Annotated in this window: 98 protein-coding genes, 10 tRNA genes, 1 pseudogene and 1 riboswitch (1 of these 110 only partly in view); of the genes and pseudogenes, 74 read left to right on the top strand and 35 right to left on the bottom strand. The window is 44.9% G+C overall.

Annotation, left to right across the window (positions count from 1 at the left end; translation table 11 throughout):
- The first annotated feature begins 71 nt into the window (after positions 1-71).
- The 3 genes from HQQ92_RS11685 (at position 72) to HQQ92_RS11675 (ending at position 2,293) form a co-directional block, all read left to right on the top strand.
- Positions 72-920: a hypothetical protein gene (locus tag HQQ92_RS11685; RefSeq protein ID WP_173245476.1), complete on the top strand. Its 849-nt coding sequence runs from the start codon at positions 72-74 to the stop codon at positions 918-920.
- Positions 921-960: 40 nt separating this feature from the next.
- Positions 961-1,776 (top strand): 23S rRNA (guanine(745)-N(1))-methyltransferase, encoded by an 816-nt coding sequence (gene rlmA / locus HQQ92_RS11680; RefSeq protein WP_173245473.1) that lies wholly within the window; start codon positions 961-963, stop codon positions 1,774-1,776.
- A gap of 307 nt (positions 1,777-2,083) precedes the next feature.
- Positions 2,084-2,293: a cold-shock protein gene (locus HQQ92_RS11675; RefSeq protein WP_011789734.1), complete on the top strand. Its 210-nt coding sequence runs from the start codon at positions 2,084-2,086 to the stop codon at positions 2,291-2,293.
- Between the two features lie 1,026 nt (positions 2,294-3,319).
- On the opposite strand, the gene rne is transcribed toward HQQ92_RS11675, so the two are convergent.
- Complete coding sequence (rne, locus tag HQQ92_RS11670; protein ID WP_173245470.1) at positions 3,320-6,760, bottom strand: ribonuclease E; 3,441 nt, start codon at positions 6,758-6,760, stop codon at positions 3,320-3,322.
- A 543-nt stretch (positions 6,761-7,303) separates the two neighbouring features.
- Between rne and rluC the strand changes: the two genes are divergently transcribed.
- Positions 7,304-8,263, top strand: coding sequence for a 23S rRNA pseudouridine(955/2504/2580) synthase RluC (gene rluC / locus HQQ92_RS11665; RefSeq protein WP_049821723.1), 960 nt, complete (start codon positions 7,304-7,306; stop codon positions 8,261-8,263).
- Positions 8,264-8,285: 22 nt separating this feature from the next.
- The gene (locus HQQ92_RS11660; RefSeq protein WP_173245467.1) at positions 8,286-9,002 is read left to right on the top strand and encodes an HAD-IA family hydrolase; all 717 of its coding nucleotides are present in this window, start codon (positions 8,286-8,288) and stop codon (positions 9,000-9,002) included.
- Positions 9,003-9,166: 164 nt separating this feature from the next.
- Here the strand turns inward: HQQ92_RS11660 and HQQ92_RS11655 are convergent, their stop codons facing one another.
- Entirely contained in the window at positions 9,167-9,751 is a 585-nt protein-coding gene (locus HQQ92_RS11655; protein ID WP_173245463.1) for a nucleoside triphosphate pyrophosphatase, read from the bottom strand.
- Between the two features lie 262 nt (positions 9,752-10,013).
- On the opposite strand from HQQ92_RS11655, the gene yceD reads away from it, so the two are divergent.
- The 11 genes from yceD to HQQ92_RS11600 all read left to right on the top strand — a co-directional run bounded on the left by yceD (position 10,014) and on the right by HQQ92_RS11600 (position 18,598).
- Entirely contained in the window at positions 10,014-10,538 is a 525-nt protein-coding gene (yceD, locus tag HQQ92_RS11650; RefSeq protein ID WP_028760371.1) for a 23S rRNA accumulation protein YceD, read from the top strand.
- 16 nt (positions 10,539-10,554) lie between these two features.
- The gene (gene rpmF / locus HQQ92_RS11645; protein ID WP_006081226.1) at positions 10,555-10,725 is read left to right on the top strand and encodes a 50S ribosomal protein L32; all 171 of its coding nucleotides are present in this window, start codon (positions 10,555-10,557) and stop codon (positions 10,723-10,725) included.
- A gap of 15 nt (positions 10,726-10,740) precedes the next feature.
- Positions 10,741-11,769, top strand: coding sequence for a phosphate acyltransferase PlsX (plsX, locus tag HQQ92_RS11640; protein ID WP_028760370.1), 1,029 nt, complete (start codon positions 10,741-10,743; stop codon positions 11,767-11,769).
- Between the two features lie 9 nt (positions 11,770-11,778).
- On the top strand, positions 11,779-12,738 hold the full coding sequence (locus tag HQQ92_RS11635; protein WP_028760369.1) for a beta-ketoacyl-ACP synthase III: 960 nt from the start codon (positions 11,779-11,781) through the stop codon (positions 12,736-12,738).
- A 62-nt stretch (positions 12,739-12,800) separates the two neighbouring features.
- A complete protein-coding gene (gene fabD, locus HQQ92_RS11630; protein ID WP_173245461.1) occupies positions 12,801-13,727 on the top strand; it encodes an ACP S-malonyltransferase in 927 nt (308 codons plus the stop codon).
- A gap of 9 nt (positions 13,728-13,736) precedes the next feature.
- The gene (gene fabG, locus HQQ92_RS11625) at positions 13,737-14,483 is read left to right on the top strand and encodes a 3-oxoacyl-ACP reductase FabG (protein WP_006081230.1); all 747 of its coding nucleotides are present in this window, start codon (positions 13,737-13,739) and stop codon (positions 14,481-14,483) included.
- Positions 14,484-14,647: 164 nt separating this feature from the next.
- Positions 14,648-14,881, top strand: a complete 234-nt coding sequence (gene acpP / locus HQQ92_RS11620) for an acyl carrier protein (protein ID WP_006081231.1) — start codon at positions 14,648-14,650, stop codon at positions 14,879-14,881.
- A gap of 236 nt (positions 14,882-15,117) precedes the next feature.
- Positions 15,118-16,356, top strand: a complete 1,239-nt coding sequence (gene fabF / locus HQQ92_RS11615) for a beta-ketoacyl-ACP synthase II (RefSeq protein WP_006087466.1) — start codon at positions 15,118-15,120, stop codon at positions 16,354-16,356.
- Between the two features lie 232 nt (positions 16,357-16,588).
- A complete protein-coding gene (locus HQQ92_RS11610; protein WP_028760367.1) occupies positions 16,589-16,957 on the top strand; it encodes a hypothetical protein in 369 nt (122 codons plus the stop codon).
- A gap of 117 nt (positions 16,958-17,074) precedes the next feature.
- A complete protein-coding gene (locus HQQ92_RS11605) occupies positions 17,075-17,554 on the top strand; it encodes an acyl-CoA thioesterase (protein WP_105252855.1) in 480 nt (159 codons plus the stop codon).
- A 168-nt stretch (positions 17,555-17,722) separates the two neighbouring features.
- A complete protein-coding gene (locus tag HQQ92_RS11600) occupies positions 17,723-18,598 on the top strand; it encodes an NAD(P)-dependent oxidoreductase (protein WP_173245458.1) in 876 nt (291 codons plus the stop codon).
- A 204-nt stretch (positions 18,599-18,802) separates the two neighbouring features.
- Here the strand turns inward: HQQ92_RS11600 and HQQ92_RS11595 are convergent, their stop codons facing one another.
- On the bottom strand, positions 18,803-19,651 hold the full coding sequence (locus tag HQQ92_RS11595; RefSeq protein ID WP_173245456.1) for a D-hexose-6-phosphate mutarotase: 849 nt from the start codon (positions 19,649-19,651) through the stop codon (positions 18,803-18,805).
- 246 nt (positions 19,652-19,897) lie between these two features.
- Here HQQ92_RS11595 and HQQ92_RS11590 point away from each other — a divergent pair, with 246 nt between their 5' ends.
- The 3 genes from HQQ92_RS11590 (at position 19,898) to HQQ92_RS11580 (ending at position 25,708) form a co-directional block, all read left to right on the top strand.
- Complete coding sequence (locus HQQ92_RS11590; protein WP_173245453.1) at positions 19,898-21,688, top strand: acyl-CoA dehydrogenase C-terminal domain-containing protein; 1,791 nt, start codon at positions 19,898-19,900, stop codon at positions 21,686-21,688.
- A 396-nt stretch (positions 21,689-22,084) separates the two neighbouring features.
- Positions 22,085-24,331 carry a TonB-dependent siderophore receptor gene (locus tag HQQ92_RS11585; RefSeq protein WP_173248653.1) on the top strand — a complete coding sequence of 749 codons (2,247 nt, stop codon included), beginning with the start codon at positions 22,085-22,087 and terminating at the stop codon, positions 24,329-24,331.
- A 243-nt stretch (positions 24,332-24,574) separates the two neighbouring features.
- Positions 24,575-25,708 carry a patatin family protein gene (locus HQQ92_RS11580; protein WP_173245450.1) on the top strand — a complete coding sequence of 378 codons (1,134 nt, stop codon included), beginning with the start codon at positions 24,575-24,577 and terminating at the stop codon, positions 25,706-25,708.
- Positions 25,709-25,878: 170 nt separating this feature from the next.
- On the opposite strand, the gene asnB is transcribed toward HQQ92_RS11580, so the two are convergent.
- The 5 genes from asnB to purM form a co-directional block, all read right to left on the bottom strand.
- Positions 25,879-27,543 (bottom strand): asparagine synthase B, encoded by a 1,665-nt coding sequence (gene asnB, locus HQQ92_RS11575; RefSeq protein ID WP_105252850.1) that lies wholly within the window; start codon positions 27,541-27,543, stop codon positions 25,879-25,881.
- A 573-nt stretch (positions 27,544-28,116) separates the two neighbouring features.
- Positions 28,117-29,793, bottom strand: coding sequence for a M28 family metallopeptidase (locus HQQ92_RS11570; protein WP_173245447.1), 1,677 nt, complete (start codon positions 29,791-29,793; stop codon positions 28,117-28,119).
- Positions 29,794-30,025: 232 nt separating this feature from the next.
- Positions 30,026-30,772, bottom strand: coding sequence for an HAD-IIA family hydrolase (locus HQQ92_RS11565; protein WP_028760358.1), 747 nt, complete (start codon positions 30,770-30,772; stop codon positions 30,026-30,028).
- 159 nt (positions 30,773-30,931) lie between these two features.
- Positions 30,932-31,576: a phosphoribosylglycinamide formyltransferase gene (purN, locus tag HQQ92_RS11560; RefSeq protein WP_028760357.1), complete on the bottom strand. Its 645-nt coding sequence runs from the start codon at positions 31,574-31,576 to the stop codon at positions 30,932-30,934.
- Positions 31,576-32,613, bottom strand: coding sequence for a phosphoribosylformylglycinamidine cyclo-ligase (purM, locus tag HQQ92_RS11555; protein ID WP_028760356.1), 1,038 nt, complete (start codon positions 32,611-32,613; stop codon positions 31,576-31,578). The genes purN and purM overlap by 1 nt, the downstream gene beginning before the upstream one ends.
- Before the next feature lie 330 nt (positions 32,614-32,943).
- Here purM and upp point away from each other — a divergent pair, with 330 nt between their 5' ends.
- On the top strand, positions 32,944-33,570 hold the full coding sequence (gene upp / locus HQQ92_RS11550; RefSeq protein WP_011789711.1) for a uracil phosphoribosyltransferase: 627 nt from the start codon (positions 32,944-32,946) through the stop codon (positions 33,568-33,570).
- 253 nt (positions 33,571-33,823) lie between these two features.
- Complete coding sequence (locus tag HQQ92_RS11545) at positions 33,824-35,239, top strand: GGDEF domain-containing protein (RefSeq protein ID WP_173245444.1); 1,416 nt, start codon at positions 33,824-33,826, stop codon at positions 35,237-35,239.
- A 165-nt stretch (positions 35,240-35,404) separates the two neighbouring features.
- On the opposite strand, the gene HQQ92_RS11540 is transcribed toward HQQ92_RS11545, so the two are convergent.
- On the bottom strand, positions 35,405-36,724 hold the full coding sequence (locus HQQ92_RS11540; RefSeq protein ID WP_173245441.1) for a Na+/H+ antiporter family protein: 1,320 nt from the start codon (positions 36,722-36,724) through the stop codon (positions 35,405-35,407).
- A gap of 385 nt (positions 36,725-37,109) precedes the next feature.
- Here HQQ92_RS11540 and HQQ92_RS11535 point away from each other — a divergent pair, with 385 nt between their 5' ends.
- Complete coding sequence (locus HQQ92_RS11535) at positions 37,110-37,715, top strand: peroxiredoxin C (protein WP_006081247.1); 606 nt, start codon at positions 37,110-37,112, stop codon at positions 37,713-37,715.
- A 101-nt stretch (positions 37,716-37,816) separates the two neighbouring features.
- On the opposite strand, the gene rnt is transcribed toward HQQ92_RS11535, so the two are convergent.
- Positions 37,817-38,488, bottom strand: coding sequence for a ribonuclease T (rnt, locus tag HQQ92_RS11530; RefSeq protein ID WP_105252848.1), 672 nt, complete (start codon positions 38,486-38,488; stop codon positions 37,817-37,819).
- A 141-nt stretch (positions 38,489-38,629) separates the two neighbouring features.
- On the opposite strand from rnt, the gene motY reads away from it, so the two are divergent.
- From motY to HQQ92_RS11435, 19 genes are all read left to right on the top strand, one after another.
- On the top strand, positions 38,630-39,499 hold the full coding sequence (gene motY / locus HQQ92_RS11525; protein ID WP_113938782.1) for a flagellar protein MotY: 870 nt from the start codon (positions 38,630-38,632) through the stop codon (positions 39,497-39,499).
- Positions 39,500-40,259: 760 nt separating this feature from the next.
- On the top strand, positions 40,260-42,443 hold the full coding sequence (locus HQQ92_RS11520; RefSeq protein ID WP_173245438.1) for a prolyl oligopeptidase family protein: 2,184 nt from the start codon (positions 40,260-40,262) through the stop codon (positions 42,441-42,443).
- Between the two features lie 171 nt (positions 42,444-42,614).
- The gene (gene ybgC / locus HQQ92_RS11515) at positions 42,615-43,016 is read left to right on the top strand and encodes a tol-pal system-associated acyl-CoA thioesterase (protein WP_006081251.1); all 402 of its coding nucleotides are present in this window, start codon (positions 42,615-42,617) and stop codon (positions 43,014-43,016) included.
- Entirely contained in the window at positions 43,006-43,692 is a 687-nt protein-coding gene (gene tolQ / locus HQQ92_RS11510; RefSeq protein WP_028760350.1) for a protein TolQ, read from the top strand. The genes ybgC and tolQ overlap by 11 nt, the downstream gene beginning before the upstream one ends.
- Positions 43,692-44,126, top strand: coding sequence for a protein TolR (gene tolR / locus HQQ92_RS11505; protein WP_028760349.1), 435 nt, complete (start codon positions 43,692-43,694; stop codon positions 44,124-44,126). The genes tolQ and tolR overlap by 1 nt, the downstream gene beginning before the upstream one ends.
- Positions 44,127-45,176, top strand: coding sequence for a cell envelope integrity protein TolA (tolA, locus tag HQQ92_RS11500; RefSeq protein WP_173245435.1), 1,050 nt, complete (start codon positions 44,127-44,129; stop codon positions 45,174-45,176).
- A 9-nt stretch (positions 45,177-45,185) separates the two neighbouring features.
- Positions 45,186-46,514: a Tol-Pal system beta propeller repeat protein TolB gene (gene tolB, locus HQQ92_RS11495; RefSeq protein WP_028760347.1), complete on the top strand. Its 1,329-nt coding sequence runs from the start codon at positions 45,186-45,188 to the stop codon at positions 46,512-46,514.
- A gap of 46 nt (positions 46,515-46,560) precedes the next feature.
- Complete coding sequence (gene pal / locus HQQ92_RS11490; protein WP_113938779.1) at positions 46,561-47,094, top strand: peptidoglycan-associated lipoprotein Pal; 534 nt, start codon at positions 46,561-46,563, stop codon at positions 47,092-47,094.
- Between the two features lie 24 nt (positions 47,095-47,118).
- Positions 47,119-47,865: a tol-pal system protein YbgF gene (gene ybgF, locus HQQ92_RS11485; RefSeq protein ID WP_028760345.1), complete on the top strand. Its 747-nt coding sequence runs from the start codon at positions 47,119-47,121 to the stop codon at positions 47,863-47,865.
- Positions 47,866-48,007: 142 nt separating this feature from the next.
- Positions 48,008-48,083 (top strand) — tRNA-Lys (locus tag HQQ92_RS11480).
- 58 nt (positions 48,084-48,141) lie between these two features.
- Positions 48,142-48,230 (top strand) — tRNA-Lys (locus HQQ92_RS11475).
- A gap of 37 nt (positions 48,231-48,267) precedes the next feature.
- A tRNA-Lys gene (locus tag HQQ92_RS11470) sits at positions 48,268-48,343 on the top strand.
- Positions 48,344-48,401: 58 nt separating this feature from the next.
- Positions 48,402-48,477 (top strand) — tRNA-Lys (locus tag HQQ92_RS11465).
- A gap of 37 nt (positions 48,478-48,514) precedes the next feature.
- Positions 48,515-48,604, top strand: a tRNA-Lys gene (locus tag HQQ92_RS11460).
- Positions 48,605-48,641: 37 nt separating this feature from the next.
- Positions 48,642-48,731: transfer RNA gene (locus HQQ92_RS11455), tRNA-Lys, on the top strand.
- 37 nt (positions 48,732-48,768) lie between these two features.
- Positions 48,769-48,844, top strand: a tRNA-Lys gene (locus HQQ92_RS11450).
- Between the two features lie 59 nt (positions 48,845-48,903).
- A tRNA-Lys gene (locus tag HQQ92_RS11445) sits at positions 48,904-48,979 on the top strand.
- Positions 48,980-49,038: 59 nt separating this feature from the next.
- Positions 49,039-49,114: transfer RNA gene (locus HQQ92_RS11440), tRNA-Lys, on the top strand.
- Positions 49,115-49,150: 36 nt separating this feature from the next.
- Positions 49,151-49,226: transfer RNA gene (locus HQQ92_RS11435), tRNA-Lys, on the top strand.
- Between the two features lie 381 nt (positions 49,227-49,607).
- Here HQQ92_RS11435 and HQQ92_RS11430 read toward each other — a convergent pair.
- From HQQ92_RS11430 to acs, 3 genes are all read right to left on the bottom strand, one after another.
- The gene (locus HQQ92_RS11430; RefSeq protein WP_028760344.1) at positions 49,608-49,868 is read right to left on the bottom strand and encodes a GrxA family glutaredoxin; all 261 of its coding nucleotides are present in this window, start codon (positions 49,866-49,868) and stop codon (positions 49,608-49,610) included.
- 60 nt (positions 49,869-49,928) lie between these two features.
- Entirely contained in the window at positions 49,929-51,683 is a 1,755-nt protein-coding gene (locus tag HQQ92_RS11425; protein WP_173245432.1) for a DEAD/DEAH box helicase, read from the bottom strand.
- Positions 51,684-51,905: 222 nt separating this feature from the next.
- Positions 51,906-53,858 (bottom strand): acetate--CoA ligase, encoded by a 1,953-nt coding sequence (gene acs / locus HQQ92_RS11420; protein ID WP_028760342.1) that lies wholly within the window; start codon positions 53,856-53,858, stop codon positions 51,906-51,908.
- Between the two features lie 174 nt (positions 53,859-54,032).
- Between acs and HQQ92_RS11415 the strand changes: the two genes are divergently transcribed.
- Positions 54,033-57,473, top strand: coding sequence for a PAS domain-containing hybrid sensor histidine kinase/response regulator (locus tag HQQ92_RS11415; protein WP_173245429.1), 3,441 nt, complete (start codon positions 54,033-54,035; stop codon positions 57,471-57,473).
- Between the two features lie 141 nt (positions 57,474-57,614).
- Here the strand turns inward: HQQ92_RS11415 and HQQ92_RS11410 are convergent, their stop codons facing one another.
- Positions 57,615-59,216, bottom strand: a complete 1,602-nt coding sequence (locus HQQ92_RS11410; RefSeq protein WP_173245426.1) for a methyl-accepting chemotaxis protein — start codon at positions 59,214-59,216, stop codon at positions 57,615-57,617.
- A 379-nt stretch (positions 59,217-59,595) separates the two neighbouring features.
- Positions 59,596-60,951, bottom strand: a complete 1,356-nt coding sequence (gene bioA, locus HQQ92_RS11405; protein WP_173245423.1) for an adenosylmethionine--8-amino-7-oxononanoate transaminase — start codon at positions 60,949-60,951, stop codon at positions 59,596-59,598.
- Between the two features lie 121 nt (positions 60,952-61,072).
- Here bioA and bioB point away from each other — a divergent pair, with 121 nt between their 5' ends.
- The 4 genes from bioB to bioD all read left to right on the top strand — a co-directional run bounded on the left by bioB (position 61,073) and on the right by bioD (position 65,441).
- Positions 61,073-62,125 carry a biotin synthase BioB gene (bioB, locus tag HQQ92_RS11400; RefSeq protein WP_028760338.1) on the top strand — a complete coding sequence of 351 codons (1,053 nt, stop codon included), beginning with the start codon at positions 61,073-61,075 and terminating at the stop codon, positions 62,123-62,125.
- A 152-nt stretch (positions 62,126-62,277) separates the two neighbouring features.
- Positions 62,278-63,510, top strand: a complete 1,233-nt coding sequence (locus tag HQQ92_RS11395; protein ID WP_173245420.1) for an 8-amino-7-oxononanoate synthase — start codon at positions 62,278-62,280, stop codon at positions 63,508-63,510.
- Positions 63,511-63,574: 64 nt separating this feature from the next.
- A complete protein-coding gene (locus HQQ92_RS11390) occupies positions 63,575-64,534 on the top strand; it encodes a methyltransferase domain-containing protein (RefSeq protein WP_173245417.1) in 960 nt (319 codons plus the stop codon).
- Between the two features lie 166 nt (positions 64,535-64,700).
- Positions 64,701-65,441 (top strand): dethiobiotin synthase, encoded by a 741-nt coding sequence (gene bioD, locus HQQ92_RS11385; RefSeq protein WP_173245413.1) that lies wholly within the window; start codon positions 64,701-64,703, stop codon positions 65,439-65,441.
- 152 nt (positions 65,442-65,593) lie between these two features.
- Here bioD and HQQ92_RS11380 read toward each other — a convergent pair whose 3' ends face one another.
- From HQQ92_RS11380 to HQQ92_RS11360, 5 genes are all read right to left on the bottom strand, one after another.
- Entirely contained in the window at positions 65,594-65,893 is a 300-nt protein-coding gene (locus tag HQQ92_RS11380; protein WP_302051434.1) for an HU family DNA-binding protein, read from the bottom strand.
- A 323-nt stretch (positions 65,894-66,216) separates the two neighbouring features.
- Complete coding sequence (locus HQQ92_RS11375; protein ID WP_173245407.1) at positions 66,217-67,131, bottom strand: ABC transporter ATP-binding protein; 915 nt, start codon at positions 67,129-67,131, stop codon at positions 66,217-66,219.
- Positions 67,128-67,958 (bottom strand): ABC transporter permease subunit, encoded by an 831-nt coding sequence (locus HQQ92_RS11370; RefSeq protein ID WP_028760332.1) that lies wholly within the window; start codon positions 67,956-67,958, stop codon positions 67,128-67,130. Before HQQ92_RS11370 ends, HQQ92_RS11375 begins: the two co-directional genes overlap by 4 nt.
- 174 nt (positions 67,959-68,132) lie before the next feature.
- The gene (locus tag HQQ92_RS11365; protein WP_113938766.1) at positions 68,133-68,804 is read right to left on the bottom strand and encodes a YceH family protein; all 672 of its coding nucleotides are present in this window, start codon (positions 68,802-68,804) and stop codon (positions 68,133-68,135) included.
- A 133-nt stretch (positions 68,805-68,937) separates the two neighbouring features.
- On the bottom strand, positions 68,938-69,780 hold the full coding sequence (locus tag HQQ92_RS11360) for a S1 RNA-binding domain-containing protein (protein WP_105252833.1): 843 nt from the start codon (positions 69,778-69,780) through the stop codon (positions 68,938-68,940).
- Between the two features lie 598 nt (positions 69,781-70,378).
- Between HQQ92_RS11360 and HQQ92_RS11355 the strand changes: the two genes are divergently transcribed.
- The 8 genes from HQQ92_RS11355 to HQQ92_RS11320 all read left to right on the top strand — a co-directional run bounded on the left by HQQ92_RS11355 (position 70,379) and on the right by HQQ92_RS11320 (position 77,271).
- Positions 70,379-70,531, top strand: coding sequence for a hypothetical protein (locus HQQ92_RS11355; RefSeq protein WP_173245404.1), 153 nt, complete (start codon positions 70,379-70,381; stop codon positions 70,529-70,531).
- Positions 70,532-71,018: 487 nt separating this feature from the next.
- Positions 71,019-72,932 (top strand): biosynthetic arginine decarboxylase, encoded by a 1,914-nt coding sequence (speA, locus tag HQQ92_RS11350; protein WP_028760330.1) that lies wholly within the window; start codon positions 71,019-71,021, stop codon positions 72,930-72,932.
- A 159-nt stretch (positions 72,933-73,091) separates the two neighbouring features.
- On the top strand, positions 73,092-74,033 hold the full coding sequence (locus HQQ92_RS11345) for an adenosylmethionine decarboxylase (protein ID WP_173248650.1): 942 nt from the start codon (positions 73,092-73,094) through the stop codon (positions 74,031-74,033).
- 28 nt (positions 74,034-74,061) lie between these two features.
- Complete coding sequence (gene pdxH / locus HQQ92_RS11340) at positions 74,062-74,700, top strand: pyridoxamine 5'-phosphate oxidase (protein WP_131523902.1); 639 nt, start codon at positions 74,062-74,064, stop codon at positions 74,698-74,700.
- Positions 74,701-74,768: 68 nt separating this feature from the next.
- Positions 74,769-75,221, top strand: coding sequence for a YaiI/YqxD family protein (locus HQQ92_RS11335; RefSeq protein ID WP_006081277.1), 453 nt, complete (start codon positions 74,769-74,771; stop codon positions 75,219-75,221).
- Positions 75,222-75,376: 155 nt separating this feature from the next.
- Positions 75,377-75,952 carry a YceI family protein gene (locus HQQ92_RS11330; RefSeq protein WP_028760327.1) on the top strand — a complete coding sequence of 192 codons (576 nt, stop codon included), beginning with the start codon at positions 75,377-75,379 and terminating at the stop codon, positions 75,950-75,952.
- 176 nt (positions 75,953-76,128) lie between these two features.
- Complete coding sequence (locus HQQ92_RS11325; RefSeq protein WP_028760326.1) at positions 76,129-76,485, top strand: DUF3802 family protein; 357 nt, start codon at positions 76,129-76,131, stop codon at positions 76,483-76,485.
- Between the two features lie 423 nt (positions 76,486-76,908).
- Positions 76,909-77,271, top strand: a complete 363-nt coding sequence (locus HQQ92_RS11320; RefSeq protein WP_173245401.1) for an STAS/SEC14 domain-containing protein — start codon at positions 76,909-76,911, stop codon at positions 77,269-77,271.
- A gap of 11 nt (positions 77,272-77,282) precedes the next feature.
- Here HQQ92_RS11320 and HQQ92_RS11315 read toward each other — a convergent pair whose 3' ends face one another.
- The 3 genes from HQQ92_RS11315 to nhaB form a co-directional block, all read right to left on the bottom strand.
- Entirely contained in the window at positions 77,283-79,913 is a 2,631-nt protein-coding gene (locus HQQ92_RS11315) for a PAS domain-containing protein (protein WP_173245398.1), read from the bottom strand.
- 160 nt (positions 79,914-80,073) lie between these two features.
- On the bottom strand, positions 80,074-80,601 hold the full coding sequence (dsbB, locus tag HQQ92_RS11310; protein ID WP_173245395.1) for a disulfide bond formation protein DsbB: 528 nt from the start codon (positions 80,599-80,601) through the stop codon (positions 80,074-80,076).
- Between the two features lie 89 nt (positions 80,602-80,690).
- Positions 80,691-82,292 (bottom strand): sodium/proton antiporter NhaB, encoded by a 1,602-nt coding sequence (gene nhaB / locus HQQ92_RS11305; protein WP_028760322.1) that lies wholly within the window; start codon positions 82,290-82,292, stop codon positions 80,691-80,693.
- A 301-nt stretch (positions 82,293-82,593) separates the two neighbouring features.
- On the opposite strand from nhaB, the gene fadR reads away from it, so the two are divergent.
- Positions 82,594-83,310 (top strand): fatty acid metabolism transcriptional regulator FadR, encoded by a 717-nt coding sequence (gene fadR / locus HQQ92_RS11300; RefSeq protein ID WP_028760321.1) that lies wholly within the window; start codon positions 82,594-82,596, stop codon positions 83,308-83,310.
- Positions 83,311-83,394: 84 nt separating this feature from the next.
- Here fadR and HQQ92_RS11295 read toward each other — a convergent pair whose 3' ends face one another.
- The 4 genes from HQQ92_RS11295 to sodB form a co-directional block, all read right to left on the bottom strand.
- Complete coding sequence (locus tag HQQ92_RS11295; protein WP_173245392.1) at positions 83,395-84,921, bottom strand: SpoVR family protein; 1,527 nt, start codon at positions 84,919-84,921, stop codon at positions 83,395-83,397.
- Between the two features lie 9 nt (positions 84,922-84,930).
- Entirely contained in the window at positions 84,931-86,199 is a 1,269-nt protein-coding gene (locus HQQ92_RS11290) for a YeaH/YhbH family protein (RefSeq protein WP_006081286.1), read from the bottom strand.
- Between the two features lie 66 nt (positions 86,200-86,265).
- Entirely contained in the window at positions 86,266-88,200 is a 1,935-nt protein-coding gene (locus HQQ92_RS11285; protein ID WP_131523897.1) for a PrkA family serine protein kinase, read from the bottom strand.
- Between the two features lie 286 nt (positions 88,201-88,486).
- The gene (gene sodB / locus HQQ92_RS11280; protein WP_028760317.1) at positions 88,487-89,071 is read right to left on the bottom strand and encodes a superoxide dismutase [Fe]; all 585 of its coding nucleotides are present in this window, start codon (positions 89,069-89,071) and stop codon (positions 88,487-88,489) included.
- A gap of 225 nt (positions 89,072-89,296) precedes the next feature.
- On the opposite strand from sodB, the gene grxD reads away from it, so the two are divergent.
- Positions 89,297-89,629, top strand: a complete 333-nt coding sequence (gene grxD, locus HQQ92_RS11275) for a Grx4 family monothiol glutaredoxin (protein WP_011846572.1) — start codon at positions 89,297-89,299, stop codon at positions 89,627-89,629.
- Between the two features lie 161 nt (positions 89,630-89,790).
- Here grxD and HQQ92_RS11270 read toward each other — a convergent pair whose 3' ends face one another.
- The gene (locus HQQ92_RS11270; RefSeq protein ID WP_173245389.1) at positions 89,791-91,041 is read right to left on the bottom strand and encodes a uracil-xanthine permease family protein; all 1,251 of its coding nucleotides are present in this window, start codon (positions 91,039-91,041) and stop codon (positions 89,791-89,793) included.
- 215 nt (positions 91,042-91,256) lie between these two features.
- On the opposite strand from HQQ92_RS11270, the pseudogene HQQ92_RS11265 reads away from it, so the two are divergent.
- Both HQQ92_RS11265 and hda read left to right on the top strand, forming a co-directional pair.
- A pseudogene (locus tag HQQ92_RS11265) lies at positions 91,257-92,349 on the top strand (DUF2066 domain-containing protein).
- Between the two features lie 62 nt (positions 92,350-92,411).
- On the top strand, positions 92,412-93,122 hold the full coding sequence (gene hda, locus HQQ92_RS11260) for a DnaA inactivator Hda (RefSeq protein ID WP_006081292.1): 711 nt from the start codon (positions 92,412-92,414) through the stop codon (positions 93,120-93,122).
- A 118-nt stretch (positions 93,123-93,240) separates the two neighbouring features.
- On the opposite strand, the gene HQQ92_RS11255 is transcribed toward hda, so the two are convergent.
- The 4 genes from HQQ92_RS11255 to HQQ92_RS11240 form a co-directional block, all read right to left on the bottom strand.
- Positions 93,241-95,196, bottom strand: a complete 1,956-nt coding sequence (locus tag HQQ92_RS11255) for a hypothetical protein (RefSeq protein WP_173245386.1) — start codon at positions 95,194-95,196, stop codon at positions 93,241-93,243.
- A gap of 302 nt (positions 95,197-95,498) precedes the next feature.
- Entirely contained in the window at positions 95,499-95,873 is a 375-nt protein-coding gene (locus HQQ92_RS11250; RefSeq protein ID WP_028760312.1) for a DUF2069 domain-containing protein, read from the bottom strand.
- Between the two features lie 52 nt (positions 95,874-95,925).
- Entirely contained in the window at positions 95,926-96,276 is a 351-nt protein-coding gene (gene arsC, locus HQQ92_RS11245) for an arsenate reductase (glutaredoxin) (protein ID WP_173245383.1), read from the bottom strand.
- A 128-nt stretch (positions 96,277-96,404) separates the two neighbouring features.
- A complete protein-coding gene (locus tag HQQ92_RS11240) occupies positions 96,405-97,874 on the bottom strand; it encodes a M48 family metalloprotease (RefSeq protein ID WP_168823942.1) in 1,470 nt (489 codons plus the stop codon).
- 111 nt (positions 97,875-97,985) lie between these two features.
- Here HQQ92_RS11240 and HQQ92_RS11235 point away from each other — a divergent pair, with 111 nt between their 5' ends.
- From HQQ92_RS11235 to HQQ92_RS11225, 3 genes are all read left to right on the top strand, one after another.
- Entirely contained in the window at positions 97,986-98,219 is a 234-nt protein-coding gene (locus tag HQQ92_RS11235; RefSeq protein WP_028760309.1) for a sulfurtransferase TusA family protein, read from the top strand.
- Between the two features lie 228 nt (positions 98,220-98,447).
- Positions 98,448-99,530 carry an AI-2E family transporter gene (locus HQQ92_RS11230; RefSeq protein WP_028760308.1) on the top strand — a complete coding sequence of 361 codons (1,083 nt, stop codon included), beginning with the start codon at positions 98,448-98,450 and terminating at the stop codon, positions 99,528-99,530.
- 509 nt (positions 99,531-100,039) lie between these two features.
- On the top strand, positions 100,040-100,390 hold the full coding sequence (locus HQQ92_RS11225) for a cytochrome c3 family protein (protein ID WP_105252823.1): 351 nt from the start codon (positions 100,040-100,042) through the stop codon (positions 100,388-100,390).
- Between the two features lie 97 nt (positions 100,391-100,487).
- On the opposite strand, the gene HQQ92_RS11220 is transcribed toward HQQ92_RS11225, so the two are convergent.
- Positions 100,488-101,234 (bottom strand): cytochrome b/b6 domain-containing protein, encoded by a 747-nt coding sequence (locus tag HQQ92_RS11220; protein ID WP_173245380.1) that lies wholly within the window; start codon positions 101,232-101,234, stop codon positions 100,488-100,490.
- 297 nt (positions 101,235-101,531) lie between these two features.
- Between HQQ92_RS11220 and HQQ92_RS11215 the strand changes: the two genes are divergently transcribed.
- Positions 101,532-102,167 (top strand): LuxR C-terminal-related transcriptional regulator, encoded by a 636-nt coding sequence (locus tag HQQ92_RS11215; protein WP_173245378.1) that lies wholly within the window; start codon positions 101,532-101,534, stop codon positions 102,165-102,167.
- 117 nt (positions 102,168-102,284) lie between these two features.
- Here the strand turns inward: HQQ92_RS11215 and HQQ92_RS11210 are convergent, their stop codons facing one another.
- Positions 102,285-104,051: a M61 family metallopeptidase gene (locus tag HQQ92_RS11210; protein ID WP_173245375.1), complete on the bottom strand. Its 1,767-nt coding sequence runs from the start codon at positions 104,049-104,051 to the stop codon at positions 102,285-102,287.
- Positions 104,052-104,195: 144 nt separating this feature from the next.
- Here HQQ92_RS11210 and hinT point away from each other — a divergent pair, with 144 nt between their 5' ends.
- From hinT to tsgA, 6 genes are all read left to right on the top strand, one after another.
- Complete coding sequence (gene hinT / locus HQQ92_RS11205) at positions 104,196-104,552, top strand: purine nucleoside phosphoramidase (protein ID WP_006081303.1); 357 nt, start codon at positions 104,196-104,198, stop codon at positions 104,550-104,552.
- The gene (locus HQQ92_RS11200; RefSeq protein WP_173245372.1) at positions 104,549-105,076 is read left to right on the top strand and encodes a PaaI family thioesterase; all 528 of its coding nucleotides are present in this window, start codon (positions 104,549-104,551) and stop codon (positions 105,074-105,076) included. The genes hinT and HQQ92_RS11200 overlap by 4 nt, the downstream gene beginning before the upstream one ends.
- The gene (locus HQQ92_RS11195; RefSeq protein WP_105252820.1) at positions 105,063-105,560 is read left to right on the top strand and encodes a PaaI family thioesterase; all 498 of its coding nucleotides are present in this window, start codon (positions 105,063-105,065) and stop codon (positions 105,558-105,560) included. The genes HQQ92_RS11200 and HQQ92_RS11195 overlap by 14 nt, the downstream gene beginning before the upstream one ends.
- Before the next feature lie 169 nt (positions 105,561-105,729).
- A complete protein-coding gene (locus tag HQQ92_RS11190) occupies positions 105,730-106,125 on the top strand; it encodes a YcfL family protein (RefSeq protein WP_028760301.1) in 396 nt (131 codons plus the stop codon).
- A gap of 300 nt (positions 106,126-106,425) precedes the next feature.
- A complete protein-coding gene (gene deoD / locus HQQ92_RS11185) occupies positions 106,426-107,130 on the top strand; it encodes a purine-nucleoside phosphorylase (RefSeq protein WP_173245369.1) in 705 nt (234 codons plus the stop codon).
- Between the two features lie 50 nt (positions 107,131-107,180).
- Positions 107,181-108,356: an MFS transporter TsgA gene (gene tsgA / locus HQQ92_RS11180; RefSeq protein ID WP_173245366.1), complete on the top strand. Its 1,176-nt coding sequence runs from the start codon at positions 107,181-107,183 to the stop codon at positions 108,354-108,356.
- Between the two features lie 67 nt (positions 108,357-108,423).
- On the opposite strand, the gene HQQ92_RS11175 is transcribed toward tsgA, so the two are convergent.
- Positions 108,424-109,104 carry a Crp/Fnr family transcriptional regulator gene (locus HQQ92_RS11175; protein WP_012196926.1) on the bottom strand — a complete coding sequence of 227 codons (681 nt, stop codon included), beginning with the start codon at positions 109,102-109,104 and terminating at the stop codon, positions 108,424-108,426.
- Positions 109,105-109,301: 197 nt separating this feature from the next.
- A riboswitch (TPP riboswitch) is annotated at positions 109,302-109,440 on the top strand.
- A 54-nt stretch (positions 109,441-109,494) separates the two neighbouring features.
- Between HQQ92_RS11175 and HQQ92_RS11170 the strand changes: the two genes are divergently transcribed.
- From HQQ92_RS11170 to HQQ92_RS11145, 6 genes are all read left to right on the top strand, one after another.
- Positions 109,495-111,714: a TonB-dependent receptor gene (locus HQQ92_RS11170; RefSeq protein WP_173245364.1), complete on the top strand. Its 2,220-nt coding sequence runs from the start codon at positions 109,495-109,497 to the stop codon at positions 111,712-111,714.
- Between the two features lie 97 nt (positions 111,715-111,811).
- Positions 111,812-112,072, top strand: coding sequence for a hypothetical protein (locus HQQ92_RS11165; protein ID WP_028760297.1), 261 nt, complete (start codon positions 111,812-111,814; stop codon positions 112,070-112,072).
- Between the two features lie 46 nt (positions 112,073-112,118).
- The gene (pnuC, locus tag HQQ92_RS11160) at positions 112,119-112,772 is read left to right on the top strand and encodes a nicotinamide riboside transporter PnuC (RefSeq protein ID WP_173245362.1); all 654 of its coding nucleotides are present in this window, start codon (positions 112,119-112,121) and stop codon (positions 112,770-112,772) included.
- Positions 112,772-113,899, top strand: a complete 1,128-nt coding sequence (locus HQQ92_RS11155; RefSeq protein WP_173245359.1) for a phosphotransferase — start codon at positions 112,772-112,774, stop codon at positions 113,897-113,899. Before pnuC ends, HQQ92_RS11155 begins: the two co-directional genes overlap by 1 nt.
- A 193-nt stretch (positions 113,900-114,092) precedes the next feature.
- Positions 114,093-114,950, top strand: coding sequence for a DUF6279 family lipoprotein (locus HQQ92_RS11150; RefSeq protein ID WP_113938746.1), 858 nt, complete (start codon positions 114,093-114,095; stop codon positions 114,948-114,950).
- An 81-nt stretch (positions 114,951-115,031) separates the two neighbouring features.
- Positions 115,032-115,343: the 5' portion of a DoxX family protein gene (locus HQQ92_RS11145; RefSeq protein ID WP_173245356.1), read on the top strand. It continues 282 nt past the right edge of the window; the window shows 312 of its 594 coding nt (coding positions 1-312); it begins with the start codon at positions 115,032-115,034; its stop codon lies beyond the right edge, outside the window.

Genomic DNA, 115,343 nt, shown 5'->3' with positions numbered 1-115,343 from the left:
TAATGGTTTACGGGGTGATTTTAATTGGTATTGGACGGTACAATTGCGGTTAAATAGGAGAATAATGTCTTATGTACCATCAATTTCTAAATGAACCTATGGTGCTTGGTGTTGCAAAGGCATCAATACTCACATTACGGCTACCCGACGATGTGAGTGATTTTATTGTGTCGCAGGCGATCAATGCCCCTTTACTAGAGATTATCGTCATCGCTGAAGCCGGAAGTCAGCAAAATATAGTCATCCGCTTCCAGCCGTTTATGGGTCTTAAGGTCGAATCGTTACCGCAAAGCCCTCAGGCTTTCAATACACCAATAACCCGCAGCCTTGGGCAAGGTTTTAGGCTTTATACACGGATGGGAACTGCTGCGAAATTTTGTGCGGCTGAATTGAGGCGAGGTGTATCTTTTACCTTAGATACGACTCGTCATTTAGGTGCAGATAATGACTTAATAGGTGCAGATAGTTACTTAACTTTTGCCTTACAAGCCAATTCAAAGTTTGAGTTAGTACCCTTAGAAGCGGATTTGCGGGTTTTGCATGAGCCCAAAGCGTTAATGGTTGCTAAAGCACTGTTAGCAAGGCACTACGACTATGCCGCATCATCTGAATCTCTTGCAATTTACATGACTGAAATCGAGCAGGTTAGATTAGAATTGCAGGCGTTTATGCGTGGGGAGCTTGGTCAATGTCATGCCAGCCTTGCTGATGAAGTATTAAGGATCGATCCCTTGCTACTGCAAAAACAACAATGGTTATTTAGAACCTATACCCATATGTTTGAGCGACCAAACTACAGCCGCGCTGCTAATGATGTCGATAACACTGATAAGCTATTAAGAAAATTAGAGTGTTATGAATTACTCGCTTCACCGGAATTGATCCTGATGGTAGACCGATTGATGGAAGACGAAACATAAACTTTTTTACCCAAATTTAGCTAAATGATAAGAGTCCATTATGCATTATTTATGTCCCCTGTGTGCCGCCCCACTGACGTTAACGGAGCGAACTTGGGGTTGTTCACAGCAACATAAGTTTGATATGGCCAAAGAAGGCTATGTCAACTTATTACCTGTACAGAAGAAAAACTCAAAAGATCCTGGTGATAATAAACAGATGATGTTTGCTCGGCGTGAATTTTTAAACGCGGGTTACTATCAAGGTTTGAGTGATAGAGTGAATGAGCTCGCGCTTGAGTTTAGTGCCGAAGCAAAACAAATCCTCGATATAGGCTGTGGGGAAGGGTACTACAGTCAACGTTTATTCCATGTGTTGAGCCAGCACCATGATTGCAATTTACAAGGTATAGATATTTCTAAGTCTGCAATTAAATATGCAGCTAAACGTTACCCTAATTTGCAATTTTGTGTCGCAAGTGCCTATGAAATGCCAATCGCATCCCAAAGTGTCGATCTTGCCATTCGTATTTATGCCCCTTCAAAAGTAGAAGAGTTACAACGAATTATGGCTGATGGAGGCTTACTGATAACGGTTTCTCCGGGACCTTTACACCATTTTGCGTTGAAACAACAAATTTATGCTGAGCCAAGATTACATCCCGTTTCCACAGCGCATATTGCTGGATTTGAGTGTCTTCATCAGGAGCGCTTAATCTCCCAGTTAGAACTGGCAAACAGTGAACATATCGCTCATTTTTTAGAAATGACGCCCTATGCTTGGAAGTTTACTCATGCCCAAAAGCAAGCATTTGCGTTGCAAGGACTGAACTGTGAATTGGATTTTCAAATTGAAGTGCATCGGATTTCAAAGTAAGTGATAAGATTAAGCTATTGAAATAAGTTATTTAAAATGCTTAACTGTACTTGCTAAACAGCATGAACCTAGTGTTCTGCTAGCCGGTTGCAAAACCGTAAAGTAGATTTAGGCAAAATAAATAATCCAAAGTGTCGCAGTGTGTTGACTTATCTTTAGAATGGTTTATAGTCTTATCAGCTTGAAGGTTGGGCTTATATTTATGTGTTCAATACGACCAGTTCGTCCTGTAAACATAAGTAATACCGGCATTTTCCAGCTCCACCCGCCGTTAAGGCTTTAATTTTTTATTTACAGGATTTATATTATGTCTCAAGTTACTGGTGTTGTTAAGTGGTTCAACTCTGACAAAGGTTTCGGATTCATTGAGCAAGAATCTGGTCCAGATGTATTCGTACACTTCCGTGCGATCAACTCTGACGGTTTCAAAACTCTTGATGAAGGCCAAAAAGTGTCTTTCACTGTGACTCAAGGTCAAAAAGGTCCACAAGCTGAAAACGTAACTATCATTGGTTAATTTTCAGTGCTGTTAGCCTGGAGCTGATAGCAATGGATTAAAGGGCTGTGGTTAATTCCGTGGCTCTTTTTATTTGTGCGAAAATAAAATTTCATTTAGTTTAGATTGTTGAATCCAGTATAAGCGACGAGATCCACTTAACATGTCGCATTAATTTAATGCTTAAATCTGAAGTTAATCCTCTAATATTTCTCTGTTAGAATCCAATTCTGATATCTCCAAGATTTTCAATAAAACCATTTGATACACTCTCCTTATTTTTACTCCTGTAACATTCAATTCCATTATATGTTAACTCTTAACTCTTAACTCTTAACTCTTAACGCTTACTCTTATCGAGTTTATTTTTTGCGTAATCTTATATTCAATGTCGAACGCGAATGTGTCTAATCATTCATTTGTTGTAAATCAGTGACTTCAGATATTGCCGAATATGATTGGTGCACTTGCATTTCTTGCACTTAGTTATCCTACATATACTAAGCTGCACCTAAGGCTGAAAGCCTTGTAGTAAAGAGTTAAGGCTGGCAAAGCATTTAGTGCTTGATATTAAAGAACACTAGCTTATTTATGATGTAGTTTGGAGCCGACCAAAAAACGAATATGGCTATTGAGATGCCTTGCATTTCGTACATTTAAGTATTTCCGACAGAAGCTTTAGGCTGCTAATCCAACTTAATTATCGGCTACTTTATAGCGGAATAATGCTTTCCCTCGACTAGTTTTCCTAACTTATAAAGGAGGGGTCTACAGTTAGCACTAAATGGATTAAGAGCCCTTTCTACTGGCGGGTATTGGCCTGATATTTTGTTAGCATGTTTATTGCTTCTAATGTGACGTTAGTGACAACGCAAGAATACTTAAAGTTGAGAACTATATACCGAGGATCTTTTGATGGGTTATGTTATTCAAGGGACTACGATTAAGCCGAAAAATGGATAGAGCTAAATTTAAATATTGTGGAGTATTACAGTATAAATAAAAAAGCCATGCAATTGCATGGCTTTTCTGGTTTAGCTTAAGTGATTATGGACGCGCCATATCCGACTCTGCACCATTAGCGAGTTTGATTTTGGCTGTAGACTCTTCGTTCGCAGTATTCTCATACTCTCGTCCTTTAGGGACTGCCACTTGTTCTCTCACCTCAACGACAGGCTTCGTCATATCCGAAGACACCATAGAGCCAAAGCGGCTGGCGGCTTTCGGCTTGCTGACAACAACTGCATCCGTGATTTGCGGTGTTGTTGGAACTGTTTGTACTGTGGCTTGAGGCTTAGCGATAGCAGCCGGTCTGGCCATTGGCGCAGAGGCTGTTGCTTTCACGGCTTCTTTTACTTCAGCGCTCGGTGCAACACTTGGCTCGACAAGTGTTTCGGTTTTAGCTGCTTCAGCTTTGGGTACTGCTACTGATTTAGTCACTGAGCTTTCAACTGATGGGACTGCAACGACTACGGCTTCAGCAGTAACGCTGGTCACCTGAGTTTCAACGATTGACGCAAGGTCAACTTTTACGTCAGCAGCCTTTGGCTCTTCCGCTTTCGTTTCAGTGGTTTTAGTCACAACAGGTTTAGTTTCAACTTGCTGAGTTTCAACTGCTGCAACGTCATTTGCTTGAGGCTGAGGCTCAACTTTTGCTTCTACTTTAACAACAGCAGGAGCTTCAACAGTTGGAGTTGAACTTGTTTCAGCTATTTCGACGCCATCAGTTTTAACGGCCGGTTCAGTTACCGCTGTTGTTTGAGTTGCAACAACAGGAGTTTCCACTCGAACACTGACGATTTCGCTTGGGTACTCTTGGTCAGCACCTAATTCGTCATTAGGAACGAATTGCGCTGGCGTTGATGTACCTTGGTCATCTTCGTCGCGACGACGACGTTGACCCGCTGCACGAAGGTGGCGAGGGCTACGACGGCTACGACGTTGACCATCTCTTTGCTCGCGTTTTGATTGATCATCAGCATTAGCATTTTCGTTGTCAGCATCAACTTCGCTATCTTGCGATACAGCATCCGCTGCTACAGTATGAGCTGCTGTGTCAACCAAGGTGTTTTCAGCTACGTTAACAGCATCAACCGCAGGTGTTTCTACTACAGTAGAAATTACAGTTGTCTCTTCTAGCACAATATTTTCTTGCGCTTCTTGAGCAGGTGCAGCTTCCTTACGAGGCTGGCGACGTGTTCTTGGCGCTTTAGTTTCTACTGGCGTTTGGGCAATGACTTCAGCTTTGGCATTAACACTGATAGTACTTGCCGCTGCGGCGTTAAGGGCTGCAATTTCCGCTAACACTTCTGCTGCATCTTCAGGTGCAATTGGGATCGCATTATCTGGCGTATTATGGCCATTATCGATACGCACCTTACGACGCATGTTACGGCGCTGACGACGCTCGCGGGCGACTTCTTGCTTAGGGGCATCATCTGCTTCAATGTCGGCAACAACATCTTTTGGCGCTTGTACGCGTGGCTTCGGTTCAGCTTTAGCTGGACGTTTAGCCGCTTCTTCTTTTTCGCGTACTGGACGTTCTTGTGTGCTGACTACTGCATCAGTCGGCTTTTTTGGATTGCGGCTACGCGGCTCACGAGTGCCTTCTTTTGCTTTGTCGGCATCTTGGGCATTGCGTGGGCGGCGAGTGTCATTACGACGGTTACGGCGATTGGCGTTAGCCGCACTGGTATCAGTTGCTTTAGTTTCAACAACTTTTACGGGTTCAGCTTTTTCACTTGGCGCAAACATGGCACTGATTGCACTCACAAGCTTGCTGAAGAAGCCTGGTTGTGGCGCTTCAACTTTCACCGTTGGTGATGGGGCTTGTTCTACTTTCTGTGGCGCTGCAAAACCTTTTAATGCCGGAATAGGCGCAGCAGTACGTTCCAGTTTGCGTGGCTCATACAATTTGGCTTCAGGATGCTCTATACGCTTATAGCTTGATTCACTGATTTCATCATCACTACGGTGACGGATCACGCGGTAATCAGGCGTCATCATGTGTGCGTCAGGTATCACATACACTTCGACATCGTGACGCTGTTCTGTGATGCGAATGGCTTTGCGTTTCTCGTTTAACAAGAAAGCTGCAACATCCACAGGCACAATCGCTTCGATTTGTGAGGTGTTTTCTTTGATGGCTTCTTCTTCCATCAAACGTAAAATTGACAGTGCTAAAGACTCGGTACTGCGAATCGTGCCTTGGCCATGACAGCGAGGGCAGATATGCGCTGCAGATTCTTCTAAAGAGGGACGCAGACGTTGACGCGACATTTCCATCAAACCGAAACGAGAAATGCGACCTAACTGCACGCGAGCACGATCGTGGTGCACAGCATCACGTAAACGGTTTTCAACTTCACGCTGATGACGCACTGGCGTCATATCGATAAAGTCGATAACCACTAAGCCACCTAAGTCGCGGAGACGCAATTGACGGGCAATTTCATCGGCGGCTTCGAGGTTAGTGTTAAGTGCTGTTTCTTCAATATCGCCGCCTTTAGTGGCACGGGCAGAGTTGATATCGATTGAGGTTAAGGCTTCAGTTGGGTCGATAACAATCGAACCGCCAGATGGCAGACGTACTTCGCGTTGGAAGGCGGATTCAATTTGTGATTCGATTTGGAAGTGAGTGAATAATGGCACTTCAGCTTCGTACAGTTTTACGCGCTCAACGAAATCAGGGCGAACTAAGGCGATATGTTGCTTCGCTTCTTCAAAAATACGTGGATGATCGATGAGGATTTCGCCCACGTCACGGCGTAAATAGTCACGAATAGCGCGAACTATCACATTGCTTTCTTGGTGAATTAAGAAAGGTGCGCCTTTAACTTGTGAAGCTTCGGTGATCGCCGCCCAGTGGTGTTGTAGAACTTTTAAGTCCCACTTTAACTCGGCAGATTCTTTGCCTACACCCGCAGTACGCACGATAAGACCCATGCCAGCAGGCACTTCTAAGTCAGCCATCGCTTCTTTTAGCTCAGTGCGTTCATCACCTTCGATACGACGAGAAATCCCGCCAGCACGTGGATTGTTTGGCATTAATACTAAGTAAGAGCCTGCAAGGCTGATGAAGGTCGTTAAGGCTGCACCTTTATTGCCGCGTTCTTCTTTGTCAATTTGGACAATAACTTCCTGTCCTTCACTGACCACTTCTTTGATATTTGGGCGACCTTGGAACGAATATCCCTTCGGGAAATATTCTCTAGCGATTTCTTTCAGTGGCAAAAAGCCGTGACGATCGGCACCGTAGTCGACGAAAGCGGCTTCTAAAGACGGTTCTACTCGGGTAATTTTACCTTTGTAAATGTTTGATTTTTTTTGCTCATGACCTGGGCTTTCAATGTCTAGATCATACAGTTGTTGCCCATCAACAAGGGCAACACGCAACTCTTCTGATTGAGTTGCATTGATTAACATACGTTTCATGATGACGTCATTCTTCTTTAAATAGAGGTCATCAAACATCGCGCTTCGCTGCATTACGGGCCTAGCAGTAGGTCAACTGAGCCTCACGGCTGGTGGCTAGGCATAGAGGTGCGCATTACTGTTAGACGCAGTCGCTGCGTGTCGCATCCTATTTATGGCTTATTTTTTAATGATTACAAAAACAAGGAATTCGTTGTAAAACATCAACCAACCCCATAAATTCTTTAGTTTCGTTCCGGTAATGCCCAAGTCGAATCGGTTTGTCTGACGACAAGTTAAAATATCCTTCGAAATCGGGGAGGAAAACCTAGGGTAAACCTTATTAAAGTAAGGTGACTTTCTCGATTTAATCGTAAAAAACGCATTTGTGGTATTTTTACTCTGTATACGATTTGCAAATCAATGATTTGCTATCAAGAAAATCTTTTTTTATCCGTTAAATTTTCCGCTTGGGATCAGGGCGTTGTGAACACTTTATTCACGGCTTATCCCTAATCGCTGGTGAAATATAGCAATAATCAAAAAATTCAGCAATGGAAAGGCACAATTCTTCTCAGTTGTTGTACAATGGCGACCGTTATAATTAGATGGCGCATCATGAATATAGAATCCACCCCACAACAGGTTCAGTTGATCACGATTGATGAAGATCACTTCGAACAGCGTATTGATAACTACTTAATGACCAAGCTGAAGGGCGTGCCGAAAAGCATGATCTATCGCATTGTCCGCAAGGGCGAGGTTCGAGTGAATAAGAAACGCATCAAACCCGAGTACAAGTTGCAGATTGGCGACATAGTACGTATTCCGCCAGTCCGCGTGGCAGAGCCGGATAACCGTACCGCACCATCGGCGAACTTAAGTAAAGTCTCGCAACTCGAAGATCGTATTTTGCATGAAGACAATCATTTGATCGTGCTGAATAAACCTGCTGGCATTGCCGTACATGGTGGTAGTGGAGTCGATTACGGTGTGATTGAAGCATTGCGTTCACTGCGTCCTCAACAAAAGTTTTTAGAGCTAGTACATCGTCTCGATAAAGATACTTCGGGTGTGTTGTTGGTGGCGAAAAAGCGTAGCGCGCTTAAACATCTGCATGATCAGCTTCGGTATAAAAAGATGCAGAAAGACTATTTGGCCTTAGTTAAAGGTGAATGGTCTGCTCAAGATAAAGCCGTTAAACAGCCTTTATTGAAAATCACCCTTAAATCGGGTGAGCGCATAGTGCGCGTTAATGCGGAAGGTAAACCTTCAGAAACGCGCTTTAAAATTATGCAGCGTTACCAAGGTTGTACTTTAGTGAAGGCAAGCCCTGTCACTGGACGTACTCATCAAATTCGGGTGCATTGCCAATTTGCTGGCCATCCTATCGCCTGTGATGATAAGTACAGCGAGCAAGGGTTTGACGATAGTATGCGTTCATTAGGCTTAACTCGACTCTTTTTACATGCCGCTGAATTGATGTTCATTCATCCAGAAAATGATGAAGTGATGCGGGTTTCAGCGCCTTTAGATGAAAATTTGTCGCAATTACTCGATAAGTTAAAGCGTGCGTAATCGACGGGGATAGGTTTCAAGGATGAAGATAAAGCAATACGATTTAGTGATTTTCGATTGGGATGGCACTCTGATGGATTCCATCGGTAAAATTATCACTTGTATTGAAAATATGGCTAAGGCATTGCAGTTACCTATCCCAACTGAAAGTGACATTCGCGATATTATTGGTCTTTCTATGACAGAAGCGCTGCGAGTCCTGTTCCCACAGGGGCTTAATTGTAGTGCTTCTTCCGTATATTCTCAGCTTCTACATTCTAATAATGCATTCAGCCAAGGCGAAAATGATCAATATCAGCAGATGCGCGCTGAGTTTAAAGTACAATATTTGCATTTAGACACCACGCCAACGCCGCTCTTTGCACAAGCACCTATTTTAATCGATGAGTTACATACTCAAGGTTATCAATTAGCCGTCGCAACCGGTAAAGCCCGTGCAGGGCTTGATCGCGTCTTTGAGCAAACAGGCTTAGGTCGATACTTTGTTGCATCACGCTGCGCCGATGAAGTGCACAGTAAACCCCATCCTGAAATGATCTCAAGTTTGCTGAAAGAATTGAATATTGCCCAGAACCGAGCCTTAATGGTGGGTGATTCTCTGCTGGATTTGACCATGGCGGCCAATGCAGGGATTGATAGCGTTGGCGTGACCTATGGCGCCCACAGTGCCGACAAGTTGCTGCTGGCAAAACCCATCGCCTTGATAGATTCACCAAAGCAATTACTGCAATACCTCTAACACTGCTATTTAATGCTGGAGCGGCAATACATGCCGCTCCAGCATGAGACTTCCTTATCACTTTTATTTACGTCTCGTCTTCTTGTCGATGAAACGACTCTGTAGCCCGGTATTTTTGATGCGCGTCATCGATTCAATAAACAGAGCAAAGCCTTGGCAAACGTTTAAGCGAGAACGTCTACACCTTGGGCTAACAGCATTTCCGTCAGTAATATCAGTGGTAAGCCAACTAAGGTATTGGGATCGCGACCTTCGAGCGCTGTAAATAACGCGATACCTAAACCTTCGCTCTTAAAACTCCCCGCGCAATAATAGGGCTCTTCTTTTTCAATGTAAGCCACAATCTGCGCATGGCTAAGGTGCCTAAAATGAACCGTAAAGGGTTCAACCTCAGCGGCCATAGCGCCAGTTTTGGCATTATAGAGTGCAAGACCAGTATAAAAGGTGATGGCCTTGCCTGAGGCTTGAGTGAGCTGCGCGACGGCATTATTAAAATGATGGGGTTTACCGATAATCTTGTCATCAATGACGGCAACTTGATCGGAACCAATAATCAGACCATCGGGGAATTGTTCTGCTCCCGCGACGGCTTTTGCTTTGGCTAATCGCAGCACTAAAGCATGGGCCGATTCTTCGAGATACGCCGTTTCGTCAATATTAGGATTGCAGCATTCGAAGGGTAATCCGAGTTTTCGCAGTAAAGATTGTCGATATACAGACGTCGAAGCTAAGATTAATGGGGTTGGCATAATGAGATATCCGCAAAAGAGTGACTCATATTGTGACCAATCAATGCGGGAGAGTGCAAGAGTTTCGTCTTTTATGGTTTCTTTTCAATGAATGCGACTATTTTAGGCGGCTTGCGCTTGTATGCGGCCCCATGCTTGGGTACTATTTCGCTTCCGTCAATTTCAATGTTGGGGCAGGGGAAAGGCTTAAGTCGCAAACTGGGACTTAAGTTAGTATTTTTTCTTTGACTCTAGCGTTTTCAAACTATAATATGCGCGCCTTATGCAAACAGTAAAGATACCGGTTTCAATTGATCCATTTCGCGCCGCCTCGAGTCGCCTAGTTTATCAGGGCGTTGTTCCTGGTGTGCAACTGAAAAGATTAACTGAGTTATGTGCCGGCGACTGTTCCGATGTGGCAGTGTCGCTTGAATGTGGCGTAGATTTACAGGGGATAGTCTACCTGAAAGGGAAGGCTGTGACGGAGCTCACTCTGATATGTCAACGTTGCATGACACTATTTACCACTGAGGTTACGGTCGAGTTTTGTTTTGGTCCATGTAGGACTAAGGCAGAAATCGATGAGCTCCCGGATGCGTATGACCCAATTGAGTGCAATGAAATTGGCGAAGTGCGTCTACATCAATTGATCGAAGATGAATTGATAGTCGCTATGCCGATAATCCCAATGCATCAAGAAATTGATTGCAGTGCAGGATCTAAAGACATGGTTGTAGGCGAGATAGAACCCGCTCAAGAGGAGCGTCCAAATCCGTTTGCAGTGTTAGAAAAACTGAAGAGCAAGTAATCGAGGAGACAGGCCAATGGCTGTACAACAGAACAAAAAATCACGTTCAAAGCGCGGAATGCGCCGTTCACATGACGCACTGAGCACTGCTCAGCTGTCTGTAGACGCTACCAGCGGTGAAATCCATATGCGTCATAATGTGACTGCAGATGGCTTCTATCGCGGTAAAAAGGTAATCAACAAGTAATTTGTTGGTTTCCTAATGACGAATCTGACGCTTGCGTTAGATGCAATGGGTGGTGATCATGGCCCCCACGTCACGGTGCCTGCAGCCTTGCGGGCACTACAATTACATTCTTTTCTTAAAATCATTTTAGTCGGTGACAAGACTGAAATTGATGTCTATCTACGTCAAGCCGAAGCGAGTTTACTTTCGCGCATAGAAATCATTCATACCGATGAAGTCGTTAGTATGTCTGATAGGCCTGTGCATGCCTTGCGTACACGTAAAAACAGTTCCATGCGATTGGCTATTGAGTTAGTGCGTGACGACCGCGCACAAGCGTGTGTGAGTGCCGGTAACACAGGGGCGCTGATGGCAATGGCGAAAGTATTGCTGAAGACCTTGCCTGGTGTTGATCGACCTGCATTAGTCAGTTGTTTACCTGCGGTGACTCAAAAACCGGTTTATTTGTTGGATTTGGGCGCGAATATTTCCTGTGACTCTGAAACCTTATTTCAATTTGCCGTGATGGGCTCAGTCCTGTGCGAAGCGGTAGATAAGAAATCTCGGCCAAAAGTCGCCTTGCTCAATGTGGGCGTTGAAGAAATTAAAGGTAATGACCAAGTTCAGCAAGCCGCGCAGTTGCTGCAACACACAGAACAAATCAATTACACAGGTTTTATCGAAGGGGATGAAATCTATTCCGGTAATGTGGATGTGATTGTTTGTGATGGGTTTGTGGGTAACATCACGCTCAAGACCTCTGAAGGTATTGCCAAGTTATTAGTACATCAGTTAAAACGGGGACTAACCCAAGGTTTATTCGTTCGTTTTCTGGCTAAACTTATCGCCCCTCGTATCCAGGCGGTCCTTAGTCAGATGAACCCCGACCACTATAACGGTGCAAGTCTGATAGGATTGCGCGGAATAGTTGTAAAAAGCCATGGAAACGCGGATGAAACTGCCTATTTACAAGCAATTAGTTTGGCAGTAACGGAAGCTCAACGTCGACTCCCTGAAATGATAAAAGATCGTTTGGAGTCGATTCTTTTAGATATAAATAACTGATCCCTCCTTATGCATACAAAAATTCTCGGAACTGGTAGTTATCTACCGGTGCAGGTGCGTAGCAATCAAGATTTGGAAAAAATGGTGGAAACCACTGACCAATGGATTGTTGAACGTACAGGTATATCAGAACGTCGCATTGCGGCTTTCGATGAAACCGTTTCAACTATGGGCTACCAAGCGGCATTAAAAGCGCTAGAAATGGCTGGCATAGAAGCATCAGATTTAGACATGATCGTTTGCGGCACCACCAGTGCTCCCAATGCTTTTCCTGCTGCGGCCTGTGAAATTCAAGCCATGCTTGGCGTGCATACCATTCCAGCTTTTGATATCGCAGCGGCGTGTTCAGGCTTTGTTTATGCTTTATCTGTTGCCGATCAATTTGTAAAAACGGGCGCGGCTAAAAAAGTATTAGTGATTGGTGCCGATGTACTGTCTCGCTTATGTGAGCCAGAAGATCGTTCAACGATTATTTTATTTGGTGATGGTGCGGGCGCGGTTGTGATAGGCGCATCCGAAACGCCAGGGATCATTTCGACCCACATTTATGCCGACGGTCGCCAAGGTGACTTATTGAAATGCGCTTTCCCACCACGTAAAGGCGAAACCTCTGAAGCGGTCGGTTTTATGACCATGAAAGGCAACGATGTCTTTAAAGTGGCTGTGACTCAATTGTCCCATGTGGTGACTGAGACGTTACGCATTAACAATATCGATAAGTCAGAAATTGACTGGTTAGTGCCACATCAAGCTAACTTCCGAATTATCAATGCTACCGCTAAAAAGCTCGATATGAGTCTTGATAAAGTCGTATTGACCTTAGCTAAACACGGTAATACTTCTGCCGCGTCAGTGCCCATTGCATTGGATGAAGCCGTACGTGATGGCCGTATTCAGCGCGGACAACTACTGCTGCTTGAGGCCTTTGGTGCTGGGTTTGCGTGGGGCAGTGCGCTCATTCGTTTCTAAGTTCTACATGTGTGTTCCACATGATTTTTCAATAAATTAAGTTAGCCATAGGTAATTTGAATATGGAAAATGTTGCTTTTGTATTTCCGGGTCAAGGTTCACAAGCCCTAGGCATGTTAGCCGAGCTTGCCGAATCTCATGCTGTTGTTGGACAAACCTTTGCTGAGGCGAGTGACGTCTTAGGTTATGATCTGTGGGCATTGGTTCAGCAAGGTCCTGTTGAAAGCTTAAATGAAACCGATAAAACTCAACCAGCCCTATTAGCGGCGAGCGTGGCGATTTGGCGTACCTATGTGGCTTCAGGCAAACCTATGCCTGCTATACTCGCGGGTCACAGCTTAGGCGAGTATTCTGCTTTAGTTTGCGCTGGTGTGATGGATTTTAAAGACGCGATTAAGTTGGTGGAATTACGTGGTCAACTGATGCAGCAAGCGGTTCCAGCTGGCACGGGTGCTATGTATGCGATTATCGGTTTGGACAACGAGAGTATCGCTAATGCCTGCGCCGAAGTGGCTCAAGGTGACGTGGTGAGTCCAGTTAACTTTAACAGTCCTGGTCAAGTGGTCATTGCAGGTCAAAAAGACGCAGTTGAGCGCGCTGCAGTAGCTTGTAAAGCTGCGGGCGCTAAAATGGCGGTGGCTCTACCTGTCAGCGTGCCATCACACTGTGCATTAATGAAACCTGCGGCGGATAAACTGGCCGTGGCATTAAACGATGTACAGTTTAATACCCCAACAATTACAGTGATTAATAACGTTGATGTGGCATCACCCACCTCTGCTGATGACATTAAAGATGCGTTAGTGCGTCAGTTATATTGTCCTGTCCGCTGGAGCGAAACTGTTGAGCTAATGGCCCAAAAAGGCATTACCCAACTGGTGGAATGTGGTCCTGGTAAAGTATTGACAGGATTAGCAAAACGAATTAATAAATCACTATCAGCCCAAGCGGTTAATGATGTTGCTTCATTAGCAGCATTAACTGAGTAAGGAGTTTATATGAGTTTCAACCTGAATTTAACAGGCAAAGTGGCTTTGGTGACAGGTGCGAGCCGCGGTATTGGCCGTGCGATCGCTGAGACACTGGTCGAAGCAGGTGCAGTGGTTATTGGAACCGCAACCAGTGAGAAGGGCGCTGCGGCAATCCAAGAATATCTGGGTGACAAAGGTTTTGGTTTAGTGCTTAATGTCACAGATAGTGAATCTGTTACACATTTATTCGCCTCGATCAAAGAAAAAGCGGGTGATGTTGATATTCTAGTCAACAACGCGGGTATAACCCGTGATAATCTGCTGATGCGGATGAAAGATGATGAATGGCAGGATATTATCGACACTAACCTGACATCGTTATTTAGACTGTCAAAACCTGTGATGCGTACCATGATGAAAAAGCGCTTTGGCCGAATCATCAATATCGGTTCAGTGGTAGGCACCATGGGCAATGCAGGTCAAGTTAACTACTCGGCAGCAAAGGCGGGTTTGATTGGATTTACAAAATCTCTTGCAAGAGAGGTTGCATCTCGTCAAATTACAGTTAATGCTATCGCTCCTGGATTTATCCAGACCGATATGACAGATGAGCTGACCGAAGAGCAGCAAAAAGCTATCATGTCACAGGTTCCGATGGAACGATTAGGGCAAGCGCAAGAAATTGCCAATGCAGTGCTCTTTTTGGCCTCGGACTCAGCCGCTTACATCACAGGCGAAACTTTGCATGTGAATGGCGGCATGTACATGGTTTAAGGGCGAATGGCAGGGATTTCTGTCGCAACTGAGTAGTGATCTGTATCAATTGATAGTGAAATTTCGTGGTTAGACCACGAAAACTAAGCTTGCATTGTCAGCCAAATCTAATAAACTACTCGCAATCTTACGCAAGTGCGTAATTTGAATAGGAAAGAAAACTAATGAGCAACATCGAAGAACGTGTAAAGAAAATCATTGTAGAGCAACTGGGCGTTAAAGAAGAAGACGTTAAGCCAGCGGCATCTTTCGTTGACGATCTGGGTGCAGATTCTCTGGACACTGTTGAGTTGGTTATGGCTCTGGAAGAAGAGTTTGATACCGAGATCCCTGATGAAGAAGCTGAAAAGATCACTACTGTTCAAGCAGCGATCGACTACGTTTCTAAGAATCAGTAATTCTGAATTCTTGAAGACAGGCGGCATTTTTGCCGCCTGTTTTTGTTTTACCCCCGTCAAATTCTGCCTCCGTGCCATTCAATCGTCTCTGGATCGTGTTTTAATTGTTATCCACGAGATGCTCGCCGCAGATTGGCGAATTTTTCTAAATAAAAATTATTTAAGAAATTGTCTAATGATAGAAAACCCTGTGTCCTCTATCTGAATTAACAAATTAGCATTTAAAGGTGACTGCCGTGTCTAAACGTCGTGTAGTGGTAACCGGTTTGGGGTTAGTAACTCCAGTGGGCAATACTGTCGATACTACTTGGAAGGCTTTGCTTTCGGGTAAGAGTGGTATTGCACCGATAACCAAATTTGATGCCAGTGAATTTACCACTCGTTTCAGTGGTTCAGTAAAAGATTTCGATGTTGAGCAATACGTAACGAAAAAAGACGCCCGTAAGATGGACCTCTTTATTCAATACGGTATGGCGGCTGGCATCCAAGCTATCCAAGACTCAGGTCTGGACATGAGTAAAGAAAACCCTGGTCGTGTCGGTACTGCTATTGGTGCGGGTATGGGCGGTATGTGGTTGATTGAACAAGGTCACAGCGCATTGATGAATGGTGGCCCGCGTAAGGTTTCTCCTTTTTTCGTACCTAGTACCATCATCAATATGATTTCGGGCCACTTGTCGATCATGTTTGGCATGAAAGGGCCAAATTTCGCCGTGACGACCGCTTGTACTACGGGCGTGCATAATATCGGTTTCGCGGCGCGTACCATTGCCTATGGTGATGCAGACGTGATGGTTGCGGGCGGTGCTGAGGATGTCACTTCTCCTTTAGGCGTGGCAGGTTTTGGTGCAGCGAAAGCATTATCGACACGCAATGACGATCCGACTGCGGCGAGCCGTCCATGGGATAAAGACCGTGATGGTTTTGTGATCGGTGATGGCGCTGGTGTGATGGTGATGGAAGAGTACGAACACGCAAAAGCGCGCGGTGCGACCATTTACGGCGAATTAGTCGGTTTTGGTATGAGCGGTGATGCGTTCCACATGACATCGCCTCCAAGCGACGGAGCAGGCGCTGCGGCGGCTATGGTCAATGCTATTAATGACGCTAAGTTATCACTGGAGCAAATTGGTTATATCAATGCCCACGGTACGTCGACGCCAGCAGGTGATAAAGCGGAAGCGGCAGCGGTTAAGTCAGTATTTGGCGACCACGCTTATAAAGTACTGGTTAGCTCGACTAAATCGATGACGGGTCACCTATTAGGTGCTGCGGGTGCGGTTGAAGCGATTTTCACTTTGCTAGCACTGCGTGACCAAGCAGTACCGCCAACCATCAACTTGGATAATCCAGACGAAGGTTGTGACTTAGATTTTGTTGCCCATACAGCCCGTGACGTGAAGATGGATTACGCTCTGTGTAACTCCTTCGGTTTTGGTGGGACTAACGGTTCATTACTGTTCAAGAAAGTGTAAAACACGCATTTATGGTGTAAAACACAGTGAAAAAATGCGCCTGAGGGCGCATTTTTTATGGGTCAAATTCATTGCTCATGTGAGTTGAACTCCGTTATCTTATGGCTTTATTGTGATAGATGTCACTTTCTAACTGTATGATATCCATAGTGTTAACATTTGTTCATCAAGCTTGTTTAATTCTAGTGACCACAGATAATGACAGACATATTCAATCTTAATGGAGTGTGTCATGTTAAATCCCGCGGTGATCCCGCTTGTTCCCCTCATTGGCGCATTAACTGCCAATCTGACCGAATTGATCCGCGGTGAGTTTAAAGTGTGGCATCCAAACATGGACATTGGGATCAAGACTTTTACCTTAGCAATCGCTGCTTACGTGGTGGTTTGGTTTGCCTTATTGGTGACGGCGATTAACGTCGGTGGCGATAGCAATATGTCTTCGGGCCTCGAAGTGCTTGGTTTCTTTATGTTTGGCTTAGGCGTTTACACTTTTGCTAAGGGTACACGTTTCGTCAGTAGTGAATTTCAGCTATGGATTTATCGTTTAGCGTTGCCGAGTTTATTGCTTTGCTGCGTGCTTATTAGCCACTTTGGTTAAATCGAATTTTTTGACGAGGCCAATCGTAATTATTTTTACGCTAATGGCGCTTTCTATCGTAAACTCAGCCTATTGCACGAAACATTGAGCCACAGTGGCTGAATAAGTTGAGGTTATATGGCTGGTATAGATAGACAAAGTACCCTGAGATTTTTGTCAGAGCCTGCGGATGTGAATTTTGGTGGTAAAGTTCACGGCGGCGCTGTGATGAAGTGGATCGATCTCGCGGCTTATGCCTGTGCAGCGGGCTGGAGCGGTAAATATTGTATTACTGCTTATGCGGGCGGTATTCGTTTTGTGCAACCCATTTTGGTGGGCAATATCGTTGAAGTCAGCGCAAAAGTGATTTATACGGGTAAAACTTCTATGCATATCGGTATCGATGTGCGAGCGGGCGATCCTAAAGTTTCTGAGCGTCATCTCACCACCCATTGTATTGTGATCATGGTCGCAGTTGATGAAGATGGCCTACCTACGCCAGTGCCTGAGTGGATACCACAGACGGAACATGATATTCATTTGCGGGATTCTGCACTGCGCTTGATGGAAATGCGTAAAAAGATTGGCGCCGAAATGGAAGCCCATGTGGTGAAATAGCCCCATAAATTAAATCAACAAAGGCGCTTAAGGCGCCTTTGTTGTTTTTAGCGAAAAGTGCATTTATCACTCGCTCCGATTTCATTCTGACGTTACCGTTGATGAATGTTAAACTGCGGCCACTATTTTGAATCGATTCATTTTGTTTGTCTATTTAAGGATCAGCTCATGGCAAAAGTCGCATTTATTGGTTTAGGCGTAATGGGATATCCCATGGCGAGGCATTTACTGAACAAAGGCCATGAGGTCACTGTTTATAATCGTACTTTTACCAAGGCGCAAACTTGGGTCGACACCTATGGTGGTCGCTGCTGTCCAACACCTAAGGAAGCGGCAGAGGGTCAAGATATTGTGTTTACTTGCGTGGGCAATGATAACGATCTGCGTGAAGTGGTATTAGGCAGTGATGGCGTTATTCATGGGATGGAAAAGGGCGCTGTGCTGGTTGACCATACTACGGCTTCGGCCGATGTCGCTCGTGAGCTTGCCAAAGTCTTAGCCGAAAAGGGCATTGATTTCCTCGATGCGCCCGTGTCTGGCGGCCAAGCGGGCGCTGAAAATGGCGCCTTGACTGTGATGGTCGGCGGCGATGAAGCGGTATTTGAGCGTGTTAAACCCGTGATTGAAGCCTTTGCCCGCTGCGCCGAGCGTTTAGGTGACGTCGGTGCAGGTCAGTTAACTAAGATGGTGAACCAAATTTGTATCGCGGGTGTGGTGCAAGGTTTGGCAGAAGCGCTGCAATTTGCCCGTAAAGCGGGACTCGATGGCGAGAAAGTCATTGAAGTGATCAGCAAAGGCGCGGCGCAAAGCTGGCAGATGGAAAATCGCTACAAGACGATGTGGGGCCAAAGCTATGAGTTTGGTTTTGCCGTCGATTGGATGCGTAAAGACTTAGGCATAGCCTTAGAAGAAGCCCGCCGCAATGGTTCACATTTGCCATTGACCGCTTTGGTGGATCAATTCTATTCAGAAGTTCAGGGCATGGGCGGTAACCGTTGGGATACGTCTAGCTTGCTGGCGCGCTTAGAGAAATCGGCGAAATAAGTTTTACCTTAAGTTTCATCGTTATAACAACTTAGGTTTTGTAGTGATAAAACTTTGGTTTCGGAGTGATAAACACTCTGGTTTCGCAGTGATAGGTTTTGCAATGATAAAAATGCCCAGTTTCGATTGCGTTGGCAAATAGGACTGGGCATTTTTGTTTGTATCGTTTTTGACTAGGACATTAAGAGCTAGGATATTTAATCGTTAGTCTTTCCAGCAAATATGGGTCACTAAACTGTGGGTTTCACCTGGTGCGAGCACGACTTTATCTTCTAATACATTGGCCGCTTCTAGGCAGACCATGGTCAGATAATCTTCTGGATTAAATCGGCCCAGGCGTTGTGACTTTTCAATCCATGGATTCCATAATACCGCTGATTGGCTGTTTTCACGGCTGACTTCGATTGTCCCCTGCGGCGTATGCAATAACTGCACTGGGCCGAGATCGGTATAGACACGATCTGTCTCGCGATCAAACAGCACTTCATCCGTGGTTTGCGGATAAGGCCCTTGTGCAAATTCGATGTATTTTGACCCACTAAAACCGCTGGCTTTGAGTTGGTGGATATCCTCAATCGGAAAATAGCTGTGCAACGCTTGGGTAAGTGTAACGGGGTCAGTACCTAAGTTGGTATTCACAAGACTAATGCTTAGGGTGTCGCCTAAGGTAAACAGTACGCTGACCTCAGTGTTATGCGGCCAATAGATTTTATCTTGCTCACTGATCTTTAAGCTAAAACGTAAATCTACTAGCTGGTTGCGCATTTCTACCGATCCCAGCGCCCAAATACGTGTACGGGCGAAACCGTGTTGGGGAAAGTTCGCTTCACTACTCATACCAAACCAAGGCCAGCATACGGGTACACCGCCACGGATCCCATTACCGGGTTGATAATCGTCAGCCGATGAAACCCACAGCAAAGGTGGTTTGCCTACGGGTTGAAAATAGTCTATTTGCGCGCCCTGCAAAAAAATTCTTGCCTGACATAACGCCGTATTCACTTCGACATAATCGAGCCCGTTGGCGTGCTTTTTAGTAGTGACAGAACCCATAGTAGCAATATCCTTAACTCTGCTGGCATATCAGAAAAACAGGCAGTTAGCTTACAAAGTTTTCCGCGATAACATAAGGCTTTGTTGCGATCAATTTACGGTTTCGCTGTTCGTTTGTGTAAACAAAAGTCTGTGGCGGATACTGAGGTGCTTTCTTTTTCGGCAGATTTAGCTAAAGTGGTCAGAGCACCAAAGTGGTCAGATCACTTAGTTGAGTTGCAGTCTAACAAGAAAAGGGAAGCGATTATGCCAGTCTATCAAGCGCCGCTGCGCGACTATCAATTTATCCTCGATGAAATGTTACATATTTATCAGCAAGATGCACTCAAGGGATTCGATGAAATCGATCCAGATCTTGTCGATGCGATCCTGCAAGGTATGGCCGACTTTAGTACTGAAGTTATGTTACCGCTCAATAGTGTCGGCGATCTGCAAGGCTGTAAGTTGGTCGATGGTAAGGTGATTACACCGGAAGGATTTGATAATGCCTATCGGCAGTTTGTTGATAATGGCTGGCCGACGCTGACTTGCTCCCCTGAATATGGCGGCCAAGGTTTACCCGAAGTGGTGGGGATTTTTGCCACTGAGATACAAACGGCAACTAACATGGCTTTTGCCATGTATCCCGGTTTGACCCATGGCGCTTATGCCGCCATCTATGCCCACGGCAGTGATGCTCTCAAGCAAAAATATTTGAGTAAACTGGTTAGCGGTGAATGGACTGGGACCATGAACTTGACCGAGTCCCACGCGGGTACTGATTTAGCCTTATTACGCACCAAAGCCGTGCCAGTATCTGAAGGCGTTTTTGCTATTACCGGCGAAAAAATTTTTATCTCCTCAGGTGATCATCAACTCACCGACAACATAGTGCACCTCGTATTAGCTCGTTTGCCCGATGCACCTGAAGGTGTGAAGGGCATATCTTTGTTCGCCGTGCCTAAAGTATTAGTGAATAACGATGGTAGTTTAGGCGCGCCGAACACTTTATATGCCAGTGGCCTTGAACATAAGATGGGCATTCACGGTAACTCAACTTGTGTGATGGTATTTGAAGGTGCATTGGGTGAGCTTGTCGGCGAGCCGCACCAAGGACTGCGCGCCATGTTTACTATGATGAACCAAGCGCGTTTAGGCGTTGGCGTGCAAGGTCTGGGTGTCTCTGAGATTGCCTATCAAAATGCGCTAGCCTATGCCAAAGACAGATTACAGAGCCGTGCTTTAAGCGGTGCCAAAGCACCCGAAAAAGCCGCCGATCCGATTTTGGTTCACGGCGATGTGCGCCGCATGTTGCTGTCGCAAAAAGCCTTCAATGAAGGCGCAAGAGCCTTAGTTGGACAACAAGCTTTGTGGCTCGATGAAGCTGAGCGTCATAGTGATCCCGCCAAAGCCAAAGTTGCCTCCCAATTAGCGGCACTGTTCACGCCAGTGGTGAAAGGTTTTATCACTAACCGTGGTTTTAATGCCTGTGTCGATGCACAGCAAGTGTTTGGTGGACATGGTTATATTCATGAGTGGGGTATGGAGCAATTTGTGCGTGATAGCCGTATTGCACTGATTTATGAAGGCACTAACGGTATTCAGGCATTGGATTTAGTGGGACGTAAGTTGCTTAGCGACCGCGGCGCGGCGATGCAGCAATGGTCGGCGTTAGTGACAGAGTTTATTAAGTCACATAGCACGAATGCGGCGATGCAACCTTACGTGAGTGGTTTAATGGATTGTGCGGGTGATTTGCAAAAGGCTAGTGGTTATTTAGCTTCGCAGGCAGCGACCAATCCTGACATTATTGGCGCAGCTTCAATGGCTTATTTGGAGTTATTTGGGGTGACGGCACTGGCGTGGATGTGGGCCAGAAGTGCCGCGGTGGCATTAGCGGCGCTGGAGCAGGGCACTGAAGAAACCGCGTTTTACCAAGCTAAATTGAAAACTGCCGATTTCTACATGGCTTACTGGGCGGTGCAAGGTCGCAGTCTGCGTAAGCAAATCGAGCAGGCGAGTGAAATGCTAACTCAATTGGATGAAGCTATCTTTTAAGCATTCACCTTATAGGCTGAGTTAAGCCTTTGCTTAAAAACAGCTCAACAACAGTCAAAACCAGCGTCTTGTCGCTGGTTTTTATTTTTATATCGTTTAAATCTTTAACTTATTGTTTTTATTAATCTGCACGCAAGTACTCAGCTGGATGCTGTGAGTCTCTTTCTTATTCCACATTAAAACTTCCATCGAAGGTTTGTGTTATTGGCGCTCTCTTTCGTTTGAGTCATAACCAAACATAACAAGGATTATGTGGGCTGATGTCGATGATTTATTAAACACCTTTCACAATTGTGTAAGTTCAAATGATAATTATTGTTATTCGCAAATCATTCTTTATAATGACGGCCAATTCGTTTGAATACATTTGTAAACCCTTTGGTTTATGCCATTTTTATGCGCTCGCGCTGGGGACATTCTGTGAAGACTCGTTTCGCCTACTCATTAATCGCGCTTGCACTCGCTCAACATCAGTCGGCATTTGCCGCTGAAACCGTACCCGATAAAGAGGCTCCACAGCAGACCTTGTCTACGAGCTCACCAGTCCCCAGTCCTGCATCGACTCAATCCGCAGCCGATGGGGAGGTAAAACTCGCAGCACCTGAGCGTATTGCCGTCCATGGCCGCGCGATGCAAATGTACGTCGATAAAGAAACGACGGTTGGCACTAAGACGGCGATTAATGTGATGGAATTGCCGCAGTCGGTGCAAGTGCTGACCGAGCAATTAATCGTCGACCAAGCCGCGCGCAATATTACCGATTTATACCGCTCTATTGCGGGCGTGAGTGAGTTCAGTTATTCGGGCGTGACCTTTCGCGGTTTCCGCGACGATGCCAACGTTTTTTATGATGGGGTAAGGGGCGATCCCTATTCGGGATTTTCTGTGCCGCAACTCTTTAATGTGCAGCGGGTTGAAGTGTTAAAAGGTCCTGCATCCGCACTTTATGGCGGCGGTGAACCCGGCGGCATGATCAACTATGTCACTAAAAAACCAACCTTTGTCGAGAGTAAAGAGCTGACATTAAGCACAGGCAGCGAGGATATGATGGGGGGCTCGCTGGATTTCACTGGTGGCCTAACCCAAAATCTTGCCTATCGCTTTGGCGCCTATTATCAGCAGGAAGATAGTTTTCGCAATAATGCCGATAGTCAAAATGCCGAAGTGGCGGGTGGGTTACTCTACGAAATCAGTGATGATACTAAGCTCACTACCACTTTCGATATTATTAAGCAGGATTTAGGTGGCAATCGACTGCGCGGCGTTCCTGTCGATAATGACGGTAACTTCCTGGTTGCGCCATCCTATAATGCCAATGAGAAGAGTGACTTCCAGAAGATGGATGCACTGGTGCTGCAATCGATTCTCGATCATCAATTTACCGATAATTTCTCGGTCAAGACTCAGATCCGTTATCTGAATAATGATTCCACGCAGCAATATCATGAATCGAGAGGTTGGGCGACCTTAGATGCCAATAAAAAGCCCATTATGGGTGATGGCACCATTAAGCGTGAATACCGAGTTCAAGCACGGGCTAATGATGAAATCAGTTTAACCAATGATTTTGTCTATGCATTCGATGCTTTAGGTTTTGAACATGAATTCCTGTTCGGCGGCGACTATCACTATGTCGAAACTGAATATCAGTACAAATTGGCGACTGATAAAGATGGTGTTGGTAACTTGAATATTTTTGACCTTAACTATGGTGAAACCAACCCTAATAGTTACAACTTGAAGGATAAAAATACCGATGGTACCCGCGCTAACCGTTACGGCATTTATGTACAGGAACATCTGCACTTTAATGAACAGTGGTCATTGATTGCCGGTCTGCGTTTTAGCCAGTTTGATGATTATGATAAAAATACTGGTTTCTCCTTCAGCGATAACGCGATAACGCCAAGAGCAGGGCTTAATTATCGCCCAATTGATTCAATGTCCTTTTATTTGAATTACTCAGAGAGCTTCAATCCAGCATCTTTAACCAATCAAGCGGAAGATATTGGTGATGGTTTCCTCGAGCCAGAAACGGGCAATCAAATTGAACTTGGGATGAAAAATGAATGGCTTGATGGCCAGTTTATGACCACGCTCGCTGTGTATCGGATTGAAAAACAAAATGTCGCCCAAGCTAACCCTTTAGATACTGGCGATGACGATGGCATTCCCGCTTTACTTAATTTGGGTGAAGTACACAGTCAAGGCCTTGAATGGACGCTGGTGGGGGATTTAACCGATAACCTGACCGTCACGGCAAACTATGCCTATAACGAGACCGAAGTGGTTAAAGGGGTAACGAACGATAGTTTAACCAATACGTTTGATAGTAAGCACTTTGCCAATGCGCCGCGCCATCAAGCAGGGATATGGACCCGTTACGATATCAATGCACTCGATTCGGCGATTGCTTTTGGTATGGACTATGTGGGCGAGCAGTTCAGCCTCGATGGCCAAACGGTGAAGCCCCATACGATTTTTGACATGAGCTGGACGACCCAGTGGGATCAAACTCAAGTTCGCTTAAATCTTAAAAATATCTTCGATAAAGAATATGCCGTCAGTGGTTTTAGCGAGCGTAATGGCCATTTCCCCGGTGAGCCGCGTAATATCACGCTTGAACTGAGTCATAAGTTTTAATGCATTGATGTAAAAATAGCTTGTTCGTTAAGGATGATGAGCAAGCTGGAGCGAATGGGTTAATCTTGCGCGAATAACCGCCGTAGCTCTCTGTCTGTATTCGTGCCTTGAGCATGGATTAACCTTGTGTGACTTATCATCTTAATAGTTTTTATCTATTAAGATGATAGTTTCTATCCGTTATCATTTCTGATTCAGCTTGTTTAGACTCGCCTTATATGAATTATTCGATAAGGTTTTCCTATGCACGCCGTCAGCCACTTAGCCTCCAAAGACCCTCAATCTAACGCTAGCCCACAGGTGGCCCTGATTGCAGAAGGTGGTGGTCAGCGGGGTATATTCACCGCAGGCGTGCTCGATGCTTGGCTTGATGGCGGATTCGATCCCTTTGATTTGTTTATCGGTACCTCAGCAGGCTCACAGAATCTCAGCAGTTTTTTGGCCCGCCAAAAGGGGTATGCCAAACGCTTAATCCGCGGTTTATCGCGCCATAAACGTTTCTATCGACTTGGTCGCGGGTTAGTCGGCGGCAATGTAGTCGATTTAGATTGGTATTTTGAGCAGACTCGACAAGGGATGTTTAAATTAGATCTTAACGCGGCGGCAGCCTCACTCGGTCATCGGCAGTTACTGATCACAACTACGAATGCCAGTGATCGCAAAGGTTATTTTTTAAGTCCAAGCAGTAAAAGCCAGTGGCGCGAATTGCTAAAAGCTTCTAGCGCATTACCATTTTTGTATAAACAAGGGGTGAAACTCACGCCTTGGCTGAGTGACCGCGCCTGTAATAGCGACAAGGCTTCTAATAACGGCGCGGCTAATCATAACGCTTCTGATAACAGCGCCTCTGATCATGGCACTGCATTAAGCGAAGGTATTGATAGTGATTTTTATCTCGACGGCGGTTTAGCAGCGCCTTTACCTGTGCGTGAGGCCTATCGTCGTGGTGCCCGCAAAATTGTGGTGATCCGTACTGTGAGCGAGGATTTTCAGGCGCAATCGGCTTGGGTTCACAAATTAAAATCTTGGATTTGTGTTTCTGGCTTTTGTCCGAAAACCATAGATTACTTAGTGCAGCACGAACAAGCCTATCAGGATGAATTGGATTTCATCGCTAATCCGCCAGAGGATGTGGAGATAGTGCAGATTTTTGCTGCTGAAAATTTGCAAAGTAAATTGCTGGGCAGTACCGATGCGGATTTACGCCATGATTATCATGTGGGGCTGAGTGCTGGAAAGCAGTTTTTAAGCTTAGATCCGATGGCGTTGACGCAGAGTAATGCTTATTTTCAAACTCAAGTGCAAACCAACGCTCACACTCAAACCCACATTCAAGCTCACTCTCAAATCAAGCCATTCAGTGCGCTGTCGGCCTAGTTTGGTATTTTAGCTAAGTCACCATTTTGTACGTGAGTAAGCAATAAAAGTAAAAAGCATTAAAATACAAGCGCCACCCTAGGGTAGCGCTTGTGGTTGGCTGTATTAACCAGTTCATCAATCTAGCTCATTAACCTAATTTATGAACTTAGTCCTTCAACGTTAGGCTATTAATAACTTGAGGTGTGTACAGAGCGTACTGCTCGGCCTGATGGGTCGATAATGCCGCGTAAGCTTTCGTCCCAAGCCAATGCTTCTGGCGTTGAACAGGCGACGGATTTACCGCCTGGAACCGTTTCTGCAGCGCCGCTCAGTGGATAATGTTCCTCAAAGAAGCAGCGATAGAAATAAGCTTCTTTGGTTTCTGGCGTGTTGTATGGGAAACGGAATTTCGCGTTCGCCAATTGTAAATCATCCACACGCGCTGCAGCTTGTTCTTTCAAACCGTCAATCCAAGAGTAGCCAACGCCGTCACTGAATTGTTCCTTCTGACGCCACGCTACTTCTTTTGGCAATTTGTGCTCAAAGGCTTTACGCAGAATATGTTTCTCAATACGGCCATCCTTAGACATTTTCGCTTCAGGGTTGATGCGCATCGCCACATCCATAAACTCTTTATCGAGGAAGGGCACGCGAGCTTCTAATCCCCAAGCGGCCATGGCTTTGTTGGCTCGCAGACAATCGAACAGATGCAGCTTATCGAGTTTGCGGACTAACTCCTCGTGGAATGCCTGTGCGTTTGGCGCTTTATGGAAGTATAAATAGCCGCCAAATAGCTCGTCAGCACCTTCACCCGATAACACCATCTTAATGCCCATCGCTTTGATTTTACGCGCCATTAAATACATTGGCGTGGCAGCACGTATGGTGGTGACATCGTAGGTTTCTAAGTGATAGATCACTTCTTTAATCGCATCTAAGCCTTCTTGGAAGGTGAAATGGATCTCATGGTGAATCGTACCAATCGCTTCGGCGACCTTTTTGGCGGCGATTAAATCTGGCGCACCTTCAAGGCCGACGGCAAAGGAATGTAACTGTGGCCACCAAGCGTTGGTTTCGCCATCGTCTTCAATGCGGCGTTTAGCAAAGGTTTGCGTCACGGCGGAAATGATCGATGAATCTAAGCCGCCCGACAGCAACACACCATAGGGCACGTCTGACATTAATTGGCGCTTGACCGCCGCTTCTAATGCGTCACGCAATTCTTCTTGGCTGGCTGGGTTATCTTTAACCGCATCATAGCTTTGCCAATCGCGAGTGTAGTATTTCACCGCGGCGGCATCGCTTGAGTACAAATATTGGCCCGGTAAGAATTCTTCTACCGTTTTACACACTGGCATCAGCGCTTTCATCTCGGAGGCAACATAGAAGTTACCCGCAGCGTCACGGCCTGTATATAGCGGGATGATACCCATGTGATCGCGGCCGATAAGGTATCTGTCTTGGGCTTTGTCATATAACACAAAGGCGAAGATACCGTTTAATTTATCAAGAAATTCAGTGCCGTATTCTTGATACAGCGCCAAGATCACTTCGCAGTCAGAGTTGGTTTGATAGCTGTACTTATCGCCTAACTGGGCTTTCAATTCTTTGTGGTTATAGATTTCGCCGTTGACCGCGAGGATCAAACTGCCATCTTCGGTCAGCAGTGGCTGAGCACCGTGTTCAATGTCAACAATCGCTAAACGTTCGTGGGCAAGAATTGCCTTATCACTGGCATAAATACCTGACCAGTCAGGGCCACGGTGGCGCATGAGCTTAGACATTTCTAGCGCGACTTGGCGCAGTTCTTTGGCATCAGATTGGATATCTAAAATCGAAAAGATTGAACACATAGTACAACTCCCACACTGTCTGTCATTTGAGGATGTCTCAATTGAGGTTTAATGTGCCAGCAATTTAGGTATTTGCCAAATACTATTTTTGATGTTTTATCTGTTTATTGGTGTTTTTATTGATTTAGATGTTTGTGTTTAATGCTTTTATTTGATAATAATTCATTTAATTTGCGTTATTTTTTGATGATTTGTTTTTATTATCTGATTTGGCATGAGGGGTTTTGGGGAATTCACAATGTGTTTTAAAAAAGTATCGATGATAGAAAAACCGCTAAAAAAGACCTTAAACAATGAGTTGCCCCGTTTAAGTGTTTTATTTTTAATCAATTAATGCGCCGAGTTTGACATCAACCAATGGCATAAGACTATTCAGAATTGTGTGGCAGGATGGATATTTCGCGATAACGGCATTTTTTGTGGGCTGAAAACAAAAAAGCACGTGAATGGTTCACGTGCTTATAGGTCTTGTTTGGCGCTTTGGCTGGCGGAGGAGGCGCTTTATTTCAAGCAGACGTCAATAAGAGATGACTAACCCAACGGTCTCTCGCAAGAAGCTAAAGACTTAGCTTGTTATTTTGCGTCCGTTACCAGCGTTATTTTGGCTGGGCGCAGGCTATTGAATTCTGTGCCTTGATAATATCCCGGCCAATCTTGGCTGTTGCCCAATGTGCGTGTGACTTGGTAGTAGATTTGCAAGTCTTGCAGTGCGCCGCTTAAATCCCAATCTTCACGATATTCATCGCAGACATTGTGATAACAGCCCTTCATTGTGGCTTGCATCTGGGTTTTATAAGCAGCCGTGGCTTCGTCAACGGGGTTGCTACCGCCGCCGGCAAAGACGGCGGGCACGCCAAGTTTGGCAAAGCTGAAATGATCTGAACGGAAGAAACCGCCCGAAGCGGGATTTTTCTCACCCATGGCGATGCGGTTTTGTTGTTTAGCCGCATCGATAAGATAAGTTTCTAACTCAGATTTACCTTTGCCGACGATGGTGAAGTCTTTGGTTTTGCCATAGATATTAGTGCTGTCGAGGTTTAACACTGCCACGGTTTTGTCGATAGGATAAAGTGGATTGGCGGCGTAATAGCGTGAACCGAGTAAGCCCTGTTCTTCACCTGTGGTAGCGATAAAGGTGACCGAGCGCGCTAAACCATGGCCTTGTTTGGCATTGTCGGCTAATTGTCTGGCGATTTCGAGAATGCCGGCAGTGCCCGAGGCATTATCCATGGCGCCGTTATAAATTTGATCGCCTGCTTTCGTCTCGTCTTTACCTATGTGATCCCAATGGGCGGTGTAGAGGATTTGCTCGTTGGCTTGTGTGCTGCCGGGGAGTGTGGCGACCACATTGTAGCTATTTGCGTATTCGGCTTTATTTTTAAAGGCGATGTTGGCCGTTTGCTCAAGGGGTAAATTGATTGAGCTGTCGGCGGCGCGTGCCATTAAATTAGGCAGTGATAAACCGGCTTTATCGAACAGTTGTGTAGCTGCGTCCAGTGTAAGCCAGCCTTCGACTTGGATACGGCTATCTTGTTCTGCTTTACTGAGGACCAGATCTTGCTGTGGTCCAGTCCAACTATTTTCTATCACGGACCAAGGGTAAGAGGCGGGCTCGGTATCATGGATAATCAGTGCGCCGAGTGCACCTTGACGACTGGCCTCTTCAAATTTGTAGCTCCAACGGCCGTAATAGGTCATGGCTTTGCCGTTGAATTTACCCGAGTCAGGGCGAGCAAAGCCGGGATCGTTCACTAAGATCACCGCGATTTTGCCTTTCATGTCGAGATCTTGGTAATCATTCCAACCATATTCAGGGGCATTCACCCCATAGCCGACGAAGACTAATGGTGCGTTCTCAATACTAATACCACCGTTATCGTGGCGACTGCTGAGCACTAGATCTTTTCGGTATTTAAAGGGTAATCCTGCCAGCGTGACTTGCTGCGCTTCATCTGCGGTATAGCTCACCATAGGCACAGGTTGTAAAAAACTGCCTTGGTACGCGCCCTTGAGTCCCATCTCTGTAAAGGCTTTGGTCAAATAATCCAAGGTGAGTTTTTCACCGTGAGTGGTGGGCGCGCGGCCTTCAAATTCATCGGATGACAGGGCTTTAATATCATTTCTAAAGCGCGCTTCATTAAACTGCACTGGTTTGAGTTCAGCCAAAGTGCTGTTGCCATCAGGCTGTGATGCATTCGGACTACAGGCACTGAGCATGGCCAACGCACAGAGGGGATACAGACGTCGCATAGGTTAATCCTACTGTTGTTTTAATTAAGGTATTTTAGATTTCTGTTAATCAATCAGAAGCGAGACTTATCATGAAGCAAGCCGCTGTGAGCCACAAGGCTGAGAAGAAGGTGAATATGTTACTTAATGTTGCTTTACCCTATGCAATACGCCTTTGGGCGAGGCGTGTTGCATAGGTAATATTTAAGCGACTGGCAAGGATGAATTGCTAGACGTAGGATTAGACATCTGTTTAAACAACGTCAATATCGCCCGCGCAGGCAAACACATGGTTCGGGCGGAAGGGTTCTTTGTCGATATCTTCAAGTTTACTCACGCCGCTAGTGACCAGAATGGTTTCAAGCCCAGCTTGGAAGCCCGCCAAAATATCGGTACGCATATTGTCGCCTATGATGACAGTGTCTTCCGAGTGTCCATCAATATGATTAAGCGCCGAGCGAATAATCCAAGCACTCGGTTTGCCCACGTAGAAAGGTTTTTTACCGGTAATACGTTCGATGGGCGAGCAGAGTGCGCCACAAGCAGGGCTGTAGGCTGGACCATGAGTATCGGGATTGGTGGCAATAAAGCGCGCGCCGCGTGCGATGAAGCCTGCGGCTTTATGGATCATCTCCCAGTTGTATGAGCGGGTTTCACCGACAATCACAAAATCGGGATTAATATCGGTAATGGTAAAGCCTGCTTTGTAGAGTTCGTGGGTGAGGGCGCCTTCGCCAATGACATAGGCCTTGCTGCCTTCTTGGTGTTTTAAAAAGTCGGCGGTTGCCATGGCAGAGGTGTAAAAGCATTCTTCAGGAATATCAATACCGGCGGCACTTAAACGGTTTTGCAGATCCTTACCCGTTTGTACGGGATAGTTAGTCAATATTACTAACGGATTGCCTTGCTCTAAAATGCGCTGGATAAATTTGTCGCTGCCGGGGATCAGTTTATTGTCGTGCAGTAGTACACCATCGATATCGCAGATAATATTTTTCATCTAATAGTCTCTTGTCATGCCGATCAAAAATCACTTTTTCGTTAAGTTATCTAATGCCACATTGCCTCAGAAAACAATGCTTTTGTTGAAAATAGTTAAAAAAATAGAGACCCGAAGGTCTCTATTTTTTTGATTGGTACAACTTTCGGTCAAGTGGAACTAATCGGGCGCGTAACCGCTTGGGCCGATAAGGTTGCCATCGAGATAGGCTTGGCCATTTTGCATGTTAAGACGTTGCTGACTAAACCATTTCACCACGAGCGGATAAATAGCATGTTCTTGCTCATGCACGCGGGCGGCGAGCATATCAGCCGTATCGTCTTCATAAACAGGCACTTTGGCCTGTAATATCACTGGGCCAGCATCCAGCTCTGGCGTGACAAAATGCACGCTGGCACCATGTTCGCTATCGTTTGCGTCTATGGCACGTTGATGGGTGTTTAAGCCAGTGTATTTAGGTAGCAGCGAAGGATGAATATTGATCATGCGACCTAGGTAATGATTCACGAAATCATCAGTTAAGATCCGCATAAATCCCGCCAACACGATTAAATCGGGCTGATACTTTTCAATCACTGTCATTAAACGTGCATCGTATTCAGAGCGAGATTCACCTTGATGAGCTATCACGCAGCTGGTATCAATTTCGCCATGATGGGCGCGCACTAGGCCATAGGCATCGGGTTTATTACTGATGACTCCGACAACTTCGGCCTGCAGATTATCATCGCAACCGTCGATAACCGCTTGCAGGTTACTGCCATTCCCGGAAATTAATACAACTACACGACAGCTCTGGGGCATTACAGGATCTCCACTTGCTCTTCATTGCCTTCACGATGTGCGATAGCACCGATAAGCCATGCTTGTTCGCCTTCTGCAGCCAGTAATGCAAGTGCTGCATCCACTTTATCGGCTGGCAGCGCGACTAACATGCCGACGCCACAGTTGAAGGTGCGATACATTTCGTATTCTGCAATGTTGCCATTTTCCATTAACCAACTGAAAACAGCGGGCCATTGCCATGAATCGCCTTGGATAACCGCTTTTAAATTATCTGGCAGTACGCGTGGGATGTTTTCCCAGAAGCCGCCGCCAGTAATGTGCGCCATCGCATGGACATCAGATGCTTCAATCAGTTTGAGCAATGATTTTACGTAAATTTTGGTTGGCTCAAGTAGATGTTCAATCAGCGGTTTGCCGTTGAGATCTAGCTGAGGGTCTGCTTGGCTCACTTCTAATACTTTACGTACTAAAGAGTAACCATTTGAATGAGGGCCGCTTGAGGCTAATGCAATAAGTGCATCACCCGCTGCCACTTTGCTACCGTCAATAATGTCGGCTTTTTCAACTACACCCACGCAGAAACCCGCTAGGTCGTAATCTTCACCTTCATACATGCCTGGCATTTCAGCGGTTTCACCGCCAATTAACGCACAACCAGATTGGAAACAACCTTCGCCGATGCCGTTGACGACGGACGTTGCCGTTTCAACATCGAGTTTGCCTGTTGCGTAGTAATCGAGGAAAAACAGTGGCTCAGCGCCTTGGACGATCAGATCGTTCACACACATGGCAACTAAGTCTATGCCGACAGTGTCATGTTTTTTATAGTCGATAGCTAAACGTAATTTAGTCCCAACACCATCGGTGCCAGACACTAAAACCGGTTGTTTGTATTTAGTGGGGATTTCACACAGGGCGCCAAAACCACCTAAGTTGCCCATAACTTCTGGACGACGGGTACGTTTAACGGCTGCTTTAATGTTACTTACCAGTGCATTACCTGCATCAATATCAACGCCGGCATCTTTATAGCTCAGTGGGGTAGGTGTGCTCACGGAGGGATCCTCTCGGGTACATCGTTATTGGATTTTATGCGGCGGTATTCTACCAGCTTGTGCTAGGGGTCGAAAGTCATGATTTGGATTTATGCCCCTCGGCGGAGTTTTTTTGGTCTGAATGCGAGATATTCTATTTTTAGAGGTATTGAGTTTGGTCACAAAATAGTAAATCACAGTAGGTATCTTAGACGATTGGGGATTATTCTTGCGAGATAGCTCACGATTAGACCGAATGGCAAAACTTTCTGTTTTACCTAGTAAACAAATCAACTAGAATCTGAAAAATTTGCCTAAAATAATACGCCGAAAAATAAGCAGGAGAGAAAAATGAAAGTTGTCGAGGTTAAACATCCTTTAGTGCGTCACAAAATCGGTTTAATGCGCGAAGGTGACATTAGCACTAAACGTTTCCGTGAACTAGCCGCCGAAGTGGGTAGTTTATTAACCTATGAAGCTACCGCAGATTTCGAAACTGAAACGGTGACGATTGAAGGCTGGAATGGTCCGGTTGAAGTCGATCAAATCAAAGGTAAAAAAGTCACTGTCGTGCCAATTTTACGTGCGGGTTTGGGTATGATGGACGGCGTACTCGAGCACATTCCAAGTGCGCGTATCTCAGTTGTCGGTATTTACCGTGATGAAGAGACCCTTGAGCCAGTGCCTTATTTTGAGAAGCTGGCCAGCGACATGAACGAGCGTATCGCCTTAGTTGTCGACCCTATGTTGGCGACAGGTGGTTCTATGATTGCGACCGTCGATTTATTGAAAAAGCGCGGTTGTACTTCAATTAAGGCCTTAGTGCTAGTGGCTGCGCCTGAAGGCATTAAAGCCTTAGAAGCGGCGCATCCGGATATCGAATTATATACTGCCGCTATCGATAGATGCTTAAACGAGAAAGGTTATATCCTGCCAGGTCTGGGTGATGCGGGCGATAAAATCTTTGGTACTAAATAGCCGAAGTTACTAAATAATCAGAGTTGCTGATGCTCAATTGAGCGGATGTGGTCAGTAAGGGAGCCTAGGCTCCCTTTTTGTTTTTGTTCAATACAGTAATAACAACTTTATCTTAAGCTGCTAAAGTTTAGGATAAGGTAAATAATAATTATCTATTGAAGTTGTTTTTATTGGCTTATTTTGCAATTTTATTGATCGCAGTTTACGTTTTGTGCAAGGTACATTGTCGGTAGAACAGGGATTAAGAGGAATTATGGGAAATTCGGCTCTCAACTGGTTATTATTGCGTCGATCATTTGAATTTGCGACCCTCTTGTTTGTCGTACTCCTACTTATTCTATTACCGTTTAAAATCGATAGAGAGCATAAATCCTTTGTGTCTTTTGTAAAAAACGAGCAACTTACACCGAGTTATATTGAACTGCTCGGTAAAAGCTTATCTCTGCACGATATTATTGATTTCAATAAATCCTCTTTAGCGCTTTTTCAACTCGACCCTTCTAGATTAATGCTGCCGCAAGGGGGAGTGCTTTCCGCAGAAGAAGAGCAAGTATTACGCTATTTTGATTATCTCTATTCCAGTAAAACCAGTAAAAAGACCAATGTCGAAGATATATTCCTGTATGTGGGACTTTATCGCAGTGATGCCATGTATTTTGCCTCCCCAATTCCTGAGGACGTAAAAGCGCGGCTGATTAAAGACCGTACTTCAACGAATGAGTTTTGTCAGAGTCTGCAATATTGCGCGAAAGACGCGACCCCAGAGTCCTTAGCCGATGGAATCGTATTATCCATTCCTTATCAAGATGAAGTTAGTGGGAAAGTCATTTTATCGATGGCATCACCGATTTCATCATCTAATGATCCTAATCATTTCATCGGTGATGTTATTGCCGACACGGCCCTAATGACGTCGGTTTTTATGCGTAATAAACATGTTGAATTGCAGAAAACGGATTATGGTACTGAGTTGGTGATCACGACAGATAGCCTTTGGGCTGAATTGACGCCGGAGTTCTTGTTTTATTCGATGACAAATCATTTAGATAACATGACTTCACTGACATATAAAATCAGTATATTTCGTTTCATTGTGTGGAATTTGCCCCTATGGTTTTTGTTATCTATCGTGATCTTCTTCGTTCAAATTAATATCAATCGTTTTAGGAAACTTCGTACTGAGCGTCAACGGTTTAGTGAAGCGATGTTATTGGATGCTTTTACTCGAACCTATAATAAGAAAGTCTATGAGACCACACTGTTTGATGTCGCAACGAAGGGGCATTACGCGGTGATTTGCGTGGACGGCGACAAAATCAAAACCATTAATGATACCTATGGGCATAAACTCGGGGATATGGCGATCATGCAAATTGTTGATGCGATGCGCAGTGTATTTCGAGAAAATGATTTGTTAATCAGAACCGGCGGTGATGAGTTTGTCGTCATCTTGGCTAATTGTACTTTTGAACGGGCCTTATTGTTGGCTGAACATTTACGTCAGGCGGTCGCAGAGCGGCAGTTTTTAAATGTGCTGACAGTCTCCTGCGGTGTGGCTGATTCGCAAGATTATGCTTCCTTTGAGGCAGTGCTACAAGCGGCGGATAAAGCGTTATATGAAGATAAAAAGAATAAGCAAGGAAGTCGCAAGCTTGACCCGACATCTTAATTATCACGTTCATTATCACGTTCATTATTACGTGAGTTATCGAGTGAATCAGTGAGTTAACCTGCTGCCCGCAATAAAAGTGAATACCCGAGATAAAAAACAGCGCGGAGAATGCCGCGCTGTTTTTACTTTCTAATACGGTAATATAAACATCTGCGATAACACTTACAACACCATGGCCGCAATCCAACCAAACACTAATAGTGGAATATTGTAGTGGATAAATGTTGGGATCACGCTGTCACGAATGTGATCGTGTTGACCATCGGCATTCAAACCTGCAGTGGGACCTAAGGTGGAATCTGATGCTGGCGAGCCCGCATCACCCAGCGCGGCGGCAGTGCCGACTAACGCGATTGTGGCGGCTACTGAAAAACCAAAACTCAATGCCAATGGTACATATATCGTCGCGATAATTGGAATGGTGGAGAAAGACGACCCAATTCCCATAGTGATCAGTAGACCAACCAGTAGCATCAAAAAGGCTGCGAGGGCTTTATTGTTACCAATAATCTCACTAAGCGAGGCCACAAGCGTACCCACTTCACCGGTTTCTTTCACTACTGCGGCAAAGCCTGCGGCTGAAATCATGATAAAGCCGATATTGGCCATCATGCGCACACCTTGGTTGAAAATATCTTGGTCGGCGACATGCTTCAAGGCACCCGAAAAACTGAAAATCATGAAGCCGACTAAGGCGCCAAAAATCATAGAGTCAGTTTCGAGCTGTACGACGAGAGTGGCTAATATCGCCAGTGCAGCAATGATGATATTGCGTTTGTTGAGATTTTCTTCAGGTTCAGCGACCAACACTTTTGCCTCGTCGTAAGTCCGAGGTTTACGGTAACTGATGAATACTGCAGTGAGTAACCCTACGACCATACCCGCGGCAGGGATTAACATGGCTGGCGGAATTTGCTCACGAGCAGCGGCTAAGCCATTGCTGGTTAAATTGGAAAGCAGAATATCATTTAAGAAAATGCCACCAAACCCAATCGGTAAAATCATATAGGTGGTGACTAGGCCGAAGGTGAGAACACAAGCCACAAGGCGACGGTCGATGTTCAGTTTGGTCATCACATGTAAGAGTGGTGGCACTAAAATCGGAATGAAGGCGATATGGATCGGTAAAATATTCTGTGAAGCCATCGACATGACGAGTAGCGATAACAGCAGTAACCATCGTACCCAGTTAGTGTTAGTGGGATTAGGATCTTGTCCAAGGCTACTAATGATGCTTCTAGAAATCAGCGTCGTTAAGCCTGAATGCGATAGTGCGACAGCGAAGGCGCCTAATAATGCATAACTGAGCGCAATTTGTGCGCCGCCACCTAAGCCTGTATTAAAGGCATCTATAGTTTGGTGCAGATCCATTCCGCCTACTAATCCCGCCACGAGGGCGCTCACGGTCAGGGCGACAACCACATTCACCCTAGCTAAACTGAGTGCTAACATTAAGCACACTGCAATTACGACTGCATTCATTATCAATTTTCTTAATTCTTTAAGCCAAAGGAGCTATTTTCGACTGCAAAGGCAGTGGATGTCCAGTTTGCCGAGGCGTTATCGGAAAAATATCTGAAAATGTGATCATGCTGGTTTTTGTCTGTTAGCTGAATGTGGATTACTCCGCACACTGGATACGCAGATTGCTCTATCCTTAGTCAGGCAAAACGGAAATACCCTTGAAAAATGTGATATTGGTCTTAAATAGGTTGTAAGGCACAGCACACGACTTATAATGCCTAAGGATTTGATTGGTAAGAACACCTTTTAATCAGTAAGGATTTAACTTGACCTAGGTTGAGAACATACTGGCTAGAAGGCATCTTGCCTTACACTTAGTTCAACTCATAGATGGAGATATAAAATGAGCGTATTAGTAGGCCGTCAGGCTCCTGATTTTACTGCTGCAGCTGTATTAGGTTCTGGCGAAATCGTTGATAGCTTTAACTTGACTGCAGCCATCAAAGGCAAACCAGCCGTCGTATTCTTCTATCCACTTGACTTCACTTTCGTTTGCCCATCAGAGTTGATCGCTTTTGATCACCGTATGGAAGAGTTCACTAAGCGTGGCGTAGAAGTGATTGGTGTGTCTATCGATTCTCAGTTTACCCACAATGCATGGCGTAACACCCCAGTTGAAAAAGGCGGTATTGGCCAAGTTAAATACACGCTAGTGGCTGACGTTAAACATGAAATCTGTAAAGCATACGATGTTGAGCATCCAGAAGCGGGTGTGGCTTTCCGTGGTTCATTCTTGATCGACAAAGAAGGCATGGTTCGTCACCAAGTCGTTAACGATCTGCCATTAGGCCGTAACGTTGATGAAATGCTACGTATGATCGATGCACTGCAATTCCATGAAGAGCACGGTGATGTTTGTCCTGCTGGCTGGGAAAAAGGCGATAAAGGTATGAATGCAAGCACTGAAGGTGTTGCTGCTTACCTGTCTGAAAACGCAAGCTCACTGTAATTAGTACTTTTCTAATCACAGTCGCCTGTTAAATGAAAAAAGCTGCCAATGGCAGCTTTTTTGTTTTTTCATTGCTTAAGATCTATTGTTAACTGTTAAATTTATTCCACAGTACCGCTTTCTGCATCCTGTGCATCCACAGCCAGTAATGGCCAGCCACCTAATGATTTCCAACGATTCACGATATGACAAAAAAGCTCCGCGGTACGTTCGGTATCATATAGCGCCGAATGGGCTTCTTTATTATCGAAGGGAATACCCGCCATAATGCATGCCTTGGCAAGTACGGTATGACCAATGGCGAGTCCGGCGAGCGTTGCTGTGTCAAAGGTGGCAAAAGGATGAAACGGCGAGCGTTTTAAGTCGCAACGTTCTATCGCCTTACTCACAAAACCATGATCGAATGCCGCATTGTGCGCCACTATGATACTACGATGGCAGTCGGAGGCTTTTTGGGCTTTCTTCACGGCTTTAAAGATTTCCAAAAAGGCTTCTTTCTCGCTCACCGCTCCCCGTAACGGATTAGTGGGATCAATACCGTTGAATGCTAACGCTTCGGGTTCTAAATTTGCGCCTTCAAAGGGCTCAATGTGGAAGTGTAGGGTTTTATCGATTCCTATCACACCTTCATTGTCCATTTTTAGTAGGGTGACGGCAATTTCTAGCAACGCATCGGTTTGAGAGTTGAAGCCCGCAGTTTCGACATCAATGACTACGGGAAAGTAGCCTCGAAATCGGTATTTCAATTTGTTCGCGTCGCAAATGTCACTCATAAAGTACTCAAGAAAATTCACAGGGCGCTATTATGCTAAATGTGTTGGGGTGTGTCATGCTTGATTGGTGGTTTTATGAGCTAAAGGAACTAAATAGTTTGCCGATAAAGCCATGTAACCGATTAAACATGAGTAAAGGCTATGTGGCGAAAACTGATATTAGTATCAATTTTATGCGTTCCAGCAACTGCAATGGCAGAGTTGCGCCATTATGTCGCCTCTTTAAGTGATTCCCAGTGGCGAGTGAGTGAAAATACTCCCATCGTCTGTCGCCTTGAGCATGATATTCCTTCTTACGGTAAAGCGATTTTTACCAGTGAAGCGGGTAAACAGCAGAATATGACTTTTACCTTAGATATGTGGGTAAAACCTGATCAAGTGACGCAGGCGAAATTAATTAGCCGCGCGCCGCAGTGGCGTCCTGGTGTGGTATCGAAAGAGATCACTTCATTACATTATCAAAAGTACTTTAACGGGGAAGTGCCTAAGCGCGCAGCTTGGTCTATGTTGGCAGAGTTGAGTCGCGGTATGGAACCAACGTTTTACTATGCTGATTGGTATAATGAGTCGAATAAGATAGCTGTGGGTTTGTCTTCAGCTAATTTTGGCCGTAAATATACTGAGTTTAAAGCTTGTCTAGCGCATTTATTGCCCTATAGCTTTGAAGATATTGCTTTTACTGTATTAAATTACGATGAAGGCGGTACCGATTTAACTCGTTTCTCCCAGCAACAACTGTCTCGGGTGCAAGAATATTTAGCCTATGATCCCTTGGTAGAGTTAGTGCTGGTGGATGCGTATACCGACAGTTATGGTGGCCGTTCAGTAAACCAGAAAGTGTCGGATACACGAGCTGCGTCGGTAAAAGAGTTCTTTGTTGCCAGTGGTATTCCTCAAGATCGTATTGTCACATTCGGGCATGGTGAGCGTCGTCACGTGGCTTCCAATGATGATATGGATGAAAGGGCGCGTAACCGTCGTGTTGTTATACGGATCAGTAAACCTTTGTAGTGTTTGTTTTACCTAGGTTTTAAGTATTTTTCAATGCCAAGTTTATGACTTGGCATTGTCGTTTTTAAAAGAAGGAGAGTTCAGGCAGTATGCCACTTTAATCGAATGATTCGCTCAATTTGCGAGTATGGGTAAAAATAATGAGATTTTTTAATTTGTAGTGATGACATATCCACCTCAACAAGTACTGCAGAAAGCGAGAGTGGGATAAGTACGAGTAATATCGATGATGTATAAAACTTGGCCGTTGCAATAATCAGGATTGTGTTTGAAATGCTAAAAAAAAGCCCGCTTAAACTAAGCGGGCCGCAAAAATAATGCATTTGCAATCAACAAATTGAAGGAAGGAAGTCAAGCATAAGAACCAGAAAAGAAACTGAAGTGTTGGGAACACACCAGTTTAAAAGTTCTTTGTTTTCGATATCTGCAAGCAGTTATCTCCTGAAAACAAGCACATTCTATTGGGAAACCTGTTGTAAAACAAACGAGAAAAATTGCCCATAAACATTAGTAATTCTAATGGCTACAAAGGTGATTTATATCACTTAAGTCACTATTTACCTTGATTAATAACTTATAACTCACTATTAATGCATAATAATACACTTCAATAAGCTTATCCTTGCTGCTATTTTGTTAAATTCACGATACAGCTTAAAAAACTTCATATTAAGTTACGCCATTGCCATGATTTATTTTGCTTGTATAGTACTTGCTGAAAAGGCCTTAAGCCCGAAACCATAAGAAGGACGACAACACGATGGCATTAAGATTTCGCCTTGCAAAGCAAGGTTTGTTAGTGGCCACATTGGGGATGGCACTCGGTGCCTGCCAAAGTGGCAATGCACCTGAGCAAAATTCGACTGAGCAGGCAAGCGCAACTAAACTCGTTTACCCTGTTACTGAAAAAGATGACCTCGTCGAAACCATTCATGGTGTCGCAGTGGCCGACCCTTATCGTCATCTGGAGGCCAATACGCCTGAAACTGAAGAGTGGGTAAAAGAACAACAAGACTTTGGTCAAGCCTACCTCGCTAAGATCCCCAATAAACAAGCTGTGGTCGAACGTATTACAGAACTTTGGAATTACGAAAAAGTCTCTGCTCCGTTTGAAAACGGCGACAATCAATTTTACTACCGCAATGATGGCCTACAGGCACAATCGGTTTTGTATGTTAAAGGTTTAGATGGTGTTGAAAAGCCTGTTCTTGACCCAAATAAACTGTCTGCGGATGGCACTGTTGCCTTATCCGGCGTGGCAGTGAGTAATGACGGTAAAATTTTAGCCTATGGTGTGTCAAATTCTGGCTCAGATTGGCAGCAATGGCAGTTCGTTGATATCGCAACTGGTAAGAAACTGGCCGATGAACTGAAATGGATTAAATTTTCTAGCGCAGTGTGGGATAAAGAAAATCAAGGTGTGTTCTACGCCCGTTATGATGCCCCTGCAGGGGGGGATGTCTTAGCTGACGTTAATTTTAACCAAAAAGTGTATTACCACAAATTAGGCACAGACCAACATCAAGATCTATTGATTTATGAGCGTCCACAGAATAAAGATTGGGGCTTTGGCATTGATGTCTCTGAGAAAGGTGAATACTTATTACTGTCGATTTCTCAAGGTACGGATAAGCGTAATCGTTTCTTCTATAAATCGTTATTTGAGCCTAAATCCCAAGTGGTGGAATTGATCCTCAAATTAGAAGCTGAATATGAGTTTCTCGGTAATGATGGTTCAGTGTTTTATTTCAAAACCGACTTAGAGGCGCCTAATGGTAAAGTGATTGCGATTGACACCCGCAATAGTGATAAATCGCAATGGCAAACGATTATTCCTGAGTCTAAAGATCCGATTAATAATGTCGCCATTATTAATGACCATTTAGTGGTGAGTTATTTACATGATGTGTTAGGTCAATTATCGATTTACAGTATGGGTGGTCAGAAGCGTCAAGATGTGGTATTGCCTGGTCTTGGCAATGTGGCAGGGCCTTTTGGTAAAGCCTGCAAAGATTATTTCTATTATGTGTTTAATAGTTATATTCAGCCTGAAACCACCTATAAGTTTGATTTTAAAACTGGCGGTTCAACCGTCATTGCTAAACCCAAAGTCTCGTTTAATCCCGATGACTATGTTTCTGAACAGGTTTTCTATAGCAGCAAAGACGGTACGCGTGTGCCTATGATGCTCTCCTATAAAAAGGGCTTAGTGAAAAACGGTCAAAATCCGACATTACTTTATGCTTATGGTGGTTTTGCCATTTCGATGACACCACGTTTTAGCCCTGCCAATATCGCTTGGTTAGACATGGGTGGCATTTATGCTGTGCCGAGTTTACGTGGCGGCGCTGAGTATGGCGAAAGCTGGCATCAAGCGGGGATGTTCGACAAAAAGCAAAATGTGTTTGATGACTATTTTGCTGCTGCTGAATATCTGGTCAGCGAAAAATACACCAACAGCTCTAAACTCGGTGCCTATGGCCGCAGTAATGGTGGTCTGTTGATGGGCGCTGCTGTGACTCAACGTCCTGAACTTTTTGCTGCCGTATTACCTGCGGTGGGCGTGTTGGATATGCTGCGTTTCCACAAGTTCACTATTGGTTGGGCTTGGACGAGTGAATACGGCAGTGCCGATAAAGCAGAGCAATTCCCTGCGCTATTGGCTTATTCGCCCTATCACAATGTAAAAGCGCAAGCTTATCCTGCGACTATGGTAATGACTGCGGATCATGATGATCGTGTTGTGCCATTACACAGTTTCAAGTTTGCGGCCATGCTGCAGGAGAAACAGCAGGGCAATAAACCAGTCATTATGCGTATCGAGTCAAATGCTGGTCATGGAGCGGGTAAGCCCACGGCGATGAAGATCGACGAATTTGCCGACATCTACAGTTTCTTGTGGCAGAGTTTTGGCTTAACCTTGCCACAAGCTATCGCAAAATAACTAACTATGTTAATAAAATGGGGTCGTTTGACCCCATTCTCTTTTACAATTGCCCCTATTCATCTGAAACCCGCGCTATTCCTATCTATATCTTCATCGGGTCATTCACAAGTCTTGTTTCCCTAGGTATAGTAAGCGTCAATTTTTCAACCAAAATTTGCTTATTTTCAAATGATGTTTCATTGGCCAATTTCAGTCTATTACGAAGACACCGACGCTGGTGGCGTTGTCTATCATTCGAACTACCTCAACTTTTTTGAGCGCGCGCGAACCGAGTGGCTAAAAGCCCTTGGCGTGAGTCAGACTGCGTTATTAGCCGACGACACCGCTTTTGTCGTAAAGCGTGCGGAACTCGATTTTCGCAAAGCAGCACGTTTTGAACAGAACCTTATTGTTGAAACTAAGGTCATAGAGTTGAAAAAGGCCTCGTTGATCTTTCATCAACGCTTGGTCGATAAACAGGGAGACTGTTATTGTGAAGGCACAGTGCTGGTTGTTTGTGTTGCGCTATCACGTATGCGTCCCCGAGCTATTCCCTTAAATATTGTGCAGGAGTTTGACAGTGCAAGCTGATATGTCGATTGTTGGGTTATTTTTACAAGCCAGTTTATTAGTGAAATTTGTTATGTTCACTTTACTTTGCTTGTCGGTGATGTCTTGGACGGTGATTTTACAACGCCGTAGCTTACTGACATCCGCAAAAAGTAAATCGGCGAAGTTTGAAGACAAATTTTGGTCAGGTGTTGATTTAAATCGTTTGTATAAAGAATTATCATCTCGTCCAGATAATAGCGGTTTAGAGTCATTATTTGTGACTGGCTTTAAGGAATATTCACGCCTGAATAAATTAAATAGCAAAGTGCCCGATGCCGTCATGGATGGTACATCGCGTGCTATGCGTGTGACCTTGTCTCGCGAAATGGAAAAGTTAGAAGCTAACTTACCGTTATTAGCAACGATTGGTTCGACTAGCCCTTATATCGGTTTATTTGGTACGGTATGGGGGATCATGAATTCTTTTATCGCTATTGGTTCGATGGAAAACGCCACCTTAGCTATGGTTGCCCCCGGTATTGCTGAAGCTTTGATTGCAACGGCTATGGGTTTATTTGCTGCAATTCCAGCGGTAATCGCCTACAACCGTTTCTCGACTCAAGTCGATAAATTAGAAATGGCTTACGCAAACTTTATGGAAGAGTTCTCCAGCATTTTGCATCGCCAAGCATACAGTGAGAAGGAAGGGGCATAATGCAACCAGCTTATCAGCGCAAACGTCGTCGCCCCGTTGCTGAAATCAACGTGGTGCCTTATATCGACGTCATGCTCGTGCTGTTAATTATTTTTATGGTAACAGCACCCATAGTGACCCAAGGGGTCAAAGTGGAGCTGCCTCAAGGGGCGGCAGAAGTTTTACCCAATGACAGTAAGCCGCCCATTGTTGCTTCAATCGATGGTGATGGTGATTACTTCCTCAATAAAGGCGGTTCAACGAATGTGCCTATGGATTTGGAAGAATTGGCAACGGAAGTGGCTGCACTTATCGTGACTGAACCTGAGCGTCCTGTTGTGGTTAAAGCCGATAGAAATATTCCTTACGATAAAGTGATTCAGTTGATGGTGACACTGCAGCAATCTGGCGTGCCATCAGTCGGTTTGATGACGGATTCACCCAAGGAGAAATAGGTGGCAGATAAGTCAGATGTAACATTACCTCTGTCAATTTCAGCGGGTATTCATATTGGCGTGATAATTATTCTGGCATTAGGAATAGATTTTTCTCACAAACCTGAGCCTATGCAACAAGTTAGCGCACCAGCAATCAAAGCGGTTATGGTTGATCAGCAAAAAGTGGCTAATCAAGTTGAGAAACTTAAGCAAGAAAAGCGTGATGCCGAACGCCGTGAGCAAGAACGTCAAGCCGAGCTTGAACGCAAAGCTCAAGAAGCGAAACAGGCACGCGAGCGCGAACAAGCTCAGATTAAACAGCTAGAGCAAGAACGTAAGCAGCAGGAAATTGAGATTCAAAAAGCCAATGAAGCGACCAAATTAGCCCAGGTGAAACAGCAGCAGGAAAAGGAAAAGGCAGTCAAAGCCGAAGCCGACCGTAAGCTGAAAGAGCAGGAGCGTAAGGTTGCTGAAGACGCCGCACAAAAAGCCGCTGAAAAACGTAAGGTTGAAGAAGCTGCTGCAGTGAAAGCTGAAACTGACCGTAAGCAAAAAGCAGATGCGGAAGCTAAAGCTAAAGCGGAGGCAGATGCCAAAGCTAAAGCAGATGCCAAAGCTAAAGCAGATGCCAAAGCTAAAGCGGATGCCAAAGCTAAAGCGGATGCCAAAGCTAAAGCGGATGCCAAAGCTAAAGCGGATGCCAAAGCCCTTGCCGATCAAGAGCAGGAAATGGCTGATGCATTAGCGGCTGAGCAAGCGGCGCTGTCGCAAACCATGAATAAGCAGATGCAGAGTGAAGTCGGTAAGTATCAGGCAATGATAAAATCAACTATTCAACGTAATTTGGTAGTGGATGAATCTATGCGTGGAAAGACTTGTACTGTCTCTGTGCGTTTAGCGAATGATGGGTTTGTGATCAGCAGCCAAACAAAAGGTGGTGATCCCAACGTTTGTCGTGCAGCAAAAGCGGCGATTTTGAAAGCGGGCAAACTGCCTGTGTCTCCGGATCCTGCTGTTTATAACTTGATGAAAGAAATTAACTTAATCGTTGAACCAACGTTTAATTAAAGGAGCACCATGAAAATATTGGCAAAATGGTTAGCACTGGCAGTTCTGCTGTGCACCACCCCCGCGAAAGCGGCATTGGATATTGTGATCACAGAAGGTGTTGACGCAGCGCGTCCCATCGCTGTGATGCCTTTTGTATGGCAAGGTCCTGGCGCACCGCCACAAGCGATTGCTGATGTGGTGATGTCTGACTTAGCTCGTAGCGGTACCTTTAAACCTTTAGACGAGCTCGGACTACCTCAGCGCAATATTGGTGCTTTGGCTCAGTTTCAACCTAGTTCATGGTCTAGCGTTGGCGCAGAAGCTGTGGTGTTAGGTACTGTGAAACCTTACGGAACCGATCAGTATTTGGTGAGCTTTGATTTAATCGATTTAGTTAAAGCACAAAACCAAGCATTGAAAGGCTCAGTCAGTGCTACAGAATTTTTGATGGACAGTCGCCAAACTGTGATTTCAGCAGCGCAATTTCGTCAATATGGTCATAGAATTAGCGATATCGTCTATGAAAAGTTAACCGGTATTCGCGGTGCATTCTTAACGCGGATCTCCTACGTCGTGGTTAATCATACTCAAAAAGCACCTTATCAGTTGATGGTTGCTGACTATGATGGTTTTAACGAGCAAATGTTACTGCGCTCACCTGAGCCATTAATGTCACCCACTTGGTCGCCTGATGGACGTCGTTTGGCGTATGTTAGCTTTGAAAATAAAAAAGCAGAGATTTTCGTACAAGACCTTTATACCCAAGTGCGCACTAAAGTGAGCTCTTTCCCTGGTATTAACGGTGCGCCGGCTTTCTCTCCTGATGGCAAATCTTTGGCTGTGACGCTGTCTAAGGATGGTCAGCCTGAGATCTATGTTATCGATATTGCGACAAAAGCGATTAAGCGTATTACCAATCACTATGCTATCGATACTGAACCATCATGGTATCCTGATGGGAAGTCGTTGATTTTCACCTCTGAACGTGGTGGTAGACCGCAAATTTATCGCGTAGAGTTAAGTTCAGGTAAAGTGAGTCGTGAAACATTTGAAGGTGAATGGAACCTTGGTGGTTCAATTACGCCAGATGGACGTAGTATGATTTTTGTTAACCGTACTAACGGTAAGTTTAATATTGCGCGTATGGATTTAAATACGCGTTTTATGCAGGTGCTAACCTCTACACGCTTGGATGAATCCCCAAGTGTGGCGCCTAATGGTACTATGGTCATATATGGCACTACACACCAAGGCAAGCAAGTATTAGCAGCTGTTTCTACGGATGGACGCTTTAAAGCGAGATTACCCGTGGGTCAAGGCGAGGTGAAATCACCTTCTTGGTCTCCGTTTCTCTAATGTTATACCTTGATTTAATCACATTTAATTTTATAAGGAACACGTAATGGATCTGAATAAGTTGTTAAAAGCTATGTTGGTAGCACTTCCAATTATGGCTATTAGTGCATGTAGCTCAACTTCAGAATCAGAAACTGATGCAATGGGCTCAACAAACGGTTCAGGTAGCGAACTGAATGGTGGCATTCAAACTGGTGGTGTGGGTGGTATGTTGTCATCTGAAGAGCAGCAACGTCAGCAGTTAGAAGAGTTGAGAAAAGAACACATCATTTACTTCGATTTCGACCGTAGTGAAGTTCAAACTGAATTCGCCGCTGTATTAGAAGCTCATGGTACTTACTTAGTTGAGCACCCAAGTGTGCGCGTACTGATTGAAGGTCATGCGGACGAGCGTGGCACTCCTGAGTACAACATTGCTCTGGGCGAACGTCGTGCTAAAGCCGTTGCTAAATACCTACAAGGTATGGGCGTACAGCCAAGCCAAATGAGCGTAGTCAGCTATGGCGAAGAAAAACCACTTGATTTTTCTCGCACTGATGAAGGTTTTGGCAAAAACCGTCGTGCAGTTTTAGTTTACTAAGATTGAATCTCGGAGAGTAACACAATGAAACGTGCCGTCTTAATTACGGCAATGTTCCTTGGTGCGGGCGCTGCAGTTGCAGCACCTGCTCCTGTGGAAGATATTGCTGGTGGTTCGGGTGATGACAGACTTGCTCGTATCGAACGTATTGTAAAATCGAGGCAACAAAGTGAGCTCGAGATGCAACGTCGTCTTGATACACTGCAGCAGGAAGTTCTCGATTTACGCGGTTTAACCGAACAACAGAATTATCAGATTGAGCAGATGCAAGAGCGTCAGCGTCAGTTATATGATGAGCTTGCTAATTTATCCTCAAAGGCATCTGCCGCACCTGCAGCTGCAGCCACATCAATCCCCTCTGTGGTATCGACTAATGCTGCCGCAAGTAGTTTAAGTGAAACTGCAAGTTATGAAAATGCCGTTAACTTAGTCTTAAAAGAGCGTAAGTATGACGATGCCATTCCTGCCTTCCGTGCTTTTATCAAACAATACCCAGACTCTGTGTATGCCGCGAATGCGAACTATTGGTTAGGACAGCTATTATTTAATAAGAGCGAATTTGCAGAAGCCAAACAAGCCTTCAAAACTGTGGTTGATCGTTTTAGTGATTCTAATAAACGTGGCGATAGTTTAGTGAAGCTTGGCATGATCGCCGAGAAAACCGGTGATAAAGCTGGTGCGATGCAATACTACCAACAAGTTGTCAAAGATTACGCAAACAGCGCCGCAGCACGCATTGCACAGCAGCAACTGGCTGCAATTAAAGCGTAATTAACTAAAAAACATACTCTTAGTCTGTTTTTCATGCAAACGACAAAAAATTGGGAATTTGCGCTTGCATGAGAAGATGAAAAAGGTATTATAGGCGCCCTCAGAGCGGCGAGGTCGTTCGGGGCGTGAAATACCAGTAAATGGGTCGTTAGCTCAGTCGGTAGAGCAGTTGGCTTTTAACCAATTGGTCGAAGGTTCGAATCCTTCACGACCCACCACTTACTCTAATGAATAGAATAAGTTAGTGGTATTTAATGAGATAGTCAGTAGTACAATGGGTCGTTAGCTCAGTCGCTTTTTATAAAGCTAGGGCAGTTGGCTTTTAACCAATCAGTCGAATGGTTCTAATCCTTAATGACACACCACTTTACTGAAAGTGCATAAATCAGCGCAACACCAGATGGGTCGTTAGCTCAGTCGGTAGAGCAGTTGGCTTTTAACCAATTGGTCGAAGGTTCGAATCCTTCACGACCCACCACTTATTATTCGCATTGTTGATGCCAAAATAAGTGAACATTTTATCGTAATACCTAAATGGGTCGTTAGCTCAGTCGGTAGAGCAGTTGGCTTTTAACCAATTGGTCGAAGGTTCGAATCCTTCACGACCCACCACTTTACTGAAAGTGCATAAATCAGCGCAACACCAGATGGGTCGTTAGCTCAGTCGCTTTTTTATAAAGCCAGGGCAGTTGGCTTTTAACCAATCAGTCGAATGGTTCTAATCCTTAATGACACACCACTTTACTGAAAGTGTATAAATCAGCGCAACACCAGATGGGTCGTTAGCTCAGTCGCTTTTTTATAAAGCCAGGGCAGTTGGCTTTTAACCAATCAGTCGAATGGTTCTAATCCTTAATGACACACCACTTTACTGAAAGTGCATAAATCAGCACAACACCAGATGGGTCGTTAGCTCAGTCGGTAGAGCAGTTGGCTTTTAACCAATTGGTCGAAGGTTCGAATCCTTCACGACCCACCACTTATTATCAGCATTATGAATGCCACAATAAGTGAATCGTTTTATAGCAATACTTAGATGGGTCGTTAGCTCAGTCGGTAGAGCAGTTGGCTTTTAACCAATTGGTCGAAGGTTCGAATCCTTCACGACCCACCACTTATTATCAGCATTATGAATACCACAATAAGTGAATCGTTTTATAGCAATACTTAGATGGGTCGTTAGCTCAGTCGGTAGAGCAGTTGGCTTTTAACCAATTGGTCGAAGGTTCGAATCCTTCACGACCCACCACTTACTGAAAGTGCATAATCAGCGTTATACCTAGATGGGTCGTTAGCTCAGTCGGTAGAGCAGTTGGCTTTTAACCAATTGGTCGAAGGTTCGAATCCTTCACGACCCACCACTTATTTCTTCAGCTGTATCTCTCTCGAATTCCCCCCTGAATGTCCCACGTTAAACTCCAATACTAAGTACCGAATTTAATACCTTCGTTTTACTTCTTCCACTGCACATATTTTTCTAACATAATTATTGGCATTAGCAAGTTCGACTAATACGGCATCTTTAAAACGAAACGTATCTTGAGTTTGGTGATTATATTAAAGCTGACATTATGTGCAGTGATGATGACAATAGTGTGCTGGATTCAAGGGGGCTTTCTAGGCTGTTCATATGTATCGAGCACTATCTTATGGAAAGCTCTAATCCCACTGTGTTGTGATAAAGACTAAAAAGGAGACCTTAGGTCTCCTTTTGCATTAAGCGGATCACATATCTATAGCGCTTAATCTAACAGATTGTTTTCACGAACATATTGCTCGAAATCTGTGCAGCCACCTATGTGCTTCTCATCGACAAAAATCTGCGGTACTGTTTCAACTGGCTTACCGACAGTTTTTTCTAAATCTGCTTTAGAGATGCCTTCTGCATGGATATCGACATATCTGAACTTAAAGTCATCACGTTTTTCAACGAGTTGCTCAGATAATTGCACAGCACGAACGCAATAAGGACAGCCTGGACGGCCAAAAATAACAACGAACATAATAGCTCCTTAGGATTACTTTAGTCGTTTTATACCATAGGCCTAAGTGAATTGATAATGTCAGCCGCGTTTATTTTCAGTTTGATAGCGACCTTGATAATCAAAATAGCTTTCGAGCAGATCCCAGCCTTTTTTATGTTTCTTCAGCAGCAAGAGATCGGGCATGCGGAATTTATCCGCGTCGCTGATTAACTCTGTCACCTTAGTGTATTTTTTCGGTTTTAATCCCGGTGTACGGCTATGGGGAAAGATGAATAAGGCATATAGGGCTCGCCACTGGGCCGGCGTTTGTAATTTAAAGCGGCGATTGAATTCATTACCGTCGATATCGAGGTACTGCACTTTCAGATTGCCGTCATCGTCGATGAGGCTCATATGCTGGCAGCGGAATAAATGATGGTGCTGTAGGCTGAGCACTTGGCGTAGGCGTTTATCGGGATCGATGAGGGTCGATTGGCAGTGCTGGCAAATGCGTGCGGCAATATCATTCTCTTCGCCGCAATCAGGGCAAGATTTAGATCTAAATCGAAAGTCGCACTGCAGCTTTTTACCTTGCTGTTCGACTATGCCCTGACAGCGGCGACCAAAGTGTTCGATAATGTCGCCATCGTCGTCTGTGAGTCCCCAGAATATATTGGCAAAATCGCATACAGGGCAATGCACTTGCACAGGTACCGTTTTACTGTTGGGTTTAGCTTGGCCGACCTCGGGGAAATACAAGTCATAACCATTGGCTGCATAGTCGATGATAAGACAATCTTTTTTGCCTTTAGCGATTCGCAATCCACGGCCGATCATTTGTTGAAACAGACTGACTGAGGCGGTAGGGCGCAAAATTGCAATCAAATCCACATGGGGCGCGTCGAAGCCTGTCGTCAACACAGCCACGTTGACTAAAAACTTAAGCTCTTGGGCTTTAAAGCGTTCAATCGTCGCGTCACGTTCATTGTCGTGCGTTTGTGCTGTGATAATGGCACTTTGTGCAGCGTGAGCTTGGTTGAGTAGGCCAAAAATCTCATTAGCGTGGCGCACCGTTGCCGCAAAAATGATAATGCCTTTTCTATGTTGGCTCAGTTCAATGAGTTGTTTCACAATCGCAGTGGTCGCGCGGCCGTAATGCCCCAGCAAATCGTTAACCTCGGCTTCGGCATATTCGCCATTCTCGTTTGCTTTAAGTTGGCTGAAATCGTACTGGGCACTGAGGCCATCAAACAGGGTTGGCGCTGTGAGGTAACCTTGCTTAATGAGCGGCCTGATGGGTAGCTCGAACACACAATGTTCGAACACGGCATGTTCAGGAGACCCCACTTTGCCGTGATAGTGATGCTGATAAATCCAGCCAGTGCCAAGGCGATAGGGCGTGGCGGTGAGACCGAGCAATCTTAATTGGGGATTTTTCGTGCGTAAATGCTTGAGTACTTGCTGATATTGGCTGGTTTTTTCTAGGCTGACTCTGTGGCATTCATCAATAATGACTAACGAGAATGGCTGATCGAACTGCATTAATCCCCGCGCTGCCGATTGAATACTGGCAACGACGGTTTTTTCGTCGGTGGCTTTTTGATTGAGTCCCGCCGCATAGATACTGGCTTGTGCTGTGAGGAGGCCGACTTTCTCGGCATTTTGCGCAACTAATTCTTTCACATGGGTGAGCACTAAGACTCTGCCTTTGGCGATGCGTGCCAGTTCGGCGATCACTATGCTTTTGCCGGCGCCTGTGGGCAATACAAGTACGGCGGAAGCTTGGCTTTGCCTAAAATGGGCGATGGCGGCATTAACCGCTTGTTGTTGATAGTCTCTGAGTTTGACTGACACGCTGATAAAAAATCTATGCTGAATAAAAGTGAGGTCGCAAGCTTAACATAACAGGCAAAAAAAATGCCCCTGGTTGGAGGGGCAAGCTAGAGAAAGGAGCAATCACACACACTCTCTCAACAGGGTTCACTTTTAACCTGAGGTTTAAAAAGGGAGGTTCAGGTTACACTTAGCCTATTGGGCATAGACTAAGCGTTGTGGACGTTGTTCGTCACTCGGATATTACTCAGTACGATTCAAGCGTGATTCAATCAAGGTCTCGATCACCGCTGGATCGGCCAAGGTTGATGCATCCCCTAAGTTGGTCACTTCGTTAGCGGCAATCTTACGCAGGAAGCGGCGCATGATTTTGCCCGAACGTGTCTTAGGTAAGCCCGTCGCCCATTGGATGAGATCTGGGGTTGCCAGCGCACCAATTTCTTTACGGACCCATTGACGCAGCTCTTGACGTAGCTCTTCGGTTTCTTCAGTGCCGCGGGTTAGCGTGACATACGCATAAATACCTTGGCCTTTAATATCATGTGGGTAGCCAACTACTGCAGCCTCGGCAACCAGTTCGTGTGATACCAGCGCACTTTCAACCTCTGCTGTACCTAATCTGTGGCCGGATACGTTGATCACGTCATCAACGCGGCCAGTGATCCAGTAGTAGCCATCTTCATCACGGCGTGCGCCGTCACCGGTAAAATACATGCCACGGAAGGTTTTAAAGTAGGTCAGTACAAATCGTTCATGGTCGCCATACACAGTACGCATTTGGCCCGGCCAAGAATCGAGTAACACTAAGTTACCTTCGTTCTCACCTTCTAAAATATTCCCCATGTTATCCACTAAGGCGGGTTGAACGCCAAAGAACGGGCGGGTAGCTGAGCCGGGTTTAGTATCGGTCGCGCCTGGCAGTGGCGTGATCAAAATGCCGCCCGTTTCAGTTTGCCACCAAGTATCGACGATAGGGCAATGTTCATGACCTATGACCTCATGGTACCAACGCCACGCTTCTGGGTTGATAGGTTCACCTACCGAGCCCATGATCCTCAAGCTGCTACCATCGAACTTATCGAAGTGTTGTTTACCTTCGGCCATCAGCGCGCGAATTAAGGTTGGCGCTGTATATAGAATGTTCACTTTATGGCGGTCTATCATTTCGCCTAAACGGGCAGGGCTTGGATGATTCGGCACACCTTCATGGATAAGCACAGTCGCACCATTAGCGAGCGGGCCGTAAACCATGTAAGAGTGGCCAGTGATCCAACCCACATCCGCGGTACACCAGTACACTTCACCCGCTTTGTAGTCGAACACATATTCATGGGTCATAGATGCATAAACCATGTAGCCGCCAGTGGTGTGCAATACGCCCTTGGGATTACCGGTTGAACCTGAGGTATACAGCAGGAATAATGGCGCTTCGGCGTCCATTTCCTCTGGTTGACAGTACTCAGATGCGGTTTCAATCAGTGAGTGCCACCACACATCTCGGCCTTCTACCCAATCCACTTTGCCGCCCGTGCGTTTAAGTACGATGACTTTCTCAACGGTAGTGACATCAGGGTTTTTTAAAGCATCATCGATGTTGCGTTTCAATGGGATAGCACGGCCACCGCGCATACCTTCATCGGAGGTAATAATGACTTTTGATTTGCCATCAATCACCCGAGAGGCGATTGAATCCGGTGAGAAACCACCGAAGACCACAGAGTGCACAGCGCCGATACGGGCACAGGCAAGCATAGCGACTGCAGCTTCTGGCACCATAGGCATGTAAATTGTGACTATATCCCCGCGGCGCACGCCTTGGCTGCGCAGTGCGTTGGCAAACTTACACACATCTGCATGTAATTCACCGTAGGTGATTTTGCGTTGTTCGCTGGCATTGTCGCCTTCCCAAATAATCGCCACGCGATCACTGTGCTCGGCTAAATGACGGTCTAAACAGTTGGCTGAAGCATTCAGGGTGCCATCGTAAAACCAATTGATCGATAAATTATGGTCATCAAAAGAGGTTTTTTTAATTTTGGTATAGGGTTTTATCCAATCAATACGCTTGCCGTGTTCTCTCCAGAAACCTTCAGGATTGACAATCGACTCTTGGTACATTGTTTTATATTTATCGTTGTTTACAAGTGCATTGGCAGCGATATTGCCGGAGACTTTGTAGAGAGACTGCGAGCTCATAGGGCTTCCCTTTTGAAAAATTGCGTGGACTGAGTATGGTATGCAAGGGGGCGGCAACTCCATTAGACCTTGGTCTAGTGTTAAATTTTCCTTTATATTTAGTCTGTTGCATTAAAAATCCGGCTAGATTTTAGGCAGGTTTTATCGCACAATAATCAGAAAAAAGAGCAAAGTATGAATTTAACCTTAGTCGTTGCTGTTATTGCCGTCTGTTATGTCTCGCTTTTATTCCTATTGGCTTGGGGGGCGGAGCGTTGGTTTACTCAGATTACTAAAAAGCTTCAGGTCGTTATCTATGGTCTGAGCTTAGCGGTTTATTGCTCCTCGTGGAGTTTTTTAGGCACAGTTGGGCAATCGGCTAAGGATTTTTGGTCTTTCTTACCGATTTTTATCGGCCCTATTCTGATTTTTACTTTAGGTTTTGGCATGTTACGCAAGATGGTATTAGTGTCTAAGGCGCAAAATATCACTTCCGTGGCCGACTTTATTGCCGCCCGTTATGGCAAATCTCAAACCTTAGCCGCCTTAGTCACCTTAATTGCCTTGTTTGGCATCATGCCCTATATCGCCCTGCAGCTTAAGGCGATGGTGTTCAGTCTTAATTTGTTTCAACCCGCTGACGATCCCCTCGATGGCGTGACGATTCCGTTACTGATCACTTCGCTGTTAGCCATATTTGCCATTTTATTTGGTACTCGCAAACTCGATGCGACTGAGCATAATCCCGGCATGATGCTCGCGATTGCCTTTGAGTCTCTGGTGAAACTTGCCGCATTTTTGTTGGTCGGCATCGTCATCAGTTTCGGAGTGTTCGATGGTTTTGGGGATATTTGGCAGCAGGCCAATGCGCAGTCACTAATTAATTATCCAAATCCACGTATTGAAGCTTTAATGCCTGAGTTACTCGTCGGAATGGCGGCCTTTTTATGTATGCCAAGGCAGTTCCATGTGATGGTGGTGGAATGCGCCGATGAGTCCGTGTTGTCAAAGGGGCGTTGGCTGTTTCCCATCTATTTAGCGCTTTTCGGTTTATTCGTTGGACCGCTCGCCTTGGCGGGGAAGATCATCCTCGGCGATTCAGTGTCGGCCGATACCTATGTGATTAATTTACCGCTGGCGTTAGATCAACCCTTGTTGGCTGTTATTGCTTTGCTGGGCACCTTATCTGCGGCAACGGGTATGGTCATTGTTGCTGTAGTGACTATCAGTGTGATGGTAAGTAATGAATGGCTGGTGCCAGTGATGCTGCGCACGGGTCATATCCGCGAGAAAAACTTCAGTCAGTTCTCGCACCTGTTACTTAATGCCCGCCGCTTAGCCATCGTGATTATTCTGGGCTTAGGCTATGGCAGCTATTTGGCATTATCAAACAGTGATTCCTTGTCCCATTTAGGTATGTTGTCTTTTGGGGCTTTTGCCCAACTCGCGCCAGCTTTAGTCGGTGGACTCTATTGGAAACACGGCAATCGTGCAGGGGTATTTTTAGGGCTCGGCGTGGGCTTTACGTTGTGGTTCTACATCATGTTGCAGGGCATGACAGATGTGCAAAGTTCATCGGCGTTCTTGTCTGGCGTTGCGAGCGAGAAAGGCCTACTAGATGCGATAACGCCCAATGTGCGTGATGCGCTGACGGCTCTTTTTGCCAATATCGCCTGTTATATATTGGGTTCTATTTGGTTTAGAGCAGGTGTGGCTGAGCGTATTCAGGCCAGTGCTTTTGTGAGCCCTGGCAAATTGAAAAACAGCGCCAATAAGAAAAATGGTCCGATTTCACAGCAAGATTTACTGATACTGGCGAGTCGCTTCGTTAGCCCAACGCGCGCCTATGAGAGTTTTAGCCGTTTCTCGATTGATGCGGTAAAAAGTGATAGTTGGCATAAAGCGGCGCCGCCGGAGTTGATTTCCCACACTGAACGTTTATTGGCGGGCGTACTCGGCGCTTCAAGCGCAGCGCTAGTGATGGATTCTGTGCTGCAAGGGCGCGATTTAGCGCTGGATGAAGTCTTTAGTCTGGTCGATGAAGCTTCATCGAAAATCATGCTCAGTCAAGACATGTTGCGCGGCGCGATTGAGCATGCCTATGAAGGCATGAGTGTTATCGATAACGATCTCAATCTTGTGGCATGGAATTACAAATATGTGGAGCTGTATCAATATCCCGATGGATTTTTGCAGCAGGGCATGCCGATCAGTGAAGTGATCCGCTTTAATGCGGCGCGGGGTTATTGTGGTGAAGGTGAAATAGAACAGCAGGTTGAGCAGCGGGTGCAGCACATGCGTAATGGCACGCCGCACACTTCTGAGCGCCATCGCAGGGACGGTAAAGTGATAAAAATTCAGGGAAATCCTATGCCAGATGGCGGCTTTGTGATGACCTTTACCGACATTACTCAGTATCGCGAACAGGAGCGCGCGCTGCTTGAGGCCAATGAAACCTTAGAGAGCCGTGTTAACGAACGTACCTATGAATTGGCTATGTTAAACAGTGAGTTACTGGAGGCTAAAGCGCAGGAAGAAATCGCTAACGCTTCTAAGAGTCGCTTCTTGGCCGCCGTCGGCCATGATTTAATGCAGCCACTTAATGCTGCGCGATTGTTCACTGCGTCGTTATCTCAGTATCCCAATCTAGATCGTGAGGCCAGAACCACCTTATCCCATGTGAATAGCTCGCTAAAAATTGCCGGCGAATTGCTCACCGACCTATTGGATATTTCTAAACTCGACTCAGGTATGGTGGATGTTAATCGCCGTGACTTTGCGATTTCAGAACTTATCAATGGGTTATCGGTGGAATTTGAGGCGATGGCAGCGGATAACCAAATTCGTTTTAAGATGGTCCCATGCAGCGCAACCGTTAATTCCGATCCTTCGTTGTTACGGCGTGTCTTGCAAAACTTTTTAACCAATGCCTACCGTTATGCTCGCGGTGGCAGAGTGTTATTTGGTTGCCGTCATCGAGGTCATTACCTTGAAATCCAAGTGTTAGACACTGGTTGTGGTATTGATGAAAAAGAAACCCAAGAAATTTTCAAAGAATTTAAGCGGTTGAATAATCCTAAGAGCAACAATGTTAGCGGCTTGGGCTTAGGTCTGGCGATTGCTGATCGCATCAGTAAAGTGTTAGAACACGGTATTCAGGTTTCGTCCCATTTAGGGCGCGGCTCGGTCTTCTCCATTTGTGTTCCGCTTGGAGAAACTGTGCGTCAGCCACAAGTGAAAGCGTTGCCGTCGCTGCTGCAGCCGTTGTCGGGTATCAAAGTGTTGTGTATCGACAACGAAGAGGCCATTTTAGCTGGATTAGAAAGCCTATTAAGCCGCTGGCAGTGTGAGGTTATCTGTGCAAAAGATTTATCCGATGCACGCATTAAACTAGGACTGAAAGGCGTCGCGCCTGATATTGTGCTCGCGGATTACCATTTAGATGATGGCCAAAATGGCGTCGATGCGATGGACGGTATTCGTGCCCTGTATGGCAAAGATTTACCCGGTATTTTGATCACCGCTAATACCCGCAAAGAGTTGGTGGAAGATGTGCAACGCCGCGGCTATCACTATATGGCGAAAATGATAAAACCTGCCGCGCTACGTGCCTTGATTTCTAGCTTGGTAAAATAAGCTTGGTATACGTGCTAGGTAACATGAGTTTAGTGACGTCGGCACGTTTAACGAAATGCCAAGATAATCGCGTAATTTTTTATGCGGCTTATCTTGGCTAAACGGTTTGACACAGGTTTGTGGGTGTAACTAAATACATGACTAGAGTTTGAATACGGCCAGTTTATTGTTTAAATTCAGTGATAATTCGGCCAAACTTTCACTTTCTTGAGCCAAATAAGTTGCCGATTCAGAGACTTCGAGCGCTGAGTTATTAATCCCGCACACGTTTCTGTTCATGTCTTCTGCGACCACACTTTGTTCTTCTGCGGCGGTGGCGATATGGGTTGCCATGTCACTCACATGTTTTATATGAGCAACAATAAGCGATAAATCCTTCCCCGCTTTTGCCGATTGACTCACACTGTTTTCTGCCAGTGCACGGCTTGCATCCATTGCCTTAGCGGCGCTCACGGCCCGTTGTTGCAATAATGAAATCGTGTTTTGAATTTCTTCGGTCGATTGCCTAGTGCGACTGGCAAGTTGCCTCACTTCATCGGCGACTACAGCGAACCCTCGCCCTTGCTCGCCAGCGCGGGCGGCTTCGATTGCCGCATTCAGTGCCAGCAAGTTGGTTTGGTCTGAAATCGCGCTGATAACAGAGGTGACCTCGCTGATCTGCATGACTTCCTCTTTAAGCATATTCACTTGATCCGTCGCTTGCTCCACTTCTTTGGCAAGAGCATGAATACCATCTACGCTGGCGTGAACATCTTGGTCGCCCAGGCCAGCTTCCCAAGTGGCTTCTTTGGTATCTTTGGCTGTGCTCTCCGCATTATTCGCGACATCGGCGATAGTGGCGCTCATTTCATTCATGGCTGTGGCAAGTTGGGCGAGTTGATCCCGCTGATTATTTACCGCTTGATTGGTTTCCTCTGCAGTTGAGGCGATCCGAGCCGAGGCCTGTGCAACATTGTCAGCGCTATGACTCGCTTGAAGTAAAGTGCTACGAATGGAGTCTATGCTTTGGTTTATATTGTGGGCTAAGATGCCAAGTTCATCTTTACCATAGATTTTTAGCTGAGTTGTTAAATCACCTTTTGTGATGGCGAGCATAGCCAGATTCACATCATCCAATGGCTGAGTAATAGAGCGGCTAATGGCATATCCTAGCCAAGCCATAAGCACAATAATGACAAATGTAATGCCTCCCATGGTGAGGTATTCATTCCAAATGGTGGCTTCGATATCTTGGAGTAACATACCTGAGCCTAAGATCCAGCCCCAAGGTTTAAATCCCATGACAAGTGAGATTTTTTGCGCTGATTTGCCATTCGCCGTCGTCCAGCGGTATTCGACTAATCCTTGTTTGCCATCACGGCCGAGTTCGACCATTTCGAACCAATAATTCTCTTCGCCTCGATTTCCCATTTGTTGGCCAACCAGTTCTTTTTTGATGGGATGAACGATAACGTGCCTCGATTCATCAATCACAAACAAGTAGTTATCACCATCAAAACGCATGTCGTTTAACATGTCTTTAGCGGCTTGCTGTGCTTGCTCTAGGGGGAGCGATTGCGACAACGCTTGGATACGGGTGCTGGCGAGGGACAATACGGCATTAAGTCGTGCTTCACGCTCTGCCATCAGGTTGTGCTTTAGGGCTGTGACGGAAATAGTGAGTAAAATTAAGGCACCTGCGAGGGCGATAATGAGCTGTAGTGCGAGTTTTCGATTAACGGGGATGTCAGCGAGTTTGAACATATGATCTCCTTTTCTTTGTGTAGCGATTTAAGCCATTCCCTCTGCTCAAGTTGTTGTCAGCTTTTGGCGAAAGATATGTTGTGTAAAGTGAGTGATATAAGCATCGTTGGCTTTGATAAAATTTCCAGTTGGCGGATTAAATAAATGCACTAAATTACAGAGTTTTAATGGAAATTGTGAGCAATATTGCAATTGCAACCTTAGCGCGTTTATCTATCGAGAGAATGCGAGATTCGAACAAGGGAAGGGCTGCTGAGTCTGATATAAGTCAAGCAGTTCGAACCCCTCGCGCGCAGTGCGCAGGGGTCCGTTTATTCGACGTTAAAGGCTTATTGAGTTGAAAGAGCGTTAAGCTAAAAGATGGCCAAGCGTTAAAGTATCAACCGTGGCTGATAAGCTGCGGCTCGGCACTGCTTGATGATACTTTAATGCCTGCTGCGACTTGCTTCATCGCGCTGGTGAGTTGGCTTAATTGTGCTGAGCTAATGATATAGGGCGGCATGATATAGATAAGGTTGGCGAAGGGACGCACCCAGACGCCTAAATCAACAAATTGCTGCTGTAACTCAGCGGTATTGACGGGTTCGTGCATCTCTAACACGCCGACAGCGCCGAGCACTCGCACGTCTTTAACGCTGGGTAAGTCAATCGCAGCGTTAAGTTCTAAACGCATTTGCTGTTCGATAGCAGCCACTTGCGCTTGCCATTCATTACGGTTAATTAAGTCTAAGCTTGCACACGCCGCAGCGCAGGCTAGCGGGTTACCCATAAAAGTAGGGCCATGCATAAACACGCCAGCGGGAGATTGGCTGATTCCTTGGGCAACTTTATCGGTACATAGCGTTGCCGCTAGGCTGATATAACCGCCAGTTAGCGCTTTGCCTAAACATAAGATATCAGGGGTAATATTGGCGTGTTCATGGGCAAAAAGCTTGCCTGTTCGACCAAAGCCAGTGGCTATTTCATCTAAGATCAGCAGGACATCAAATTCATCACATAGGGCACGAAGACCCGTTAAATAATCTGCGCTGTAGAAACGCATACCGCCAGCGCCTTGCATTATCGGCTCTATAATCACTGCGGCAATCTCATGGTGATTAATGCTTAATATGTCGCGCATTGCGGTTAAATCATCGGCTTGTAAGGCTTCGCCAAAGGCGGTTTGTGGCGCGGGCACAAATGATTGCTTGGTTACTGCATCGCCAAACATAGTGTGCATGCCGCCTTCGGGATCGCATACGCTCATCGCGGCAAAGGTATCGCCGTGGTAACCCTTCTTAACGGTAAGAATGCGTTGTTTTAGCGGTCGCTCTTCTCCATGTACACTTCGCCCTTGCCAACTCTGACCTTGCCAATATTGCAGCGCCATTTTAATTGCCACTTCGACTGAGATAGATCCAGAGTCGCACAAAAAGACCTTTGTCAGCGGTTCGCAGGTCATAGCGATAAGTTTTTTGCACAGTTCAATGGCGGGTTCATGGGTGATACCGCCAAACATCACATGGCTCAGTTGATGCAACTGTTTTTCCATCGCGGTTAATATCTCGGGATGTGCATAGCCGTGCACACAGGCCCACCACGAGCTAGTGCCATCGACCAACTTGCGGCCATCAACTAATTCCAATTCACAGCCTTTGGCACTGTGTACACCAAAAACAGGAAGAGATCGGGTCATTGAGGTGTAAGGATGCCAAATATGGGCGCTATCAAAGTCAAAATCGAGTAAATTGCGCATAAATGCTCACTTTTGGGTGATAAAGTAGCCATTAGTAAACTTGGTTCACTGGTTGGCGTTGACAGTTTAAGGGCTGAGGTTATCCTAGCCAAGATAAAAAACAGAATAAAAAGGGTGTTCAATGTCGCAGTTGCAAGTTCGTCATGATTGGAAGCGGGAAGAAATCGAAGCCTTATTTGCGCTGCCGATGAATGACTTATTATTTAAAGCACACAGTATTCACCGTGAGGTATACGATCCTAATGAAGTGCAAATTAGCCGTTTATTATCGATTAAAACTGGTGCTTGCCCTGAGGATTGTAAATATTGCCCGCAGAGTGCTCGCTATGACACAGGTCTAGAAAAAGAGCGTTTGCTGGCAATGGAAACTGTGCTGACCGAGGCACGCAGTGCTAAAGCCGCGGGTGCCTCTCGTTTCTGCATGGGCGCAGCTTGGCGTAATCCAAAAGAAAAAGACATGCCGTACCTTAAACAAATGGTGCAAGAAGTTAAAGCCTTAGGTATGGAAACCTGTATGACGCTTGGTATGCTGTCTGAAGATCAAGCGAACGATTTAGCCAGTGCTGGCTTAGATTATTACAACCATAATTTAGATACTTCGCCTGAATATTACGGCGATGTGATCACGACACGTACCTATCAAAATCGTTTAGATACACTGACACATGTGCGTGCTTCTGGCATGAAAGTGTGCTCGGGCGGGATTGTCGGCATGGGTGAAAAGGCGACGGATCGTGCAGGCTTACTACAACAGCTGGCTAATTTACCGCAGCATCCTGATTCAGTGCCGATCAATATGTTAGTTAAAGTGGCGGGCACGCCGTTTGAGAAGCTTGACGACCTCGACCCACTCGAATTTGTGCGTACTATCGCCGTAGCGCGTATCTTAATGCCGCTTTCCCGCGTGCGGTTATCGGCAGGCCGCGAAAATATGAGTGATGAGTTGCAGGCCATGTGTTTCTTTGCTGGCGCTAACTCGATTTTCTATGGTTGTAAATTGCTGACCACACCAAACCCAGAAGAAAGCGATGATATGGGGCTATTTCGACGTTTAGGCTTACGTCCAGAGCAGGGCGCCGCGGCAAAACTGGAAGAAGAAAGTGCTGTTTTAGCAAAAGCGGCGGCCTATCAAGATAAGTCATCGGCACAATTCTATGACGCGGGTGCTTTGTAATATCACTGAGTGCATGTTGTCCGACAAACAGGTCGAATAGCCTGTAAACCTTGTTGGCTGCAGCCTATTTTGATTGCGGCCGATAGCTTTATTGGCCGCACTCCATTTTTCAAGCAAGCATTTTTAAGACAATCATTCTTGAGGCTAAATCGATGAGTTCTCTGCTCGAGATGAAAATTGCCGACCGTCAGCAAGCCTTACGTGAGCAAGGTTTATTACGGCAACGTAAAATGCTGAGTGTTGATCACAGCTTTGATGTTAACGCACCCACTTCGAGCCCGCGCTTTGTGTTCGAAGGGCGATCCTATGTTAATTTTAGCAGTAATGATTATTTAGGCTTATCCCGCGTTCCTGAGTTGGTTGAAGCACTGCACCTTGGCGCGCAGACCTACGGTGTGGGTAGCGGCGCATCGCCCTTAGTGACAGGGTACAGTGATGCGCATGTCACACTTGAACGTGAACTCTGCGCCTTAACGGGGCATGAAGCGGGATTACTATTCTGCTCGGGCTTTAGTGCTAATACGGCGTTAATGAAAACCTTGTTTGATCAGCAAGATACTGTGATTGCCGATAAACTTGTGCATGCCTCAATTATTGATGGTTTACAAGATAGTGGCGCGCAGCTTAAACGTTTTTTACACAATTCGCTTGAGAGCGCTGAGCGGCTTCTGACTCGAAATCACGCATCGGCGTTAATCACAGAAAGCGTGTTTAGCATGGACGGGGATTGTGCGCCGATCGTGCAGTTATCGGCGCTTTGTCGTCAACAAAATACTTGGTTGATTGTTGATGATGCCCATGGTTTTGCGGTACTCGATGGCTATCAAGATAGTGATGCAAGAGATAAAGCCGCCAAGCTTATCGATGTGCAAGTGGTGACCTTTGGTAAGGCATTAGGTTGCCAAGGCGCAGCGGTTTTGGGGAGTCAGACGCTGATCGACTTTTTGGTCAGTAATGCCCGCGAATATATTTATTCGACCGCCTTATCGCCCGCCAATGCCGCATTAGCGTTAGCCGCGACTCGGTACTGCACTGCACATCCTGAGTTACAGCAGAAACTGCTTGAGAATATTTCGCTATTCAAACAGTTATGCCTCGATGCTGCCGTGCCCCTTTTAGGTTCGGATACCGCAATTCAGCCGTTGATCATTGGCGATGCGCAGCAAACCCTGCAAGTCGCCGAAGCGTTAAGAGCTGCGGGCATTTGGGTTGGGGCGATTCGCCCGCCGACGGTACCTGTAGGGTCGGCGCGGTTACGCATTACCTTAACGGCGGCCCATACCGCTGAAGATATTGCTGCTTGTGTTGAGCAATTAGCCCAAGTGCTCAGTCGTGTTGGTATTCCGCTTGTCAGTGAACGAGAATCTGCCGATGAGTACAGATAAATGTACCCTATAGATCGCGTTATTTTATTGAATGTTAAGTTTTTATGGTTGAGTGTTAGTTAAAATGCCAAGCCTGATAAAGTCTAGTGATCTAAGCTGTAGTGAGTCTGCTCATGAGTCAAACAAGTTTATAGCTTGCGATCTTAAGCTGAGCAAGCTTGATGTGGACGCTTCTTATGGGGGCGTTCTCGCGGGGACTGTGTCCAATGTGCACGGAACTCAAATTGCTGAACGTTTTTCCGCAGCGGCCCATAGTTACCAAGATCATAATCAATTACAACGCCTGAGCGCTGCCAGTTTACTCAGTGAGTTTTCGGCAGCAGGTTATCTGTTAGATATAGGGGCAGGCCCAGGCACGGATTTTTCTGCGTACCACAGTGTGTCTCAACCAGCAGATCTCTCTACGCAAAATCCATCCACAACTGTATTTGCCGTGGATATTGCCCTTGGCATGCTACAAAAGCTAAAACAGTCTTATCCCGATTATCTCGGCGTATGTGCCGATGCGCAGTGTTTACCTTTTACCAATGGCTGCATGGATGTTATTTACTCTAATCTAGCCCTGCAATGGTGTGCTGATTTTCCTGCTGCGGTAGCCGAAATGGCGCGGGTACTTAAGCCGAACGGCGAGTGTCATTTGAGCCTAGTAGCGCAGGGGAGTTTGAATCAATTAGCTGAATTAGGGTTAAGAGTGAATGACTTTTCGACGCTGGAGGTGCTAAAAGCTGCATTTAAACTCGATACATGGCAATTACTTGAAGTGCGACTCGTCCCTATGACAGTGTATTTTGACACTCTTAAGGCACTACTCTATTCAATTAAAGGTGTGGGGGCTTCTGTACATGTCGCCAGTTCAACAACTCGGGTTTCAGGTTCAACAGTGAGTGCTTCAGAATTCACTCCACGGCTGCGTGGTCGTCAAGATTGGCAGGACATGCAGGCCAAAGCCGAATCGCTACGTTTACCCCAAGGTTTGCCTTTAACCTACCAGATAGTTCAAATACGTGCTCGGCGTAGGTTTTAAAGTTCACATATTATGCCTTTAGTCATGGCATTATCAATTAGCACTAATATCTAGAAAACGTTGGATTTTTAACATTACGTATAGAGATCGTTAGCTATATGGACATTTAGCTTATGGAGAGTGTGCTTAACAAAGCACAACTCATAGCAACAGATAAGGATCTAATATGTATTTTGTAACAGGTACAGATACCGATAGCGGTAAGACTTTGGTTTCGGCGGCATTATTAACCGCTGTGAATCGTTTAGGGCTCATAGCCAATGCTGACTCTGCTGTGAGTATTCTTGCAGCCAACACTATGTTGACTTTAGGTGTTAAGCCCATCGCCTCGGGCTGCGCGCAAACCTCTGAAGGATTGCGTAATGCCGATGCGTTACAGCTGATGACGTCATCATCGTTAAAATTGGCTTATCCACTCATCAATCCTTTTTCCTTCGAACCTGCGATTGCACCGCACATTGCCGCCGCCCAAGTGGGCGTGAGTTTAGCGCCTGAAGCTATTATTGAAAGTTTAGATTTAGTGGCATTTGCTCAAGCGGATTTTTGCTTGATTGAAGGCGCGGGAGGCTGGCGTTTACCCTTAGGTGATGGCAGGTATCTTTCGGAAGTCGTACAGAGATTAGAACTGCCAGTGATACTCGTGGTTGGCATGAAACTCGGCTGCTTAAATCATGCATTGCTGACTCAAGAGGCGATATTGGCCGATGGGCTTAAGATTGCAGGCTGGGTTGCTAATCGTGTCGACCCGAATATGAGTATGTTTGAGGAGAATCTGACGAGCCTTAAAGAGATGATGACAGCACCTTTCCTCGGTTGTGTGCCATTTCTCGAGGATCCAAGTGCTGAAAATGCTGCTGACTATGTCGATATTGCGCCACTTTATCAAGGTGAGGAGAGCAGTACTTAGCGACTACTTAATTGTTTAAGACTTTCCCCTAAGCGGAACGGTTATTTTTCTTTTGATAAAAAATGAGCCTCAAATTATGTTGAGGCTCATTTCTATCAAGGCTGCTGACTAATATTCGCAAAATCTCGCAAAATAGTGCCTGCACATTGAAGCTAAGCGCCGCTATTGATTTGCTGCTTCAATGCGGTTGAGGCTTTAAAGCTGGGCTGATTGTAACCGTCGATTTCTATGGCTTCGCCCGTTTGTGGATTACGCCCTGTTTTAGCGACATGGTATCTGAGTTCAAAGGTGCCAAATTGTGGCAGGAAAATTTTCTCGCCTTCGCTCAAGGCGACGTGGATCTGTTGCAGTATCTGCTCAACCACAGGTTTAGTACTCGCTTGCGATGCATTGAGCTCGGCGGCAATACGTTGGATAAGTTGTGCTTTGTTCATAGAAACCTCTGAAGTCAGCTTAGGTTCAATCGAAGGGGGAGTTATAACAAGCTCGTCCCGAGATTGAAAGCCATAGCAAGCTCAGCGCGGTTGATTGGTGTTTTATTGACAGGCTTGTGAAGCTTTTGGTGATTGTGTGTTGCTAAAGTAAGTACAAGTTTGTCGGATTGAGTGGTGGGCTGATTTTACTGGGCGAAGTGACTGACTTAATTTAAAGGCTTATTGAAAGCCTTAGTTTAAAACCTTAGTTAAAAGGCCTAAGCGCAAGGCGTATTGCGCTTAAGCTATAAATTGAACACTATTCAACCGTTGGGTGATGAGAAACCCCTTTTAACGCTTGCCTATGAAAAGAGCGTTTCTTCCAGAGTGCGACCTTTCAGCAGCATCTTGTATTGCCATTGATGCTGATTGAAGAGGGCGAATAGGCGCATCTCAATATCATTGTTGTGCGCTTTTTCTGTATTTGTGTCGTCTAGCTGGATAATAAACACATTGCTTTGTTTTGAGCTGATGTTCACCACTCCCGCCAGTTTTGCCACTTCCGCTTGCAATGCATCGCTGTCACAGTTTTGCATGGTTAACGTCAGGTAATCGCTGTCGGTCGACGCATGCATTGACACTGCTTGACTCAGTTGGCCTTTATCTAAATACAACACTTGATCGCACAACTTTTCGAGCTCATCGAGATTATGGGAGCTGATCATAAAGGTCGTGGTGGGTGATAAGGCTTTGACCAGTTCACGGACTTTTTTCGCATTGGCAGGATCGAGTCCCGCCGTCGGTTCATCTAATAATACTAATTCTGGCGAGCCAATCAGCGCCTGCGCAATCGATACACGTTTACTCATACCGTGGCTAAGGCTAGGCGGTTTTTGCTCGGCAACATCAATTAGATCGACCAAGGCCAACACGCGCAGTGCCTCTTGCTTTGCTTGCTCCACGTTCATTCCCTGCAGGCGAGCGAAAAATATTAACTGACTGACAATCGTCAAGTTGGGATCGAGCACTGCATCTTGGGGTAAAGCGGCAATCTTGCCTAAGAGTTTAGGGCTATTGGGGGCTTCACCGAGTAGGGTTATGGTTCCAGAGCTGGGTGATAAATAGCCGCATAACAGGCTAAAAAGCGTGGTTTTACCCGCACCATTGGGACCGACAAGGGCAATGGGGGCCCCCGCTTCAAGACTGAAACTCACATCATTCAGCGCCTTTTTGCTGCCGTAAAGCTTCGACAGCCCTTGGCATTGGATCAGACTCATAGCGAGCTCCTTTGCATATAAATTCTGCCGAGCAAGAGGGCCACAGCGGTTTGTAACAGTGGAATCGGGGAATAGACTAAGCTATTGAGTCCATTGGTATTGAGCATGTCCGACAGTTGAGCACCGGGTAATACCCACTGGAGTTGTGCTAGTAGGCTAGATTGGTTAGCTAACACCATGATAGTGATGGAAATCACTGTCCATAAAATGGTGGCAAACACCATAGCTTGGCGTGCCGTGCGTGCATACAGGGACAATAAAGTCATCACAGCCGTGTAGGGCAAGATCACTATGATGAGGTTAAGACCCACCAAGGCGCCAGATGTTAACGCAGATAAAAACAGTTGGCTGTCGCGGCTGAGCGCGAGGGCGACAGTGGCGATAATCGTTAATAGGATCAGTAAACCTTGGATCAGGATTTGGCCGAGAAAACGCCCGAACAATAAGCTGTCACGGCTAGTGCGTATGGTTAAGAAGCGCAGCGTGCCGCGGGTTTTATCCGATGAGAACTGATCGGCGGCGATAAGAATGCTGAACAGTGGAAACAAATACAGCGCAAAGCACCAAAACACCGCCATTTCGGCCACGGGCCACTCAAAGAGCACATTGAGGGTATTGGCACCAAATAAGCTGTCGATGATATCTTTTACATTGGGCTGCAATAACATGGCCGATGCACTTTGAATGGGGTAAAGCAGAAGTACACCCCAAACTAAACCAAAGGCGACCAAGGCGATGATCCCGCGGGTATTAAATAAAAATTTGCGCAGTTCAAACATGGCGATAATAAACATGTTGTTGAAACTGCTGGGTGGATTATTGGTCATGTGCTGTCTCTATTCTTTTTGCGCTAGGTTCAGGGGCTATGGTGCTTGGCGCGACTATGTTGGTGCGGTTCAGTTTCTCACCCTTGGGTAGACAGTGGATTGGTCCATAAGTGCCATGTTGCTCACATAGCACTTATTATCCATCGGTATTTATCAGTCATTATCTATCGCTAATTAGCTCAATGAGGCGATTAATTCATCGAGCTTTTGCGTCAGTTCGGCGACTTGTTGTTCAAGCTCTGTCACTCTGTTCACTAATTCAAGCGGCTCTGCGTCTACAGACACAGCGACATGGGCTAAGGTATGACTTGTGCTATGGGATTGGCTAGCACTTTCGTGCGATGACGCTGCAGAGAATAATTCCACATAACGGGATTCACGGCGACCGGCTTCTCTGGGTAATTGTTTTAAGAAGGGCTTTTCACGGCTCATTAATTGACGGATGCAATCTTCCACGTCGATCACGTCTTTAAATTCGTGTAGGCGATTGCTGCGGGTCCGTAGTTCTCCCGGTGTTTGTGGACCACGTAATAGCAACAAACAGACGATGGCGAGTGCGGCGGGGGACAGTTGAAGTTCGCTGAATTCGGTATTGCAGAACCTGTGTTTGTATTTAACGACGCGGCTGCCGAATCCCGACTGTTCGCTGATCAAACGTTTCCGATTTAGGGAATCAACGGCGATTTGCACTTGGGTTTCACTGAGTTCGAGTACGGGCTCGCGGCTGGTTTTTTGATTGCAGGCTAAGGTCAATGAGTTTAGCGAGAGTGGATATTGCTCGGGGGTGGTGATTTCTTTCTCAAGCAGGCATCCGATGACTCTGGCTTCGTGTAACGTGAGTTCCATATAAGCTCCAAAGAAAAAAGCATGGCTTTGTTTATAACAGAGCCATGCTTAATATCCTAGGAGTTGTCAGTCAAACTCTGCCTTAGTGGCGGTAAACTGTACAATTTTAACGCTAAGTCCTGAATAGAGTTGATTATTCTGCTGTTTCAGTTAAACGCAGACCATCATTATCTATGCTCAGTTGGCCATTCTTAAACAAGCCACCTATGGCTTTTTTGAAGGCTTTTTTACTCATGCCAAGCTGATCGTAAATGATTTCAGCATCGGTTTTATCGGTCAGGGCTAAGAAGCCGCCAGCCTGTTTGAGTTTTATCAGGATAATGTGGGCATGCTTATCTAACTCTTGTTTACTGCCTTGTTGCAGCACAAGATCGATTTTGCCATCGCGGCGCACTTGTTTGATGAAACCTTTGAGTCTTTGGCCGAAACGCAGTTTTTGGAACACTTCGTTTTCGTAAATCACGCCCCAATGGGCATGATTAATAATGGCTTTGTAGCCTAAATCTGTGGTGCCGCCGATGTATAAATCGACCTGCTCACCGACTGTGTAGTCCGGCTCTGTCTTATCGAGGAACTTATCGATTTTTGATGAGGCCATGATGCGTTCATCGGCGCGGTTAGCGTGTACATAGACCAGATATGAACGGCCTTCTTCGATAGGCTTATGTTGCTCACCGAAGGGCAGTAATAAATCTTTATCTAAACCCCAGTCTAAAAAGGCGCCATAAGGACCGGTTGCAACGGCTTTTAAATAGGCAAATTCGCCTACCTGTGCCAATGGACGGCGCGTGGTAGCAATCACGATATCTTCAGAATCTAGATACAGAAACACGTCAAGCAGATCACCGACTTGGCAGTCTTTTGGGGTGACTTTGTTTGGCAGCAGTACTTGCCCTAATTCGTGGGCGTTTAAATACACGCCAAAGCTGACTTGTTTTACAACCTCAAGTTTGCAGGTTTTACCTATCTGTACCATGGATCTCTCTGTGCATAATGGAATGTGATTCGGTTGCGATTATACACTTCGGTGCTGAAACTGCAGCATTATTGTCTTTGAGCTTTATTTTAGCGTGTGTGGGCCGTCACTCAGCGAAGGCTTGATCACGCATTGTGTCTCGGAGGAACCACTGATTTGTGGCGGGGTTTGGCGCCGTGATATTGGTTGTTTGGCTTTGCTTAATGTTGGCAAATGTGCATCACTTGAGTGACACACAAAAATCAGGGATATTTGCAGGGGTAAATGTCAATAAAAGTGACAAAGGTGATATAAAAAATATTGAACAGACTCGTACGACGTTTATGGGTTAACTAACTAATATTACTCTATTTAAAACCAATGGGTGGCGGGTGATTGTTAAGCAGGTGTTTATTATATTTTAATGTAAAAGATTAAATGAGATTCTTGCTTGCATTCTGTGACATTGCGCGGTTTAATTGCGCCGTTCAACGATTCCGCTCGTTGCAGACATTACAAATATTACGTGAGTAATAAAGGTTTTATGGTTCACCAGTCATTAACCGTGTAATTAACAGTAGATGTAGTTACATGGGGTTAAGAGGGTTTTTATTAGCTAATGCACAAGCATCCATTTTTTGCACTTTGCCTAAAAGTGTCACAATACCAACGCTCGATTGTCGTACCATACGATGATACTGGCCTTAAGCATCTCACGTTGATCCGCATCAATTCTGGCCGCGAAGAAGCCAATAGTCCCCTGTTAAAATAATCTTGCCTAGCGATAAGCTGGTTTGGCGTTTTCGCTAGTTCAGTGTTATCGGTTTTCGTTTTCTACTTGTGTTATCGGTTTCTGAAGGTCTTAACCTCTTTCAAACGTCTTTAAGCTACTTATTAGCTTGATGTTTTAAGGATGCGACTCAGGATCTTATTTGGCTTTTTGGCGGTATTTGCGCCCTTTAGCCTGAGGATAAATGCAAGCGAGGCAAGTAAAGATAGCTTTACTGAGGTAAGGGAATAAGCTTTCCCTTCAATATGATACGATGTATTGCGCTAAGATGCGTTGTCTCTTGCGCTATTAATGAAAATCGCAGCAATGTCACTTACACTAGCGTGACGTTGCGGCATTAAGGAGAAGGTAAAATCTACCTTCGTGTATGTCAGGTAAGGTGTCCCTTTGCCTGGGTTTGTCGAACGGGCGGTTGTGCTATTAAGCCATAACCGTTTAACCCATTTTTTAATAGACGGGCTAAATAATAATGAATGATTGGTCTATTGATGATGCTCGTGCTGGGTACAATGTTACTCACTGGAGCCAAGGTTTTTATGGGATTAGCGATCAAGGTGAGGTGACTGTGTCACCGGACCCCAAAAATCCTGATTACAAGATTGGCTTAAATGAGCTAGCCAAAGACATGGTTAAGGCGGGAGTCGCTTTACCTGTACTAGTTCGTTTTCCGCAGATCCTGCACCACAGAGTGAACAGTTTGTGCCAAGCATTCGACCAAGCGATACAGAAGTACGAGTATCAGGCGGACTATTTGCTGGTTTACCCGATTAAAGTAAACCAACAGCAAACTGTGGTGGAAGAGATCCTGGCGAGTCAGGCATCAAAAGAAGTACCACAACTGGGTTTAGAAGCGGGCAGTAAGCCTGAGCTGATGGCTGTGTTAGCCATGGCGCAAAAAGCCAGTTCAGTCATTGTATGTAATGGTTATAAAGATAATGAATATATCCGTTTAGCACTGATTGGTGAAAAGTTAGGCCACAAGGTTTACATCGTTTTAGAAAAACTGTCTGAACTGAAAATGGTGTTAGCTGAATCTAAACGTCTGGGTGTGACACCGCGTTTAGGTCTACGTGCACGTTTAGCGTTCCAAGGCAAAGGCAAGTGGCAGGCGAGCGGCGGTGAGAAATCTAAGTTCGGTTTATCTGCTGCGCAAATTTTGCTGGTTGTAGAGCAACTTAAGCAACACGATATGCTGGATTCGCTGCAATTGCTGCATTTCCACTTAGGTTCGCAAATCGCTAATATCCGTGATATTCGCCAAGGTGTGAGTGAAGCGGGTCGTTTCTACTGTGAATTACGTGAATTAGGCGCAAGCGTTAACTGCTTCGACGTCGGTGGTGGTTTAGCGGTGGATTACGATGGCACTCGTAGCCAAAGTAATAACTCGATGAACTATGGCCTGACCGAATACGCCAACAACATAGTTAACGTATTGACTGACATCTGTAATGAATACGAGCAACCTATGCCACGTATTATTTCAGAATCGGGTCGTTACTTAACGGCGCACCATGCAGTGCTTATCACCGATGTTATCGGTACTGAAGCTTATCAGCCTGAAGATATTCAACCGCCTGCGGAAGATTCACCACAGTTATTGCATAACATGTGGCATTCATGGTCTGAGATCAGCGGCCGCGCCGATCAACGTGCTTTGATTGAGATTTACCACGATAGCCAAAGTGACTTACAAGAAGCGCATTCGCTATTTGCTTTAGGTCAATTGACCTTAGCGGAGCGTGCGTGGGCTGAGCAAGCTAACCTGCGCGTGTGTCATGAAGTGCAAGGGCTATTGAGTGCGAAAAACCGTTATCACAGACCTATCATTGATGAACTCAATGAAAAGTTAGCCGATAAGTTCTTTGTTAACTTCTCATTATTCCAGTCATTACCGGATGCTTGGGGTATTGACCAAGTGTTCCCAGTATTGCCGTTATCGGGCCTAGATAAAGCCCCTGAGCGCCGTGCTGTCATGCTCGATATCACCTGTGACTCTGACGGTATTGTCGATCAATACGTTGATGGTCAAGGGATTGAAACCACGCTGCCAGTGCCAGCATGGAGTGCGGATAGCCCATACCTGATTGGTTTCTTCCTTGTGGGTGCATACCAAGAAATCTTGGGTGATATGCATAACCTGTTTGGTGATACAAACTCAGCAGTGGTTCGCATCGAAGATAATGGTGTGACTAACATCGAATCGGTATTGGCGGGTGACACGGTTGCTGACGTATTGCGTTACGTTAACTTAGATGCGGTGGCCTTTATGCGCACTTATGAAGAGTTAGTGAATCTGCATATCGCCGAAGGTGAACGCGCACAAATTTTAGAAGAATTGCAACTAGGGCTGAAAGGCTATACCTATTTAGAAGATTTTTCTTAATTTCTAGCGTGTTAAAATAAATCAGCCTTGGGTAACCTCGGCTGATTTTTGTTTTTATAAGGACAGATTTTTCGCTTTTATTGCCGTTTTAGTCGTGTAAAATCGCGTTGTTCTAGGATCAAGTAAAGGATGAGTGACGATCATGAGGTCAAAGGGTTGATGTTTTTTGAAGGTTCAGAAAAAAAACTCGAGATTATCGTGACGGCGTCTGCGCCGAATTTACGCGAACTCGATGTGAGTTTTTGGTCTGCCTTAGTCAACTGTGCCCACGCCGAGATACTGTCGCAGTTAAGTAATGCGGACTGTGATGCCTATCTGTTGAGTGAATCCAGCTTGTTTGTATGGCACGACAGATTTGTCATGCTCACCTGTGGTAACAGTACCTTAGTGGACGCCGCCTGTTACTTTATCGGCGCGCTTGGCGCACCTGCGATGGCCTTGGTGAGTTATCAGCGTAAAAACGAATACCAAGCTCATCTGCAAACCACGAGTTTTGCCGAAGATATTGGCAAACTGCGCCAACGTATTGCCGGTAAAGCCTTTCGAGTGGGCCATCTCGACAGCCATCATCACTATTTTTTCTGCTCTGACAGTGATTATCGAGCACCAAAGGATGATCAAACCAGTGAGCTGTTGATGTACCACATTCGTGGCGAATTTGCCGACTATCTTAATGGCGGCTCGCAGAGTAAAGATGAGATTTGCGCCGCACTCGAGCTTAACGATTTACTCCCTGAATTTGAGATTGACGCCCATTTATTTGATCCGTCAGGCTTTTCGATGAACGGTATTTGGGGCAAATATTATGTTACTTTGCATATTACGCCTCAAAGCGAGAATGCGTGCGCTAGCTCCTATGTGAGCTTTGAAACGAATCTGGATTTAGCGCAGTATCCGCAAGATCTATTAGCGCGTCTATTAACCTTGTTTGCTCCTGTCAGTTGGGACACAATCCGCTTTAATACCGACGACTCAACGCAGGGATTTCCTGCCCATTTATGCTTAGGGCGGTGTTCATTAACGACCGAGCAAGGTTATAACATTGGTTTTAGCCACTATCAGCAGCTTCAGGCTGAAGTGCTGATCCCTGAACTCATGTGAATTTTTGGCGTTTGCTTAAGGAAACCCTATGACAGATCTCAGTGATATCCGCCGCGAGTATGCCAAAGGCGGCTTAAGACGTGCCGACTTACCGCAAAACCCGATGGACTTGTTTGAATTGTGGATGACGCAGGCGAGGGATGCAGAGCTTAGCGATCCCACCGCCATGTGTGTGGCGACTGTGGATGAGCACGGCCAACCTTTTCAACGAATAGTATTACTTAAGCGTTTTGATGACACAGGTTTCGTATTTTTTACTAACCTTGGCAGCCGCAAAGCACAGCAAATTGCTGCTAATAATAAAGTCAGTTTGCATTTCCCTTGGCATCCTCTAGAGCGTCAAGTATCTGTGCTTGGTGAAGCGCAGGCACTGTCCACCGCTGAAGTGCTTAAATACTTTATGACCCGTCCTAAGGACAGCCAAATTGCGGCTTGGGTATCGCAGCAGTCGAGTAAACTCAGCGCTAGACAAGTACTTGAAGGCAAATTCTTCGAAATGAAAGCTAAGTTCGCCAAGGGCGATGTGCCTTTACCCAGTTTTTGGGGCGGTTACTTAGTGAGACCTTCGAGTATTGAATTTTGGCAGGGTGGAGAACACAGGCTACATGATCGTTTTATTTATTCTCGCCATGATGCAGAGTGGGAAATCGATCGTTTAGCGCCTTAGTACGGTGCATAGTTCGATAGCTCGGCATAAAACTGAGCTCGTGAACCTAACAACAGAGTTAAAAGACATTGAGTGATTATAAAATTTGGGTTGATGCGGATGCATGCCCTAATCCTATCAAAGAAATCCTGTTCCGGGCGGCGGAGCGCAAAGCCCTGCCGCTGGTGCTGGTGGCTAATCAAATGATCCGCGTACCGCCATCTCCCTATATCAGCCAAATTCGAGTCGGTGCGGGATTTGATGTGGCAGATCAATATATTGTCGATCATGTTGAACCGACGCATTTAGTGATCACTGCGGATATCCCCTTAGCGGCTTTAATCATTGAAAAGGGCGCCTTGGCGCTCAATCCCCGTGGCGAGCTTTATACCGTCGATAACATAAAACAAAAGCTGACGATGCGCGATTTTATGGAGGATTTGCGCGGTTCTGGCGTGCACACCGGCGGGCCTGATTCGTTTTCTCAAGCTGATAAACAGGCTTTTGCCAATAGCTTAGATAAATGGTTAGTGCGCGTATGAATCATAGTTTACTGGTCGCTAATGGATAAACAGAGTATCTTTAGCTTAAGTTAGGTGATGTTGATCACGTTTAACTGGGCAGGATTTTAGCCTGTTGCGGATGTCGATTTTCTTTACGGCATGGCTTTTAAACTCACTCTTTAAGGACGGATACGATGAAAAAATGGATGGGAATTGTCGCCTTATCTGCTATGGCCAGTTTTAGCTGTGCCGCGCAATGGCAAGTGATGGAACAAGATTCGCGAGTCAGTTTTATTTCGGTAAAGAAAGGTGATATAGGTGAAGTCCATCACTTTAAACAACTCAAAGGTACGCTAAAAGATAACGGTCAATTTGAATTAACAATTCCACTAATCGGTGTGGCAACGGGTATTGATGTCCGCGATGAGCGGATGCAAAATTTGTTATTTGAAGTGTCTTTGTATCCAGAGCTTAAACTGTCATCACAAGTAGACCCTAAGATACTAAAAAATCTTGGCGTCGGTGAGAGTAAAGTTTTTGATATTGATGGAAAAATTGCGTTACACGGCAAATCGCAAACTAAGGCTTTTTCGGTGATTATCACTAAAGTTTCTGATAACAAACTTTTAGTGAACAGTTTTCAACCGGTAATTGTTAATGCCAATGAGTTTGATCTTGTGGCTGGGATTGATAAATTACGTGAAATTGCGGGTTTATCGAGCATTAGTCAAGCTGTTCCTGTGTCATTTGTACTAACCTTAACTCAGTAACTTCAATAAGATTGGTATAGATCAATACGTCTGTTATCGAAGATAGGCTAGAGTTAAATAAGTGGCGTATGCGAGATCTTGATAAGAAGCCGAGCTTTTGGCTTCTTTGATATTTTCTGATGTGCTATTAATAGCATCACAATAGATATTAAGTTAATGAGTTTAAAGGGTAAAAAATGGTCACAGATAAAGATGGTTACATGCATTTGGTCCAGTATTTAACTGAACATCTTGGCTTATTTGAAACACCAGGTTCAGAGGTAGTTTCAGACGATACTGTGATGGAATTATTTGAAGAGCAATTGTCGGCACAGATCATTATGGTGTGTGGCCAAAATCCATCGTTGTCTTTTACGCAACGTAATGTGATTATCCGTGAAGTGGATGCAATTGTGTATGATTTAGAAGAGATTTTAGCTTCAGTTGCCAACCATAAAGCGACTCCCGCACAGACTTTATTTATTACTGAGTTTTCTAGTTTGATTAAGAATTTGTTCGATCAAGAAATCGCTAAACTTCAAGTGAGTGCTTAGTCAGAATAGCAATTAGATTATCTATTAATGCGTGATTTCAGGTAAGTCAGGACTAATACTAATTTTTAGCAGCGTAAATCATCATCGTTTGAGTACCATGTGTTTCCTCACTCTTATTGTTAAGCTCGAGCTGCAGCAGCTTTGAGTGTGAGGTAAATATCTGCTCTTTGCTTCACCTCATGTTATTTCGTATGGCCACCATTTTTCATCGAGTTCTGCGACTAAGTTTTGTTGCTGTGTTATGCGAGTCATCGCTGTGGATTAGCTCCTTTTAGTGTTATTTGCATTGCTGATGTGTATGTATTAAATGGTGTTAGCTTAAAATAAAAAGCCCATCTTTCCCGCATTTATGTCATTGTCTGTGTATCTTTAGTGTATGAGCTTTAACTATTTTTCCCTTCATGTATTGATAAGGAGTGTTCAATGCTAACGATTTCTTCGGGTCATGCTGATGATATATTGGCTGTGGTCGCATCTGGCCGTGTTAACCATGGGGATGTTGAAGGCTATTTGGTTCCCGCCATAGAAGCCAAGCTGCAAGACCACGCCAGTATTCGCCTTTGGTACGAGTTTTCCCTTGAATTTGAAGGTATATCCGTTGGGGCCCTGTGGGATGATGCGGTATTAGGTTTATTTCATTTAAGTGATTTTTCAAGGGTCGTGATGATTGCCAATGCCACTCAAACAAATGCTATGGTTAATGCGCTAGCCTGCATGCTGCCATGTCCGGTAAAGGTATTTACCGCCGATGAACATAGCCAAGCCAAGGCATGGTTAGATCAATAACGCACCTTCATTTATTGCGGTTCTAAACCTGTACTCAGTGGCCAACGACATTGAATGTGTGTGCCTTGGTTCAAGTGGCTACTGATGCTAAGGCTGCCATTGAGATCATTTTTAAGCCACAGATTTATACAGGTCAGCGTTCCAATGCAGAGTTCTTGTGTTAGTTCTTGTCGTAACTGTGCGAGTTGCGGTTCTGTCATACCTATCCCATTATCGATAATACTGATGTGTAACTCTTCGCTCGACTTGTCGATATTAATGGTTATTTCACGCTGTTCATTGTGAGCTTTAAATGCATGATTCAACGTGTTGGTGATTAGACGATAAAACAGCTGCAAATATTGCCAAGAAGGGCCATCAATGATGACATTTTCTTCGCAATTTAACGCTATTTCCACATTTGTTTTAGCTAGTTGTACCTTTAGTAACCCTAAGAGATGGCGCATAAATTGTGCGAGATGCAGTGGCCGAATGTCATTTTGATGATTCGTTAATAACTGGGCAATATGTCGCAGTTTATTTGCCTGAGTCACCATGATTTCGGTGATCTGATTTTGGTCGTTAGCATTATCTATTGGCTGAAGTTGGCACACTTTGGCGAGTAGCTGATCTTGCTCATGCATAATTTGCGTCATCATTTCAGCTAGAAAATTTTGCATTAGCTGTTGGCTTTGTTCACGACTGAGATTGAGTTGGTGATGCTTCTCAAGTAATTGGGTTGATTTGTCTTGGAGCAGATGGAGTTCATGGTTATGTTGATTACTGAGGCGAACTTGTTCTTGTAGGTGATTAAGCGCCTCGACTTGCCCTAAAAGTAACTTTTCTTGTTCTTGCTCTTTAATTTTTTGTAAGGTGATATCAAAGGCGATAGCACCGACTGCAATAACGGTATCGTCATCATCTTTGATCTTAAATTTAGTCACGATATAAATAAGATTGCCTAGGGGCGATGGAATAGCTTCTTCGAAGTTTATGGCTTCATGATTATGCAGAACGCGTCGATCATTTTGTTGATACTCGTGGGCAAATTGGCTGGGAAATATCTCAAAATCAGAGGTGCCAATAATGCGTCTGCGTTCTATACCTAAGATTTCACAATATTTGTCATTGACGAGAATATATTTACCGTGAAGATCTTTGATATAGATGAGATTTTGAGAAAATTTAAGTAAAGCCCTCAATTGTTCTTTATGGCGCTTTAACTCCAGTTGAAACAGGTTTTGGCTCTGCAATTGCTGTTCTAGTGCCAGGTTACTCGCATCTAAGCTCGCCATTGCCACTTCAAGCTGTCGAGTACGCGACAGGAATGTTTTTGCCAATAAGCCAATTTCGTCATGGCTGTTATTGGCTTTGAGTTCGATAGAGGCGGAATCATTACGTTTTAAGGCTTGGACGATTTCAATAATGGGGGTGATAAATAGTCGGTGCTGGAGTAAGAATAATAGAATTAAGCCTAATAGTTGAATACAGACTAAATAAACGCCGACCTTTTCGATTAAATGTTTAGCGGTATCCTGCAGCGGTGAAATTGGGGTGACGACAAGTATCTTCCAATAGGTATTTGGCATGAGAAATACCGAAACGAGAGATGCCGTTTTAAGGATTGGATCATGGGGCAAAGTTACCGACGTCAGTAATTTCGGGGCAGAAAAATGATTTAAGGCATTGTTATTTACGATGGCCGCTAACATGTCACGCTCATTTTGATGACTTAGTCTCGTTAGATGCTGCATCTGTTCTTGGGTAAAAACGCGCTCGGCAATCGCCGCTTCTATAAAGGCTTTATCTGCACTCTGTAATGCGACTTCGACGGGGCTGAAATCTGGCTGTTGGCTGGCGAGATGATTGAAGGTGACGAAAGAATGATTGGTATTGGTTTGATGCTTAAGATCGTTATTGGCATCTGGATAGGCGAGTACTTGGTTTTGATGATCTAAGGCTATGACATAGCCTCTGACATTAATCATAGCATTGCGTAACAGCACATTGAGCTTTTCTAAACTGATATCCACAGTGGCGGCACCAATAAACTGATGGTCCATCCACATAGCGCCTGAGGCTGTGATCATTGACTCATGGGTTGTCGGATCGAAATAAGATTTTGACCAGAAAATTTTACCTGCAGGAAAATAGCGCGTCGGGCGATACCATTCTTCGGTGTGGTAGCTTGGGAACGTGTCTTTGTTATAGGAATCAATGGCGACTAATTCATCGTTAACATTGTGTGCCCAAAACAGGCTATCTCGAAATTTTTGCTGATTAAACGCGCCGGGTTCCGGCCAGACGCCGCCGCCAGAGATGATGCGTTGTTGACTATCGAGTTTCAGCAACGTGGGAATGGTTTTCACCAGTTGCTCATGATCATAGCGGTAAAGTTTGGCAATACTGGAAATAGAGTCGACTACGGTTTCAACCTGTGAAGTCATTTCTTGCAGTTTGGCGATAATCAACTGGCCATAGTTTTGGTTTAACACGGCTTGCTGATCAAGAACTTGTTGGCGTTGAATGCTTAGCATCACCCAAGCTGTACTACAAATCAAAATAGCGGCAATGACGAGCTGAATAAGGCTAAATTTGAATGGCAAACTGTTCTGCCATTGGGTCAATGGCGTGTGTGGCTCAGATGTCGAACTTTTTCCCATAATCCCCAGTTTCCAAATCACCACTTTTCATTGAGCCAGTGTAGCGCTTTCTCACTGTTTTGCTATTGGCATATGTTTAAGTTGCGAGGATTGAATGGGATAAGTGGAATACAATCGTCAATAAAAAGGCAGGTTTTATGCCTGCCTTATCTCAAACTTGTTATTTATAAAGAGACGGTTTATTTGAACCACTTAGGACAGGCACAATAAAGAGTAACCAAGCGACTAAGAAGCCACTGAAAGCCACGACCATCCATTCGGGCATCGTTACACCCATAAAGACCCAAGGTACATCAGTACACATGCCAGTAGGCATCATAACGGCAGGGAACCATTCGTGTAATGGCATCCAAGCTGGAAATTCAGGTAAGAATGAACAGGTTGAAAAAGGGGATGGGTTGGCTTGCATATCTACGAGCGATAAGGCCAGTTTTAATCCCCAAGTTGCACTGATGGCCCAGAGCAAGGCAGCTAAGATCCTGACGATTCGATATTTGGGGGCTGTCATGCCAATGAGGCCTGCTGCCAATAAACCAAAAATAGCGAGTCTTTGGTAAATACACATGACACAGGGTTCCAGTTTCATGACATATTGAAAATACAGGGCGGCTGCTTCTAACCCAAGGGCTGTGCCTGCGAGAATAAACCAAGATGAACGGGAATGGGCAAAGCGAGTCATTACAGTCAAAGTGAGCTCCATATCAACAAAAAACGCCCTCAGACATGGGGCGTTTTTTGGACTCTACTTATTAAATAAAGTTCAGTCAATAAAGAAGATTAATGTCCAGTCATCGGCTCTAAAACTTCACTAGCGCTGTGATGGATGATTATCTGGGAATCATAGAAATATTGGGTGGCTTGTTCTAAGAAACCCGTTTGAATCGCCATGACACCTACGATAGACAGCACGATAGTGTAAGGCAATGCCATCCATACCATTCTGCCATAGGATAAGCGGATAAGTGGTGCTAGGGCTGAGGTTAGTAGGAACAAGAACGCCGCTTGACCATTGGGCGTGGCAACCGAAGGTAAGTTAGTTCCAGTATTAATCGCAACGGCCAGCAAGTCGAATTGATCACGGCTGATTTGACCGTTAATCAATGCCGCTTTCACTTCGTTAATATACACAGTGCCGACGAACACGTTATCACTCACCATAGACAGTAATCCGTTGGCGATATAGAAAATCACCAACTGAGTATTGCCTTGATAACTCAGTGCCCATTGGATCACTGGTGCGAATAAGTGCTGGTCGATAATCACGCCAACAACCGCAAAGAAGACAGCTAATAACGCGGTAAAAGGCAGTGCTTCTTCGAAAGCTTTACCGAGGGCATGCTCATCGGTAACGCCGTTAAAGGCTGTGGTTAAAATAATCACAGAAAGACCAATTAGGCCCACTGAAGCCAAGTGTAATGCAAGTCCTGCGATCAACCAGACACCTACTAAGGCTTGGACGATTAACTTCATGTTGTCTTTATTGGTACGGCGCGCATCTTCATGGGCGGCATATTCACATAAGATCCGATGAACGGCCGTTGGCAACTTAGCGCCATAACCAAAAATGCCAAATTTTTCAACTAAGTAACAAGTTAAGATACCCGAGATTAATACAGGAACAGTAACGGGTGACATACGCACGGCGAATTCACCAAATTGCCAATTTGCTTGCGCGGCGATAATAAGGTTTTGTGGTTCACCGACCATAGTACACACACCGCCCAGCGCAGTACCCACACCCGCATGCATTAACAGATTACGTAGGAAACCACGGAATGCACTGAGTTCTTCTTCGTTTAACTGATCTTCACCATCATCATTTTTACCTTCAGAGGTATGATCGTGATCAGCGCCGAAATCTTTTCCAGAAGCGACCTTGTGGTAAATAGAATAGAAACCCACAGCGACCGCGATAATGACGGCAATAACTGTTAACGCATCTAAGAAGGCTGATAAAAAGGCTGAAGCCAAACAAAACATTAATGACACTAAAATTTTAGAGCGCACTTTAGTAATGATTTTCGTGAAGCCAAATAGCAGCAATTGCTTCATGAAATATATACCAGCGACCATAAACACCAAGAGTAATAATACTTCGAGGTTGGCTTCTATTTCATGTAAGACTTGGCTTGCCGATGTCATTCCGATCGCGACGGCTTCAATTGCCAATAATCCGCCAGGCTGTAATGGATAGCATTTTAATGCCATTGCTAAGGTAAAAATAAATTCTAGAACCAATACCCAACCAGCCACAAAGGGGTCGACATAGAAAAAGAGTATTGGATTGATAATTAAAAATGACAGTATTGCGGTTTTGTACCACTTAGGAGAATTTCCTAAGAAGTTCCCAATAAACGCCTGACTCATTGTCGCCGGCATGGCAGCCTCTCTTCTAATTATGTTAAAAATTGCACGTGATTATTATCAATACCTGCGTTAGTTAAATGAGTCTAGCCTAAAGAGAAAGCTAATGTAATGAGTTACTGATACCGACATTTCAAAAAGCGGAGCTAAGCGGCAAAATTGGCCCATCCTGTATTGACCTTGGTCGTTTTTTTGAACGATTCTGTGACATTTACACGGCGATAACACAGTGATTTTAAGTGAATGGTTTCCATTTTTTACCGCTCTGGTATGATCAGTGACCATTACGACGCACAACAACTGGATAAGTGGGCTGATGATTATCAATGCCAAAGGACCTGCAAGTTTTGCAGAGAAGTATATTGTGAGATCAATTTGGGAAAACAAATTTCCTCCAGGGTCCATTTTACCGGCTGAACGTGAGCTTTCAGAATTGATTGGTGTGACTCGCACCACTCTGCGTGAGGTGCTTCAGCGCTTGGCGCGTGACGGTTGGCTGAAAATTCAGCATGGCAAACCAACACGGGTTAACAACTTTTGGGAAACCTCAGGCTTAAACATCCTTGAGACTATTGCTGATTTGAATCCCGAGGGTTTTCCGGTATTGGTTGACCAACTCTTGTCAGCTAGAACGAACGTCAGTGCTATCTATTTTCGCGGTGCTTTGCGTTATAACCCGGATACCGCTGTGGAGGTACTTGCAAAGATTCACCAGCTTGAAGATACGGCTGAATCCTATGCTGAATTTGACTACTTACTGCATCACACCTTAGCTTTTTCGTCCGGAAATCCACTTTACGTTTTGATATTAAACGGATTTAAAGGTTTGTATAGTCGAGTTGGTCGTTATTACTTTACCAGCTCAGATGCGCGTTTATTAGCATTGAACTTTTACAAAGAATTAGAACTGTTGGCTCAGGCTAAAAATTACCTCGATGTCTCTGCGCTAATGCGTACCTATGGCATGAATAGCGGTAAGATGTGGTTACAATTACGCGAAGATATGCCGGCTTCTATTGCTCAAGATCATTAAACTCTGTGAGTGATATCGCGTTAAGATAGCGCTAAATAAACAAAAAGGCCGTTTCAATTGGAAACGGCCTTTTTATTGTGCTTATTATTCTGGTTTATTGGCTTCAGGGCAGGATGCTAAGACGCTAATACTCGCATCTGCATTTTTTTGCTCTAAGGTGACAGTGAAACCCCATAATCGATGTAAATGCTTTAATACTTCTTTATGGCTGTTGGCTAAGGGAATATCGTTATTTGGCACATAATGTAAGGTTAAGGATCGATCACCGTTGATTTCTACATTATGTACTTGGATATTCGGCTCAATATTAGACAGGTTATATTGTTGTGATAGTAACTGGCGAATATCTTGATAGCCCTGTTCATCGTGGATTGCAGATACCGAAAGATAATTGCGTTTCTCATCATCATGGATACCAAACAATTTAAATTGGCGGATAACTTTAGGTGAAAGATATTGGCTAATAAAGCTTTCGTCTTTAAAGTTTTGCATTGCAAAATGCAACGTTTCTATCCAATTACTGCCAGCAATGTCGGGAAACCAAGCTTTATCTTCATCGGTTGGATTTTCACAAATACGCCGAATATCGGTGAACATGGCAAAGCCTAAAGCGTATGGGTTGATGCCGCTGTAATAACGACTGTTGTAATCGGGTTGGGCCACAACGCCTGTATGGCTTTGCAAAAACTCGATCATGAAGCGATCAGTGACCACGCCATCGTCGTACAAGTGATTCAAGATAGTGTAATGCCAGAAGGTTGCCCAGCCTTCATTCATGACTTGAGTTTGTTTTTGCGGATAAAAATATTGCGCCATTTTACGCACAATACGGATTATTTCCCTTTGCCATGGTTCAAGCAAAGGAGCGTTTTTCTCGATGAAATATAAAATATTTTCCTGCGGTTCGGCGGGGAAACGACGTTTTTTAGATTGAGACTGCTCATGTTGATGGGTCGGAATCGTGCGCCATAAATCATTTACTTGGCTTTGAAGGTAAGCCTCGCGATCCTTTTGTCTTGCTTGTTCTTCCCTGAATGAGATTTCAGAGGGACGTTTATAACGATCTACACCATAGTTCATTAGCGCATGACAGGAGTCTATGACGCTTTCGACTTGTTCTACACCGTATTTTTGCTCGCAGTCACTGATGTAGTTTTTAGCAAAGACAAGGTAGTCAATAATCGAGCTCGCATCTGTCCATGTCTTAAATAAGTAATTGTTTTTAAAAAAGCTGTTATGTCCGAAACAGGCGTGAGCTATCACCAGCGCCTGCATTGTGATGGTGTTTTCTTCCATTAAGTAAGCGATGCAGGGGTTAGAGTTTATCACAATTTCATAGGCGAGCCCCATTTGGCCACGTTTGTAACCTTGTTCGGTTTCGATAAAACGTTTGCCGAAAGACCAATGGGTGTAACCTATGGGCATGCCTATGCCAGCATAAGCATCCATCATCTGTTCAGCAGTGATGACTTCAATTTGATTTGGGTAAGTGCTGAGTTTATAGAGCGCTGCCACCCGCTCAATTTCCTTGAGGTAGTCTTGCAGTAGCTCGAAGCTCCAGTCGGGACCATCGCTCAGTGGTGTCCAAGATGTTGATTTAGTTATCCCCATAGTGCCCCCTTAAACCGCTTGTTTCTTGAATAGCTCCCTAAAGACAGGGTAAATATCTTCGGCTTGACGTATATGCTGCACGGCGATGTTGTCGTAATGCTGTTGCAGGGATTCATATTCGCGCCACAGGGTTTGATGGGCGCGATTGGTGATTTCGATATAGCTGTAGTAGCGCACGAGTGGCAATATTTTTTGTTCTAACAATTGCCTACAGGTAGGTGAATCGTCAGCCCAGTTATCACCGTCGGATGCTTGGGCTGCGTAAATATTCCACTCATCGGCGGGGTAGCGGGCTTGTTGAATTTCATGCATTAATTTCAATGCACTGGACACTATGGTGCCGCCTGTTTCTTGCGAGTAAAAGAACTCGTGTTCATCGACTTCTTTGGCTTGGGTATGGTGGCGAATGTAAACCACTTCTAAATTTTTATAGGTACGGGTGAGGAACAGATACAGCAAGATATAGAAGCGTTTTGCCATATCTTTAGTTGCCTGATCCATAGAACCAGACACATCCATTAAACAGAACATCACAGCTTGACTAGAAGGGATTTCCCTTTTGGAATAGTTATTAAAGCGTAGATCGAAGGTATCGATAAACGGCACTCTGGCAATCTTTTGTTTTAACTCCTCAATTTGGGCTTTTAAATCCAAAATCAACTCGGCCTTAGTGCCTGGAATATTTTCCAGTTCGGCAAGTTCTTGTTCTAACTCTTTTAATAGTTTCTTTTTACTGGCAGACATAGCAATGCGACGAGCAAGGGATGAACGTAATGAACGGACAATATTGATGTTAGCGGGGACGCCATCATTGGTGAACCCAGCACGGTAGATTTGGTATTCCACCAGTTTATTGAGGCGATTTTTTTGTAGATTGGGGAGTTCTAAGTCCTCAAACAATAACTCTAGATACTCGTCTTTAGAGATTTCGAACACAAAGTCATCGTCGCCTTCACCCGAGTTTGAGGCCTCACCTTTGCCCGAACCGCCGCCTGAACCACCAGGTGGTCGGTCAATTTTATCGCCACGGGTAAATTGGTCATTACCGGGATGCACTCTATCCCTGACACCGCCTTTGCCTTGGTGAAACATAGGTTCACTGATATCCCGTGTTGGGATACTGATTTTTTCGCCTTTATCTACATCCGTTACGCTGCGACGAGTCACTGCATCGCTGACGGCTTTTTTAATTTGTTGCTTATATCTATTGATAAAGCGTTGGCGGTTGACTGTGCTTTTTCCTTTCGCATTCAACCGTCTATCGATAAAGTTCGCCATACGCACCTCCCAAAACCCAGCGAAGGCTTTGGCAACACCAAAGCCCTGTACTTAGTTAGCGCAAGTTTAAGAAGATTTACGAACTCGTAAATACCACTCAGACAAGAGTCGGACTTGTTTTTTGGTATAGCCTTTCTCCATCATGCGATTGACGAAATCATCGTGTTTGCGTTGATCGTCGTTCGACGTTTTGGCGTTAAAGGAAATAACAGGCAGTAAATCTTCTGTGTTGGAGAACATTTTCTTCTCGATCACAGTGCGAAGTTTCTCGTAGCTGGTCCATAGCGGATTGTTACCCTCATGGTTCGCGCGGGCGCGCAGCACAAAGTTAACGATTTCATTACGGAAATCTTTAGGATTGCTGATCCCCGCGGGCTTCTCAATCTTCTCAAGTTCAGCATTAAGGGCAGCGCGGTCGAATAGCTGACCCGTTTCTGGGTCGCGGTATTCTTGATCTTGGATCCAAAAATCGGCGTAAGTGACATAGCGGTCGAAGATATTTTGGCCATATTCAGAGTAAGACTCTAAGTAAGCGGTTTGAATCTCTTTACCGATAAACTCCACATATTTAGGGATCAAATAACCTTTTAGGAATTCAAGATAACGTTCGGCGGTATCGCCGGGGAACTGTTCTTGTTCAATTTGTCGTTCGAGGACATAGAATAAATGTACTGGGTTGGCGGCGATCTCTGAATGGTCGAAGTTAAATACCCGCGACAAAATCTTAAAGGCGAAACGGGTGGATAGTCCATTCATGCCTTCATCGACACCTGCGTAATCACGGTATTCTTGGTAAGACTTAGCCTTAGGATCGGTATCTTTCAGGCTTTCACCGTCATATACCCGCATCTTAGAGTAGATGGAGGAGTTTTCAGGCGGCTTGATGCGTGACAACACACTAAATTGCGCTAAGGTTTCTAAGGTGCCGGGAGCGCAGGGTGCTTTCGATAACTCAGAGTTGATTAGCAGTTTTTGATAGATTTGCAGTTCTTCTGAGACCCGTAAACAGTAGGGCACTTTGACTATGTAAACACGGTCGAGGAAGGCTTCGTTGTTTTTGTTGTTTTTGAAGGTTGACCACTCGGATTCGTTTGAGTGAGCCAGAATAATCCCGCTATAGGGCAGGGCCGATAAACCTTCTGTGCCGTTATAGTTACCTTCTTGCGTTGCAGTCAGTAGTGGATGCAGCACTTTAATTGGTGCCTTAAACATCTCGACGAATTCCATCACCCCTTGGTTTGCACGGCACAATGCGCCTGAATAGGCGTAAGCATCGGGATCATCTTGGGAGAAATGTTCGAGTTGCCGAATATCGACTTTACCGACAAGGGACGAAATATCTTGGTTGTTTTCATCACCAGGTTCAGTTTTCGCTATTGCCACTTGGTCCAGAATGGATGGAAAGACTTTTACTACGCGAAATTTGGAGATATCGCCACCAAACTCATGCAGACGTTTTACCGCCCAAGGTGACATGATGGTTTTCAGATAACGGTTGGGAATGTTGAATTCATCTTTTAACAGCTGTCCATCTTCTTCCACATCAAACAGGCAGAAGGGGTGATCGTTGACTGGGCTGCGGACTCCATTCGCGCTCAGGATGTAAATGGGCACTTTTTGCATTAGTGCTTTGAGTTTTTCGGCTAGCGATGACTTACCGCCGCCCACTGGGCCCAGTAGGTATAGAATTTGTTTGGATTCTTCTAATCCTTGAGCCGAGTGCTTTAGGTAAGCCACAATTTGCTCTATGGCGTCTTCCATGCCGAAGAAATCTTTAAATGCGGGATAGCGTGAAATAAGTCGATTCGAAAAAATACGGCTAAGTGTTGGATTTTTTGCGGTATCAATGACTTCTGCTTCACCAATTGCAAGCAGTAGTCGCTCTGATGCTGACATGTAAGCGCTGCGATCTCCCTTGCAGATGTCCAGAAACTCCTGCAAAGAATATTCTTCATCGAGTTTTTGTTCGTAGCGCTTTTGGTAATGCTCGAAAATGCCCATATAAACCCCCTGAAACGCCAGTGATGTCATGGAACGGATAACTGGCTAGCCAGCCTCCTACTCTAATCTTAGACACAAACTCACTATCTGTGTCAAAAAAATATCAAATAAAAACAATAACAAATAGTTGCAAACGCAATTATTGCACTTGTAGTTAGCGGAGGATAAATCGGTGGGATAAGGGATGGGCGGCTAACGAGGGGCATAAAAAAAGAGCCACTAGGGCTCTTTTTACTGGGATTAACCCACTGCTTATTCGGCAGTAAACAACGTTAGGTTAAATGAATTAACCTGCGAAGTTTTGGTTAACGAAGTCCCAGTTAACTAATTGCCAGAAGTGGGCAAGATAGTCAGGACGCACGTTACGGTAATCGATGTAGTAAGCGTGTTCCCACACGTCAACTGTCATGATTGGCGTTACTGTGCTGTCAGTCAGTGGCGTCGCTGCATTGCTAGTGTTAACGATAGCAAGAGTGCCATCGGCTTTTTTCACTAACCATGTCCAAGCGCTACCGAAGTTGTTTACTGCTGAATCAGTAAATTGCGCTTTGAATGCGTCGAATGAACCGAAAGCGGCATTGATTGCATCAGCAACTGGGCCTGTTGGTTCGCCGCCAGCATTAGGGGCTAAGCAGTTCCAGTAGAAAGTGTGGTTCCACACTTGAGCTGCGTTGTTAAATACGCCACCGGTAGAAGTCTTGATGATATCTTCTAAAGATTTGCCCGCGAAATCAGTTCCTTCGATTAAGCCGTTTAGCTTCACAACATAAGTGTTGTGGTGCTTGCCGTAGTGGTATTCTATGGTTTCTTGAGAAATGTGTGGTTCTAGTGCGTTCTTTGCATATGGTAATGCGGGTAATTCGAAAGCCATTAGTATCTCTCCATGGTCTTAGGTTATCGTTTCTTAAACGTGCTCACTTAGGACTATTGTACCGATAAAATTTGTGATGTGAATCATTGTTTAGCTAATTGACTAGATAGACGCCATCGAAAAATCAAATGTCGACATAACCTTACAAACTGTGGGATTTTGTTCTGCGTCTAGCTGACGTACAATAGTCACATTGAGTCAATGTCATCCTACTTAGGAATCAAAATGGAAACAGTAGAGAAAATTAAGCAGCAGATCACGGAAAACCCTATCATTGTTTATATGAAAGGCTCTCCTAAGTTACCAAGCTGTGGCTTCTCGTCACAGGTAGCTCAGATCATGATTAACTGCGGCGAGCAGTTTGCATTCGTGGATATTCTTCAGCATCCAGACATTCGCGCAGAATTACCTAAGTTTGCTAACTGGCCGACTTTCCCACAATTGTGGATTGAAGGCGAGTTGATCGGTGGGTGTGATATTGTAGTGGACATGTTCCAAAAAGGCGAATTACAACCTTTGATCAAAGCGGCTGCCGCTAAGATCAAGACTGAGGAGTAAGAGTTAATTCTTACTTCATAAAAATATTGCTTCATAAAAAAGCCGCCGTGATATTAATCACGGCGGCTTTTTTATGGCGGTTTCTTAAGAAACGATCAATTTTATAAAGTGGTCATTTTTCAACGACCTACTTCGAAATTGATCGTGTCTTCAAGCCGTGATTAATGAGGTGTCACATCAGACTCGTGGTGTTTATTGTGTGGCTTAGTCGCGGGTAATAGTAAGTTCATGGTAATGGCGACAATACCGCACAAGCTAATACCAGTCAGACTGAATGAACCTATGCCAAATGCCATGCCGCCGATACCAAAGACTAAGGTAACACCGACAATACTTAAATTACGTGGCTCAGATAAATCCACATGATTACGAATAAGGGTGTTGAGGCCAACTGCGGCAATGGAACCAAATAGCAAACACATAATACCGCCCATCACTGGGACGGGGATAGTTTGCATCAGCGCACCTAGTTTGCCAACGAAGGCTAAAGTGATAGCGGTAATGGCAGTCCAAGTCATGATCTTCGGATCAAAATTTCGGGTTAAGGTTACTGCACCTGTCACTTCTGAGTAAGTCGTGTTCGGTGGACCACCAAAGGCTGCGGCTGCAATTGTGGCAATACCGTCACCCGTTAGCGTGCGATGCAGGCCGGGTTTTTTCATAAAATCTTTACCCGTGACGTTGGATATCGCCAGAATATCACCTATATGTTCTACCGCAGGGGCGATTGCCACTGGGATCATAAATGCGATGGCATACCAGTTTAATTCTGGCGCGACAAATTTAGGAATAGCAATCCAGCTTGCAGCGGTCACAACGGCAAAATCAACAATACCAAAGGCTAGGCTTAAGCTGTAACCTACTATAATACCTGCTAAAATCGGCATCATTTTGAGTAGGCCCTTTGCGAAAATCGCCACCGCGATAGTGGTACCAAGCGATGCGAGCGAAATAAATAACGCCGTATTTGTAGCGACTAAAGTCAAGCTACCATCACCACTCTTGCCTAATGCCATATTCACCGCAACGGGGGCTAAGCCAAGGCCGATAATAATGATCACAGGTCCCACTACGACTGGGGGCAATAATCTGTGAATAAAGTCAGTGCCGCGCACTTTAACCAAGGCGCCGAGCATGACGTAGACCACGCCCGCGGCCATAATGCCGCCCATTGTGGATGGAATTCCCCAAGTCTGCACGCCATAAAGTATGGGGGCAATAAAAGCGAAGGAAGATGCGAGGAAGATAGGCACTTGGCGTTTAGTAATCAATTGGAAGAGTAGGGTACCGATACCTGCGGTAAACAATGCCACACTGGTGTCGAGCCCTGTAAGTAGCGGCATTAGTACTAGGGCACCGAAGGCCACAAATAGCATTTGCGCGCCCTGTAGGGGGATAGCGAGTCGTCTCATTTATTATTCTCGTTAATTTAGGGTAAACCGCCAAATGATAACAGTTTGTTGGATTTTGAGCAGAAGAAAATCGCCTGTTTTACCGACGTTGATCACTGTTTGGGTTTTCTGTGCTATGGCAGGCATGGAAATGGGGCTAAATTTTGGCAAGACTCGCTTAAGGCGCTAACTATGGTACAATTTGCCTCATCTGACGCTACTTCAACTACTCAAAGATGCTGAAATTTCTATTGAAGCCGAGCTTAATTGCATTTCTATATTGTCTGTTCACGATTAATAGCGTCAATGCTGTTGAGGTGAGTAAATTAGATGAGGCCAATGTGCCTGTGTCTTCGCGCGCAGTTGCTGAACGCGACAAAGCCTTAAAAAGTGCACTTGAGCAAGTTATTATCAAGAACACTGGGACGGCGCGATCCCTCGATAACAGCCTGATCCAATCTCAGCTCAGTAATCCTGATACCTTGCTGAGCCAGTATGGTTATATCGAGCAAAATGGCCAATTGCTGTTGACCGCGAGTTTTGAGCACCGCCGCATCGTGGCGTTACTGCGTCAGGCACAATTGCCTGTTTGGGGAACTCAACGCCCGCTGACCTTATTTTGGGTCGCTATGCCTGGTGATGGTGACACTATGATATTGGGCGACTCATCTGCGTTAGCCGAACGTAAGATTTTTAGCGATTTTTCCTATGCCCGCGGTATACCTGTACTCTTGCCTATCTTAGATCTTGATGAGTTGATGGGTATAAATCCTAACGATATTAAAGGGATGTTTGCCGACATAGTAGCGAGTGTATCTGGCCGCTATCAAGCTGACTTTTTTGGCGCTAGTGGCAATTGATGCCGCTGGCAATCAGGTTCGTTATCGTTTAAATCTTTATACTAAGGCTACCATTGATTCTTTGACGCCACCGTTATTCAGTTACAACGGCAGTGCTGAAAATTCGGCCCAAGCGATTACCGCTATGATGGCGGCGTTAGGTGAATACTATTTTACTAAGTATGCGATTGCCGATACTGGTACTCAGCTTGGTGCGAGTGTTACCTTCGTTAATATCCAAAAAATGGCGCAATTAGTTGAAGTTGAAAAATATTTGAAGCAACTCAGCGCGATTAAAAATGCCACGTTAACGCATATTCAAGGTAATACTGTGACTTTCTCGTTAGATTTATTTGGCTCAGAGACGGATTTACAACGCTTATTAAGCTTAGAGCCGCGTATTTCTGTGGTCGCACCTGTGAGTGCAGGTGAATTTAGCCCTGTCTCTAATCAAACTGGCAAACCTGTGTATGAATGGCGTTTACATTAAGATGTTATCGGCCGTGCTTAGTTAAGCACGGCATTGTTTTTATTTAATATTGAGAAGACCGAGTGCCCTTAAACTCACCTTTGCAACTCTCGCTACCTGTGCATTTGCCAGATGACGAAACCTTTAATAGTTATTACCCCGCCGCGGGTAATGATGAACTTATTCAAAAATTGAGAGCGAATGCCGAAGGGCAGGGTGAAGCCGCCATCTATTTGTGGGGCCCAGTTAAATCGGGTCGAACCCATTTAATGCACGCTGCTTGCGCGCATGCTAATGAAGTGGAGCGTCGCAGCTTTTATATTCCTTTAGGCATACATGCGAGTATTTCGACCGCATTGCTTGAAGGCCTAGAACAGTTGGATTTGGTTTGTATCGATGATGTCGATGCCATCGCCGGCCACCCCGTTTGGGAAGAGGCGATTTTTGATCTCTACAATCGCGTTGCAGAACATAAGAATTGTGCTTTAGTGGTTAGCGGCAGTTCGTCTCCTGCGGATGCTGGGTTCCTCTTGCCAGATCTTGTTTCACGTATGCAATGGGGGTTGAATTACCAACTGCAACCCATGGCAGATGATGAAAAACTTGCCGCACTGCAACGCCGCGCCGCTATGCGTGGCCTGCAATTACCGGAAGATGTCGGGCGTTTTTTACTGAACCGTATGGCGCGGGATTTGCGTACCTTGTTTGATGTATTAGATAAGTTAGATAAAGCCTCATTAGTGCATCAGCGTAAACTCACGATTCCGTTTGCCAAAGAGATGCTACACCTTTAGATACAGCATGGTTTGTGTTCGTTCTGAAGATACAAAACCTACTGGCATTAAAGCCAAAAAGAGTAAAGCCCGTCATGTTGAATACATACGGGTTTTTGTTTATCTAAAATTTAAAACGCTATTGTTGTGGATGTTGGTGACGGTCACCACTTAAGCGAAGTTCGGCTTCAAAACGAGACTCGGCATTAATTGCAGCTGCATTGCTTTGGCCTTTGAGCTGCGTATTCGCAGGCGATATTGCCAATGTTTGACGCCAGCTTTGACCTTGCACCATATTAATTGGCTCGGGTAGGCTTTCGACCAGACTGATCCCATTAAGCTCTGGCAGCATTTCATCAATCACCAACGCAGCGCGATTTTCTAGACTGTCTTTTGCAATTCGTCCCCTTTGTCCCCAGTCAATAATCAGCGAATCCGCAGTTAAAATCGCAGGTTTATTGGTGACGGCGACATCACGCAATATTTGATAGCGATAACTCATCATGGCTTCCTCAAATAACATGGCCGTGTCTTCACGGGTACTGGAATATGCATAGAAGTCGCTGGCGATATCGGTAGAAAAGAAAGTACTGACATCCGATGCTTGATAGGCCTTTTGCACATTACTCGCCGCTGCGCCGAGGAAACTAACATTGGCAAGTCCCATCATTTCAGTGCTCGTTAATGGGTAGGTTTTGCTGACTTGATCTGAAATTAGACTCTTGCTGGCATTGCGGCGGCTGTAGTCATCTAACAATCTTGGCCCTGTGAGTGTGGCATGCACGCTGCGTGGAAAAAAGTCATTGGCATGGGCGAGCTCGTGGTACAACAAGGAGGCCAGATCGGGATTGATTTGCGCTAATGTGCGGTTTGCTCTGACGGTAATAGGCACGCCAAGGGAGGCATATTGGTTATCTTTCACATAACGCCAAGGCATCACAAAGTTAAGATCATTTCCGAAATTACTGCGGTAATCCGGCGCTTCATTAATAGTGTCGCGCTGGCTTGGCGTAAGCCATAAATCATTGGGATCGAGATAAATCGCCCCTGTAACTACCCAATAAAAAGAAGGGCGTACATCATAGCTAATCACCACGACCGTGACGGATTGTAACAGGCGGGCAAAATCGCTATTAGGGTCCATCTGGGCTAAGAAAGCGGCAAAGTTATCACCCATCCAATCGTGTGAAACCAGTACTCGATTTAGAATCGTCTCGTGATTGAGATCGCTTGAGGTTTGTCCTATCAAAGGTAAGGTATTGATAGTGCAACTATCATTGAGCTGATTAGAGTAAACACAGTTTGCTAGTACATTAGCGTAAGGCGAGGCTGGACGATAGGCATGGGTGCGCGCAACTGGGGTATCGAAGTATGGCGAGCTGATCGCTGGCGCCGAGGTTGTTAGCACAAAGACATCATCGCTAAGCTGATTGCCATTGACGTTGGCATTCACTTTGAGGTGAGTGATTGTATCCTGGGTGACCGTTGGCGCGGTAAACAAGGGCCTAAACGGATCGCTCACATCGACCATTAAATCTGGGCCAGATGCTACACACCAAGAGATATTTGCTGCGCTTAATTCCGATTGTTGTCCGAGTCTTAAGCTCACATTATTGCCTTCAACCACTTGGTGATCTTGACGGACGTTTAGCACACCCGTCGATGCGGGATCGACATTAATGCCAATTTCTCCGGTGACATCTAGATTACTGCCCGTCACATGCAAGCTAAAACGGTAGCCGCCTGCGGTGGGAGTATCAAAGGCTAATACTGGGCTGTTTTGACTGACGAGTGCTATGTTAGGGCCATCGATTTGCTGCCAACGGAAGGTTAAGTCTTGGCTGTCACGATTTAGGATATTGGCAATGATAGTACTGGATTGACCCGCCACATAATTTGGCTCGGTTTGAAAGCGAATTGAGGATGACGTGGTGGTAATGAGTGGTGAAATGCTATCTGTGCAGCGTGCTAGTGAAGTGGATGGTGGCGTGACTACACTATCATCTGGTTGACTATCACCACCGCCCCCGCATGCTGCAAGTAGGCCAGAGCAGGCCATAAATCCGATAAATTTCAGTGGTATCGACATTCCCATTACACCATTCTCCCTTGTTAACTCTGCTGTGCTATTTAGACTTTTGTGGCGCCATGGGACGCTTATACTGTGAGAAACTGACTATAACACGGGCACTTAGTTGCAAAAAGTCAGTGTAAGTATAATAAGTGTTAATTTTGTCGTGATGGGAATTGACGTCGGAACAGAGGTTGAAACTAAGGTTGAAATGGGTATTCAGACTGAGATCATAAGGGATATTTGAGCCAAGGTTTGGCCTTGCAATATAAAAAGTGCCGCTATACCCAGCAAGGTTAAACGGCACTGAAAATACATTGAACTGACTATTCTTTAGATTTTTTCTTCAGGCCTAATCCCAGTTCACGACCACGTATGCGGGCATAAAATGGGAAAGCGATTAGCAGTACGCCAATCAATAATACTTCGATTAAGGCAAAAGCGAAGGCGTCATTGGTGACATAAAGCAGGGTGAGCCCATGTAACATATATAAGCATAGAATAAAACTCGCCCAAGCGTAAGTGTATGGATTACCTTGGAAAACTCCCTTTGCGGGTAGTAATAACGGCACTATCCATAAGAGACTAAATAGCAGGGTGTATTCACCGCTAATCCCTTGGCCAACAAACCAACCGCCTAATAGCAGCACTAGCGCAAAGTAGCCTAAACGGCTAAGGATAAATAAGGTGTTGGACGTCATAAGTCTACCTAAGGGTTGAAAATAAAAGCCATTTTGGTTTAAAAATCATGGATTAAAGAATAGTGAGCACATTCTCAGGAGGACGGCCGATGGCTGCGCTTTGATTGGCGAGCACAATTGGCCGTTCGATGAGTTTAGGTGTGTTGACCATAGCCTCAATCAACTGAAATTCTGTTAGTGATGAGTCTGCAAGTCCCAAGGCTTGATATTCTGCTTCCTTGGTGCGCATTAATTCGCGAGCACTGAGGCCTAATTTAACCAGAATGTCGCCGATGTCTTTAGCCGTAGGGGGATTTTTTAAGTATTCCACTAAGGTAATGTCGCAGCCTTGTTGCTCGAGTAAAGCTAAGGTTTCACGGCTTTTTGAACAACGTGGGTTATGGTAAATCGTCGCTTGGGTCATAGTACTAGAGGCTCAATACGGGCTGAAATAACAATGGCGCGGATAATAACAGAAAAAACCGCGCACCGTCAGTGTGTTCGGGGCGCATAAATGGGTAATTGTCTTTAATCTATTTGTAAAACAACTTATTACTTAAGCGCATCCATCTCTTTATCAGCCATTTTAAACTGGCGAATACGTGCTTCAATACGTGCAAGCTGTAATGGATTATTTTCGGATGCACGGTAGGCAAAGTTAAGTTGATCGATTGCGCCCTTATAGTTAGCACCTAAGGCCATCAGCTCTGCGGTGGAAAAATATTCCAATGCTTGATTGCCGGTTTTTTTATACACCATAGTCAACAATTGATAGGGTAGTTCATTTTGTTTATCGAGGAAAATCATATCTTCCAGCAAAGGGATTGCTTTGGGGGCTTGATCGGCTTCGATATATATATTGGCTAAGTTGGCATTGATCACTTGAGACGTTGGTTTCATTTTACGCTGGGCTTCGAGCATAGTAATCGCTTTTGCATAGTCCTTACGTTCGATCAGTAAATCAGATTTAGTGTCTATATAAAACAGGTTGTTATCATCGATTTTTAACAGCTCATCGACGATTTTTTCTGATTCATTAAACTTCTTCAATCTATATAAAGCCAGCGCTTTGCCATAAAGTGCCGCCTCTTTGAAGCTATAGGTCTGTTTGTTGAGTTGCCGATCAAACATGCTTAATACTGCTTCGTCGCTATAGCTGGAAAAACGGACTTGAATACGAGCTTTTGCTAGCTGAAAATTAAGATTATCAGGGATATAACGTTTAGGGTATTGCTCGGCACGGTTACGGGCTTCAGTGATCCGCGATTCAGGTAATGGGTGAGTTAATAACATTTGTGGTGGTGTTGTGGTAAAGCGATAACGACTGGCTAATTTACCAAAGAAATCCGCCGCAGCATTGGGATTAAAGCCTGCATCCACTAGAATTTGCATTCCGATGCGATCGGCTTCCTTTTCATGCAAACGGGTGTAGTTGATTTTCGATTGTGTCGCCATGGCTTGGGTTGTCGCAAGCGCCGCCATACCTGCTTGTGGTACTGCAATCGTTAACAAAATGGCGCCAAGTAAACCGGCAATTGTTGCAGGATTACTTTTTTGCTGTGCTTCAAGGGATCGGGCAAGGTGACGTTGAGTAACGTGAGTCACTTCGTGGCCTAATACTGAAGCCAGTTCGCTTTCATTGTCGGCATTGAGAAATAAGCCTGTGTGCACGGCAACATGGCCGCCAAAGAAGGCGAAGGCGTTGATTTCATCATTTTGTAATAGGAAAAAATAAAACGGCGTTTTTACGCCTGTGGCATGGGCGACCAGTTTATTGCCAAGCTCGGTAAGATATTGACTCAACACGGGGTCATTTAGCATAGGTGCCGATGAGCGAATGATGCGCATATAAGCATCACCGTAAACCATTTCTTTTTCAAGGCTGAAGGTGTTAACTGCGGCCGTACCTAAATCCGGTAAGTCATTGTTGGCAAAGCTTTTGGCGGCGAAGGTTAGCAGCATCAAGGAGAGTGCGCCTGCAACAAAAGGTTTGAATCGAGTCAAAAAAGTCAAGTTACGCAAGCGGATCCTTTTATTTCTAATTATCTCAACTAAAGGCAGATACTGCACTTAGCTTGTAGTTTGAGGTGCAACTTAGGATAATGGCCCAAGTTCGTCTATAGCAAGTTCATTATGATTTTTATTGATTTAACGCTCTTTCGTTGTCCAGTACCCTTAGTGAAAGTGAAGCTTGCATTGAAGCCAATGCGAGAGGGTGAGCAGTTGCATATCTTACTCTCAGACTCTGGTTCGCGGCGAGATGTTCCCCAATATTTAAAAAAACAAGGGCATGTCGTGCAAGAGTTGCGTAATGATGCAAGTCTGTTAGCCTTGATGGTCACCAAAGTTGATCTATCTCAGGGATAAATTGAGGATTTTTATGTTTAAATCCTCTGAGACTAGCATCAAGCGCCTAATTCTGAGCCAGAGTGCCGCTTAGGCTAGGTTGTTTACTCTTGTCAGTATTTTTTTTGATTTAGCTGACATGTAGAAGCGAAAGTCTAACTGAGTAAAGTCTCGAATAACATCATGATAATAAATAAACTTTCCTGAGCGTTTGGGAAGCCTCGCCAACCATCACTATTGGAATGATCCATGTTTACTGTTTTTTCTCGTTGGTATCAAGAGCGCTTTAGTGATCCACAAGCTGTGACCTTAATGGCTATTCTTGTCGGGCTCGCGCTAGTGATTTATTTTGCGGCAGGTTTACTTGCTCCGCTGTTGGTCGCTCTTGTGCTGGCATTTCTATTGGAATGGCCTGTGGCGCAAATGCTTAAATTGGGGATTAATCGCACCGCTGGTGCGTCCTTGGTTATTGTGTTGTTTTTGGGAATCGTGGTTTTACTGACATTTGGCTTAATTCCGAGTGTGTGGCGTCAAGGTGTTAGCTTAATTGCCGACTTGCCTAGCATGATTGATAAAGGCTTGCTGACAATACAAACGCTGATCAATCAATATCCACGATTTATCAATCCAGAGCAGTTAGATCTGATGGTTGGTGAGCTTAAAAAACTGCTCGATACTCAACATGTGTTGGATATTGCTAAGCAATTAATCGGTTATTCAGCTTCTTTACTCGTCTTGATGGTGTACGCGATTTTAGTCCCCTTACTGGTGTTTTTCTTTTTAAAAGATAAAGACCAACTGATTAGCGGCAGTAAGCGATTTTTTCCCGTAAATCGCCAGTTAGCCCGTAAAGTTTGGTTTGAAATGCACCAACAGATTTTTAATTACATTCGTGGCAAAGTGATCGAAATCGTGGTTGTTGGTGTCGCAACTTATATTTTGTTTGCCTTGATGGGACTGCGATATTCGGCGTTGCTTGGTGTGTTAACGGGGTTATCGGTATTGATCCCTTATGTCGGTGCAACCTTAGTTACATTACCTATCGCCCTAGTGGCATTTTTTCAGTGGGGTTTTAGTTCTGAATTTGGCTATTTAATGTTGGGTTACGGTATTATTCAGGCGCTCGACGGTAATTTACTCGTGCCTATTTTGTTCTCCGATGCGGTGGATTTACATCCGGTGATCATCATAGCGGCCGTTTTAGTCTTTGGCGGTTTATGGGGTGTATGGGGAGTATTCTTTGCTATTCCATTGGCATCGTTGGTCAAAGCCGTGATTAACGCTTGGCCTAAAACAGAGCTTGAGGCTGACAATAAACTTGATGCGAGTTGATGCCTACCTGTCTAACCGCCATTTGTATCATTGGTTATAGTGGGCGAGTTAACCGTTATCGCCAATTCCTCTTGGCATTTGAATTAAGTGCCAGAGGCGTTTGGGTTGAATGTTGTGCCTTCACAATTTAAAGCATCCTCGTCTAGTACTCTGTACCCATTCACTTATTGTCATTCCTTTTTATTATCACTTTGTCTTAAGTATCATTATGAATCGAGCTTTTAGTTTTAGATGAAGGGTATTTATTCTGTCGCTTGCCAGTTTAGGGATTTACATTATGTAGCCTCTAGGTTAGGTAGATGTAAAACTCTTATATAAGCATGTGGTTACATGATGCAGCGCACATTTTACCCTTGAGTATGTTGATAAAGTTGTGTCGCTTAGTTTGGGTTTGCTTATTCGTTCATCCTTAGCTAAGTTATATCGAGTCGTGCTATTTATTTTGGTTGAGAGATGGAAGTCACCCTGACAAGAATTTCCACTGACAATCGCCATTGGAGGATACTATTGTGAGCAAAAAACTATTAAGTGCGCTTTTCGGGGCAAGTCTTGCAGCGTTAGCGCTGTCGCCAACCGCATTTGCTGCAGATCAAAAATTGTCTGATTTCCATGCTGAGTCAGGTGGATGCGAAAGCTGTCATAAAGATGGTACACCTTCTGCGGATGGTGCCTTTGAATTTGCACAGTGCCAAAGTTGTCATGGTACCTATGCTGAAATGGACGCTGTGCATAAGCCACATGACGGTAATTTAGTCTGTGCAGATTGTCATGCGGTACATGATATGAATGTCGGTCAAAAACCTACCTGTGAAAGTTGCCATGATGATGGTCGTACCCCAGCAACTGTTCTGAAAAAATAATCTCAAAAATACGTTTAGAAAAGTTGGTATATACCTTCATGTCTAAATAAATAACGCCAGCAAATGCTGGCGTTATTTTTATCCGTTTACTAACCGATTACTCGTCTTTTGGCTGACCTTGGATGATCTTCTTGCCGGAGAACATAGCTGAAATAATCCCTGGTTGACGTTTTACTTCAGTATAAATCACCGCGAATACATGTAATAACATCAGCAGTAACAACACATAAACCGCATAGACGTGCACTTGACCTGCCAATCCTTTCATTGGTTTAAGTGCATCCGCTTTTTCTGCGTTCACACCCGTTGCATCATAGGGTTTTAAGCTTGTAGGTTCGACATTGGTATCGGCAAGATAGCTTTGTACAGCACTACCTAGCGGCGGATAATAAATATCTGTACTTGCACGCAAAAGTCCAGTGATCATTATGGTCACTAATAGCAACATGATGGCCAGCACGGCAAATTTACCTTTAGGGTTATGACCTAAATACTGCGGATTTTTCCCCGCGGCTAATTCAGTTTTATAAGCTATTAATTCGCTTTTGCTATTAGCATTGGGAAACATGTGGCTGAAACGCGCATATTTGTTACCGATAAAACCCCACACAAGGCGGACGAGGAGGTTTATTGCGAACGCATATCCTATGCACACATGTAAAGTTTTCAAGCCAATTTTACCTGTTAACTCAGATATGCCTAGCTCAGTGCGATACATCATGATGCCACCGACTAAGATGAGTGCGAGCACAAGAATGACATTAATCCAATGAAATAATCGCGTCGGTTTGTCCCACACAGGATAGGATTTTATTTCAAAAGCGGTGGGGTTACTGCTGGACATGGAATTTCCTTATTTTTTGTGTTGGTATGATCTTACGCTTTTATCCTAAAATTTCAGTAACTTTTTTCAGTTTCAATTAAGACTTCTGATTGATAGTGTAGTCAACGAAAGTGTTAGAAGTTTTTGATTTGCGTACGGTAAATATTTTTTACGTAAGTCTTTTTAATCTGTTTTATCTAATGCTAATATCGTGACCACGGTAGACTTGGAAGTCTATTGAACGGATGTTGAAGTCGTATTTGGAGGATCTTAGATCCTTAAAGTGAATAATCGTTAACCAGACAGGGAGTGAGCAGGATGTTCAAAATATTACATTGGATTGTAGTGTCACGATCGCAAGTATTGATGGAATTGCTCGCAGGACGTTGGCCGCAGGAGTTTCTCGTTAAGTTGACCCAAGTCAGCCCTGATGGGATGTGTGAGAAAATCAAAGATAATAATGCCTCTATGGTCGTGATCGATTTAGCGACTGTTGATCTTCAAAAAGCCCACCAATTTCAGCGTTTACTTGCCCGTGAGCAACCGAGTGTGCGAGTTGTCTATTTGCAGTTCCCTAAACAAGTGGATGCACGTTTCTTAATGCAAGCTGCCACAACTGCAGGGGTGTTTTATCTCGATGCAGGTTTAACTGAGATAAGCCTAGGACTCTCGAATATTTTACGAGGTCATAGGGTCATCCCAATTCAGCTCATTAATGGGGTAAATGATGATTTTGGATTGTTCGAAGACACTGAACCGTTAACTATCCGTGAGCGTGAAGTATTACAAGCATTGTTGACGGGAAGTACTAATTTAGATATCGCCAATCAGTTGTTTGTCAGTGAAAGCACGATAAAAACCCATTTGTACCGAGTATTCCGTAAAATTGGAGTGTCTAGCCGTGGTCAAGCGATTGCGTGGGCACAAACCTATTTGCACGATGTGGTGGTTTAAGTCGATATCAGTATTGATATACAAACGGATATACATTTAAGTTAAGTCTTATCTCAGATAAAAGGGGCTAAAGCCCCTTTTATTATTTCTCAAAAGTGTTCTTAAGCCGAAAGTCTATTAACGTCCAAGCCAAGCCGCTATTTTGCTTTTGTCACGAATGGATAGGGCGACAGTATCCTTAGGCGCGGCAGTTATCATCAATTCACCCGTCATCAATTCATCCCGTCTAAACCAATGTAAATTCAAGGATTCACGCAGCGGATACAGCTGTAGCTGCGCCTCAAATTGTCCTGTGACTTGTAGGTTATCCGCGGCAATTAACACATCACCTGCACTTAACCCTGCAAGGCATGCAGGGCTGCCTTGGGTGACCGTCACGATTTTTAATCCTATAGGTGCTGCTTGGGTTTTCGCGCCGAATGCAATCTCATAACCTTTCGCTTGCCCGCCGCCCACATCTTGCGCACCTTGACTGGCTCGAAGACTCAAGTCGACCCCAAATTCGGCGAGTAAAGCCGCTAACGGAATATCGTCAGTGCTATCTAAGTAGGCAAACAGATCTTGGCAATCACGACCAAGGAGTCGTTCCACGATGGCTTGATGGCAAGTATCTGTGGTGCCTTTATCTTGCAGAGCATATTCCTGCCATAAAATCTGCATAACATGGTCGAGATTGTATTTGCCCTGGGTTTCGCTGCGCAGGGTTAAATCTAAATACAGCGCAAACAGAGCCCCTTTAGTGTAATAACTGATGATGGCATTTTGTGCGTTTTCATCCTGCTTGTAGAACTTAGTCCAAGCATTAAAGCTTGAGTCCTTAACACTTTGTTTAAAGCGTCCCTGGCTGCGATAGACACGGGTGAAGGTCTCACTCAGCATATCTAAATAGCTTTGTTCATCTACCAGACCTGCACGATAGGTAAGAAAGTCATCGTAATAGGAGGTGATGCCTTCATAGGCCCATAATTGTGGCGTATAGGTTTCTGCATCAAGTTTATAGGGTAAAAAGCATTCAGGCTTAATGCGCTTAACGTTCCAGTTGTGGAAATACTCGTGGCTGCACAGGGATAAATAAGTGCGATAGTCGTTATTGACTGGCGCATCGAGCGACAGTGGTAAGTCTTTGCGTGAACACATTAATGCAGTAGAAGCTCTGTGCTCTAAACCGCCAAAGCCATTGTCTAATACTGAGGTCATAAACAAATAACGTTTAAACGGTGCAGGCGTACCAAAGAAGTTAATCTGATACTCACAAATGGCCTTTAAATCTTGGCAGAGCCTTGGCATACAAGCACGGTGGCGACCATTGAGTACGATATCATGCCGCACGCCACAGGCATCAACCCCCCCTAAGGTGAATAAGCCCATTTCCACCGGATGATCGATGAGCTCGTCATAGCTTTTAGCTGAAAATTGGCCGAAGGCAAAATCGTCACCACTGGTGCGGGTCATGCTGGTAGCAAGGCGCCAGTCACTTAATGTTGACTCTGTTGGTGGCTCTATAGAGACTGTATGTAAAGTGTCTTCAAAACCATGGGCGGATAAAAACACGCTACTGCCGTTAAAGAAGCCGTGGGTCGTGTCCAAATGCGCGGTGCGCACCGACAGATCCCAAGCATACACTTGATAAGTCAGAATAATTTCGCTGCTATTATTGTCAACCGACCAAGTTTGCTTATCTAGTTGGGTGAGCTTAAGCGTTTGGCCTTGTGCATCTTGTGCCTTGAGTTCAATGATATTTTTGGCAAAGTCGCGCACCATGTAACTGCCTGGCAGCCAAGCGGGTAGGCTAAAGACCTGCAATGGCTTGGGTTGTGATAATGTCATAGTGACAGCGAATAAATGGGCTTTCGGATCGACGGGGATTATCTGGTAATGGATCATATTTATCCTGCAAAACCTGAGTGTTTTAATGGTGGCCATGCTGCCAAAAATGCCTGCAACTGGCAAATGAAAAGCAAAATATCTGCAGACACAAAGTATTGAATTGCTAGTATACTATGCCAACTAACCCAAGGAGGACGCCCCATGGCCGAAGAAACGATTTTCAGCAAAATTATTCGTCGCGAAATTCCCGCGGATATTCTGTATCAAGATGAACTTGTGACTGCCTTTAGAGACATTTCCCCTAAGGCGCCAACGCATATTTTGATTGTGCCGAATCATTTGATCCCAACGGCGAACGATATGAAAGCCTCTGATGAGCCGGTGCTTGGCCGTATGATGACGGTTGCGGCTAAATTGGCGGCTGAAGCGGGTATCGCTAAAGATGGCTACCGACTGATCATGAACTGCAATCAACACGGTGGACAAGAAGTCTATCACATTCATTTCCACCTTGTGGGCGGGGAGCCTCTGGGGCCCATGTTGAGCCAAGGAAAATGAAGGTCAATTCGGATTTTTTCCCGCTGACCCAAATGGCGCAGCGGTTTGTGGATCAATTAGCTCAGTGTCGTCGCCTCGGTTTAACGGTACTGGAGGCGAGTGAGCACCATGTGTTGATTGAGTTGCCCTACAGCACTGAATTAATTGGTTATCCCGATACGGGCGTTATCCATGGTGGAGTGATCACTACCTTAATGGATACTGCCTGTGGCAGTGCAGTCGTGAGCGCAATTTTCCATAAATTCAAATTGTTAGAAATCTCACCCACGCTCGATTTGCGGGTGGACTACATGAAGCCCGCTCAGCCCCATAAGCCTGTATTTGGTTTTGCAGAATGCTATAAGTTATCTTCTAATATTGCCTTTACCCGTGCAATTGCTTACCAAGACAGTATAGACGATCCCATCGCCCATGCCGTCGGCTCTTTTATGCGGATCAGCCCTGAAATGGTCGGTGATGCCTTTAGGCAAGCGTTAATGGGTGAAGCCGTGCCTGAGATAGGAGAGAGTGATGAGCGCAAATAATTCGATACTAGATGCAGCCAGTCCAACTCAAAACGCACAGGTTAAAGCGCCTATTGATGTGCAAGGGATAGTTAAACGCGCCACTGAACTTAATGATTTTGGCCATTTACTTGAGCACGTTCCCTATGCCAAATTTATTGGCATGAAGGTGGAGCGTTTTGGTGATGAACTGATTTTTAAATTGCCCGCTAAAGATGACAATATCGGTAATCCTGTGTTGCCCGCCATTCATGGTGGTGTGATTGCGGGCTTTATGGAAATGTCGGCGATAGTGCAGTTAATGGTATTTATGCAAACAGCAAAGGTGCCTAAAGTCGTTGATTTTTCAATCGACTATTTACGTGCAGGTCTGCACAAGGATAGTTTTGCTGAGTGTCGTATTACCCGTCAGGGTCGACGAGTCGCCAACGTGAATATTGATTGTTGGCAAACCAATCGTAAGCAGCTTATTGCTACGGCACGGGCACATTTTTTGATTGATTAATCTGATTAAGTTTAGATTGATGAAGCATGACTGATTCACTATTTTAGATTGAGAATGCTTTATTTAACCTATGTTATTAAGCATGAGTTCAGCACTGTTCGATTAGTTTGTCGTTTAATGGGAAATGATGCGCTAGCTGCGTATTTTGTGGCGTGACTAGGAGAAATATATGAAACAAGTTTATACAGGGTTATTACTGGCCGCAGCGCTTACCTTAGGTGCTTGTGCCTCACATACCGCAGGGATTTCAGTGAGTTCACTGGGTGAAACCCGCGTCGATAATTCCAGCTTTGCCCGAGATATTGCGGTACAGAGTGTGGATGCACGCCGAGTCGGTGATTTAGTGCAGGGCTCAGCGTTGATTGTTAGCAAATCCTCTTCCGATATGCGTGTGCAATATAAATTCACTTGGTACGATGCCAGCGGCTTTACTATCGAAGATGAAGCGACCAGCTGGAAATCGGTGAAATTACACGGTAAACAGCAATTGCAAGTCGGCGCTGTTGCACCTAATGCCCAAGTGGTTAAATTTGATGTATACGTGCGTGAAACCTTTTCAAACTAAGCTTGAGTTTGCTTCTGTTTAGTTTATTCCGTGTTTAATTGATTTTTTGATATTAAACCCGTTCTAAAAAGGCTTACTTCTTTTAAGGAGTAAGCCTTTTTCTTCGTTTTATATCAACGTTCAATGACCTTAAGGTCACTCAAATGTTATTAGCTTTCGTCTTTTTGACATTGAAAGTTGCGATAAATTACCCATTTTTAAGCAAAAAGGTTTACGGCAAGATGAAATCCGGACTTTAGTCCTAAATACATTCAGTGATTGAGCACTACTATCAGCATGTTACCACATGAGGATAGAAAGATGACTGCTCATATTAATGCTCAACCTACTGATTTTGCTGAAACTGTTATTATGCCGGGTGATCCACTCCGTGCTAAATATATCGCTGAAACCTATCTCACCGATGCCGTAGAAGTCACGAATGTTCGCAATATGCTTGGTTACACGGGCTTTTACCAAGGACAACGCATTTCCGTTATGGGGCATGGTATGGGTATTTCATCTATGGTGCTCTATGGCCATGAGCTGATTAATTATTTTGGCGTGAAACGCATTATTCGTATTGGCAGTTTAGGTGCAACACAAAAACATGTACAAATGCGAGATGTCATTTTAGCCCAAGCCGCAGGCACGGATTCAGCTACTAACGCTAAGCGTAGTAGCGGCTACCAAATGGCGACTTCTGCGACCTTTTCTTTATTGCATAAAGCCTATACAACAGCGAATGAGAAAGGTATTAGTGTAAAAGTTGGTAATATCTTTAGTGGTGATCTTTATTACGATCCCGATGAAGATATGATCCCTGCACTTGAACGTTTTGGGGTATTAGGTATTGATATGGAAGTGGCGGGGCTTTATGGATTGTCACACCAACAAGGTATCGAATCATTAGCCATTTTAACGGTATCGGATCATTGTTTAACCGGTGAAGAAACTACGGCCGAAGAACGCCAACTCTCTTTTAATAATATGATCGAGCTCGCGTTAGAAACCGCCCTCAATTAGGTTTAAAGCCATCCTTTGAACCCTTAGCATTTCACTTATGGAATGACATAATGAATAATAAAATTACTTTAACAGCCATCAGTTTTCTCGCCAATTTTATTATGGCGGGCTTTGCGACCCAATTTGGGATGTTGATTGAACCCATAGCTGAGAAATTTGCCGCTAATGTTAACGAAGTTGCATCAATCTTTTCATTGCTCAATGGTGGTGCACTCGCGGGGACGATTGCAGCATTTTTCTTTATTGAAAAAATGGGTATCAAAAGAATGACCTTGATAAGTTACAGTCTGGTTGCTCTTTCTGCTCTGGCTTTACATCTAACCAGTTCCCTACAAGTTGTGATGGTAGCAATGACCTTAATTGGTTTTTGTGGCGGTATCGGTCTATGTATTGCTGGTACGATTGTGGTGTCTGTGTGGCAAGAGAAATTACAAAGCACAATGTTAGTGGTGCAAGATGCAACGTTTAATATTGCAGGCGTTATTTTTCCATTGATAACGACTTATGCATTAACAAGTTCACTATCATGGAGTTATAGCTATTTAGCCGTAGGTTTAGTGGCGTTCGGTACAGTCATTATTACCTTGTTCACTCATTTCTCTATTTGCGAGCAATCGTCTACAACACAAGAGAAACAACAGTCTGAATGGAATCTCGGTATTATTAGTGGAGGTATTGGTTTATTTTTAGGAATGCTGGCTTTATATACTTTTTTAACTTGGGCACCTTTATTTGTAAAACAAAAATTTGATATTCCGTTTGAAGATGCCGGTAATATTATTACCCAGTATTGGTCCGCTGCGCTAATTGGGGCATTAATTTCGACTGTGATTGTGACTCGTGTAAAAATTCACCATTTCTTAGTCGGTATTATTGCTTTAGCTATGGTGATCACCGCTGCCATTGTCAGTACCAATAATCTTAATTGGATAGCTTATTTAACCTATGGTTACGGTTTTGTGTGTGCTGCTCTTTATAATGCATTTATTGCTTATGGCGTGTCTTTTGTAAAAAAAGCCAGTAGCAAAAATGTGTCATATATTCTTATTAGTGGAAGTGCAGGGGCGATGTTTAGCCCAGCCATCAGTTCTTTCTTTGAACGTATTATCGGATTACAAACAGTGATGTACGTGATTCCTCTGCTTTACGCAGCGATATTTATGCTATTGATCGTTTCAAGTCGGATGAAACCGGCTATGGAACAACACTCGCCATCGGTAAGTTAATTTACCTGTGCATCCATCCCACACTCGGTTGTTAAATTAAGTCGAGTGTGGGTTATGTTGAAAGCGGTTATATACCTGCTTCAACAAATTTCTTGAGTGCGTTGAGATCACAAATCCGAATGCCATCTTTTTTCCGCTCAATTAAGCCTCGTTCCTCAAGATTTTGTAGCGCCCGACGGTAGACTCGGTCGGTAGTGCCAAATCGTTCAGCCTCTAAATAGCGTTTACTAAAGCCATCTACAGGCAAGTCATTTAAGTATTCATGATAAATATCAAATGCCACGTTATAACTGATGGGATAGAGCAGTCGCCGAGTAAAAATATCCACTGTGTCTTGGTAGTCAATCGCAATTGCACTGGCGAAGAATAGCGCGAGTTGAGGGTGCTGACCGAGGCAATGTTGCAGTTTTTCAGCGCTAATCAACATGATTTCTAAGGGTTCACTGGCAATAATGTCTAGTTGACAGTGGTACTGGGTGAAGAACTCCATTTCGCCAAACAGTTGTGAATCACAATCAATAGTACCTAATTGAAAACACCGACCATTTCTCGCGGTATGGCCGAGTGATACGCGACCTTGCTTCACCAATACAAGTGATGCCATCGCTTCCCCCTGCGTCATGAGGTGAGCGCCTTTTTTGAGCATTTTTATTTCGCTGATACAGCTAAGTACAACCGCTTCAATAAGTGGATAGTCTTGCTCCCATCGCTGGCTATAACGTCCTTTCGATAAAGGTTTTAGCTGCATCGACTATTGTCCTCTTACTGTGTTCGAAATTGCGACCTTCTATAGCATTATCATGATAGGCGGTCAAATGGACGAAAGGATTTAGGCGGCTACTAAAGATATTTTCATCATACGAACTGAAGGGCAGTGGTTTTCGCGACATTTAATTGAATCGCAGAGATAAGAGTGCCCACTTTTTATTTCCGTCATGTATACTAGGCGCCGCCAAGGGGTGTTTGTTGTGCATTAATGTTACTCTGATTTTAACGTTAACGGCTGCAAACTGAGATGTCATCTGACGAACCCTTAGAACCTGATCCGGCTAATACCGGCGTAGGAATGGGCCAATCAACAGCACACTTCTGAATCGCTTATTCGTTGCCGGATCTCAAACATTATATTTGAGGTCCTATGTCAAACCGTAAAACGTCAAACCATCAATCCCCATTTTCAACCGTATCGCCAAGCTTATTTTTAGCCCGAGCGCCGCTGGCATTAGCCATCGCCGCAGCGCTGAGCACCCCTGTTTTTGCACAAACCGACGCTATCGATAAACCCGATCCCAGCACTGAGATGGAAGTCATGGTGGTGACGGCGGATTTTCGCAGTTCAAGCTTAGAAAAAATGCCCTCCAGCATTACCGTTATCGACAGTCAAAAAATTCAAGATGAAAGTGCGCAACACTTTGAAGATCTGCTTAATTCTATCGCCAATTTTAACTGGTCAGGTGGAAGCTCGCGGCCGAAATATTTTCAAATTCGCGGTGTAGGGGAGCAGGAACAATACCAAGGCGCACCTAATTCTTCCGTGGGTTACATCATAGATGATATCGATTTATCCGGTATTGGTATGGTGTCGAGCATGTACGATTTACAGCAGGTCGAAGTGCTTCGTGGACCGCAGGGGACGCGTTACGGCGCGAATGCCTTAGCGGGATTGATTTATCTGAAGAGTAACGATCCAACTGATGTGTTTGAGCATGGCGGCGAAGTGTCGTTAGGCGATGATGATTTACGCACTTTTAGCGGGTTTAGCTCGGGCCCATTAACGGATTCTGGCAAGCTGCTTTATCGTGTGTCAATGCAGCAGCACCAGCAAAATGGTTACCACGATAACCTGTATTTAGACCGTGATGATACCAATGGTCGCGATGAATTCAGCGGCCGCGCTAAGCTGCGCTGGTATGCGACAGATGATTTGCAGTTTGATTTAACTGTGCTGCATGCCGATTTTGATAATGGCTATGATGTGTGGAGTTTAACCAATTCACCAACCCAGACAACATCGGATCAACCGGGTGTTGATAGCCAACGTACCACAGGCGCGGGTTTTAAAGCGACCTATTCTGGCGCAGAAAACTTCGAATTAACTTCGTTAACCTCTTTTGCGAATACCGATCACCATTACAGTTACGATGGCGATTGGGCTAACTCAGAATATTGGGCCTCTAAGCAATGCAATGATGACAATGGCAATCTGGCGCCGTGTCAATACGATTATTTTTGGGATAAAACGGGTCAGCGTAAAACCGCGTCGCAAGAGTTTCGCCTAAGTTCTACCGAGCAGGGCCGTATTTTTGCAGAGAGTACTGATTGGTTGCTTGGTGTGTATGCCATGAATCTGAAAGAAGATAACCAATTGTATTCTGAGTACAATACTTCGCTAGATGAAGTCTTAGACTCAGAGTATGAGGCGACAAACTATGCACTGTTTGGCCAGCTTGATACGGATTTGGGCTCAAATTATGCTTTATCTGTGGGGCTACGTTTAGAGCGCCGCAACAGCCATTACTCTGATACGAATAACGATAATTTCGACCCGAGCGAAACCATGTGGGGTGGTCATATTGCTGTGAGTAAAGTGCTGAACGACTCACACAATGCTTATGTCCGAGTCGCACGCGGCTACAAGGCGGGCGGTTTCAACATGACTTTGCCCGTCGAATTGAACGATAAAAAAGAGTTTAGTACTGAGACGCTCTATAACTATGAAATCGGCCTTAAATCCCATTGGTTAGCGGGACTTATCGATACTAATTTGGCGCTGTTCTATATGGACAGACAAGATCAACAGGTGGCTGCATCACAGCAAGATCCCGATAAACCACAGCGTTTTATCTTGTTCACTGAAAATGCAGGCAGTTCGAATAACTATGGCGCTGAGTTAGATGCAACCTGGTATGCCACGGATAATCTGCAAGTTTACTCAAGCTTAGGTTGGTTAGAAACGGCCTACGGTGACTACCAGTATCAGGACAAATATGGCACTGAGGTGGATTTAACTGGCCGCGATCTAGCCCATTCTCCACATCTTACCTACAGCCTTGGCGGGACTTATCGTGCTAATTCGGGTTGGTTTGCGAACCTGAATCTTAGCGGTAAGAGTGAATTCTATTATTCAGACAGCAATGAATCCCGCTCTGAACCCTACACTATCGTCAATGCCCGCGTGGGTTATGAGGCGAGCGCCTGGTCGGCATATTTATGGGGACGCAATCTGTTTAATGAAGAATACGGTGTGCGTGGCTTCTATTTTGGCAATGAGCCAGATAACGGTTGGGCGGAAAAGCAATATATTCGTTACGGCGATCCGCGTCAGATTGGCGTAACCTTTAACGTTAAGTTTATGTAATAGCTCATTTTAAAATGAGCATAATCATTTAAGTGTTAACTGAACTGTAGCCCAGTATTTGGGCTACAGCCTTACTTCAGAATATCAAGGAATTAAAATGAAACTGACCGCAGAAATTAGCATGTATCCCTTTAATGAAAATTACCTCGATCCTATCAAGTGGTTTATTGGCCGCGTGGATAGCTATCCCAATATCGAGCGCGTGACTAATGCGATGGCAACTCAAGTGTGCGGCGATTATTTAGATGTGATGACTATGCTAGCGACCGAGATGCAAGCGGCCCATGAGAAGTGGGGCAAGGCGGTATTTGTGTGTAAGTTTATCGGTGGTGAGCTGAATTTAGCCCACAGCGAATAATGATTGACCGCCATGTAAGCGACAAATAGGCAATGAGAACAACACTATGACAGATTTATGGTTAACCTTGGTCGAGAGCGTTAATACGGCCTTTGGTGAAGTCCATGTGATGACCGTATGGGAAGCCCTCGCGGTATTGTTGGCGATGGCATATTTACTGCTGGCGATGAAGGCCAGTGTGTGGTGCTGGGCGGCGGCCTTTGCCAGTACCGCCATTTACAGTGTGTTGTTTTGGAAGGTGTCGCTACTGATGGAGTCTGTGCTTAACGTCTATTACATGGCTATGGCGCTCTATGGATATTGGCTCTGGACCCAAGGTGGTGATAAGCATCAAGGCGTAAAAGTGACCACTTGGCCATTGAAAACCCATTTAAAGTTGATCGCAGCGACGGGCGTGATTTCGCTTTTGGTTGGTCACGGTATGGCGACGTATACCCAAGCCGCATTCCCGTATCTAGATGCGGCGACAACCTGTTTCGCCGTGATGACGACTTATTTAGTGGCAAAAAAGGTACTTGAGAATTGGCTTTATTGGGTAGTTATCGACATAGTGTCGATTTACCTTTATCTCAGCAAAGGCTTGATGCTGACATCCTTGTTATTCGTGCTTTATGTGGGTCTGGCGGTCGTGGGGTATTTCCTGTGGCGAACCGCGTTAGCCGACGCCCGTGAAGCTAATACCTTGAAGTTACTCAGTTAATGCTCGATATAAACGCCTCGATGCAACGCTTAGCAGGCGAGCCATTCAAAGCACTTTACCCCATACTCAAAAGTGCAGGGCTAGTTAACGTGTTAAGTATTCATGAGCTTGCGGGCGGCTTAAGTAATCACAACTATAAAATCACTACGCCCACAGGCAGTTATGTGTTGCGGGTGAATGCCGATGCGGCGGACAGTTTTTGCAACCGTCAGCAGGAGCGTTTTTACTGGCAGCAATTGGCTCAAGCTAAACTTGCTCCTGAACTGTTGTGGGTGAGCGAAGATGAGCGTTATTACCTCAGTGATTTTATTGAAAGTGATTTTATTGAAAGTGATTATATTGAAAGTGACGATATTGAAAACGAGGTCTTAATCCACTGGCCAGCGTTAGAGCGCCAAACGAGTGCTGCTGATTTTGTGCTGGGGCAATCGACGTTTAATTATTTACAGTATCCGGCAGCAGAACAAGAAACGCACCCTAACCAAGCCCATTGTTTGCTATTGGCGTTATTGCTGCAATTACGCGATCTGCCTACAGGGCCTTATGCTATTAGCATCACTGAGCAGTGGCAGGAATATCACCAGCAAATGCTTGCCTATCAGACTTCTGCAACATTTAGTGAGCCAGTATTAAGGCGACCTGTGCCATTGAAGCAGGGTAGTGATATTGGTGATAGCAATACTCACGATTGGAATGAGCGGGTGGCTAAGCTGCTTGCAATTCAAATTGAAATCAAACATTGGTGTGATGAGTTAGCAGCCTGCATAATCAAGCCGCAGTTTTGCCATCGCGATCTTAATCCCCATAATTTGTTACTCAAAAGTAACCGCTTGTGTTGTATCGATTTTGAGTATGCGACGGCGTCGCATCCACTGTGTGAGTTGGCTGTAGTGTTAGCGACACATGCGTTAACGCCCTATCAGCAAAGTGTGTTGGTGAAACAGTATCTGAGTGGACATCCTTATGTTACTGCACAAGCCGTAACGGCAGTGCCTGCTGCCATTGACATGTATTGGGTATTTGCTTGCTACTGGGCATTATTGATGGCAGCGCAAACAGAACCCAGTCGTAGCGCCGACTACCTTGCTTGGTTTGATTGCTTCTGGCCGCTGATCACCCCCAAATAGTCATTATTGCGTGTGCTTAGTTTCCATCTGATGATAATGGTTCATTCCCTTATGGCATTGACCGCGCGATTGGTGGGACATGCGGGTAGAACATACTGAAAACCTTTATTAGACAAACTTGTTTGATATAAAAAGCAACTTTATATAGTCTCAAGCGTCTTATTAGCAACAATTCTAGGATGGATTATTCAGTATGAAAAAAGGCGTGATGCTACTTGTGTGTCTCTTAGGCTTAAGCGCCTGCTCCACTAAATTCAGTTACCATTTCCTTGACTGGGCCATCGGCTGGGAGCAAGAGGATTATGTTACCTTAGATAAATCTCAGCAAAAGGCATTTGATGCCCTCATTGAAAAATTTGTCATTTGGCATCAATCCAAAGAGTTAGCTCATTATGTGGTGCAATTGACCGAAGTCGAAGGCCTCATAAAAACCAATACGTTAACGCCAGTGCTATGGGCAGATCATGTGAATATTGCTAAGCGGCATTGGTTTCGATTGTTTGAGTTCGCCTTGCCCGAGCTTCTACCTATCATAATGTCTTTGTCCGATGAACAGGTGAAGCAGATCCTCACAAAATTACGGGAGGAAGAGCAGGAGCTCGTTAAAGAATTTGCGGGAAAAACCCCTGAACAGTTACAAAAAGATGCCGATGAAAACCTTCAAACCCAATTTGATGATTGGCTTGGAAGTGTAACTGCGGAGCAAAAAGTGCTTATTCACCAATATAATCAACAGCGTTTATCCACCTTAGATATGTGGCTTGAGTACAGGCACGAATGGTTACGCCAGTTTGAGGTTGCACTGGGTCAGCGTGCCGATAAAGCATTATTAACCGAGCGTTTGACCTTGCTGATGACGCAGCCCGATGAGCTTAAGTCAGAGCAACATAAAGTGTTTTTACGTAAAAATACTGAGGCATTTGGGACTTTGTTGTTGGCGATGAATGCGAGCTTATCGGAACAGCAGTCTAAGCATTTTTATAAAAAGTTAGGTGGACTCATTCAAGATCTCAAGGAACTGAATCAGGAAGCGATTGAAAAAGAAGCCTAGGCCATGAAAGATTTATTGCCTTGCTAGGGTCTATTCCTGCAAGCCAATAAATCAGCCTACTAACGACTAAATAGAGACCTTATGCCACTCGTATCCCTTTACCAGAAACTGCTCAATATGAGCCGCTATTTCGAAGGCTTAGCACCATTAGCCCTTAGGATTTACCTTGCACCTGTGTTAATGCAAGCAGGCTATAACAAGCTCGCTCACTTTGAAGATACGGTTGCTTGGTTTGCCAATCCCGATTGGGGCTTAGGTCTGCCAATGCCGGCGTTAATGGCAGGACTGGCTGCGGGAACTGAGTTCTTTGGCGCTATCTTGTTACTGCTTGGGCTCGCGACGCGACTGATTTCTATCCCTTTAATGGTCACTATGTTGGTCGCCGCATTGACT

The organism is Shewanella sp. DC2-4 (assembly GCF_013248875.1).
In the GTDB taxonomy this organism is placed as follows: domain Bacteria; phylum Pseudomonadota; class Gammaproteobacteria; order Enterobacterales; family Shewanellaceae; genus Shewanella; species Shewanella oncorhynchi.
This window is presented reverse-complemented; position numbering and strand designations above follow the sequence as displayed.

Excerpts from the sequence above, each read along its gene's own strand:
- pdxH (WP_131523902.1), top strand. The coding sequence starts at position 74,062 with ATGACAGATCTCAGTGATATCCGCCGCGAGTATGCCAAAGGCGGCTTA.
- ybgF (WP_028760345.1), top strand. The coding sequence starts at position 47,119 with ATGAAACGTGCCGTCTTAATTACGGCAATGTTCCTTGGTGCGGGCGCT.
- bioA (WP_173245423.1), bottom strand. The coding sequence starts at position 60,951 with ATGCGCAATTTACTCGATTTTGACTTTGATAGCGCCCATATTTGGCAT.
- HQQ92_RS11150 (WP_113938746.1), top strand. The coding sequence starts at position 114,093 with ATGAAAAAAGGCGTGATGCTACTTGTGTGTCTCTTAGGCTTAAGCGCC.
- HQQ92_RS11215 (WP_173245378.1), top strand. The coding sequence starts at position 101,532 with ATGTTCAAAATATTACATTGGATTGTAGTGTCACGATCGCAAGTATTG.
- tolB (WP_028760347.1), top strand. The coding sequence starts at position 45,186 with ATGAAAATATTGGCAAAATGGTTAGCACTGGCAGTTCTGCTGTGCACC.
- HQQ92_RS11390 (WP_173245417.1), top strand. The coding sequence starts at position 63,575 with ATGCCAAGCCTGATAAAGTCTAGTGATCTAAGCTGTAGTGAGTCTGCT.
- rlmA (WP_173245473.1), top strand. The coding sequence starts at position 961 with ATGCATTATTTATGTCCCCTGTGTGCCGCCCCACTGACGTTAACGGAG.
- tsgA (WP_173245366.1), top strand. The coding sequence starts at position 107,181 with ATGAATAATAAAATTACTTTAACAGCCATCAGTTTTCTCGCCAATTTT.
- HQQ92_RS11375 (WP_173245407.1), bottom strand. The coding sequence starts at position 67,131 with ATGAGTCTGATCCAATGCCAAGGGCTGTCGAAGCTTTACGGCAGCAAA.
- HQQ92_RS11175 (WP_012196926.1), bottom strand. The coding sequence starts at position 109,104 with ATGCAGCTAAAACCTTTATCGAAAGGACGTTATAGCCAGCGATGGGAG.
- HQQ92_RS11580 (WP_173245450.1), top strand. The coding sequence starts at position 24,575 with ATGCACGCCGTCAGCCACTTAGCCTCCAAAGACCCTCAATCTAACGCT.
- fabG (WP_006081230.1), top strand. The coding sequence starts at position 13,737 with ATGAGTTTCAACCTGAATTTAACAGGCAAAGTGGCTTTGGTGACAGGT.
- HQQ92_RS11430 (WP_028760344.1), bottom strand. The coding sequence starts at position 49,868 with ATGTTCGTTGTTATTTTTGGCCGTCCAGGCTGTCCTTATTGCGTTCGT.
- tolR (WP_028760349.1), top strand. The coding sequence starts at position 43,692 with ATGCAACCAGCTTATCAGCGCAAACGTCGTCGCCCCGTTGCTGAAATC.
- HQQ92_RS11235 (WP_028760309.1), top strand. The coding sequence starts at position 97,986 with ATGATTTTTATTGATTTAACGCTCTTTCGTTGTCCAGTACCCTTAGTG.
- ybgC (WP_006081251.1), top strand. The coding sequence starts at position 42,615 with ATGATGTTTCATTGGCCAATTTCAGTCTATTACGAAGACACCGACGCT.
- HQQ92_RS11590 (WP_173245453.1), top strand. The coding sequence starts at position 19,898 with ATGCCAGTCTATCAAGCGCCGCTGCGCGACTATCAATTTATCCTCGAT.
- HQQ92_RS11545 (WP_173245444.1), top strand. The coding sequence starts at position 33,824 with ATGGGAAATTCGGCTCTCAACTGGTTATTATTGCGTCGATCATTTGAA.
- HQQ92_RS11565 (WP_028760358.1), bottom strand. The coding sequence starts at position 30,772 with ATGAAAAATATTATCTGCGATATCGATGGTGTACTACTGCACGACAAT.
- yceD (WP_028760371.1), top strand. The coding sequence starts at position 10,014 with ATGCAAACAGTAAAGATACCGGTTTCAATTGATCCATTTCGCGCCGCC.
- HQQ92_RS11585 (WP_173248653.1), top strand. The coding sequence starts at position 22,085 with ATGCGCTCGCGCTGGGGACATTCTGTGAAGACTCGTTTCGCCTACTCA.
- HQQ92_RS11685 (WP_173245476.1), top strand. The coding sequence starts at position 72 with ATGTACCATCAATTTCTAAATGAACCTATGGTGCTTGGTGTTGCAAAG.
- HQQ92_RS11540 (WP_173245441.1), bottom strand. The coding sequence starts at position 36,724 with ATGAATGCAGTCGTAATTGCAGTGTGCTTAATGTTAGCACTCAGTTTA.
- HQQ92_RS11270 (WP_173245389.1), bottom strand. The coding sequence starts at position 91,041 with ATGAGACGACTCGCTATCCCCCTACAGGGCGCGCAAATGCTATTTGTG.
- motY (WP_113938782.1), top strand. The coding sequence starts at position 38,630 with ATGTGGCGAAAACTGATATTAGTATCAATTTTATGCGTTCCAGCAACT.
- HQQ92_RS11325 (WP_028760326.1), top strand. The coding sequence starts at position 76,129 with ATGGTCACAGATAAAGATGGTTACATGCATTTGGTCCAGTATTTAACT.
- purN (WP_028760357.1), bottom strand. The coding sequence starts at position 31,576 with ATGCCCCAGAGCTGTCGTGTAGTTGTATTAATTTCCGGGAATGGCAGT.
- HQQ92_RS11295 (WP_173245392.1), bottom strand. The coding sequence starts at position 84,921 with ATGGGGATAACTAAATCAACATCTTGGACACCACTGAGCGATGGTCCC.
- HQQ92_RS11330 (WP_028760327.1), top strand. The coding sequence starts at position 75,377 with ATGAAAAAATGGATGGGAATTGTCGCCTTATCTGCTATGGCCAGTTTT.
- HQQ92_RS11165 (WP_028760297.1), top strand. The coding sequence starts at position 111,812 with ATGAAACTGACCGCAGAAATTAGCATGTATCCCTTTAATGAAAATTAC.
- HQQ92_RS11395 (WP_173245420.1), top strand. The coding sequence starts at position 62,278 with ATGAGTTCTCTGCTCGAGATGAAAATTGCCGACCGTCAGCAAGCCTTA.
- bioB (WP_028760338.1), top strand. The coding sequence starts at position 61,073 with ATGTCGCAGTTGCAAGTTCGTCATGATTGGAAGCGGGAAGAAATCGAA.
- rluC (WP_049821723.1), top strand. The coding sequence starts at position 7,304 with ATGAATATAGAATCCACCCCACAACAGGTTCAGTTGATCACGATTGAT.
- HQQ92_RS11290 (WP_006081286.1), bottom strand. The coding sequence starts at position 86,199 with ATGGCGAACTTTATCGATAGACGGTTGAATGCGAAAGGAAAAAGCACA.
- HQQ92_RS11660 (WP_173245467.1), top strand. The coding sequence starts at position 8,286 with ATGAAGATAAAGCAATACGATTTAGTGATTTTCGATTGGGATGGCACT.
- pal (WP_113938779.1), top strand. The coding sequence starts at position 46,561 with ATGGATCTGAATAAGTTGTTAAAAGCTATGTTGGTAGCACTTCCAATT.
- acs (WP_028760342.1), bottom strand. The coding sequence starts at position 53,858 with ATGAGCTCGCAGTCTCTCTACAAAGTCTCCGGCAATATCGCTGCCAAT.
- HQQ92_RS11285 (WP_131523897.1), bottom strand. The coding sequence starts at position 88,200 with ATGGGCATTTTCGAGCATTACCAAAAGCGCTACGAACAAAAACTCGAT.
- nhaB (WP_028760322.1), bottom strand. The coding sequence starts at position 82,292 with ATGCCGGCGACAATGAGTCAGGCGTTTATTGGGAACTTCTTAGGAAAT.
- HQQ92_RS11600 (WP_173245458.1), top strand. The coding sequence starts at position 17,723 with ATGGCAAAAGTCGCATTTATTGGTTTAGGCGTAATGGGATATCCCATG.
- pnuC (WP_173245362.1), top strand. The coding sequence starts at position 112,119 with ATGACAGATTTATGGTTAACCTTGGTCGAGAGCGTTAATACGGCCTTT.
- HQQ92_RS11415 (WP_173245429.1), top strand. The coding sequence starts at position 54,033 with ATGAATTTAACCTTAGTCGTTGCTGTTATTGCCGTCTGTTATGTCTCG.
- HQQ92_RS11370 (WP_028760332.1), bottom strand. The coding sequence starts at position 67,958 with ATGACCAATAATCCACCCAGCAGTTTCAACAACATGTTTATTATCGCC.
- HQQ92_RS11195 (WP_105252820.1), top strand. The coding sequence starts at position 105,063 with ATGAGCGCAAATAATTCGATACTAGATGCAGCCAGTCCAACTCAAAAC.
- HQQ92_RS11610 (WP_028760367.1), top strand. The coding sequence starts at position 16,589 with ATGTTAAATCCCGCGGTGATCCCGCTTGTTCCCCTCATTGGCGCATTA.
- HQQ92_RS11605 (WP_105252855.1), top strand. The coding sequence starts at position 17,075 with ATGGCTGGTATAGATAGACAAAGTACCCTGAGATTTTTGTCAGAGCCT.
- HQQ92_RS11200 (WP_173245372.1), top strand. The coding sequence starts at position 104,549 with ATGAAGGTCAATTCGGATTTTTTCCCGCTGACCCAAATGGCGCAGCGG.
- HQQ92_RS11535 (WP_006081247.1), top strand. The coding sequence starts at position 37,110 with ATGAGCGTATTAGTAGGCCGTCAGGCTCCTGATTTTACTGCTGCAGCT.
- bioD (WP_173245413.1), top strand. The coding sequence starts at position 64,701 with ATGTATTTTGTAACAGGTACAGATACCGATAGCGGTAAGACTTTGGTT.
- HQQ92_RS11635 (WP_028760369.1), top strand. The coding sequence starts at position 11,779 with ATGCATACAAAAATTCTCGGAACTGGTAGTTATCTACCGGTGCAGGTG.
- fadR (WP_028760321.1), top strand. The coding sequence starts at position 82,594 with ATGATTATCAATGCCAAAGGACCTGCAAGTTTTGCAGAGAAGTATATT.
- HQQ92_RS11255 (WP_173245386.1), bottom strand. The coding sequence starts at position 95,196 with ATGGGAATGTCGATACCACTGAAATTTATCGGATTTATGGCCTGCTCT.
- HQQ92_RS11595 (WP_173245456.1), bottom strand. The coding sequence starts at position 19,651 with ATGGGTTCTGTCACTACTAAAAAGCACGCCAACGGGCTCGATTATGTC.
- arsC (WP_173245383.1), bottom strand. The coding sequence starts at position 96,276 with ATGACCCAAGCGACGATTTACCATAACCCACGTTGTTCAAAAAGCCGT.
- HQQ92_RS11655 (WP_173245463.1), bottom strand. The coding sequence starts at position 9,751 with ATGCCAACCCCATTAATCTTAGCTTCGACGTCTGTATATCGACAATCT.
- HQQ92_RS11675 (WP_011789734.1), top strand. The coding sequence starts at position 2,084 with ATGTCTCAAGTTACTGGTGTTGTTAAGTGGTTCAACTCTGACAAAGGT.
- asnB (WP_105252850.1), bottom strand. The coding sequence starts at position 27,543 with ATGTGTTCAATCTTTTCGATTTTAGATATCCAATCTGATGCCAAAGAA.
- HQQ92_RS11170 (WP_173245364.1), top strand. The coding sequence starts at position 109,495 with ATGTCAAACCGTAAAACGTCAAACCATCAATCCCCATTTTCAACCGTA.
- HQQ92_RS11155 (WP_173245359.1), top strand. The coding sequence starts at position 112,772 with ATGCTCGATATAAACGCCTCGATGCAACGCTTAGCAGGCGAGCCATTC.
- HQQ92_RS11320 (WP_173245401.1), top strand. The coding sequence starts at position 76,909 with ATGCTAACGATTTCTTCGGGTCATGCTGATGATATATTGGCTGTGGTC.
- upp (WP_011789711.1), top strand. The coding sequence starts at position 32,944 with ATGAAAGTTGTCGAGGTTAAACATCCTTTAGTGCGTCACAAAATCGGT.
- HQQ92_RS11315 (WP_173245398.1), bottom strand. The coding sequence starts at position 79,913 with ATGGGAAAAAGTTCGACATCTGAGCCACACACGCCATTGACCCAATGG.
- plsX (WP_028760370.1), top strand. The coding sequence starts at position 10,741 with ATGACGAATCTGACGCTTGCGTTAGATGCAATGGGTGGTGATCATGGC.
- HQQ92_RS11360 (WP_105252833.1), bottom strand. The coding sequence starts at position 69,780 with ATGGTACAGATAGGTAAAACCTGCAAACTTGAGGTTGTAAAACAAGTC.
- HQQ92_RS11220 (WP_173245380.1), bottom strand. The coding sequence starts at position 101,234 with ATGTCCAGCAGTAACCCCACCGCTTTTGAAATAAAATCCTATCCTGTG.
- rpmF (WP_006081226.1), top strand. The coding sequence starts at position 10,555 with ATGGCTGTACAACAGAACAAAAAATCACGTTCAAAGCGCGGAATGCGC.
- HQQ92_RS11410 (WP_173245426.1), bottom strand. The coding sequence starts at position 59,216 with ATGTTCAAACTCGCTGACATCCCCGTTAATCGAAAACTCGCACTACAG.
- HQQ92_RS11250 (WP_028760312.1), bottom strand. The coding sequence starts at position 95,873 with ATGACGTCCAACACCTTATTTATCCTTAGCCGTTTAGGCTACTTTGCG.
- rne (WP_173245470.1), bottom strand. The coding sequence starts at position 6,760 with ATGCAGCGAAGCGCGATGTTTGATGACCTCTATTTAAAGAAGAATGAC.
- deoD (WP_173245369.1), top strand. The coding sequence starts at position 106,426 with ATGACTGCTCATATTAATGCTCAACCTACTGATTTTGCTGAAACTGTT.
- fabD (WP_173245461.1), top strand. The coding sequence starts at position 12,801 with ATGGAAAATGTTGCTTTTGTATTTCCGGGTCAAGGTTCACAAGCCCTA.
- hinT (WP_006081303.1), top strand. The coding sequence starts at position 104,196 with ATGGCCGAAGAAACGATTTTCAGCAAAATTATTCGTCGCGAAATTCCC.
- speA (WP_028760330.1), top strand. The coding sequence starts at position 71,019 with ATGAATGATTGGTCTATTGATGATGCTCGTGCTGGGTACAATGTTACT.
- HQQ92_RS11355 (WP_173245404.1), top strand. The coding sequence starts at position 70,379 with ATGCACAAGCATCCATTTTTTGCACTTTGCCTAAAAGTGTCACAATAC.
- HQQ92_RS11570 (WP_173245447.1), bottom strand. The coding sequence starts at position 29,793 with ATGCGACGTCTGTATCCCCTCTGTGCGTTGGCCATGCTCAGTGCCTGT.
- HQQ92_RS11365 (WP_113938766.1), bottom strand. The coding sequence starts at position 68,804 with ATGGAACTCACGTTACACGAAGCCAGAGTCATCGGATGCCTGCTTGAG.
- rnt (WP_105252848.1), bottom strand. The coding sequence starts at position 38,488 with ATGAGTGACATTTGCGACGCGAACAAATTGAAATACCGATTTCGAGGC.
- grxD (WP_011846572.1), top strand. The coding sequence starts at position 89,297 with ATGGAAACAGTAGAGAAAATTAAGCAGCAGATCACGGAAAACCCTATC.
- HQQ92_RS11210 (WP_173245375.1), bottom strand. The coding sequence starts at position 104,051 with ATGATCCATTACCAGATAATCCCCGTCGATCCGAAAGCCCATTTATTC.
- acpP (WP_006081231.1), top strand. The coding sequence starts at position 14,648 with ATGAGCAACATCGAAGAACGTGTAAAGAAAATCATTGTAGAGCAACTG.
- sodB (WP_028760317.1), bottom strand. The coding sequence starts at position 89,071 with ATGGCTTTCGAATTACCCGCATTACCATATGCAAAGAACGCACTAGAA.
- HQQ92_RS11190 (WP_028760301.1), top strand. The coding sequence starts at position 105,730 with ATGAAACAAGTTTATACAGGGTTATTACTGGCCGCAGCGCTTACCTTA.
- HQQ92_RS11345 (WP_173248650.1), top strand. The coding sequence starts at position 73,092 with ATGTTTTTTGAAGGTTCAGAAAAAAAACTCGAGATTATCGTGACGGCG.
- HQQ92_RS11520 (WP_173245438.1), top strand. The coding sequence starts at position 40,260 with ATGGCATTAAGATTTCGCCTTGCAAAGCAAGGTTTGTTAGTGGCCACA.
- HQQ92_RS11230 (WP_028760308.1), top strand. The coding sequence starts at position 98,448 with ATGTTTACTGTTTTTTCTCGTTGGTATCAAGAGCGCTTTAGTGATCCA.